This is a genomic window from Olsenella profusa F0195, assembly GCF_000468755.1.
Taxonomy (GTDB): domain Bacteria; phylum Actinomycetota; class Coriobacteriia; order Coriobacteriales; family Atopobiaceae; genus Olsenella_F; species Olsenella_F profusa.
Genome location: NZ_AWEZ01000045.1, coordinates 1 through 115,343, shown reverse-complemented (window position 1 = coordinate 115,343; position 115,343 = coordinate 1). Strand labels below are relative to the sequence as shown.

Below are 115,343 nucleotides of genomic sequence, written 5' to 3'. Positions count from 1 at the left end.
ATCTCGTCGAGGGTGTAGCCCACCGAGAGCAGGGCCGCCATCTTGGCGATGGGAAAGCCGGTGGCCTTGGAGGCCAGGGCCGAGGAGCGGCTCACGCGAGGGTTCATCTCGATGACGAGTACGCGGCCGTCCTGGGGGTTGACGGCGAACTGCACGTTGGAGCCGCCGCAGGCGACACCCACGCGCTCGAGCACGGCCAGCGAGTAATCCCTCAGGCGCTGCAGCTCGAAGTCGTTGAGCGTCTGGCAGGGCGCCACGGTGATGGAGTCGCCGGTGTGGACGCCCATGGGGTCGAGGTTCTCGATGGAGCACACGACGATGCCGTTGCCGGCGGCGTCGTGCATGACCTCCATCTCGATCTCCTTCCAGCCCTCCACGGACTGCTCCACCAGCACCTCGTTGTTAGCGGAGAGCTCCAGACCCTCACGGGCGATGCGCATGAGCTCCGCCTCGTCGTGTGCCATGCCGCCACCGGCACCGCCCAGGGTGAAGGCGGGTCGCACGACCACGGGGTAGCCCAGCTCGTCGGCCACATGGCGGCACTCGTCAAGCGAGCGGGCGATGCCCGAGTGGGCCACCTCGAGACCGATGTCAGCCATGGCCTGGGCAAAGAGCTCGCGGTCCTCGCCCACCTCGATGGAGTCGATGTCGCAACCGATGACCTCCACCCCATAGCGCTCGAGCACACCGGCCTTGGCCAACGCAACGGCGCAGTTGAGGGCCGTCTGGCCGCCCATGTTGGGCAGGAGGGCGTCGGGCCGCTCGCGCTCGATGACCTTGGCCACGGCCCTCACCGTGATGGGCTCTATGTAGGTGCGGTCGGCCGTCTCAGGGTCGGTCATGATGGTGGCGGGGTTGGAGTTGACGAGCACCACCTCGAATCCCTCGTTGCGCAGGGCCTTGCAGGCCTGGGTGCCGGAGTAGTCGAACTCGCAGGCCTGGCCGATGACGATGGGACCCGAGCCGATGATCAGGATCTTGTGGATGTCCGTCCTCTTGGGCATTACTGAGCCCTCCCCTCGCGCACGTCGATGGCAAGATAGTCGTCGCGTCCCTCCATGAGGCGACAGAACGCCTCGAAGGCGTAGCTCGCGTCATTGGGGCCGGGCTTGGCCTCGGGGTGGTACTGCATGGAGAAGGCCGGGACGTCCAGGAACTGCAGGCCCTCGGGCGTGCCGTCGTTGAGGTTGACGTGCGTGAGGCGGATGCGTCCGTAGCGCTCGTTCATGACGACGGGGGCGATGTGACGTCGGCTCCAGAGGCGCAGGTCACCAACGTGCTCGGAGATGCCGCCGGAGAGTTCGGGCACGAGCGGGCCCAGCGTGGGGAACACCGAGCCATAGTTGTGGTTCTGCGCCGTGATCTCCACCAGGCCGGTCAGCAGGTTCATCACGGGCTCGTTGCCACCATGGTGTCCATAGGGCAGCTTCTCGATGGCGCCACCCGCCGCGATGGTGAGGAGCTGGTTGCCCAGGCAGATGCCAAACACGGGGAGCGTACCCAAGACCTGGCGCACCGCCTCGGTCGTCGTGCCCACCGTCTGCGGGTCGCCCGGGCCGTTGGAGAAGAAGATGCCATCCGGCTTGAGGGCGAGCGCCTCGTCTGCCGGCGTGTCCCAGGGGACGACGGTCACCGCACAGCCCGCGACGGCCAGGCGCTTCGTGATACCGCGCTTCTCGCCACAGTCGAAGGCCACGACGTGACTGCGCTCGCGTCCCGTAGCCGGCAGCCGGTAGCGCTTCGTGGTGGAGACGTCTGCCACGTAGTTGTGGTCGGCGATGGAGGGACTCTCGCGCACACGTGCGACAAGGTGCCCGGGATCGAGGTCTCGCGTGGAGATGGCCGCCCGCATGGCACCACCCTCGCGGATGCACAGCGTGAGGGCGCGTGTGTCGACGCCCTCGATGGCAACGACACCGTACGCGCTCAGATAGTCCGGGAAGCTCTGGACGCACTGCCAGTTGCTGGGCGCAAAGCACATGTCGTGCACCACGATGCCCCTGAGCGCCAGGGTGTCGGCCTGCATGTCCACCGCATTGACGCCGTAGTTGCCCACCTGCGGATAGGTGAAGGTCACGATCTGCCCCGCATAGCTGGGGTCAGTCGCTATCTCCTGGTAGCCCACCATGGAGGTGTTGAAGACGATCTCACCAAAGGTCTCGCCCTCGGCACCGCAGGACCTTCCCGCAAAGACCGTGCCGTCATCGAGCGCCAACAGCGCCTTCGGAAGACGATCCGCACCGGCCAACAGGTTCATGCGCGCTCCTATCTTCTAGTTGTTCCCTTCCCGTATCAGCAGCCTTCAAAAAAGAGGCCCTCTCCCCTGGAGTGGACGCCTCTTCTCTCGACAGCAAGCTGCCTATGGATTCCCCTTTGGTATCTCTGTACCGAAAGGTCATCCCGATTCTATCTGACGCGATGGCCCTGCCCCTGAGGCCGCACGTCCTTTTATGAAATGGACACACCTTCGCAGGGGGATGGGCACGTTATGCTGTCGCATGGTCAGGCTACACTGGACGCAAACGACCAACGACCGAGGAGCGGCCATGCCAACCATCGAGTGCCCGCACTGCCACAAGACCTTCGAGCTGGAAAGCTCCGACTACCAGGACATCCTCGCACAGGTGCGCACCAGCGAGTTCGAGCGCGAGATCCATGAGCGCGGCAGGCTCATGGAGCAGGAGAAGCGCTCGGCGCTGGCCGAGGCCCAGGCAACGGCAGAGGCCAGGCTCTCCCAGGCCCTCTCGGAGCGCGACCTCGAGCTTGAGCGGCTCAAGGCGGAGATCGAGCGTCAGAGGCAGCAGCTCGAGAGCGAGCACGCCCAGGCACAGAGTCGCCAGGACGCAGCCGTCGCCCAAGCCCGTGGCGAGCTGGGCGAGCGCATCGCGCAGCTCGCGGGGGCGGTGGAGGCAGGCAAGAGCGAGCGGGAGCTGGCCGTGGCCCAGGCAACCGATGAGCTCAAGGAGCGGATCGCCCAGCTCACCAGCCAGGTGGACCGCGAGAGGAGCGAGCGCAAGGCGCTTGAGGCCCAATGGAGCGAGCGGCTTGCGGACGCCCGGCACGCCAGCGAGGAGCTCGTGCGCCACAAGGACGAGGAGATCGAGAGTCTCAAGGACTATCGCATCCGCCTCACCACCAAGATGACAGGCGAGTCCCTGGAGCAGCACTGTGCCCAGGAGTTCGACCGGTGGCGCTCGCTCAACCCCCAGGAGCTCCGCAACGTGAGCTTCGAGAAGGACAACGAGGCCGTGGGCGGCACCAAGGGCGACTTCATCTACCGCGAGACCGCAGACGATGGCACGGAGCTGGTCTCCATCATGTTCGAGATGAAGAACGAGGAGCTCTCCTCCACCAACCGCAGGACCAACGAGTCACACCTCGCCAAGCTCGACCAGGACCGCACGAAGAAGCGCTGCGAGTACGCCGTCCTCGTCTCCATGCTGGAGCTGGACAGCGAGACGTACAACCAGGGCATCGTGGACGTGTCGTGGCGCTACCCCAAGATGTACGTCATCCGCCCGCAGTTCTTCCTCGTCATCATCACGCTGCTGCGCAACGCTGCCTACAAGTCGCTAGGCTACAGGCGCCAGATCGAGGAGATGCGCCAGGAGCAGATCGACATTACCAACTTCGAGGAGGCGTTGGGGGACTTCAAGGGCAAGTTCGGCCGCAACGTGGAGCTTGCCAACAGAAGGTTCGTGACTGCCATCGACGAGATCGACAAGGCCATCTCGCATCTGCAGAAGGTCAAGGAGAACCTGCTGAGCTCCCAGAACAACCTGCGCCTGGCCGATGACAAGGCCCAGAAGCTCTCCATCAGGCGCCTCACCAGGAAGAGCCCCCTGCTCGCCGAGCGCTTCAAGGAGCTTGGGGACACGAGCGACACGTAGGCACCGCGCCAGACGGGAAGAAAGCCCCGCCCCCGCGCAAGGCGTCATGCGGGGGCGGGGCTCGTAAGGTATGAGGTCTCGCAGGGGCTGGAGCGGGCTTGGGACGTCAGGCCCAGATCCCGTGAGTGCCCCTGCTAGCAGACGCCCTGGGCCATCATGGCGTCGGCGACCTTGAGGAAGCCGGCGATGTTGGCACCGAAGACGAGGTCACCCTCGTGGCCGTACTCCTTGGCCGCACCGGCAGCCGCGGCATAGATGGCGTCCATGATGCCCTTGAGCTTGTCATCCACGTCCTCGAAGGTCCAGGAGAGGTGCTCGTGGTTCTGGCTCATCTCGAGGCCGGAGACCGCGACGCCACCGGCGTTGGCAGCCTTGCCCGGCGCGAAGTAGACGCCATTGTCCTTGAGGTACTGCGTGGCATCGAGCGTGGTGGGCATGTTAGCGCCCTCGACCACGTAGCGGCAGCCGCCTGCGACGAGCGCCTTGGCCTCCTCGAGGGGCAGCTCGTTCTGGGTGGCGCAGGGCAGCGCGATGTCGCACGCCTCGCCCCAGGGACGCGCGCCCTCGTGGTAGACGGCGCCCGGGCGCGCCTCCACGTACTCCTTGATGCGGCCGCGCCTCACCTGCTTGATGTCGATGAGGGTGTCGAAGTCGATGCCGTCGGGATCATAGACGTAGCCGTTGGAGTCGGACACGGTGACGACCTTGGCGCCGAGCTGTTCGGCCTTCTGCACGGCGTACTGAGCGACGTTGCCGGAGCCTGAGACCACAACGGTCTTGCCCTCGATGGACTCGCCCTTGTCCTCGAGCATGTCGAGCAGGAAGTAGACCGCACCGTAGCCCGTGGCCTCGGTACGTGCAAGCGAGCCGCCATAGGCGAGTCCCTTGCCGGTGAGCACGGAGGCCCAGGTGTCGGTGAGACGCTTGTACTGGCCAAACAGGTAGCCGATCTCACGGGCACCGGTACCGATGTCACCGGCGGGGACGTCGGTGTCAGGGCCGATGTGGCGCGCAAGCTCGGTCATGAACGACTGGCAGAAGCGCATGACCTCACCGTCCGACTTGCCCTTAGGATCGAAGTCGGAGCCACCCTTGCCGCCGCCCATGGGGAGGGTGGTGAGGGAATTCTTGAAGATCTGCTCGAAGCCTAGGAACTTGAGGATGCCCAGGTTGACAGAGGGATGCAGGCGCAGGCCGCCCTTGTAGGGTCCGATGGCCGAGTTGAACTGCACGCGATAGCCACGGTTGACCTGCACCTTGCCGGCATCATCCACCCAGGGCACACGGAAGATGACGATGCGCTCGGGCTCCACGAGGCGCTCGAGGAGGCCGGCCCTCTCGAACTCGGGGTGGGCGTCCAAGGCGGGCTGCAGGGTGGTGAGCACCTCCTCGGCCGCCTGGATGAACTCGGGCTGATCGGCGTAGCGGTCCTTGAGCCCCGCGATGACCCTCTCGGAATAGTTCATTGGATCTCCTCTCACAATGCCTTTTCCGCGTGACGGCGCACGTCCATCGTGCTGCCCCGTCTACCCTGTAGAGAATAGTAAACCGCCCCCGTTGCCATCCGACTTCCTCGTGCGGGAAACAAACTGTATACGCGCTCGCAAGCCACGCGGAACATGGCCGTGCGCTAGAGCGCGTATTCGTACACCCTCAGCTTCGTGCCGCCGATGTCGTCGTACGGGACGTGGCACGTGCCGGCACAGCGAAAGCCAAAGCTCTCGTACAGCCAGCTTGCAGCCAGGTTATGCGGCATGACGTCAAGATGGATCGCACGCTTGCCCCACCTTTGGGCGATGCGCACCGCCTCGTCGAGCATGCGCCGGGCGATGCCCTGCCGCTGCAGGGAGGGGTCGACCGCCAGCAGGTGCAGGACGCCCACCTCATCGGCAGGGACGTCCCTCTCCCACGTGACGGGCGCGTAGGCCTCGTCATCATGGCGCTCGAGCAGCATGGACGACACGACGCGCCCGTCCAGCGTCCCCACGAAGAGGGTGCCCTCCGAGAGGGCCGCAGCGAAGTCAGCCTCGCTCGGATAGACGCCCATGTGCCACTCGGCGCTGTAGGTACTGGTCCTTTGCGCGTCACAGACTGCGGCATAGAGCTGCCAGATGGCGGCAAGGTCATGGGTGGTTGCCGGACGGACCTCGTCAATCATGGGTGCCTCCTCGGTAGCGCGACGTGGGCGACACATGGGGGCCATGGCCTCGTCAGGCCATGGCCCCCGCAAGCGTCATGGAGCGGCGAACGGGACTCGAACCCGCAACAACCAGCTTGGAAGGCTGGGGCTCTACCAATTGAACTATCGCCGCACGTGGTCGGGGTGACTGGATTCGAACCAGCGACCCTCTGCTCCCAAAGCAGATGCGCTACCAAGCTGCGCTACACCCCGGAGCCGCTCCCAGAGTATAAGATATCGAGACTCCGAGCACAACAACGCTCGCCGAGACGCATCAGCCGCCGCATCCCACAGAAGGGTGCACGGCAACCATACCCCCGTACCCCCACCACGTCCTTTCAGCGCATCCGTGTGTGGATGTTGAGTAGGAGCGCCGCAAGGAAGCACGCGAACGCGACCACATGGTCGGCCAGAAGCAGCGGATGACTGCCGAGCACCAGCAAAGTCGCCAGCGCCAGTACCATGCTGACGCTGGCAAACACCAGGCACAGCACCGTCAGCAGGTGCAGCCTGCGCTCCCTATCCATCTCACTTTGCGGCAGCCTGCAGCGCGGCCTTCACTCCGGCGGCGGTCTTGAGGGCCATGACCTTCTCGGTGAGGGCGTCCGCCTCCTCCTTGGTCCACTGGCTGATGATGCGGCGCGTGCGCAGGATGGACGGCGCGCTCACGGAGAACTCGCCTAGGCCGAAGGACAGCAGCACGGGGATGAGCAGCGGGTCGGCCGCAGCCTCACCGCACATGCCAACCATGATGCCGGCCTCGTTGCCCTCGGCGATGATGCGCTTGAGCGAGCGCAGGACGGCAGGCTGGTAGACCTCATACAGGTAGGCGACGCGCTCGTTGCCGCGGTCGGCGCACATGGTGTAGCCGATGAGATCGTTGGTGCCGATGGAGAAGAAGTCGCACTCGGCTGCGAGGTCATCGGCGATGAGGGAGGCGGCGGGTGTCTCGACCATGGTGCCCACCTCTACGTCCTTGTTGTAGGCAACACCGCGCGCATCGAGGTCGGCTTTGCACTCCTCGACGAGCGCCCGTGCCTGGCGAACCTCATCGATGGAGGTCACGAGCGGCAGCATGATCTTGATGTCACCGAATGCGGAGGCGCGGAGCAGGGCCGTGAGCTGCACCTTGTACTGCTCGGGATTGTTGAGGCAGTAGCGCACCGCACGGAAGCCCATGAAGGGGTTATCCTCCTTCTGGAGGTTCATGTACGGAATCTCCTTGTCGCCACCCACGTCGAGCGTGCGGATGATGACCGGCTTGCCCTTCATGCGCAGGGCGACCTTCTGGTAGGCAGCAAACTGCTCGTCCTCGCTCGGGAGCTCGGTGGCATCCATGAAGAGGAACTCGGAGCGGAAGAGGCCCACGCCCTCGGCGTCATGCTCGGCGGCGCTGTTGGCATCGTCGGGGTTGCCGATGTTGGCAACCAGGAGCTTGGACTCACCATCGGCCGTCACCGTGGGCTTGCCGCGGTAGGACTCGAGGGCCGCCTTGTCGTCCGCGTAGGCCTTGGCTTTCGCACGATAGGACTCCAGCTCGTCCTTGGTGGGCTTGGCGATGACGTCGCCCGCGCCACCATCCACGATGACCATGTCGCCGGTCTTGATGTTCTTGGTGGCATCCTCCACGGAGAGCACCGCGGGAATCTCGAGCGCGCGGGCGATGATGGCGGAGTGAGACGTACGGCCACCGGTCTCGGTGACGATGCCGGCGACGTTCTCCTTGTCGATGTCAGCCGTCATGGAGGGGGTGAGCTCATGCACGACCACGATGGAGTTCTCTGGGAGCGTGGAGAGGTCCACCACCTGCTTGCCGAGGAGGTCGGCCAGAAGGCCGGTCTTGACGTCTGCCACGTCGGCGGCACGCTCGCGGAAGAGGGGGTCATCCATCTGGGAGAACATGGTACAGTACTGGTCGTAGGCCTCGCTCACGGCCTGCTCGGCGCACATGCCGGCGTCGATGGAGCCACTGACCATGTCCTTGATGCCCTCGTCCTCCGCAAACTCTATGTGAGCGCCCATGATGGCGGCGGCCTCCTCGCCGACGCTCTGCGTCATGCGCTCGATCTGGTTGTTGGTCTGGCTCACGAAGAGCTTGAGGGCGGCCTCGTAGCGGGCCTTCTCCTGCTCGGTATCCTCAGGGACGCTGGGGGTAAAGGAGAGGTCGGGAGCAACCGCCACCTGCGCCACACCGATACCGAAGCCGTCAGAAGCATTGACACCCTTGAACATAGAGCCCTCCTCAGAGACGCGCTGCCATTAACAAACCCAAGACGGCCACTCGGCCGCCACAAACACCCCGTCAGCTAGCCCTCGATGATCTTGCAGAGGTCCGCATAGACCTTGTCGATCATGGGACGCTTTGCGATGCCGTCGCTTGCCGCGGTGGCAGTGCCACAGGCGGAGGCAAAGCGCAGGGACGTCTCGTAGTCCGCACCCGCCTGGGTCTTGGCGACGAAGCCGGCAACCATGGAGTCACCGGCACCTGTGGCGTTGACCAGCTGAATCTTTGCCGTGGGAACGACGTGCACCTCTTCGTTCTCGTCATAGAGGAGCGAGCCGTGGCCGCCACAGGAGACGATGACGTTCTGTGCGCCGCGCTCGTGCAGCTCCTTGGCAAAGGGGATGCACTCCTCTGGAGTCTCAGGATGGACATCAAAGATGCGACCCACCTCGTGGTTGTTGGGCTTGATGAGGAAGGGATGGGCAGGCAGTGACTCCAGCAGGAGATTGCCTGGTGCGTCGACCACGAAGCGGGTGCCCCGACCGGCGAGGCGCTTCATGATGACGTCGTACATGTTCTCGGGCAGCGTCTTGGGGATGGAGCCCGTGAGCACGAGCGTATCGCCCTCACCCACGTAGTCGATGCGCTCCAGGAGCTCGTCGACCTTCTCCTGCGGGATATCGGGTCCCATGCCGTTGACCATGGTCATGACAATGCCGTTGAGCTTGATGTTGATGCGCGTGAAGCCCTCGTCCAGCTGGACGAAGTTGGCGGAGACGCCGTTCTGCTGGAGGGTCTTGACGAGATAGTCCCCCGTGAAGCCCGCAACGATGCCGTAGGCGGTGTTTGCGACCTTGAGCTCGTTGAGCAGCGTGGAGACATTGATGCCGTTGCCGCCACAGAAGAGCTGTTCACCCGAAGAGCGGTTGGTGAAGCCCATGTCCAGCGTCAGGGGACGCATGACGTAGTCGATGGCGGGATTCAGGGTGACGGTATAGATCAACGTAGGCTCCTTTCAAAGCAACACGTAACCTACATTATGCCTTACGCAAGCCACTCAGGGCACCAAAAGCTTCCCGAATGGTGACGATGCTCCGACCACCGCGCCTTGGGACGGGAACAAAAAAGGCCTCCGTGCATGCGGAGGCCCTTTCGGCAGCTGGTGCTCCCTAGGCGACTCGAACGCCTGACCTGCGGTTTAGAAGACCGATGCTCTATCCACTGAGCTAAGGGAGCAGAGTGGACATGATAGCACAGCGTACACCCATGCCCTAGGGGACCTCAGGCACCGTGGAGACGATGAGCTCCATCGAACCCGTGAGCGCAAGGTCACCAAAGCCGTGGGGCACCACCAGGTGGTCGCCCTTGCACACGGCCTCCCCTGCCGCCGCACCCTGCCCCTCGACGACGCTTGCGCAGTAGAAGGTCCGAGGGGAGGGCAGGGTGATGGCCTCGTCGCCCACCAGCACATGCCAGACGCGGTAACGGGCGCACTCCTCGAGCAGGGTGACGCCCGGCCCATCGGCCGCATGGGACACGCCGCCAGATGGGGGCACCTGGGAAAAGTCTATGACGTCGAGGCTCTGGGCGCGGTGCAGCGCGCGCTGCGTGCCATCTGCCTGCACGCGATCGTAGTCATACACCCGATAGGTGACGTCCGATGACTGCTGGGTCTCGAGCACCATCGTGCCCGCCTTGATGGCGTGCACCGTACCCGGCATGATCTGGAAGAAGTCGCCCGTGCGCACGGGCACCTCGTTGAGCAGCCGATCCCAGGCATCCTCCCTCGCCAGGCGGGCGAACTCCTCACGTCCATGCGCGCGCTGTCCCACCACGATAGTCGCATCGGGTTCCGCATGGAGCACATACCAGCATTCCATCTTGCCCAATGACCCGCGCTCGTGTGCCATTGCATAGGCATCGTCGGGATGCACCTGGATGGAGAGATCACCCTCCGCGTCGAGAATCTTGACGAGCAGGGGAAAGCGGTCGAAACCCGTCCTGCCAAAGAGCTCCGGATGCATGTCCCACAGACGCGAGAGCGTCATGCCCCGATACGCGCCACGCGCGATGGGACAGTCACCTGACGGATGGGCCGAGATGGCCCAGCACTCCCCTATGGGGCCCGCGGGGATGTCGTAGCCATACTCGGCCTGCAACCTGCGACCACCCCAGATCTTCTCATGAAAGAGGGGTTGGGTGAAGATGAGCTCATGGGACATGGCAGGCTCCCGGGTCGGTGTCATCGAGGTGCCGGACAGCATAGAGGATAGCAATGATGGTCTTCGAGTCTATGATGAGACCCGCACTGATGGCGCGCTCGGCATCGGTGAGCGGCACCCATGCCACGTCAACACGCTCCCCCGCATCGGGATGGGCGACTCCCTGGGAGAGGCCCAGCGCATGGAAGACGTGCGTCGCCTCGTTGGAGAAGCCGGGCGATCCCACCGCCGTCGCGACGGGGACGAGCCGCTCGGCCACAAGGCCCGTCTCCTCCTCCAGCTCGCGGGCGGCACATGCCTCCGGCTCCTCGCCCGCGTCGAGCTTGCCCGCGGGGATCTCCAGCGTCATCCCCTCGAGCGCCACCCGCCACTGCCGCACCAGGCAGATATGGCCCTCCCGCACGGCACAGACACCGGCGCCGCCGTGGTGGGACACCGTCTCCCGGGTGGCGCGCGAACCGTCGGAAAGGCGCACGTCCAACGTCTGGGCCGAGAAGATCCGCCCCTCCCACTGGATATGGGTGGCCATGACCTCCTCGCGCAGGCGATCGTCGGGCGCAAGGTACGTCCGGATCCTGTCGAGGTCATCCTCGCTGTGGTGAGTGTCCATGGCATCACCCTTTCACGCTTCGGCAAACAGGTCAAGGCGCCTGCGGGCCCCTGGGATGGCAGCCATCCAAGGGGGATACTCGAAACCATCCACCCAAAGTGCACACGCAACGCGTTTTCAGAAACCACATCCTGGGCAGACGCGCACGAAGATGCGTTGCGTGTGCACTTTGGGTGCAGGACGCAAGGTAGCGGCCCCCGAAGGCGCGCAGGGACGTGCTACATCGCGGCAAGCGCCTGGTCGAGGTCGGCCACGATGTCCTCGGCACTCTCCAGGCCGCAGGAGAGGCGCACCATCGCGGGCCCGATGCCTGCCGCGCCAAGCTCCTCGTCCGTCATCTGGCGGTGCGTCGAGCTTGCGGGGTGCAGGCAGCAGGTGTGCGAATCGGCAACATGCGTCTCGATGGTGCAGAGCCTGAGCGCGGCCATGAACCTCTCCGCCGCCGCGCGGCCACCCATCACGTCAAAGCTCACGACGCCGCAGGAGCCGCGGGGCAGGTACTTCTGGGCGAGGGCATGGTAGCTGTCGCCGGGAAGCCCAGGATAGACGACATGCGCCACCTTGGGATGGGTCGCGAGGAACTCGGCCACGGCCATGCCGTTGGCGCAGTGGCGCGGCATGCGTACGTCCAGGCTCTCGAGACCCAGGTTGAGCAGATAGGCGTTCTGGGGGCTCTGGATGGAGCCGAAGTCACGCATGAGCTGCGAGGTGGCCTTGGTGATGAAGGCCCCCTCCCACCCAAACCTCTCGGCATAGACGATGCCATGATAGGACTCGTCCGGCGTGGTGAGCCCCGGGAACCTGTCGGCATGCGCCATCCAGTCGAACTTCCCCGAGTCCACGATGGTACCGCCCACGGCCGCGCCATGGCCATCCATGTACTTGGTGGTGGAATGCGTCACGATATCGGCGCCCCACTCGATGGGGCGGCAGTTGATGGGCGTGGGGAACGTGTTGTCCACGATGAGGGGCACGCCATGGGCATGGGCGGCCTGGGCGAACCGCTCGATGTCGAGCACCGTGAGCGCGGGGTTGGCGATGGTCTCGCCAAAGACGCATGTGGTGGTGGGACGGAAGGCCGCGTCAAGCTCCCCGTCCGTGCAGTCCGGCGAGACGAACGTGGTCTCGATGCCCATCTTGCGCAGCGTGTGGGCCAACAGGTTGAACGTGCCGCCGTAGATGGTCGAGCTTGCCACCACGTGGCCACCGCACTCGGTGATGTTGAAGACCGCAAAGAAGTTGGCCGCCTGGCCCGAACTGGTGAGCATGGCCGCCGTGCCGCCCTCGAGCGCGGCAATCTTTGCCGCGACGGCATCGTTGGTGGGATTCTGCAGGCGCGTATAGAAGTAGCCCGGTGCCTCGAGGTCAAAGAGCCGGCCCATCTGCTCCGAGGTGTCGTACTTGAAGGTGGTCGACTGCACGATGGGCACCTGGCGGGGCTCCCCGTTATCAGGCGTGTAGCCAGCCTGAATGCAGCGTGTTGCAATGCTCGACATGATGCCTCCTCTACGTGGGCAATCACGAGCCCAGGGATACGGCGACGTGGACAGGATCCCATGGTACGCGTTCGGGAACGCGCGGGAACGCCAAGGGAGACATTTTCGTGTTGATTGTCAACGGGATGACGGGTCACCTGGCCCGCCTGGGTATGGCTGTGAGACTTGTCACTCCCACAGTCCCCTACGGACTCCTATCAGACGAGGAACCCATGAACCACCGCTCCCAGACCACCGCTCCCAGCTTTGAGACACTGGGACTCTCTCAGGTCACGCATGTCGCCGTCATCGGCCTGGGCCACGAGACGCCCTCCCCCGTGCAGGCCGCCGCCATCCCCCAGCTGCCCTTTGATGATGCCCTCGCCCACACGAGTCCTCCCGTGCGCGGCCCCGCACGCGTCAGGATCGCAACCCAAGGGTACGATCGCCGAGACCGTGGAGCAGCACGTGCCACCCGTCTCCGCACAGGCAAAGAACAGGCTGATGCCCGCCTCGCTCGAACAGGAGGGCACCAAGCGCGTCATCGTGCTCTGCCGCGGCAGGCACCGCGCCGACAGCCTCTGCCAGCGCCTGCATAAGGAGGGGTTTCCGCGCCCCCATCCATGGCAATCGCAGCGGCGCCGCCTATGGCCCCAACGCCAAGCCACGGGCATCCAAGCGCCGAAGAGCCGCCGTCACCCCGGCGACCGCGGCAGCAGGAGGCGATAGGTCACGGTCGCACGGCGCCTTTCGGCCCGCACTGTGGAGATGTGAAGATAATTGGGAAGGTACTTTGCGATTATTTGCTAGGTACCTTGACATCCATCGTTCCGCGCTCGTATCCTGCCAACGGTTCATCAGGTACGAGTAGGGAGGATGGGCCCCTTGACCAAGGAATCCCTCTCCAGGGAGTGGGGGCTGCTGGAGGGCACGCCCGAGAAGCGCGTGATGCGCAGCTTTGGCTTCTTCGGCCACTATCTGCACGTGCACGCAGGAGGCCGCAGCGGCAAGCAGCACATCCTCACGCAGCTGCTGCACTGTGGCGGGCACCTCACGCAGCGGGAGCTGCAGGACAGCTACTCCATCAGCTCGGCCGCCCTCTCGGAGGTGCTGGCAAAGCTGGAGGCGGAGGGGCTGGTGACGCGCACGCGCTCGGAGCAGGACCGCCGCCAGCTGGAGATCGCCCTCACCCCCACCAGATCCACGGTCGCACGCGAGGAGACCGAGAGGCGCCTCGCCTTCGTGCGGGATTCCCTCGGCGCCCTCACCCCACCAGAACGCGAACAGCTCGCCAGCCTCCTCGAGAGGGTCGAGCAGAGCTGGCAGAAGAAGGAATACGACAGAAGGGAGACACCCTGTGAGCACTAGGAATGCAGACACCACCGCAGCGGCACGGGGCTCACAGACGGAGAGTGACCCCTCCGCCGAGCAGCTCAGCTACGGAAGCATTCTCTCCACGCTCGCCAAGAGCATCCGCGAGTTCCGCAGGGACTCTATCATCACACCCATCCTCGTGATCGGCGAGGTCGCCATCGAGTGCATCATCCCGTTCATCACGGCGCAGCTCATCGATGCGCTGCAGCAGGGAGCGGACATGGCAACCATTGGCCACTACAGCCTCATCCTGGTTGCCCTGGCCGTCATCTCGCTCGCCTGCGGCGCAAGCGCGGGCGTCACCTGCTCCATTGCGGCCACGGGATTCGCGCGCAACCTCCGCCACGACCTCTTCGCGACCATCCAGCGCTTCTCGTTCTCCAACATCGACCGCTTCTCCACGAGCTCGCTCGTGACGCGTCTCACCACCGACACCACGAACGTGCAGCTCGCATACATGATGATCATCCGCACCGCCATCCGCGCCCCGCTCATGATCGTCTTCGCCATCGTGATGGCCTTCATCACGGGCGGCAGCATGGCCGTGGTGTACGTGATCATCTCCGTGCTGCTGAGCGCCGCCATCTTTGGCATCGCCATCAAGGTCATGCCCATGTTCCGCCGCATCTTCCACAAGTACGACGTCCTCAACGACTCCGTCGAGGAGAACGTCAGCGGCATCCGCGTGGTCAAGTCCTTCGTGCGCAGCGGCTATGAGAAGCAGAAGTTCAACGCGGCCTCCGAGGGCCTCTACCATGACTTCGTGCATGTCGAGCGCATCCTCGCCCTCGGCATGCCCCTCATGACGCTCGCCATCGACGTCGTGTACACCTTCGTGCTGTTCTTTGGCTCGCGCGCCACCATCCAGAGCTATGGCACCACCATGAACGTCGGTCAGATGTCCGCCCTCATCACCTATGGCTTCTCGATGCTCATGAGCCTCATGATGTTCTCGATGATCTTCGTCATCGTGACCATGTCCGAGGAGAGCGCACGCCGCCTCTGCGCCGTGCTCATCGAGAAGCCCGACCTCACGAGCCCCGCGAACCCCCGCCACACCGTGGTGGACGGCTCCATCGACTTCGACCACGTGAGCTTCGAGTACTCCCGTCACGCCGAGCGCATGGCACTGCGTGACATCGACCTGCACATCAAGAGCGGCGAGGTCATCGGCATCATTGGCGGCACCGGCTCCTCCAAGTCGACGCTCATCCAGCTCATCAGCCGCCTCTACGACGTCACCACGGGCTCCGTCAAGGTGAGTGGGGTGGACGTGCGCGAATACGACCTCGACACCCTGCGCAACCAGGTGGCCGTCGTCCTGCAGCGCAACGTCCTCTTCTCGGGCACCATCAAGGACAACCTGCGCTGGGGCGACGAGAACGCCACGGACGAGGAGATCGTCGAGGCCTGCAAGCTCGCCCAGGCGGACGAGTTCATCCAGCTCATGCCCCAGAAGTACGACACCTACATCGAGCAGGGCGGCACGAACGTCTCCGGCGGCCAGAAGCAGCGCCTGTGCATCGCACGCGCCCTGCTCAAGAAGCCCAAGGTCCTGATTCTGGATGACTCCACGAGTGCCGTGGACACCAAGACCGACAAGCTCATCCGCCAGGGCTTCAGGAACTTCATTCCCGAGACCACCAAGATAATCATCGCGCAGCGCACGAGTTCCGTCGAGGACGCCGACCGCATCGTGGTCATGGACAATGGCCAGATCAGCGCCATCGGAACGCACGACGAGCTGCTGCGCACGAGCGACATCTACCGCGAGACCTACACCTCCCAGAACAAGCAGTCCCACGATCAGAAGATGGGCTCCATGGAGGACGCCGATGTCGCAGGCGATGCAACCGGCACGAGGAAGGAGGTCGGGGCACATGAGTAGCGAGACCAAAAGGGACCAGCAGGCAACAGGATCCCAGGACGTCCGACACGAGGGTGCGTCCGGTGGCCGTGGCCGCGCCGCACGCAATCCCGGCATCGTGTTCAAGCGCACCATCGGTCTCATCTTCACGTACTACCCCGTGCGCACCACCATCATGATCGTCTGCATCCTTGCGGCAGCCATCCTCACCTCGCTGCCCTCCGTGTTCATGCAGCAGGTGCTGGACGTCGTTGGGGAGCACTTCTCCACTGGCAACTGGGACGCCGCCGCCCAGCAGATCGTCCCCATCATCCTCACGCTCATCGGCACGTACGTCATCGCCATCGCGGCACAGGCCACCCAGACGCAGCTTGCCGCCATCGTGACGCAGGGCACCCTCATGAAGGTTCGCAACCAGATGTTCGACCACATGGAAGACCTGCCCATCCGCTACTTCGATAGCACGAAGCACGGCGACATCATGTCGCACTACACCAATGACGTGGACACACTGCGCCAGCTCATCGGGCAGGCGCTGCCCAACCTGCTCACCATGATGTTGCAGATGGCCTCCACGCTCTTCATCATGCTGTGGTATTCCGTCCCCCTGTCCATCGTGGTGCTGCTGGTCGTCGCCCTCATGACCTGGCTCGTGCGCTTCATGGGCGGCCGCTCGGCACGCTTCTTCCTCAAGCAGCAGGTGGAGCTCGCCAACACCGAGGGCTTTGCGGAGGAGTCCATGAACGGCCAGAAGGTCGTCAAGGTCTTCACGCACGAACGCGAGATGCAGGAGAACTTCGACAGGGTCAACGAGAAGCTCTTCCAGGCGGCCAAGAACGCCAACATCTATGGCAACACCCTCGGTCCCGTCCTCATGAACCTGGGCAACCTCGCCTATGTGCTGGTGGCGCTTTCCGGTGGCCTGTTCCTCACGACGGGCTTCCCCAACCCCTCCATCAGCGGTGGCGCGCTCACGATCGCCATCGTGGTGCCGTTCCTCAACCTCACGAAGCGCTTCGCCGGCTCTATCGGCCAGGTCTCCCAGCAAATCAACTTCGTGGTCATGGGCCTCGCGGGTGCCGAACGCATCTTCGACCTCCTGGACGAGGGGCCTGAGACCGACGATGGCTACGTGACCCTGGTCCGCACCAAGCGCGATGCCACATCGGGCAGGCTCATCGAGACGTCCGGGCACACGGGCACCTGGGCATGGCGGCACCCTCATCAGGAGAGGGGCTTCACCAACTACGTGCCGCTCCAAGGTGAGGTCGTCCTCGACCACGTGGACTTCGGCTACAGCCCCGACCATATCGTGCTGCACAACATCTCGCTGTATGCCCTCCCCGGGCAGAAGGTGGCCTTCGTGGGCGCGACGGGTGCCGGCAAGACGACGATCACCAACCTCATCAACCGCTTCTATGACATCGACGACGGCAAGATCCGCTACGACGGCATCAACATCAACAAGATCAGGAAGGATGACCTGCGTCACTCCCTCGGTATCGTGCTGCAGGACGTGAACCTCTTCACAGGCACCGTCATGGACAACATCCGCTACGGGCGTCTCGAGGCCACGGATGACGAATGCATTGCGGCTGCCAAGCTCGCCGGTGCCGACTCGTTCATCGAGCGCCTTCCCGAGGGTTACGAGACGATGCTCACGGACAATGCGGCGCAGCTCTCGCAGGGCCAGCGCCAGCTGCTCTCCATCGCCCGCGCAGCCGTGGCCGACCCGCCCGTCATGATCATGGACGAGGCGACGTCCTCCATCGACACCCGCACCGAGCAGATTGTCCAGCGCGGTATGGATGCGCTGATGAAGGGGCGCACGACGTTCGTGATCGCGCACCGCCTCTCCACCGTGCGCAACTCAGACGTCATCATCGTGCTGGACCATGGTCGCATCATCGAGCGTGGGGCGCACGATGACCTCATCGCCCAGAGGGGCACGTACTACCAGCTCTACACCGGAGCGTTCGAACTGGAGTAGGAGCTGCTCGCACATCCGCCAGCACAGGGGGGTCATGAGCCGCACGTGACTCACGACCCCCTACTATTCCTTTTTTCTGCATACAAGGGGGAGCTCAGCCAGAACGGCGTCGTCAACGTCATCTCCCATGTGCGTGGCACCATCGGCAGGCCCGCTCGAGCGATGCGGGTTCCGGCAGCTCGCAGTTCTTCATCATGCAGGCGGACAACATGTCGCTCGATGGTCACTATGCAGCGCTTGGCAGGGTCAGCAAAGGGTATGGACGCGGTGGATGCCGTCGCCCGGGACACGACCGTCCAGGATGGCAGTGGCACGGCAGCGCCCGGCGACCAGTCTCGGATCACATCCGTCACGACGGTGGACCGAGCGTCCGAGGTCGGCCCACGCTAGCGCCTCCGATGACGCTGCTCGTTCATGATCTGGCTGATGATCCAGAGTCCCAGCACCAACGCCACGATGTAGCCGATGATGCCGATGACGGGAATGCCGAACACGATGGGCTGCACGCGCGCGTAGTACAGGATCGACGAACCGATGAACAAGCCCGCGATCACGATGCCCATCGTGAGGCGATCGGCAGCATGCGCAATGTCGCTCATGGGATCCTCGGTACCGGGCAGGTCGAGGTTCATGCGCAGCTGGCCCCTCGTAAGCATGTGCATGGCGAGCGAGGCATCGCCGGCGGCACCTATCAGGCTCTTGCTCGCCCGCATCGAGCTGCGTGCGAGCTCCCCCATCTCGTCCCTGAGGGAATCCAGGAGGTCGAAGTGATTCCTGATGTGCCGGCGGATGATGTCGACCATTGACACGTTTGGCAAGAACAGGTCGGCCACACCCTCGAGCGTCACGAGTGAGCGGGCCAACATGGTCACGGTCCCCGGCAGCTCCACACCATCATGGCGCGCCATCTGGATGAGCGCATTGAGGAAGGCACCCAGATCCAGCTCGGAGAGGTCCGCCATGCCATAGGAGCCGATGATCTGGTCGAGATCCTGGAGCAGCTGCGGATGGTCCACGCCGCTCACGTCACTGACGGCGAAGCGCAGGAGGCCATCCTTCAGGGCTGCGGAGTCATGCTCCGCAACGGCGAGCACCATGTCCCTGATGGCCCCCCTGTCGTGGGCGGAGAGCCTGCCCATAAGCCCGAGGTCGAGATAGACGATCTTCCCCTCCTGCACCACGAGGTTGCCTGGATGCGGGTCGGCATGGAAGAAGCCGTCATCAAGCAGCTGCTGCGTGTAGTTGTCAACCAGCTTCGTGCCGATCTCCTCGAGGTCGTAGCCAGCCTCCCTGAGCTCGTCCAGCTGACCGATGGGGATGCCATCCACATAGTCCATGACCACCACGTGCTCGGTGCAGAGCCGCGGATAGGGCTTGGGGCAGTCCACGAAACGGCAGGATGCGTTGTTGCGCTTGAACTCCTCGAGGCTGCGCGCCTCCACCAGGAAGTCAGTCTCCTCGCAGAACGACTGCCAGAGCTCATCCACCACGCTCTTGAGGTCAAGGAACTGGTCGCTGCCCATCATGCCCGAGGCATGCTTGGCCAGCGAGCGCATGATGGATATGTCCTGCGCCATGATCTCCTGCACGTGCGGTCGTTGCACCTTGATGGCCACGAGCTCACCCGTGACAAGGCGCGCCTTATGCACCTGCGCCACCGACGCCGATCCCAATGGCACGTCGTCGATGGCGTCGAAGATGTCCTCGATCGGCGTCTCGTACTCCGCGCGCAGCGTGGCCAAAAGCAGGTCGCGATCCATGGGCTCAACGTTGGTGCGCAGCTTGGCCAGCTCGTTGCAGAAGCTCTCGGGCAGAATCTCGGAGCGCATGGAGAGGATCTGTCCAGCCTTCACGAAGGTGGGGCCAAGCTCCTCGAGCAGCCGACGGAGCATGATGGGGGTGATGCCATGCAGGATGTCGTAATGGCGCGCGATGGAGAGTATCTCCCTCAGGCGGGCCACCTTCGTGGCACGCGTGATGCCATAGCGCTCCTGAGCCGATCGACCCCCCAACAGGCCAATCGTCTCGTAGAGGTCGCCCCCTGTGGCTGGCTCTTCCTCGGCGGGCGTGGCCACGGGATCCTAGTCCTGCGTCTCGGTGCTGGCAGACCCATCCTCGACGGGGACTTTGGTGGGGGCGGCGTCGATGCCGTCCGCGATGCTCTGCGCGTGGGCGAGCCAGGCGGCGCGCTCTTCGGCCGTCATGCTCCTGAGCTTGGCCCTCAGGAGGGCGTCGGACGCATCGGAGCTGGCCTTGCTGGCATGATGCCTGAGCTCCTCGTTGAGCGCCTTGCCCTCCTCAACGGTGAGCTCGCCCTTCTTGACGAGGTCATTCACAAGCTGCTGGGACTTCTCTGCGCTCAGGGCGACGGCGCCGACACCGGCCAGGAAGATCTTGCGCACACCCTCGCCCAGATCGTCAAAGGCACTCATGGAAACTCCTCTCGTAGACGCAGGCACCACATGCCCGCGGTATGGCAACAGTGTACCCTTGGGATGGCCCTCGTTGCGTTGCGGGGCGCATCACGCCAGGAACGCTACGCACCAAGCAGGACGTCCCCCAGCTCACGCACGGATCCCACCACGCGGACGGCTCCGGCATCCGCGAGCTCGCCGGGCTCTGCCGTATGGCCATACTCCACCCCGATGCATGCCACGTCGTTGTCGCGGGCGGCCTCGACGTCAAAGTGGCGGTCGCCCACCATGACGGCGTCCTCGGCAGGCACCTCCAGGCGCCCCAGCACCTCCGCAAGCGTCTCGGCCTTGGTGCCCCTATCGTCATGCTGCTTGCCCCACACCAGGTCAAAGAGGTCGAACACCCCGTCATCCCTGATGCAGCGCTCCAGGAGCGCCTGGCGTTTCGAGCTCGCCGTGGCCAGAAGACGACCCGAGGCACGGATGTCCCTGAGCAGCTCCCCCACACCGTCGAAGAGGGGCCAAGCCCGGGCGCCCGCCCTCCAGTAGAGGGCACGGTACTCGTTGGTGATGACCCGGGCCTCCTCTGCGGAGTAGCCGAAGACCATGGTGAAGGCCTGGGGGAAGGGCGGCCCTACGAGCTTGCCGACGTCCTTGAGACGCTCCTCGGGAAGCCCATGCTCCATGAGCACCTCCCGGGCGATGGCCACGATGGCGGGCCTCGTGTCGGCGAGGGTACCGTCGAAGTCGAAGACCACGAGGCGCTTGCTGCGAAGTCTCTCTGTCAGGGCTGACTGCACGGTGGGCCTCCAGGGGTCTCGATGGTTCGCCTGTGATGGTAACCAAACGGGAAAATGCCACACGAACGACACGTGTGCATAGTAAGGTAACGTCTACGTCCCTACAACCAGGCAGGAGATGTCGATCCCATGACACGAGTGCATAACTTCTCAGCAGGACCCGCTGCACTACCCGTGCCCGTCCTCGAGCAATGCGCACGCGAGATGCTCGACTACCAGGGCAGTGGCATGTCGGTCATGGAGATGAGCCATCGCTCTGCACTCTATCAGTCCATCTTCGACGACGCGGAGGCGACGCTCAGGCGCGTGATGGGCATCCCCGACGGCTACCGGGTGCTCTTCCTGCAGGGGGGTGCCTGGCTGCAGTTTGCCGGCATCCCCCTGAACCTCATGCGCCACCGGAGGGCGGGCTATGTGGTCTCGGGCAACTGGTCGAGGAGCGCCTACGGGGAGGCCTGCCGCTACGGAGAGGCCGAGCTTCTGGCCTCGAGCGAGGACACGGGCTTCGACCGGGTGCCCGCGTTTCCGACCAGCGTGCACCAGGATCTCGACTACGTCTATGTCTGCCAGAACGAGACCGTGTTCGGCACCATGATGCGCACCCTGCCCCAGACGGGCGACGTCCCCCTCGTGGCGGACGTCTCGAGCTGCTTCCTGAGCCAGCCTCTGGACGTGGGCCGCTTTGGGCTCGTCTATGCGGGCGCACAGAAGAACGCGGGCCCCGCCGGCACCACCATCGTCATCGTGCGCGACGACCTCATCCAAAAGGGCCCCGCGATCGATGCCTGCCCCACCTACCTGAACTACCGGGTGCAGGCGGCCAGGGGCTCCATGCTCAACACGCCCAACTGCTGGGGCATCTACGTCAGCGGCAAGGTGTTCCATTGGGTCGAGGACGAGGGCGGGCTCGCCGCCATGGAGCGTCGCAACTGGGAGAAGGTCAACCTCCTGTACGACTATCTGGACCAGAGCGCGCTCTTCCGGGGAACGGTGCGCAGGGAGGACCGCTCGATCTCCAACGTCTGCTTCGGGACCGGCTCCCAGGAACTGGACAATGCCTTCGTGGAGGGCGCCGCAGAGCGTGGCATCGTCAACGTCAAGGGGCATCGCCTGGTGGGAGGCATGCGTGCGAGCTGCTACAATGCCGTCTCACGCGAGTCGGTGGAAGCGCTGCTCGCCTACATGGGGGACTTCGAGGCCGCGCACGCGGCATGAGGGCTGGGCGGCACGGCCACAGGGGGGAACGCGGATGCGTTACGTAATGGTACTGGACAACATCGCCAAGGACATCACGCGCGATGGCGTGGCCGACCTGGGCGAGGGATACGAGAAGACGGACGACATCTCAACGGCCGATGCCGTCCTTGTGCGCGCAAGCGACATCCACGGCCTCGACCTGGGTGCCTCCGTCCGTTGCGTGGCGCGCTCCGGCGCGGGTGTCAACAACATCCCCCTCGAGGAGTGCGCCGAGCGCGGCATCGTGGTCTTCAACTCACCGGGCGGCAACTCGAATGCCGTCAAGGAGTTGGTCGTGGGCATGATGCTTGCCAACTCGAGGAACGTCCTTGGCAGCATCGACTGGGTGCGCGCCAACGCACGGAATCCCGACATCGTACGCGCGGCCGAGCGCACCAAAAAGGCCTTCGTGGGACATGAGGTCGCAGGCCGCAAGGTGGGCGTCGTGGGGCTCGGGGCCGTTGGCTCCAAGGTGGCCAATGCCCTCATCCACCTGGATATGGACGTCTACGGCTATGATCCCTACCTGTCCGTGGAGCACGCCTGGCAGCTCTCGCGCAACGTGAAGCGCGTGGACAGCCTCGAGGAGCTCTGCCACGGCGCGGACTACGTCACGCTGCACGTCCCCTCCAAGGAGGACACCGTCTACATGATGGACGCCCCCCAGCTCAAGCTCATGAACCCGGGTGGCATGCTCATCAACTATGCCCGCGCCGACGTCATCGACGAGGATGATGTCGCCGACGCGCTCGAGAGTGGTCAGCTGGGCACGTTCGTCTGCGACTTTGCCACGCCCAAGACCGTCAGGATGCCACACGCCATCATCACGCCCCACATGGGCGCCTGCACGAACGAGGCGGAGGAGAACTGCGCCCGCATGGCGGTGAGCGAGATGAGGGACTACCTCGAGCTGGGCACCATCAGGAACTCCGTCAACTACCCCGACTGCGACATGGGCCCCATCCGCGGCGGCGGTCGCTTTGCGGCCCTCCACGCCAACGTGCCCAACATGATTGGCCAGATCTCCGCCGTCATCGCCGCATCGAGCGTCAACATCGAGCGCATGAGGAACGAGGCGCAGGGCAAGAACGCCTACACCCTGGTGGAGACCGACGCCCCGCTCGATCGCGAGACCTATGACAGGCTTCGTGCCATCGAGGGCATCTACCGCGTGCGCGTCATCACTCCCGCGATCACGAGCCACAGGGAGTAGGTGCGGCCATGCGCGTGGATCCCATTGACTGCTGGAGGCCCACGCCGACGCGTGCCGCCTCCTTTGCGAGCCTCCCCTACGACGTCTTCGACCGGGCGCAGGCGCGCGCCTACGTGGAGCGCCACCCCGACAGCTTCTTGGCCATAGACCGCCCCGAGACGGCCTTCCCGCCCGACCATGACATGTACGCAGCGGACGTCTACGCAAAGGCCGCGGAGCTCCTGCGCGCTCGCGCCTCCGATGGCACGCTGCTCCACGACACCGCCGCCTGCTACTACCTCTACCGCTTGGAGCAGGACGGACACGCGCAGGTGGGCGTGGTGGGCGCCTGTTCCATCGACGAGTACGAGGACGGCACCATCCTGCGCCACGAGAACACCACCGCGGCAAAGGAGCGGGATCGCATCAGGCACATCGAGGCGACCGGCGCACAGACCGGCCCCATCCTCCTCACGTACCACGACGACGTCGCCGTGGACACCCTCTGCGACCTTGCCGCCACGGGAGAGCCCCTCTATGACTTCACGGATGAGGAGGGCGTCCGCCAGACGGTCTGGCGCATTGCCCGCCCCGCCGCCGTCGAGGCGCTCAGGGCCACCTTTGCGACCATACCCCATGCCTACATCGCCGATGGGCACCACCGTGCCGCCAGCGCCGTGCGCGTGGGGAAGCGCCAGCGCGCGGAGGCGCGCGCCCGTGGCGAGGGGGGGCCGCTTCCGAGCGACCTCTTCCTGGCCGTGCTCGTTCCCGCCAGCCAGCTCAGGGTGCTCCCCTACAACCGCGTGGTCGCAGACGCCTGCGGCCTCTCCACAGACGAGCTGACCGCACGCATCGCGGCGCAGGGCTTCGTGGTGGATGGCCCCACCGAGAGCTTCCGGGAGCCTGCACGCACGGGCCAGATCGCCCTCTATGCGGGCGGACGCTGGCACATGCTGCATGCGCCCAGGGGCACGGACGATCCCTGCGACCCGGTCGCATCCCTCGACACGCAGGTGCTTCAGGAGCGCGTGCTCGGCCCCATTCTGCAGGTCAGGGACCCGCGCACCAGCAGCCGCATCCGCTTCGTGGGCGGCATCGAGGGACCTGGACGCCTCGAGGGGCTGGCGGGCACGGACGGCGTTGCCTTCTGGCTCCACCCCACCTCCGTCGAGCAGCTCATGGCAGTCTCCGACGCGGGGATGCTCATGCCTCCCAAGTCGACCTGGTTCGAGCCCAAGCTCAGGAGCGGTCTCTTCATCAGGGGGATTCGCGAGGGGCGGCAGCCCCCTGCCTCATCGTTGTTGCGTGTGCCCCATTGGACGCGCTGCCGCTGACATGCTAGTATGAGCAGGTCAACATACACTCATGTGCTTCGTCCTCTCACAAGAATGCAAGGGATGGTTCGTTCATGGCAGCCAAAGGGAATCACGACGTGCCCGTGGAAGAGACCCCCTCTCCGGACGACCGGGAGGGGGCATCCGGAGACGAGGAGCTGGGCGCCGTGCCAGCCGTGGACGACATCGATGCGGACGAGGGCGAGCCAGACGACATCGATGACGAGCCGGATGCCATAGACGACGAGTTCGCGGACATCTCGACCGTTGCGCACGATGCCGTGCAGCCGGTCTATGTTCCCAAGCGGCGCGCGCACGCAAGGGACAGGCGCTCGTGGCCCGCCAAGGACACGGATCCCGTGGGCTATATCCCCAGCAGGCGGCACTACGGCTCCCACGCCTCTCCCGAGACCATCGCCAAGGCCGAGCGCGAGAGCTCCCGCAAGTCCAACCGCATGCCCATCATCGTCGTGTTCATCGTCCTCGCGCTCATGGCCGGCGGTGGTGCGTTCCTCTGGCTCACCCGCCCCGTGAGCGTGACCGTCAATGGTGACGTCTACCAGGAGTCCCCTAGCTCGACCATCGCCGATCTCGTGCGGAGGCATCAGATCAAGGTGACGGCCGGCAACTACCTCGACGTCACGGGGGAGGTCATGCGCGAGGGCGCCGGTACCCCCTACACCGCCACCGTCAATGGCACCGAGCTGAGCCAGGACCAGGATTCCTCCTACCAGGTGCATGCAGGTGACAACGTGGAGATCTCTGACGGGGCGGACGTCACCGAGCCATACGCCTCCACCACGCAGACCATCCAGCCCAAGCTCAACATGAAGGGTGGCGCCGGATCGGTCGCCTACGTCTCGCAGTGGGGGCAGGTGGGTACCGTCGAGACGCGCACGGGCTCCGAGTCGGGCAAGACGGCAGACGTCACCACGCAGGACGTGAAGGACTGCATCGTCACGCTGCACAACTGCTCACCCACAGACGGCCAGAAGCTCGTGGCCCTCACCTTCGATGACGGTCCCAGCGAATACACCCAGCGCTACATCGACATCCTCAACCGGTACGGCATCAAGGCAACCTTCTTCAACCTGGGTCAGAACATCCGCGAGCACCCCGAGCTCGCAAAGGTGATCGTGGACAGCGGCAACCAGCTGGCCTGCCACTCCGACACCCATCCCCAGCTCTCCAAGCTCGATGCGGCGTCGCTCCAGCAGGAGCTCACCAAGTCCTTTGGCGCCATCAAGGACGCCACGGGCGTGGAGACCACAATGCTGCGTCCGCCGTATGGCGACTTCCTCGAGAGCACCTGGCTCAAGACGAACGGCCTCATCTCCTACTCCATCACGTGGACCCAGGACTCCAAGGACTGGGAGCATCCGGGCGTCAACGCCATCGTCAGCAATGCGCTGGCGGGTGTGACCTCTGGCTCCATCATCCTCATGCACGACGGTGGCGGCAACCGCGACCAGGACCTGGAGGCGCTCCCCAAGATCATCGAGCAGCTCCAACAACAGGGTTACAAGCTGGTCACCATCGACGAGCTGCTGGCCTCCGACAGCTCCATCCCCACCGAGGTCGCGTCGGGCGACGCCAAGATGCCCGACGATGCCGTATGGCCCACGGAGATCGGCGACAACACGTAGCCTTGGATCGGGGGTCCGGGCAAACGTCCCACCCGACGCATCGAGGCTCCTCGTTCGGGTATAAATGCTGGGTAAGCATCCCTGTCCCAGGAGTCCCATGCCGTACCACACCACAGCTCAGCAGGGCCATCAGCGCGCACCCCTCATCGCACGGGGTGTGCTCATGGCCCTTGCCGCGCTCTTCGTCTTCCTCGCAGGCATGACGGCCGATGTCGCCTGGCTCGTCTCCGCCGTGATCTGCGTCCTTCTCGCCCTGCACGTTCGGCCGTATGATCCGCGGTCGGCCGAGGGCGATCGTACGGACGCCCTCACGTCACATCCCGATGCCACTGAGGTCGCACGGGCATGCGAGGGGGCTCCCCCATCCGACGACACCTCGACGGAGGAGACCGTCGGGACTGACGTCCCCGGAAGCTCCCTCCCCCGTGACGAGTCTCCGACGCCTGAGAGCCCCGAGGGAGCGGCGCCCTCCCCCTCGACACGTCGGACGCCCGCCTGCTCGCAGTTCGACCTCGCCGACCTCGAGAACCGCCTAGAAGGAAGCTCCGATCCCATCGCCGAGCTCAAGCTCCTGGTTGGGGACATACGCACGCGCCAGGCATCGAGGGGTGAGGGGGGCATCCTGCTTCCCTCTGGGCTCGAGGACTTTGCGGCCCGCATGCTCGAGGAGGCTGGGCTCTTCTCCACCGATGTGGACCTGCCGGCGTTCCAGGTGGTCGTTCCCCGCCGCAGCGGCATGTTCTACCTCAGATGGAATGGCAGCATAGCCTACCTCGCACGCCTCAGGCTCATCAGGATCGAGGCGGCGCTCAATGCGGCGCGGTCATGCGCCCTGTACTTTGCCGACGAGGAGCCCCCCGACGAGGATGACTGCTTCCAGCTGTGCCAGAGCTTCCTCTCCTCCATCTGCGCCCAGGTGCCCTCCATCCACATCCTGGACGAGCCGCCGGAGGGAGACCTCCCTGACACCGAGTGGACCGTGCGACACCTCTTCTCACGCGCCGTCGAGTCGCTCAAGCTCCCCTATCGCCTGGAGGTCGACTACCGCGTGAACGTGGCGGACGGCAACATGGCCATCCAGATTGGGCTGCCTGGCGAACAGGTGTTTCCCTCCTCCATGTACGTGCAGGACCTGGGTGTGGTCACCAGCTCGCGCGAGATGCGTCGCAAGGCCGCCTCCTCCTATGCGCTCAGGCTGGCCCTGCTGCTCGCCACCTGTGCCTTCAGGACCTCGCGGAAGATCAGGCACGTGTGGGTTGCCGGCATCATGGACACGCCCAAGCGCCACTGGTGTTGCTACTCCATCGACTTCGACCGGTGGCGCTTCCAGGCGCTCGACCTCAAGCGCATGGGTGGAGGGGAGCTAGAACGGGCGCTCCATCGCTTCGTACCGCAGATGCGCTACGAGAATGGCATGCTCAAGCCCGTCGGGCAGGCGTTCCAGCCCAGCGAGCCGCGCTTCTGCCCGCCGTGGCGCCACGAGCCCGTCTCGCTCTCCGCCCGCAGAATCGCCCCGGAGCAGTCCCGTGCCTTGGGATGCGACCACGTGTATGACCTCGCCATCGAGGAAGCCGACAAGCGCGCCCTGGTGGCCACCACCATCATGCGCCGGCTCGTGAGCTCGGACGTCAGGGACTCAACCGAGCAGAACGTGCGCATGATCCTCGACGTCGCCGGCGATGATCCCGACCCCACCGTGCGCGACGCCGCGGAGCGCACTGTCCGCGGGCTCATCGATGGCAGCCTCAAGGAGGATGTCTTCGCCGTGGGCGAGGAGTTCGTGCGGGGGGACGTCCTCTCCAGGGCGGCGGGTTCCGCGCAGCGGCTCCTGCAGGAGCACAGGGCCGCGCAGGCGCGACTGACGCTCATGCGCGCCCTCGCTACCGTGGACGAGCGGGGCGTCTACCGCGACAGCGCAGGCGTGCAGTGGCGCTACTTTGGCAACTACGTCGATCGCGCGCTCTACAACCGCCTCTACGCCCAGCCAGGCACATCGGTCATGCTCGTGCCCGACAGCTACTTCGAATGCGTCTTCATGCTCTCGGTCGCCTGCCTCTCCGAGGGGGACGCCGCAGGTGCCCTCGTGGCGGCCCGCAGATGCCTCGAGCTTGCCCCGCTTGACCGGCGGGTACGTCTACACCTGGTGCGCTGCCTGGAGTCCTCGGGTGACAACGATGCCGCACGGCAGGAGCTGGGCGAGCTGCTCAAGATGGCCCATGACCCCGAGGGCGTGGGGATAGGATACTACCGCATGGCCTACTTCCAGTGGCGGAGTGGCAACATCCTGGCCGCCGAGGCCTGCTACATGTGCGCCATCTCAGTCCTGAAGGGCACCTTCCCCATGGCGGCCATGGAGCTTTCGATGCTCGCCTCGCACCATCCCGACACCTATCACGAGAACATGTCGCTTGACGAGGTGGCACAGGTGCTCAGGGATGCCAATATTCCCGTCGCGCCCACCGAGCAGATGTCCAGCACCTTCATGGAGTGCACGAAGGCGTCCCTCGATGCGGAGGTCTTTCCCGTCGCACGCAACTTCATCAGCATCCTCAGCGCCCTCTATCCCGATGACGTCATCTTCTCCATCCTACGCTCGCTCGAGGACGAGCCCGATGCCTAGGCGTGAGGCGATGACTCAGACGCCATCGCTCTGGCCGCCCAGCTTCAAGGCTACCATCTTCGACTTCGATGGCACCATCTCGAACACCGCCCATCTCTGGCATGAGGTGGACGTCGCCTTCCTGGGAGCGCATGGCATCGACTTCGACGAAAGCTATGGACGTGCGCTCAACGTCTTGGGCTTTGCCGCAGGGGCACGCTATACCATCGAGCGCTACGGCCTTTCGGAGAGCGTGGAGGAGGTCTGCGAGGCGTGGACCCGCATGGGCCGTGCGCTGTACGAGACAAGGGCGACGCTCCGCCCGGGCGTCGAGGCCTACCTGCATGCGCTCAGAGCCCAGGGCATCCCCATTGGCCTTGCCACCACCAACGCGCCCTCCGTGCTCGATGCCATCCGGCACGTGGACGTGGACGGCCTCTTCGATGCGCGCGTCCACGGCGCAGAGGTCACGTGGGGAAAGGATCATCCCGACATCTATCTGGAGTGCGCCCGCCGCCTGGACGCCGCACCGAAGGACTGCATCGTCTTCGAGGACATCATCCAGGGCGTGCTCTCCGCCCACGCGGTGGGCATGCTCACCTGTGGCGTGCGCAGCAGCGACCCCATCCAACAGGTCGGGGAGCTGCAGTCCGTCTCTGACCTGTGGATCGACAGCTGGGAGGACATCACGCCCCACCCGTTTGCCTCCCCGCCCGCGCACTAGAAAGGTGCCTCTCGCATGAGGGGCACCTACGGTTTCCTGGTGGAGATGAAGGGATTCGAACCCTCGGCCTCAGCGTTGCGAACGCTGCGCTCTCCCAACTGAGCTACATCCCCGCGCGATTTCACACGAAGGACAGTATGCCAAGTTCGGCCCCGTGCGTCAACCTCCGTGGCGAGTCTACATGACCTCAGGGGCCGAGACGCCGATGAGGCGGAGCGCCACGGCGAGGTTGATGCGGACGGCGTCGCAGGCGGCAAGGCGCGCCTTGGAAAGCGCCTCGTCCACGGGACGCCCCGCGCTGGACAGCACCTGGCAGGTGCCATAGAACGCGTGGTAGGTCCCCGCGAGCTCCTCGCAGAAGTGCGTGATGCGGAACGGCGCGCGATCGCGGGCACAGCCAGCGATGAGCTCGGGGAACTCGGACACCTTGCGGGCAAGGGCCGCCTCGGACGCATGGGTCAGCAGCGAGAGGTCGTACGCATCGCCGACGGCACGGCGCGCCACCTCGTCCATGCCCAGGTCGTGTGCCTCCTGTGGAGTGACACCTGCGGCCCTGCGCAGGATCGAGCAGATGCGAGCGTGAGCGTACTGCACGTAGTAGACGGGGTTCGCATTGCTCCTCTGCTTGACGGCCTCTATGTCGAAGTCGATGGTCTGGTTGGATGAGCGGCTGATGAGGGTATAGCGCGTGGCATCGGCACCCACCTCGTCGAGCAGCTCCTCGAAGCCGATCATGGTGCCGCGGCGCTTGGACATGCGCACGGGCTCGCCGTTGCGCAGGAGGTTCACGAGCTGGCCCAGGAGGATCTCGTACCTTCCCTTGTGGCCGAAGGCCTCGGCCACCGACTGCACGCGCTTGACGTAGCCATGGTGGTCGGCACCCCAGATGTTGATCTCATAGTCCACCCGCTGGAACTTATCCCAGGTGTAGGCCACATCCGAGGCGAAGTAGGTGTACTCGCCGTTCGTCTTGACGAGCACGCGATCCTTGTCGTCGCCGAATTCGGTGGATTCGAACCAGACGGCACCGCTCTTGTCCGTGTAGACATAGCCCATGGCATCGAGTCGCCCCAGGGCTTGCTCGATGGGCGAGGTGCCCGACGCGTCTCGCTCGTAGAAGCTGCGCTCGCTCTTCCACTCGTCAAAGTCACAGCGCGCCTTGTGGCAGGTGTCCTTGATATGCTGCAGCATCCTCTGGTAGGAGCGCTCGCGAAACTCCGGCATGCGCCTTGCGTCGGGGACGTCCACCCAGCGGTCGCCGTCGGATGCATAGAGCTCCTGGGCAAGGTCAATGATGTAATCGCCGCCATAGGAGTTGCCACCCAATGCCTCCGTGAAGGCATCCATGTAAGGATGCAGCTCGGGATGGGCGTCATCCTCGTCCTCGACATAGGCCTCGCGGTCGGCAAGCAGGCGTCCCTGCGCCGCAGCGAGCGTGGCACCGTCGCGCACGAGCCCGGCAAGCTGCAGGTAGCGCATCACGACGGAACGGCCGAAGACATCCATCTGGCTGCCGTGATCGTTGATGTAGTACTCGCGCTGCACCCGGTAGTTGGCATGCTCGAGCACGTTGCATAGCGAGTCGCCGATGGCGGCCCACCGGCCATGGCCCAGGTGCAGGGGGCCGGTGGGGTTGGCGGAGATGTACTCCACCTGAGTCGAGAGGCCATGGCCCTCGTCGCAGCGACCCCACTGGTCGCCCGCCTCGCGCACCCGGCGGAAGACCTCGTTGTGTGCGCTGGTGCTGAGATAGAAGTTGATGAAGCCCGGACCAGCCACCTCACACGTGGCGATGGCGGGGCTCAAGGGGAGGTGCGCCACGATGGCGGAGGCGATCTTGGAGGGCGCCATATGGGCGAGGCGAGCGGAGCGCATGGCCACCGTGGAGGACCAGTCTCCGTGCGAGGTGTCCGCGGGACGCTCGAGGCCGCAGTCGTCAACCGCGAACTCCGGCAGCTCACCGGTTGCTTGGGCGGCCGTGATGGCCTGTCTCACAAGGTCCTCAAGTGTCTCGGGCATGCATACTCCTTTTGGGACGACGCGTCGTGCGCGCCGATGCGCGCCACAGCTGCGTAAGTCTAGCAGACGGGACGGGATGCCACGCCGTCCCGCCCCGAATGCGGCAAGCGAACAGAGAGGACGGGAGCTACGCCCGGCCGGACCCGGCATGCTCGCGCGTGGCAAGGCGACGCCTGAGCTCGGCCAGGCCCTCCTCGAGTCCCACCGGATACATCTGGGGGTTGAGGAAGCGGCGCACGCTCGGGTCGAGCATGCGCAGGGACTCGCGCACCCGGGCGCGGGCGTCCTCGATGCCCTCGGGCGCGGCCACACGCCGTCCCTCCTTGACAAGCTGCACGAGCAGCTCGCGGGACTCCATGCCGGAGAGGTCGTAGCTCACGAGGTCATCCACCACATCCACCATGGTGGGCCTGCCCTTGTCATAGCCCTCGTCCACGATCATGTCGCCCACGGGGCAGCCAGCGGCGTCGTAGTAGCGCCTCACGTGCTGGATGCCGGGAATGGTGCGCTTGTAGGCCATCTCGGAGAGCTTGATGACAGGCTCCCACGCCACGTCCGCCGAGTGACGCACGGCCGAGAGCTTGTAGACGCCCCCGAGCGACGGCTGGGGATCGCAGGTCGCGAGCTTGGTACCCACGCCGAAGGAGTCGATGGGCGCGCCCTGGGCAAGGAGCGACTGGATGGTGTACTCGTCGAGGTCATTGGAGGCGGAGATCTTCACGTAGGGCAGGCCGGCCTCGTCAAAGGCTCGACGCGTCTCCTTGGAGAGCTTGGCGAGGTCGCCGGAGTCGATGCGTACCGCCGCGAGCCGCTCGCCGGCGCGCTCCATCTCCTTGGCGACGATGATGGCATTCCTGATGCCCTGATGCACGTCATAGGTGTCGATCAGGAGCACGCAGTTCTTGGGACTCGACTTGGCAAAGGCGCGAAAGGCCTCCAGCTCGTTGGGAAAGGACATCACCCAGGAGTGGGCATGCGTGCCAAACACGGGGATGCCGTAGATCTTGCCCGCGAGCATATTGGAGGTGGACGCGGCACCGCCGATATAGGAGGCGCGGGCGACCGAGAGCCCACCATCGGGGCCCTGGGCGCGCCTGAGGCCAAAGTCGCTCATGGGATGGCCCTCGGCGGCATGCACGACGCGCGCCGTCTTGGTCGCCACGAGCGTCTGGAAGTTGACGAGGTTGAGCAGAGCCGTCTCGAGCAGCTGACAGTCGATGATGGGCCCCTCGACGCGCACCATGGGCTCGCGCGGGAAGGCGAGGTCACCCTCGGCGATCGCCCAAACCGACACCCGCATGCGGAAGTCGCGCAGGAAGTCCAGGAAGGTGGGCTTGAACATGGAACCGCCGCCCGGTGCCTCGAGCGTGGAGAGGTAGTCGATGGAATCCGGCGCGAACGTGAAGCTCTCCACGAGGTCGGCGATCTGCCCCATGCCGCAGGCGACGCTGTAACCGCCCCCAAAGGGGTTCTCGCGGAAGAAGACGGTGAAGCAGGCCTGGGCATCCACCATCCCTGACTCCCAGAGGCCCTGGGCCATCGTGAGCTCGTAGAGGTCCGTGTTGAGCGCGACGTCGCTCGGATGGGTGCCATCGGTGAGTGCCATGTGCGTGTCCCCTCTGCAGGTGGCGTACTGCCTCGGCGCAGGTGCCGCAGGCGTGCTCCCCCAAGGGTAGCACTTGGGTCAAGGCCTCGCCTTGAAGGCGCAGCGGCATGCCCCGCATGCGCCGGCGGGCCCTGGGCGCGTTGGATGAGGCGCGACGTGCCATCCCTGGCAGCCCCTTCCGTCTCCGACAGGGGACGGACGCGGAGAGGTCTGCCCTAGTGGCCCAGCCACAGGGTCGTGAGGACCACGAGAACGATGATGGCCAGCACGATGAGGACGACCTTCTGGCCCACGGGCATCCTCAGATCGTCATCCGGTTCCATGAGCCGGGCATTCTTGGCGCGCAGGCGCGCCGCCCGCTCGTCCGCGGCCTGCTCGCGCTCCATGGCGGCGCGCTCAGACTTGAGGCGCTCGAGCTCCCTGCGCTCGTGGGCCGCCTGGGCAGCCTCGGCTCGCTGGACCCTCTCCCTGCGAAGCTCCTCCAGCTCCGCACGCTCCTCATCGCTCAGTGGCGCGATGTCACGCATGCTGTCCCCCCTCACTTGACGGGCCTGCCATCATGGGTGCGAGCTCCGGCCCCTCGACGCCCGTGGCGTCGAAGGCGGGAACGAAGCTCTCGGAAACGGTGCCTCCCTGCTGCCACCAGAGCCACTCGAAGCCCAGGTCGTCAGCATGGTCGAGCACGCGCTCGTACTCGTCGTCCGTGAGGGCTCGCGCGAGGTCCCCACCCATCCTCAGGCAGCGCCCGGTGGGTGTGTACTGGTTCATGACGGAGAGGTCCGCCTCGTTGCCACAGGCCTCCCATACACGGTCGAGCACGGCGAGCGAGTCATCCACGTGGCCTGGCATCACGAGATGGCGCACGATGATCCCCTGCTCCATGCGCCCATCCGCGCCCTCGCGGCGGCCACCCCGCTCGCGCAGCGAGGCGAGCATGTGCGCAAGGGCCTCAAAGGCCACCGCGGGGTAGTCCCCCGCGCAAGAGAGCTCGCGCGCCAGCGCGGGCGAGGCGTACTTGAAGTCCGTGAGCCACACGTCCACCACGTCGGCCATGGCGTCCACCGTAGTGGGCAGCTCGTAGCCCGAGGTGTTGCACACCACGGGAAGGCCCATCCCAGCCTCGCGTGCCAACAGTACGGCATCGCGCACCTGCGGCGCGGCGTGCAGGGGCGTCACGAGGTTGATGTTGAGCGCCCCCTGCCCCGCCAGCTCGAGCATCATCTGGGCCAGGCGCCCCACGCTCACGTCCAGGCCAAAGCCTCCCTGCGAGATGTCCTGGTTCTGACAGAACACGCAGCGCAGGGGACAGCCCGTAAAGAATATCGCACCGGAACCCGTCTCGCCCGAGATGGGCGGCTCCTCCCAGTGGTGCAGGGCCGCGCGGGCGACCCTCAACGCCGACGAGGCACCACAGAGGCCCCTCCGCCCCGCGTTGCGCAGGGCGTGGCAGCGACGCGGACAGAGCTCGCAGCGGTCGTATGCCGCATAGGTCGACACGATGCGACCCTAGTACTCGATCCGCATGAGGCGGGCGATGGAGACGATGTAGATCTCGAGCGCCCGCCGCAGGCTCTCCTCGCTCACGGCCTCATCGGGGCCGTGCTCCGGCCCAACCCACGCCGGCACGTCCTCCGCAGGCTCATGCGGACCGAAGGCGCAGGCGCGGGGGAACATGCGCGCATAGGTGCCGCCACCGATGACGAAGGCCTCGGACCTCCCGCCCGTGAGCTCGTCGTACGTCGTGAGCAGGCATGTAACCTCCGGCGAGGATGGGTCGGTGTAGAAGGGCTCCTTCACCTGGATGGGCTCGAACGTGGCCCCATGCTCCCGCGCCGCCTGGCAGAGCGCCTGCGCGATGGCCTCGTGCGTGGTGGCGTCGGGATAGCGTGCGTCACAGGACTGCACGAGCCGCGCACCCTCGGTGTGGATGGTGCCGCCCACGAGCGTGAGCGCGCCAAAGCGGTCGTTGGAGCTTGCGATGCCCAGGGCCGCACCGTCGTGGCCCGAGGCGCACAGCAGCCGCTCGAGCTCGAGAAAGGCGCGCTCTGCCGCAGAGCAGACGTCACTTCCCAGCAGGTAGCTGGCAAGCATGCCGATGGCATTGACGGTGCCCTCGGGCAGCGACGCATGGCCGCCCCTGCCATGGGCCGTGAGCGTGGCCAGGCCATCGCCGGCGGGCTCGGCGTCGATGCCCTCGGCGACGGGCAGCGTGCCCGCGTCCGCGCGCACCGTTGCCGTGGCAAGCCCGCAGATGGCGTTGGACACGGTGCCGCCGTCCATCGTCACGATGCGACTGTCGGGTGTGCCCAGGATGTCCCCGGACGTGAAGCGCCCCTCGAAGACGCCCTTCTCGCCACAGATGAGCGGAAAGTCGGCGTCGGGCGTGAAGGCAAAGAGGGGGGCGGGATAGTGGGCGAGGTAGTGGGCGAGATCGCCCATGGAGGTCTCCTCCTCGGCGCCGATGAGGCAGCGCAGGGTATAGGGCAGACGCTCGCCCGTACGGGCAACCTGGCGCACGAAGAAGTGCGCCGCATAGAGCGAGAGCACGAGCGGACCCTTGTCGTCCAGGACGCCGCGACCCATGAGGAAGCCATCCCTGCGCGTCACGTCAAAGGGGCTGACCGTCCATCCCAGCCCCTCGGGCACGACGTCGCTGTGGGCAATGGTGGCAAGGTAGCGCTCGTCCGCACCGGGAAGGTCACCAAAGCCGATATAGCCATCGACATCCGTGGTGGCAAGGCCCAGACGCCCGGCGATCGCGAGTGCGCGCGAGAGTGACGCGCGTGGGCCGGGGCCCCACGGGGCGCCCTCGGAGGCTTGGGAGAGGTCCTCCACGGAGCGCACCTTCACAAGCGTGCGAATGTCCGCGACGACATCCTCCCACACCTCGTCCACGTATGCCTCGACCTCGTGCCAGAGGGCGTCATCAGCCATATGCCCCTCCTTCCGTGAGACGGCATCCGCGCCACGGTAGGCAGTCTACCCCTCCGTAGGGCGAGGGCCGCCGAGGCATCGGGAAACCATATGAGAGGAGGCCGCACGCGTGCGGCCTCCCATCATGCGCTATGGGCCTTTGGACTAGATCCTCCTCACGTTGGAGGCCTGATCCTTGCCCTTCTCCTCGTTGCGGGTGACGTCAAACTCGACCGCCTGGCCCTCCTCGAGGGTCTTGAAGCCGTCCATCTTGATCTCGGAGAAGTGAACGAACAGGTCATCGCCATCCTCACGAGAGATGAAGCCATAGCCCTTGTCTGGGTTGAACCACTTAACAGTACCCTTTGCCATGTCGTGCCTTTCTTCCTACCCCTAGGGGTATAAACGCTGCGCCGAGGCGCTCTAACCGTGACGTGAGCCACGACCGCTATTCTACCGTACGGGACGGGCCAGGGCGTTGAGTATTTTCAAACGACAGAACAAATTGGGGCAGAGGGCCTTCAGGCATGTGGCGCCACAGGTTGCCCACCCCTTCCTACAGCTGCTTGTCCAACCCTCTGAGCTCGGGGGGGACACTGTGCTCCTCGAGCCCGAACGACCCATAGACAGCCTGGGCCTGGGCATGGCGCACCTCCGCCAGCTCACCCCTTCCCGCGGTGGCGTAGGCATCGCCCACCTTGTCGAGCGCATACCCCACATACTCCGCAACCGAGTCGCCCACACCGGAGAGCACCATCATGGTGACGAGCGAGTCGGGCGAGAGCTGCAAGGCGATCACGGGGTCGATGTCCAGCAGGCCGGCGATGGCCTCCTCGACCTCACCGGCCGCCGAGAGATCCCCCGAACCGAGCGCACGTCTGAGCGCAGAGCTGACCACCTCCACAAACTGGGCGATGAGCTCGAGCAGATAGTCGTGCTGCAACATGTGGTCTCCCTTGGATGGTCATGACGCTGCCCTGGGGCACTCAGGCCCCGCCGCCTTCCGCGGGCGGCACGATGCCGAGATGCTCGTAAGCGAGGGCCGTGGCCTGCCTGCCCTGCGGCGTGCGGACGATGAGGCCACGCTGGATTAGGTAGGGCTCATAGACGTCCTCGAGCGTGGAGGAGTCCTCCCCCACCGCCGAGGCGATGGTGGCGAGCCCCACGGGTCGGCCACGGAACGTGCGCGTGAGCGCATCGAGGATCCTGGCGTCCATCCAGTCGAGTCCCATCTCGTCTATCTCGAAGAACGAGAGGGCCTCCGCCGCGACCTCCCACGTGACGCTGCCGTCGGCGCGCACCTGGGCATAGTCACGCACGCGCTTGAGCAGGCGGTTGGCCAGGCGCGGCGTGCCGCGCGCGCGGCTGGCGATCTCCTGGGCACCTTGGTGGTCCACCTCGACGCCAAGGATGGAGGCAGAGCGCTCCACGATGCGGGCGAGCTCGTCCGTGCCGTAGTAGTCGAGCCGATACGAGATGCCAAAGCGGTCCCGCAGGGGGCCCGTGAGGAGGCCCGTGCGCGTGGTGGCCCCCACAAGGGTGAAGCGTGGGATGTCCAGCCTGATGGAGCGGGCAGCCGGGCCCTTGCCGATGACGATGTCGAGGGCGAAGTCCTCCATCGCCGGATAGAGGACCTCCTCGACCTGATGGTTGAGACGGTGGATCTCGTCCACGAAGAGGACGTCCCCCTCTTCGAGATTGGTGAGGATGGCCGCGAGGTCCCCCGTGCGCGCGATGGCTGGGCCCGAGGTGGTCTTGAGGCGCGCGCCCATCTCGGTGGCGACGACGCCGGCGAGCGTGGTCTTGCCCAGGCCCGGAGGACCCGAGAAGAGCACGTGATCCAACGTCTCATTGCGCTCCCTGGCGGCAGCGATGAGCACGCGCAGGTTGGATCGGACGCGCTCCTGGCCGATGTAGCCATCGAGCGTGGTGGGCCTCAGGCTGTGCTCGACGTCGATGTCGTCCGCCGTGAGCTCGCCGGTGACCATGCGCTCGCGCTCGTGGGACGGGGTCCCCACGGCATCCGCAAAGAGGTCGTCATCGGGGGCCTCCCACATCAGGCACCACCTCCCAGACGCCTGAGCGCGTAGGCGATGGTCTGCTCGAGCGTGGTCGCGCCCGCCTCGTCATGCCCCTTGAGGGCAAGGTCGCACTCCTGTGGGGTAAAGCCCATGGAGAGGAGCGCCGAGGTGGCCTCCTCGGCAGTCGATTCGGACGCATCGGGCTGGGATGGCGCACCGGATGGCACGTCCTGGCCGCCAGTCAACCCCCGCAACGTGGCGTCCTTGGCAAACACGTCAGAGAGCTCCATGAGCAGGCGCTGTGCCTTCTTCTTGCCCACACCGGGCACCTGGGCCATGCGACTGACGTCCTGCATCGTGACGATGGTGGCCAGCGCCGCCGGGGCGAAGGAGGAGAGGACGGCAAGGGCAAGCTTGGGTCCCACGCCAGAGATGGTGATGAGCCTGTCGAAGACGGCGCGTTCGTCGTCGGAGGCAAAGCCATAGAGCTCCATGGCATTCTCCTTCACGACCATGCGTGTGAGGAGGGTGATGCCGGCGCTGCCCGCCTGTGGCAGCGCGGCCACAGTGGTGGCCGAGACGCCTAGGACAAAGCCGATGCCGCCGACATCGAGCACGACAGACGTTGGAGACACGTCCACGAGCGATCCAGTGAGCTGGGAAATCATTGCGTGCTCCTCCTGCTCTGCCGCGCCCGGGACACAGCCGGACGCGCCTGGGGGCCTGCCGAGCGCAGCGCCACCGCCGCTGCCGTGGCGGCGGCGGTCTCCTCGCTGGCCCGTTTGCGTGCCTGGTCGCGTTGCGCCTGCTCGGCCTCGAAGACCGCGACGGAGGCAACGTTGCGGGCGACGCGCTGGGTGGTGGTGAGGTTGGCATGGCACACCGCCGCCGCGAGCGCGTCGGCACAGTGGTCGGGGCGTGGGTCGTGGTCGAGGGAGAGGATGGTGCGCACCATGAAGATGACCTGGCGCTTGTCGGCAGAGCCCGTACCCACCACGGCCTGCTTGATCTGCATGGGGGTGTACTCCCCCATCTGCAGCCCCGCCTCGGCGCACGCGACGATGGCGGCACCGCGCGCGTGTGCCGTCGCGATGGCGGAGCGCGTGTTCTTACCAAAGAAGACCTTCTCTATGGCGAGCTCTGAAGGTGCGTAGGCGACGATGACCCGCGAGACCTCGTCGTAGATCCTCCCCAGGCGGCGTGCGAGGTCGAGAGACGTGTCACTTGCGATGCACCCATAGGCGCGCGTCCGGCAGGTCGCACCACGCGTCTCGATGATCCCCCAGCCCGTATGGGCGAGGCCTGGGTCTATGCCGAGGATAACCATGCGTCTCCCTCTGCGGATACGAACGTCCGTTCTATGGTAGCACAGCCGGCACTCAGTTCTCGGAGAAGGGATAGCGCCAGCCGGGATGGTCGTCGGTGCGACCGTCGTGCTCCGTCTCCCCCAGCTCCCGCTGGGTCACGCTGATGTCAAGGCCCTGCGCCTGCGCGAAGTCGCGCAGCAGCGAAAGGGCCTCGGACATCTGGCGCGCGACGTCCTCCCGCGCCCCCTGCCCCAGGGGGGTGGCCCCATCAGGTGGCGTCTGGGCATCGGTCGCATCCTCCTGCTGCCGCGATCGGTCAAGGTGCCGCTCGACCAGGTCCGAGAGTGTTGCCTGCAGCTCCCCCGGATGCGCGTGGGCGCCGTCACGCCAGGTCATGCCCGTGGGAAGCGCCGCCTCCCTGAGGGTGAGCGCGCCCGTGGCGAGCGTATGCGGCATCACGAGACACAGGCCATTGGCGTCATCCAGGGCATCGAGCACATCAAGCACGAACTCGCGCGAGAACCCCGTGACGTCGATGACGTCCGCTATGGGCCGGGCGTTCTCGAGGTACTCGGCCAGCACGCGGTCAATGGCGCTCAGGCGCTCCTCGCGTTCCTGCGCACCGCGAACCGCATGTCCCCACGGATCGGGAAGATCCGCGGGCATGAGCGTCACATGCGGAATGACCGGGGAGATGGTGTTTCTGAAGTGCGCCAACGTCAGGAGGTCGGAGCGATACACGTCATACAGCGGGACCACGAAGGCCGCCGTCGCCTGGCGGGCATCGAGCCCCAGGGCGAGCGCCGTCTTGTCCTGAGATGAGAGCACGACGCCATCCAGCTCCGCTGCCCACGCGGCAAGCTGCGCCTCCACCTGGGAGGACTCGAGGACGTCCTCCGCGGACGCCCCGTGCGTGCGGGCATGCTCGGAGCGGCGGCTATCCACACGCAGGCGGGTCACCAGGTTGTCGGAGGCCCGCTGTCCCGCCGCATCCGCCGCACAGAGCAGCGCGTGCACGTGCGTGGGACCGAGGGCATCCGAGGCAAGTATGGCCAGCACCTGCGAGGACAGGGTCCCATCGAGCGCCAGCACCACCTCGGGGGCGGCGCCCGCGCGAGCGGTGAGCCCCTTGATACCCAAGGTGAGCAGCTGCCAGAGAAAGAGCCGCTCGTCAAGGACGGGGCGCTCCGGACGCGTGTCAGGGACGGCCGCACCCTCCTCGAGGGGCGCAACGAGCAGATGCTCCTCGAAGGCGGGCGCCACGGCCACGAGCCCGTCCGTCGGCGACAGCACAAAACTCCCGCCGCATGAGACCGACTCGCCGCTCACGCCCAGTGACGCCACGCCCACGACCCAGCTTCCGAGGTTGGCCGCGTCGTCCGCATAGCTGTTCTCCTCCAGGGCGGCACCCAGCAGGCTCATGGGATCGTCCATGCTCGCCCCCTCGGAGTCGAGCAGCACCACGACGTCCGCCGATGTACCCGCATAGACGATGGCATCATACTCGTCGAGGGTGCAGGCAAACTGGAACGTTCTCCCCCCATAGGACAGCACGCGCGAGCCTGGCGCGACAGGCCGCTCGGGGGTCTCCCCCATCTGGAAGCCATCGACTTCCATGTTGAGCAGGCGGACCCTGCCGTCCGCCACCAGGGCGACATCGGCAAAGAGCGAATCCTCAAGCCCCAGGTAGACCGGTATGACACAGGGACAGGAAACGCGTTCGGAGAGGCCGCAGAGACAGCGGAAGACATCGACGTCAAAGTCCTGCTGGTCGCTCGGCCGCACGCCCTGGAAACCCGTCAGGGCGCCTGCCGAGAACAGGAGCAGGTCGACACCCTGCATCGCCGCAGCGCTCGCATAGGAGCAGATGCGCTCCCCTGTGGTCGTGAGGTCACCGGGGCGAGTCTCGATCTGTGCGATGCCGATTCTCATGACGAACCCTTCCTGCTCGTATCGCTTCCCTCAGGATACGCCATACGACCCGGATCGTTGGGGCCAAGGGCCGTACGGCCCCGTCGCCGCATCGGTCCCCGCCCATCCGCAGGCCCACCGCACGCCTGCGTGAGATGGGGCCGCCGGTGTCAGGGGCCAAGGGCACCTGCCGGAGCGAGGGGCACGCCTATGAAAAGGCGGGCACCGGTCGAACCGGTGCCCGCGCACAGACGCTCGCCAAACGCCGTGGCCCTAGGCCCCTGCCTTCCACAGCCCGTGAAGGTTGCAGTGCTCAAAGGCCACAACCTTGGCGTCCGCGGGCACACCCGCAAACGTTGCGACGGGCTCCTCGCCAGGCTCGAGATGGTGGAACGACACGGCCTCGCCGTATGCCAGCGCGATCCACTGGATGAAGTGGGCCTCAAGCATGGGATGCGCGATCTCGCCGACCTTGACGGTCACGGTCTCGCCGGAACGTTCGATGACAGGCACGTGCTTCTCGGTTGCGGCATCGGTGGAGTCAGCGACCAGCTCCTCCATCGGCTCGCCACAACATTCGGGCGTGCAGGTTCCCTCGTTGACCACATAGACCAGATTGCCGCACGTATTGCAGCGATAGAAGGTAGGCTCGGACATGTTGGTTCCTCTCACTCGTCTGTGGCGCGATGGTCCCCACCATCGCATGCCCTCATTATTGCCATCATGTCAATAACATATACGGTCGTCCGGAAACTTATCTAGACCAGCTGTACGTGACCATCATGCCCCATCAGGTCCCTGACCTCAGCGATGAGCACCATGTTGCGCGCGTCCACCTTCACGGGCAGGGCCATGCGCATGGTGCCGCCGCTCGCCCCCTCGACAAGCAACTCGACATGGTCAAACCCGTTATAGCGGGAAAGGATGGACTGCAGCGTCTCGATGCGATCCTGCGAGAGCTGACGTGGCGTCATGCACACCTCCAGGACCTTGGGACGGTTGGCTCTCTCGTTGAGCTCCATGCCCTCGACCGTCGAGGCGATGACCTGTATGCCCCTGTCGCCTCGCTCCAGCTTGCCCGTGACCTTGATGAACACATCCCCCACGCGCTCGCCCGTCTCGAGGTCGACCTCACCCTCCAGGGCGGCGGCGCACTCCTTGTAGGTCTTGGGAAAGACGACGACGGGCACCTCGCCCTCCATGTCCTCGAGCGTGACGATGGCCATCTGGTCACCACGCTTGGTGACCTTCTTGGCGACGCCACCCGTGGGAACCATGCCCGCGAGGCGAATGACCTTGCCATCGGGCACCTGGGGATGCGTGCCCGCCTCACCCGACACGGGATCGACAAAGGGGACGGTCGTATCGAGGTCGGCAATGGTGCAGTCACGCGCCTTGGAGAGGGCGTACTCGAACGGGCGCAGCGGATGGTCGGAGACATAGATGCCGAGCACCTCATGCTCCTGCGCGAGCTTGGTGTGGCGATCCCATTCGTCGTCGTTTGGTTCGGGAACATCATCCTCGAAGCCGGAGCCCGCCACGTCGCCGAACATGTCGAAGAGGGAACTCTGGCCAGCGGCACGATCCCTCTGGCGCTTTGCCGCCGCATCGATGATGTTGGAGGGATCGAGCTTGTCCACGAAGGACATGCACTGCCTGCGTGGGTAGCCGGTGGCATCGAAGGCACCGGCCTTGATGAGCGCCTCCACGACGCGACGGTTTGCCTGGCCACCGTCCACGCGATCGACGAAGTCATGCAGGTTCTTGAAGGGCCCACCCTCGGCGCGCTCGGTCATGATGGCCTCCGCCGGGCCCTCGCCCACGCCGCGGATGCCGGCAAAGCCAAAGCGTATGCCATCGGCCGTCGCCGTGAAGTCCCTGCCGGACTCGTTGATGTCGGGGGGGAGCACCTGGATGCCCTCGTGACGGCATGCGCTCACGTAGTGGACGATCTTGTCCGTCTTGCCCATGTAGGACGTGAGGACCGAGGCCATGTACTCGCGCGGGAAGTAGGCCTTGAGCCAGGCCGTCTGCATGACGAGGATGGCGTAGCCCGCCGAGTGGCTCTTGTTGAAGGCGTAGGAGGCGAACTCAAGGACGTTGTCCCAAAGCTCCTGGGCGACTTCGCGCCGGTAGCCATTGGTGACGGCACCGTTCATCCAGTGGTCGTAGATGGTCTCGTCCGCACCGTTGCCCTCCCAGTGGAAGACCTCACCTGTCAGCATCTTGATCTTCTTCTTGGCCACGGGCTTGCGCATGCGGGAGTCTGACTCGCCCGGCGTGAAGCCACTCATCTTGACCGAGATCTGCATGACCTGCTCCTGGTAGACCATGGTGCCGTAGGTCTCCTCCAGGATGGGGCGCAGTCGCTCGTCGTAGTACGAGATCCTCTCTTGGCCATGCATGCGCTTGATGTAGCTGTCCACCATGCCGGCGCCCAAGGGGCCTGGGCGATAGAGGGCGATGAGGGCCACGATCTGCTTGTATTCCGTGGGCTGCATGTTCTTGATGGTGGCCGTCATGCCGTCGGACTCCACTTGGAACACGCCCGCCGTGTGGCCGCAGCCCAGCAGCTCGTAGATCTTGGGGTCTGCGAAGTCGATCTTGTCCACGTCGATGTCCACGCAGGTGACATCGGGTTTGAGACAGGCCCTGACGGCCCTTGGCATGGCCTCGATGTCGGCTGCGGCGGGATGGCTGTGGCGGATGTTGGCCAGCGCCTTGTCGATGACGGTGAGGGTGCGCAGACCCAGGAAGTCCATCTTGAGCAGGCCCATGTCGGCCACCGAGTGGCCCTCGTACTGCGTGATGGTGACGTTGCCCTTGGTGTCGAGCTTGGTGGGCACGTGGTCGGTGACGGGCGTGGGGGCGATGAGCGTGGCGCAGGCGTGCACGCCCTCGCCGCGCGTCAGTCCCTCGATGGAGAGGGCCGCATCGATGATGTGGTGCGCATCGGGGTCCTTGTCGTAGGCGTCCTCAAAGTCGGGCGAATACTGGTCGGGCCTCTTCTCGTTCTTGTGCAGGGCATTCCCAAGCGCCAGCTTGGGGTCGTTCGAGAGCATCTTGGAGAGGCGCTGCCCCACGTAGACGGGCTGGCCCAGCACGCGGGCGGCATCGTTGATGGCCTGCTTGGCCTTGATGGTGGAGTAGGTGATGACCTTGCAGACGTGGTCCTCGCCGTAGACGTCGCGCACGTGCTGCAGGACGTCCTGCAGGTGCTCGTCATCGAAGTCCATGTCGATGTCGGGCATCTCGGAGCGCTGCGGCGAGAGGAAGCGTTCGAACATGAGGTTGTTCTCGAGCGGGTCGAAGCTCGTGATGTTCATGGCATAGGCCACGATGGCCCCTGCCGCCGAGCCGCGGCCTGGCCCCACGCCGATGCCGTTGTCCTTGGCCCACTGGACGTAGTCCTGCACGATGAGGAAGTAGTTGGCAAAGCCCTTGTCGCAGATGACCTTGTACTCGTACTCGAAGCGCTCCTGCACGTTGATGCCGTTGATGACCACATTGCGCCAGTCGTTGCCATAGCGCCTTGCCAGGCCTCTCTCGCACTCCGTCCGGAAGCGTTCCTCTGCCGTCTCACCGGACTTGAGCCCTGGGAAGTTCGGCAGGTACATGCTGGACCAGTCAAGCTCAAAGTCGCACTTGTCTGCGATCTCGAGCGTGGTGTCACACGCCTCGGGAATCCAGGAGAAGAGCTCGCGCATCTCCTGTTCGCTCTTCATGTAGAATTCGCTGCCCTCCATGCGCATGCGGTTGGGGTCATCGAGCGTGGTGGCCTTGCCGATACAGGAGAGGATGTCCTGCGTGGGGGCGTCCTCGCGCGTGAGGTAGTGAAAGTCATTGGTGACGACGACCTTGATGTCCAGCTCGCGGGCGATCCTGACGAGGTACTCGTCGAGCTTGCGATCGTCCCAGCCGTTGCGGAAGCTGAGACCGTGGTCCTGTATCTCGATGTAGAAGTCATCGCCGTAGATGCCCCTGAAGGCACGCGCCCACTCGCGAGCCTCGTCCACGTTGCCCTCGAGGATGCGCTGGGGGATGATGCCCTGCACGCAGGCGCTCTGGCAGATGACGCCCTCGCTGTAACGCCTGAGCATGTCGAGCGTGACGCGCGGCTTGTAGTAGTACATCTCGTGGCCCGCGGCGATGGACATGCACCTGAGCAGGTTGGCATAGCCCGTCTCGTTCTTGGCGAGCAGGATGAGGTGGTAGCGACGCTGCTTGGTGCCGCGCTCGATGCAGTCGTCCGTGATGAAGTAGGCCTCGCAGCCGAAGATGGGCTTGATGCGCAGCGGGGCACGATGGGCCTGAACGGCGGAGAGGTCGTGGTCGGACCCCTCCCACGCCCGGACGTCCCCCTCCCATTGGGCATGCGCGCACTGCCAGGGCTCCGCATCGGGACGGTCGGGCTCGGGTTCGTCCAGGTCCCAGCCCTTCTTGAAGCACTCCACATCGTGGCGCCACTGCACCATGGCGGGGGCGTCGTCGTTGTAGTGGCGGCACTCGAGGTCGAGGTTGGGGATGCCAAACATGTAGCCGTGATCCGTGAGGGCGACGGCGGGCATCTTGAGGTCCACCGCACGCTTGACCATGTCGGGAATGCGCGTGGCGCCATCGAGGATCGAGAAGTCCGAGTGATTGTGGAGATGGACGAATGCCATGCGCGCTGCCTCCGGGAAAGCCGAACACCGTCAGGACAGATGATAGCCGAACGCCCCGACCGAATCTGCCGGCATCGCCCCACGCATAGCTGCGGATTCACAGATATCCCCAGCTAAACCGCATTTCGAGGAACGCACGTTCCCATACGACGTCCATCTCGTGCCGGGCCGACCGCCGCGGATGCGAGCGCACGGGCAGGAGGCCCCACTCCGTGGCTAGCCGCCGGTCTGCCCGATCCTCGGCTGGTGCTTTCCATCGAACGCATAGCGCACGACCACCGGCTCGCCGGGAGTGCCCCCCAGCTCGCCCGCATCGAGCTCGACGCAGCAGAAGGCGCACGTCACGCGCTCCATGCCGCACTGCATGAGCACGTAGGCATAGAAGTTGGCCTGCATGCGATGGCGCGCCTCGATCTCTGCGAGCGTGAGAGCGCGATCGCCCGTCTTGTAGTCCACCACGAGCGCATCGGGGGCGTCGGGGTCGGTGGCCAGAAGGTCGATGGCCCCCTCCACATAATCGCCGAACGAGGAGTCAACGGCCAGGAAGAACGGCACCTCGGCACGCACGAGGCCGTGGCGGCGCACCTCGCGTCGCAGCGAGGAGGCACACCAACGGGCAAGGGCCGCATCCAGGCGCGCCCCCGCACGCTCGGAGAGGTGCCAGAGGCGCTTGTTCGCGGCGACACGCTCCGCGCAGGGGACGTCCGCCCCACACTCCACAAGCGACTGCGCGAGTTCGTGGAAGGCGGAGCCCAGGTTGGTGGCCTTGTCCGCATCGTCCGGCGCGGGCGCGCCCTCGTCCTGGGCCGCGCGCCCCACCCACACGGAGGGGGCGGGCGCACCGTCGTCCATGAGCGCATGGGCCGAGGAGTAGCTGAACACCCCCTCACGCGGCGTCCACAGGGTCGTTGCGGGCAGGGCGGCATCGGGCTCGACCCCAAAGAACGTGAAGGCGCGCGCCTCGGGCACATCGTTCGCGGAGCATTCCGTGCCCGACATCCCCCCCTCCGGCAGGGACAGCGTACCGGCGGAATCGACCACGGGACCACCGGTCGCCTTCGTGACCTCGACGCGGCGCACGGACGCCGCGGCCTTTCCCCCAAAGTCGAGGGAGGACCGTCCCACCCCAGGCAGCGCGCCTCCATAGAGGGCGTCCAGGAGGCCCCCCGCCAGCGTGGGTGCCAGTCCCCTCTTGGTGACGTTGCAGTAGACGCCCACGATCAGAGCCTCACGAGCCCTCGTGAGCGCGACGTACAGCAGGCGTGTCCTCTCCGCCTCCTCCTCGTCCCTCGAGCGCCCCCGCAGGCAGGAGAACCACTCCCCCAACGTGCGGGGGTCATCGCAGGCAGACGCCGCGGACTGCCGAGGCATGCCCTTGGGCATGAGCACCATGGGACACGTGCCCACATCGCCTGGGCCGTCCATCATGACGCGCGAGCGCATCCTAGGATTGTCCCAGCACTCCGCCACGGCCACGATGGGGAACTCGAGGCCCTTGGAGGCATGGATGGTCATGACGCGCACGGCCGTGGTCTCCCCGCCCGAAAGCGACGCCGGGGGGACCTTTGCCAGCGCGAGCCAGCGGTCAAACTCCAGAGCCGCCCGTGCCGGCCCCAGGCCAAGGTCTTCCGTGAGCTCGCGCACGTAGCGGACGGCCGCGAGCACGTTCGCCTCGCGCGACCTCCCCGCCGCACCCGCCCGCTCCAGGCGGGAGAGCCATCCCGACCCGCGGATGACCCGCAGGCACACGTCCGCGACCGGCAGCGCGGAGAGGAGTCGGCACGCCTCGCAGAGCACCTCGTGGGCGCGGGAGAGGCGCCTGGAGGGCCTGTCCCCATGGAAGAAGACCATGTCACGCAGGCCGACGTCGATGGGTCGCTTGGTCGGTGCGTCAAGAACGGCCTGCGGGCGCGTGCCCAGCTGCACGAAGTCGTTGGCGTCGAGCTCGAACATCTCCGAGGACAGCAGCGGGAACAGACCCGTCTGGGTATCCCGCGGGTTCGCCAGGGCATGCAGGAGCGCCGCGACCACCCTGACCTCAGGGGCATCCGTGAACGTCGAGCCCCCCGTGACGATGCACTCGAGGCCACGCGCCCGAATGGCGTCTATGTAGAGCTCGGCATGCGATGTGGTACCCAGGAGGAGCGCCATGTCCCCCGGCCGCTCGCCTACCTGCCGGTAGCGCGCGAGACGATCGGCGATGCCCAGGGCAAGCACACGACGCCGGTCGGCCAGCGCGGCGGTACCACTCGCAATCTCGATGCTCACGCGCGGAATGTCCGGGCAGCGATACCCATCCGGACGCCCGGGATCGGCATCGAGGTGCATGAAGCCCCCCAGCAGGCCTCGGGCTCCCCCACAGACCCTGTCGACAAACGAGAGCACATCCGCATGGCTGCGATAGTTGGTCGAAAGGCGTATGTGCTCGCGGGAAGGCAGCGCCTCCCCACGACCCCTGAACACACTCACGTCCGCCCCACGGAAGCGGTAGATGGACTGCTGGGCATCGCCCACGGTGGCGAGGTGCCGGGCGCCCTTCCCCGCAAGCATGGTTATGAGCTCAAGCTGCTGGGCGTCGGTGTCCTGGAACTCGTCCACCATCACGAGGTGGAAGCGGCCCTCATAGTCTCGCGCCACCTCGGGAGACGACGTCACCGCGCGCAGGGCCAGGGTGACGAGGTCATCGTCATCAAGCAGCGAGGCCTCGCGCTTGGCCTGCGCATAGCGCTCGTCCGCCGCACGGGCAAGCCCGATGAGCTCCTTGGCGACAGGACGCATGTCCATCAGCGCGAGCTCGAGCCTGGCGCGGGCGAGGTCGGCCCTGGCGGCGGACAGGGCCTCCTTGATGCAGGTGGGCCGACCCTTGGGCATGCTCACCCGCTCGAGAACGCGGCGTGCCTCCTCTGCCGTGCGCCTGCCGGGCGGCAGCCGGGCGAAGGCGTCCAAGGCCTCAAGGGAGGGCCCTATGACCGCGCGGGCCTTGTCCGTGAGCCCGTCGGCCACCAGGGTCCCATAGCTCGCACGGAGGGAGCCCATGAGCTCGTCGACATCGGCGGCGGGCGGCACCGTCAGCGCATCGTAGCCACACCTCCGAGCCGCCTGCATGATGTCGTCCACCATGCCGAGGACGCCGGAGTCGCCGCGTGGCCCCTGTACGCCGAAGTCGAACTGGTCGAAGGCGGCTGCCAGCGCCGCGCTCTCGTTGGCGCCGCGATGGGCCTCGCCCACCACGTCCCAGAGCGCCCGACGGCGCAGCTCGTCCGCCGCGGTCGTGGACGCCATGGAGAAGCCGGGGTCGAGCCCCAGGTCGAGCGCATGGCGCTTGAGGATGCGCGAGCACATGCCATGAATGGTGCTGATCCAGGCGGAGTCCACCGAGAGGGCCGCCTCCCGCAGGCCCAACGCACGCAGGCTGGAGCGTACGCGCTCCCTGATCTCACGCGCAGCGGCACGCGTGAACGTGATGACGAGCACCTGCGAGAGATCGTCCAGGAAGGGCCTGCCGTCTGGCCCGGACCCCTCCGAGAGCGCCCACGCTATGCGCTGCGTGAGCGTGAACGTCTTGCCCGAACCGGCACCCGCCTCGACGAAGAGAGGCTCGTCCAGCGTGGTGACGATGGACCGTTGGCCATCGTTGAGGCCCGAGAGGTCAAGGCCACTCATGAGCTCAGCCTCCTCTCGCAGTTCATCACCGGACAGTACTCGCAGGCATACCGGTCCCTGGGCCGCGCCTCGATCCTTCCCTCGAGCAGCTCCTGCACCTTTGCCCCGATGAGCTCCTCGGTGGCGTCAAGCAGGCCATCCATGCCCCGGGCCTCCCCCGCCCGGAAGGTCGCCCCCTCCGGCACCGCCATACGCGCAAGCGCCTTGGCTCCGGGCAGGTGGGGGCCAAAGACCCTCTCGCACGCATCCTCGCGCACGGCCCCCGCGATCGCATGGTCCCCCCTGGTGGCCAGATAGACGGTACCCACCACCTTGAGGTCGGAATGACGGCGACGCACGACCTGGCCATAGATGAGCGACTGCACCCTGCGGGGAAGCTCGAGCGTGCCATCCTTTGCGGGGCCCTCCTTGGGAAAGGCGGCGTACTCGTCCCCGAACGTGGCAGGGCTCTTGTGCTTGTAGTCGATCACCACCGCCTGGCCATGGGCATCCACGTCCACGCGGTCGATGGTGCCGCTGAGGTAGGCTCCCGCATATTCCACAAGGTCGTTCCCTCGGCCGAAGTCCCACTCGAAGTGGCGCGGCTCGTACCCCACGAAGATCGTGGACTCGTAGTCGAGCAGCGAGAGGAGGTCCTTGTGCAGCGTGGCGAGCATGCCCTCCTCAGGCGCCGTATGCGGCACAAACGACTGCGGGCGCTTGCGCTTTCCCTCACGGATGCCCTGATGGCGCAGGTGCGCCGCGAACTCCTCGTCCAGCACCTCGCGGGCACGTCCGAGCATAAGGGCATCGTGGTCGCTCACCCGCGATCCCGGCACCCTGAGCTCCGGATGGGCGGCGACATCGGGCAGGGGCTCGCCCGCCGCGGCAAGGGCCTCGAGGGCGTCGTCGAGCAGCGCACGATGCGTGACCTCCAGCACGCGATGTGCAAAGACGCCCATCTCCAGGGCGCCAAGGCCCGCATCGACCGTCCCCAGCCTCAGGCGACGGAGGCTGAACCACTTGTAGGGGCACTCGAGGTACGACTCGAGCTGCGAGGCGGAGAGCTGCGGCTTGCCATCGACCAGCCCCACGAGACTCCCCTCCTGGGGCACGACGATGAACGGCCGCTTGGAGGGATCGATCCGCCCGGCGGGGGCGACCTGCTCCACCCCCTGCGGCGCAGGCGCACCGCAGGGTGAGACGTTCTCCGCGGCGCCCAGCTCGTCACGGGTCTCCACAGGCAGTGCCCCTCGGGCGTCCTGCCCATAGCAGGCGAGCAGCTCGGTGAGCATCACGGAGGGGTATGCCTGCCTGGCGTCCGCGTCATTTGTGACGAACTCGAGCGCGAACTGCCGCGTGGGTGCGGCGAGCGTGGCGGTAAAGCGGGCGCGCGACAGGTCCATGGGGCTCAGGGGCGGTTCGACGCCCAGCGTCTCGAGGAGCGCCGTCAGGACGTCGTCCCCGGTGCCGACGGGAGCCTCCTCGGATGTCTGGCCACAGCAGACGAGCGCGTCGACGGAGCCGGGGTCAAGGCGCGCCGCCGCGGGGGCATCCATCACATCCACGACGCACGATGCGCCGGGCACGACGACCTGCGGCCTGACCCGAAGGGGCCGGGCCTCGAGCGCACGGCAGCAGACGTCCACGAGCGTCTCGAGGCCGACGTCCCCCTCGGCCGCCGGACCGGCCATGATGCCCAGCTCCCTGAGGGTACCGGCCACATCCAGCACGGCCGTCAGGACGCCCGTCGCCTCGGCCTCCGCAAGGGCACCCGGGCCGTCGGGCACCGTCGCCGCCGCATCGGACGTGGCCCTGTCGCCAGCGCCACAGGGTGCGAGCAGCTTGGAGGCCATGGAACCCACACGGCCCCGTAGCAGCTCGCGTGTGGCATGGGCGACGGTGGCGGAGGTCAGCTTCCCGTTCTGCAGCTGGCCAAGGACATCGGCGGGCGTGAGCAGGCGATCCCTGCGCCACGAGGCGTCGAGCCGGTACGCCCTGCCCACGGGGACGCGGGAGACGCCCGAGAGCAGAAAGTCGATGAGGTTCGAGGGGGGCCACCACTCCATGCTGCCCAAGCGGACGAGCGTGCCCTCCTCCACGCGCTCGGGCGCCGGCCATGTGGCGTCAAGCGCGGCGAGACGGGCGACGCCTCGCATGAATCCGGTCAGCGCGCGTCCCGCCTCCGTCTGGCCACAGGGCCGCACAAGCCGAGCGCGCGCCGAGATGCCCCGCGCCTGGAGCTTGGGAGCCAGCTCCCGCCAGGCGCGCGCCGTGTCGGGCGCGCTCACGGCGATCCGCGCGGCACCCGCGCGGGCGAGCGCGGCACAGTGACGCGCGACGAGCTCGGCCTCCGCCGTTGGGCCCGCCGCCTCGAGCAGCGTGACCGCACCGGTGGGCCCCACACCGCCCTCCCCGCCAGAGAACAGCGACCGCAGCACGCCTGTCAGCTCGTCCGCACGACGAGGATGCCACCCGGCGGCACACCTGCGCTCAGACACCTCCACGCCCCGCGAGCGCGCCGACGCCACGAGGTCGGCCAGGACCGTGTCGCCAGCGGCATCCACCTGGGAACCGTAGGCTCTCACCTGCAGGTGCACGGCCGTCAGCCGAGCAAGGCCGGCCAAGAGCTCGCGCTCTGCGCGCGGCAGCATGGCCATGCCCACCGCCACGATGGGGGGGACCGCAACGCCCTGCCGTACAAGCGTGTCGGGAAGGCTGGCCATGACCTCACCTTCCTCGACGAGGCCCTGCTCGCGCGCGCGGGTGGCATAGGTGCCCACCAGACGAATGACGCTCCGCTCCGCCTCGGTGCAGCGCTCGAGGGCGTCCGTGTGGGTGGCGGCGCGCGCGCCCATGGGAAGCCAGGGGAGCGCCCGCCGCGCAAGGTCCTGCATCAGATGCCCGGTGCCGGGGTTTGCCTCCACGCCACCCCGCTCCTCAGGGGTTGCCTGCGCAAGCACCTGGCCCACAAGAATGGCACGGGCGGTACCCTCGATGACCCTGGAACCGTCCCCCCACACCTCCCAGCGCTCACGGGCCCACGCGGAGGGCGTGGCTATGGTGACTCCCAGCGACAGCCCCGCATGCCGGGAGAGCTCGCGCGCGGCGACGAGCTGCGTCGTGAGGTCCGGCACCAGCAGGGTGGCGCGCCCCTGTGTCGCAAGCGCCTCCTTGAGCGTCGCCACCACGGCATCGCTCACCAGACGCTCGTCGGTCGTCCTCACTATGCACAGCGACATGACTCCCCCACCACGGCCTCCCTCGTGAATCCTATGGGCATGGTAGCGCGACCGGGCGACACCGATCAGCCGGCGCGTTCGCCGGATCGCTCCCCCAGGCGTTCCAGCACCAGGCGATAGCCGCCCGAACCGCCGTGGAGGCACTTGTTCACCCGGCTTACCGTCGTGGACGAGGCGCCCGTCTCGCCCGAGACGCTCGCGTAGGAGGCGCCCCGCGCCAGCAGCGTCGCGACCTCGAGGCGCTGCGCGAGGTCATCGACCTCACGCGTGGTGCACAGGTCGCTCAGCAGGCTGCGCGCCGCGCCCTCGCTGTCCAGCGAGCACAGTGCGCGGCACAGGCGGACGAGGTTCCTCTCCCTGTTGCTTTGATGATGCTTTGGCAAGCCCGCTCCTTGCGCCCGGAATGGTCAGCCACACTCTAGCGTAATGGAGCGCGCGATCGATGGGGCGCATCGGGCGACCATCCGACAGCCGGTAGGTATATCGTTGTGACAACACACACGAAGGGAGCTTCCATGTCCTCGATGAGCTTTTTTGGCCGCTGGATCGTGACGACCATCGCCGTCGCCGTGGCTGCCGTACTCGTCCCTGGCTTTGAGACCGTGGGGGGCGGCTTCATCGGCCCCCTCGCCTTCGCCCTGGTGCTCGCCCTCGTCAACGTGACGATCAAGCCGCTGGCGCAGGCACTTTCGATTCCCCTTACGATCGTCACGCTGGGCATCTTCTATGTGGTGGTCAATGCCCTCCTGCTCGAGCTGGCGAGCTTCCTCTCGCGCGGCCTCTTCCATGCGGGCATCTACATCGCATCGTTCGGCTCGGCGTTCGCGGCGGCCGTCGTGATTTCGCTCGTCTCCCTCCTGCTTGGCGGCTTGGGGGACTGAGCCGTCTCCGGAGTGGCGTCGGCCGTGCGCGCCAGGCGCTCGCCTGCCACCTCGCGCACGGCGCCCATCGCCTTGCCCAGCACGCGGGCCGGCATGTCGTGTGCCACCGTCATGGCGATCGACGCGGCAGTGCCCGCGGCCTCGCGGACGGTGTCGGTCGTGGCAGAGAGCGCCTGTCTCGCAAGGTCGTTGATGACGCGCCTGGTGAGGGGGTCGATCTCCCCCATGGCGGCAAGCACCTTCTGCGCACCGCGCGGCGAGGACATGATCTCGTCGAAGGTGGTGGCCCCGCCCGCTCCCAGGGCGTCGAAGAGCTGGTCGGTGAGGGCGATGCGCCGCTCCATGGGCATGTCGCCAATCCAGTTCGCGAAGACCCTATCGACCAGCACGCACTCGGGCAGCAATCCCTCGGCGACGCACAGCCCATCGGGCGTCACCTGCCAGCTCATGGGATCGTGCTGCAGGGCGCCCCGGGCGTCACTGCGCACATAGAGCCGGGGCTCCTCCGGCCGGTCAAAGAGCTGCCCCACGACGCTGTAGGCTGGCTGTATGCGGCGAAGGCGGTTGCCCAGCAGGGCGAAGGGGCCATGGGGCATGATGGCCGGATCCATGCCCGGGCCATCGTTGCTCCACACGACAAGGAGCCGGTCGGAGAGCTCAGGCGGCACCGATGCCGCCGCGAACGAGGCGAGGTTGCCTCCCTTGGAGTGCCCGCCCACGTACAGGTGGGAGTCGCGTGCCACGGCGGCCTGCGCGGCAGCCGCAAGGTAGCGGGTGGCCTGACGCTGCGCCTCCGTCACCCGAAAGGACAGCATGAAGTCCTCGCGCCACCCCACGAGCGTGCCATCGGTGCCGCGGAACGAGACGAACGACAGCCCTGGCGCCACGTCCATGGTGAGCGCACCAAACTGGAGCGAACGGTCGGGATCGATGACGTCCACGTAGTCGTGGAGACCTGCGCCACCAAAGCGTGCCGATGAGCCCAGCGCCCTGAGGTAGGCGCTGCCCACCTTGGCAAACGAGTGCACGTAGGGCGCAAGGTCATCCCCTGCCCTGTCGAGCAGGATGCGACATGCCTCGGCCACCGTGATGGTGCCCGCGCCAGGCCGAGGAACGATGCCCATGAAGTCAACATAGGACAGGACGGAGCAGACGAGGTTGTCCACGTCGTTGAAGGGACGCTCCGCGAGGGTGAGGTCCCCACGCCATGTGAGGTAGTCATTGATGTTTGCCATGCCGACCTCCCGTCCGTGCGCACCCCGACCCGCATGCGCCCGACCTCCAAGGGACGCGTCCGTCCGAGGAGGGAGCGACAGGGGGTGCCTGCGGCGCCGGTACTGCGTATGGTAGCCTTGAAGGGTACGTGATCGGCTGGCATGCAGTCGGCATTTCGCCGTATGGTCGTCCACTGGGAGCACCCCATGACTGATGATGGAAGCCCATCGACAAAGCGCCTCTTCGCGGCCCTGCGCTTCTCGGACGAGGCGAGCGGTGAGCTCATGGCCTGCCAGGAGCGGATCCTCGCACAGCTGACCAAGGGCAGGCCCACCAGTCGCGATAATCTTCACCTCACCCTCTGCTACATCGGTCCCTGCGACGCCTGCCAGGAGCGGACGGCGCGCGAGGCCCTCGACCAGGCCGTGGCGACCTGGAACCGCCAGGTGGAGGATGCCCGGCAGGGCATCGAGCTCACGCTTGGCCGCATCGACACCTTCGAGAGGCGCCGCGACTCCATCGTCTGGTGTGGCCCTGTGGGCGACGCTCCCCAGGAGCTTGCCCTCCTTCGTGCCGACATCGCTCGCGAACTCGACGCACGCGGGCTGCCTTTTGGCAGCGAGACCTTCACGCCCCACGTGACGCTCGTACGTGGGGCGCGTGCCACCACAGACCAGCAGAGGCTCTCGGCCCAACGTGCGACCTTCACGACGCACCATGACGAGGTGATCCTCATGTGGAGCCACCATCCCGAAGGCGGCTCGCTTACCTACACGCCCATCCACACGGTTGCCCTGGGAGCACGACCCTAGGACAGCAGCGCCTCTGACCACGGGGCCTCTCGGAAACCCACGAGCACGAACGGGGTCCCGTCAGCCCTCGTGCCCACCACCAGCGGGCGCCTGACCATCATGCCATCCGTTGCGAGCAGCGCCAAGGCATCCTCATCGCTCATGCCGGCGTCCAGCTGGGCCTTTACGTTCTGCTCGCGGTAGAGCCTCCCGCTCGTGTTGAAGAGGCGGCGCACCGGCAGGCCGGACGCCGCCTGCCAGGTGGCAAGCTCGTCTGCCGTGGGGTTGTCCCGGGAGATGTCGCGACAGGCGTAGGCGATGCCGTGGGCGTCCAGCCAGACGAGGGCCCTCTTGCAAGTGGAGCACCGGGGATGGCACAGCACGAGGAGCTTGTCGTGGGGCATGGGGAGTCCTTCCTTCGGGGATGCCTGCACGTGACTCGAGGGGGTCGAGGCGCCCCTCTAGCCCTCCAGCCTGGCGGTCAGCAGCTCGTTGAAGAGCTTGGGGTTGCCCTTGACGCCGGCGGCCGTGGAGGCCTTCATGCACTGGCCCACGAGGTAGCCCACGACCTTCCTGTTGCCGTCGCGATACTGCCTCACCTGCTCGGTGCAGCGGGCGAGCACCGCATCCACCACGGGCTCGAGCGTCCCGGTGTCCGTGGACTGCCGCAGGCCCCGCTCGTCCACGACCCGCTCGGGATCCTCGTCCGTGCCGTCCACGGCATCGAGCACATCGCGCGCCTGGGCAAAGGTGATGGCATCGGCCGCCAGCAGTCGAGCGATGCCTGCCGTCTGCGCGGCCGTGATGGCACCACATGCCGGCAGGAGGTTAACGACCACGTTGGCCACCGTCGGCGCCACCCCTTCGCCGGCCATCTCGGCCGCCTCCTCGAAGAGCGTCGCGACCGCAGGATCGCCCGCAATCTGGGCCGCATCGGCGCGCTTGAGGCCAAAGCTGGCCACATAGCGATTGCGCTTGGCGTCGGGCAGCTCGGGGATGCGGGCGGCAGCGTCATTGATGAACTCGTCCGTGAGGTTGAACGGTGCCAGGTCGGGGTCGGGGAACAGCCGGTAGTCATCCGCCGTCTCCTTCACGCGCATGACCACGGTGCGCCTGTTGCTGGGCTCCCAGTGGCGCGTCTCCTGATAGATGGTGCCACCCTCCTCGAGCACCTCGGCCTGGCGGCAGATCTCGTACGCGAGGGCGTCGTGCAGGCCCTTGAAGGAGTTGATGTTCTTCATCTCGGTCTTGGTGCCCAACGCGCTCGTGCCCCGGCGACGCAGGGAGATGTTGCCGTCGCAGCGCATGGACCCCGACTCCAGGGAGCAGTCGGAGATGCCCAGCGTACGGAAGGTCTGTTGCAGCCTCTCCATGAAGAGGCGGGCCTCCTCGGGCGTGCGCAGGTCGGGCTCGGTGACGAGCTCGATGAGGGGCGTGCCGCAGCGGTTGTAGTCGATGAACGACTCGGAGGCGCCGGTGATGCGCCCCTCCTCGCCACCGGAGTGGACCATCTTGGCGGCGTCCTCCTCCATGTGGATGCGCAGGATGCGGATGGGCACGGTGTAGGAGCCGTCCGGCGCCTTGTCCACGGTCAGGGGGGCGGCGGCGTCGTGGGCGGCCACGACGTCGGTGCCCGTCATCACGTGGTCGGGACGCTCCCGGGCGCCCTCGCCCGTCACGTCCAGGTCCAGGTGCCCATACATGCAGAATGCGACCGGCCCCTGCGTGGTCTGGAAGTTCTTGGCCATGTCGGGGTAGAAGTAGTGCTTGCGGTAGAACAGGGAGTGGCGCTGGATCTGGCAGTTGGTGGCCAGCCCCGCCATCACGATGGCCTGGACGGCCCTGCGGTTGGGCACGGGGAGCGCCCCCGGCATGCCCAGGCAGACGGGGCACACGTTGGTGTTGGGCTCGTCATCGTGGGAGAGGCGGCAGTTGCAGAACATCTTGGTGTCGAGCGTGGTGAGTTCGGTGTGCACCTCGAGGCCGATGACGGCCTCCCAGTCCTCAAGGACGTCCTGGAGCTTCCTCATCGGAGCTCACCCCCCTTCCCGGCGCATCCCGGTGCGACGGGGGCGCCCTGACCCAGCCCAAGGCCCGCGTCCACGCCCCGCTCGATGGCGCGCGCAAACGTGAGGAGCGAGCGGTCCTTGAAGGCCGGCCCCTGCAGCTGCGCGGAGACGGGCAGGCCCGAGGCGGACCCCAGGCCCAGGGGAACCGAGATGCCGCCGTTGCCCGCGATGTTGCTGGAGATCGTGAACATGTCCGACGCGTACATCTGCGTGGGGTCGCTGATCTCGCCGAAGCGGAAGGCCGTTCGCGGGGACGTGGGCATGAGGATGACGTCACACTGTTCGTAGGCGCGCACGTAGTCCTGCGTGATGAGCGTGCGCACCTGCTGGGCCGGGTAGTAGTACTGGTCATAGACGCCGCTGGAGAGCAGGTAGGCGCCCAGCATCTGACGGCGCTTGGCCTCCTCGCCAAAGCCATGGGCGCGCGAGAGCGCCGTCTGCTCGGCCAGCGTGGGACAGCCCGGCTCCTGGTAGCCATAGCGCACGCCATCGAAGCGCGCGAGGTTGCTGAACGCCTCGCAGGGGGCGATCACGTAGTAGGCGGCAATGGAGGAGGCGATGTTGGGGAGCTCCACCTCGACGATGCGGGCGCCCTGATCCTCCAGGATGGCGCGGGCCCGCACGACCGCCTCCCTGGCCTCGTCCGTGAGGCCGGCAACATCCAGGAGCTCGGGCACCACGCCTATCCTACGGCCCTCGATGGGGTCATCGAGGTGTTCCAGGAAGTCCACGGGGCAGTCCTGGCTCGTGGAGTCGAACGGATCCCGACCGGGTCCGGTGAGCGCATTCATGGTCAGGGCCACATCCTCCACACGACGGCCGAGGGGTCCCACCTGGTCGAGCGAGGAGCCAAAGGCCACCACGCCGTAGCGGCTCACGGCACCGTAGGTGGGCTTCATGCCCACCACGCCGCACAGGCTCGCCGGCTGGCGGATGGAGCCGCCCGTGTCGGAGCCGAGGGAGACCGTGACCTCGCCGGCGGCCACGGCAGCGGCGGAGCCACCCGAGGAACCACCAGGGACGCGCGCGGTGTCCCAGGGGTTGCGCGTGGGATGGAAGGCGCTCGACTCGGTGGAGGAGCCAAAGGCGAACTCGTCCATGTTGACCTTGCCCATGGGCGTCGCGCCCGCATCGAGCATGCGCTGGACGCAGGTGGCCGTGAAGGTGGACTCGTAGTGCTCGAGCATCCTGGAGGCGCAGGTCGTGCGCGTGCCCACAAGGTGCATGTTGTCCTTGAAGGCGACGGGGACGCCGGCAAGCGGACCGAGCGGCCTGCCCCCCGCGCGAGCGGCGTCGGTCGTGGCGGCAACGGAAAGGGCCAGGTCGGCAGACACCTGCAGGAATGCCTGCACCTCCCCATCGCGCGCCTCGATGGCATCGAGGGAGGCCTGGGCGACCTCGGTCGCCGAGAAGGCGCCCCCTGCGACGCCGGCCGCGATCTGCGCGGCGGAAAGGGCATCGAGGTTGGCCATCAGCGATCGCCTCCCCCATCACCCAGGATGGAGGGCACGCGGAAGTAGCGGCCGCTCGTGGAGCCGGCGTTGTCGAGTGCCACGTCGAGCGGCAGCGCGCGAACGGCATCGTCCACCACGTCCTCCCCCATCACGTTGGAGAGGTCGCCGATGGGATGGTAGGTGGGTTCCACGCCGTCCAGGTCGTACGTGCGGATGGGCCCGAGCATCCCGACCGCCTCGTTCAGGTAGGCGGTCATCTCCTCGAGCTCCTGGTCATCGAGGGCAATGCGGGCGTAGTCGGCGATGCCGGCCACCGTCTCCTTGGAAAGTGCCATGTCTCCTCCGATACGGGCGGGACGACGCAGGCCCCTGGCCCGATCGCCGTCCCCTCCCCTGAAAGGCGTCTTTCGGGACCCCGGGAATGGGAGCCCCTGATCATTCTAGACAAGGACGCCCAGAAGCGCGACGTCTCGTTCCAGCCGAGACGGCACCGCAACATAAGGCGAAGCGCATCGCCTCGTTCCGTGGGCAGTAGTGTCCCACGACCGCGCCTCCCGGCCGTCCCACCACCCGCTCGGCACGGACCACGTGTCGCCCATGAGGGACGGGGACGCCCCATCCCACGCCCGAAACCTTCGAGCAGGAGCGTTTGGGGCCCAAGTGCGTGCTGGGTGGCGCCACATCGCGTCCTTCCAGCACGTATGGCGGCAAGGTTCGGGCCTCCATGGAGGGAAATCGCCCCGCATACGTCCAAAATCCGGACGGTTCTCGCGCCCCGCAGGCCACAGGGCCACGCACTTGGGCCCCAAACGCGCACTGCCGTGCGCCACGCCCATCGGGAGGCCCACCCCGCGCAGCAAGGCGACCCCGCGCGACGGCGCCTAGCCCTCCCTGCGCGTGTGCGTCAGCAGGAGGCCCCCCAGCATGCCCAGCAACGAGACGAACATGCCCAGCAGCAGGTACCAGTACAGCGGCAGGGTGGCCACCTCGATGTCAACGCCGTGGTAGAGCGCCAGCGTGAACAGGACCAGCACCATCTCGAGCAGGCCGGCCAAGGGGACCACGAGCCAGCGCCGCGGGCCCCACACATGCTGGGACCCCATGGCGGCCGATGCGGAAAAGCCAGCGACGGTCATCAGCCCATACAGGTACGTGAGCGCCCAGCGCAGGACCCCGCCCGCAGGCGTGAGCTGCCAGAACCGTACGAGTGCGAGCACCCACACCACGGCATAGAGCACGATGGTCAGCAGGAGCACGGGATGCTCCCCAAGACGGAGGGAGTCACGCCCCCGAGGATCCGCATAGGCGTCGTACGCATCAGAGTCGTAGCCACCGTCGCCATACGCATCGTAGCCTTCGTAGCCCTGGTGGGTGGCGTGGTCATGGGAGCGCTCGTCGCGCTCCCGATCCGTCGACCCGTGTCCTGCGGAGCGCCGGGGATGCGCCGTCTCCTGTCGAGGCCGCCGCGCACGGGCGGCGATGGTGCGCCTCTTGGCCGGGCCAGCCTGCCGGCGGGCGGTGCCAGCCTTCGATGGCGTCGGCCTTGGCTTTTGACGGGACGTCCCCTGTACAGAGCCAGATGGCCGCCGCGCCGTTGGCCGGGGGGCCGGCTTGCGCGATGCGGTGCGTGGGTGCGTGCTCCGCCTCCGAGGGGTTCCCTGTGCCATGACGCTATCGCTCGTCCCTGCTGGTGGTGAGGGGCGACGTGCTATGCATCCGAACCGCAAACAGAGAAGAGGCCATGGGAATTCGCTCCAGTCATCCGCACGCGAGGGCGCCCTCGCCCAAACGCGGCTATCATACCAAACGCACGTCGAAGGTGGCACGGTGCGATGCGCCTCAGGCACGAGGGCCAGGAGGGCGACGGTGGCGAAGCTGTACTTCATCTATAGGGCCATGAACTGCGGAAAGTCCACGAGTCTCCTGCAGGTTGCGCACAACTACGAGGAGCGCGGAATGCACGTGACCATCATGAAGCTCGTCACGGACACCAGGGGCAGCACCAACGTGGTGAGCCGCCTGGGCGTCGTGCGCAAGGCGGACGTGCTCATGGGGCCGCACGGCGACACGTATGGGCTGATGCGCCGCGCCCTGCCCGAGTCGAGCTGCGTCCTTATGGACGAGGCACAGTTCATGTCGCCTCGTCAGGCGGAGCGCTTGCACCAGGCCGTCCACGAGCTGCACATCCCCTGCATGTGCTACGGCCTCAAGATCGACTTCGCCGGACGGGGCTTCCCGGGCGCCTCGCGCCTGCTGGAGCTTGCCGACGAGATCCGCGAGATGCGCACCATCTGCCGTTGCGGGCGCAAGGCCACGATGAACCTGCGCCTCGTGAGGGGGCGTGCCACCTTCGACGACAGGCAGGTGGAGGTCGACGACCAGAGCGACATCAGGTACGTCTCCGTCTGCGCGGACTGCTTCTATCAGATCCGCGCGGGAAGGATGGCCTACGGCGCATAGGCCGGTCGGCAACGCTTTCCCAACATTCGGGAACATCACAGGGCCCTTCTGCATATTGTTGGCAGGGAGGTGATGAGATGCCGTGTGCCAGAGACGAACGTACCCACGGCACCCCTCAGCACTCTGCCGCCTTCATGCGACGTGCAATGGAATGTTGGGGAGACACTATCTATCGGGTCGCGCTGTCCCAGACGAGGTCACACCAGGACGCGCAGGACATCGCGCAGGACGTGTTCCTCCGGTTGCTCACGAGTCAAACGCACTTTGAGAGCTCGGAGCACGTGAAGGCTTGGCTTCTGCGTGTCACCATGAACAGATGTCACGAGCTCAAGCGCACATGGCACAGCAGGAACATGAGCTACTGCAGCGATGAGGGGACCTTGGAAACGGCACTCCAAAAGGGTGAGGGCCCTGCCGTCCTCTCCCCCACCGAGGACAAGGCCCTTCAGGCCTTGGAACGCCATCCTCTCTGGAAGGCGCTTGCGAAGCTCCCCGATGAGCAGCGCATGACCACCGTCCTGTACTACATCGAAGGATACGACGCGACGGAGATCGCTCGGGCGTTGGGCTGCAGCCCCGTCACGGTACGCACACGTCTGGCCCGTGCGAGGAAGAGCCTGCGCGTGCTGCTCGACGAGAACGAACACTAGAGGGAGGACAACCATGACACGAGACAGCCATGAGGATCTGCAGGCCATACGGAGCCTGGCGCAGGAGGTTCACCTGCCCAAGGTGGTATATGAAAACGTGATGAGCAAGGTCTCTGGTGACGGGATGCATGACCGTGCTTCGACGACGCACTCGTTCCACCTCGTCACCAGGCGGGGAGTCATCCGCTGGGGCGCCGTGGCAGCAGGGGTAGCGGCCGCCGTTCTAGGAGCCTCCAAAGTCAGAGGAGTGCTTTTGCCTACGGAGACGCAGGAAGATGGTAGTGCGTCCGCACCGCATGATCCCTTTACCCTCACCGCCTATGCCAAAGGTACCGAGGAGGCGCCTGGCACCGTGCTCGCAGTTGGGGACTTTGGTCGTAGGGGATCCCTGAGCGGGGGCGACGACGGTTCCTGGAGCTATTCCGCATCCTTTGACTTGAGCTGCACCTCCCAGGGCATCGCCTCGCTCACCTACACGCTCGTCGGAGACCATGTTGGCATAAGCGAGGACGCCTGCACGCCTCGCATCTTCTTTGAGGAGTTCTCCAGCAGTGAGACGGAGCATTCCTCCACCAGAGGGACATCCATTACCGTCGGCAATGACGCCGCTGCGAGCCCCGGTCTCTCGGAGGCGGACGGCGTACACCTGACACGCACCATCGTGGCATGCATCCCACAAAGCGCGGAGCTCGAACGGATCGACCAGGCGCTGGCGAGCCAGGAGGCCCCGGACACAGAGGATCATCGACGTAGCTGGCTTGAGGCGTGGGCACAGGTGGAACTTTTCCTGGCTCGCTCCTTTGCCGACCTGCTCAGCCAAGAGACGCTCGAGGTCGAGGCGACCTTCACGGATGGCGCCTCTCAGGTGCAGCGCTATGCCGTGCGCCCGACAGAGGACTTCGAGAGCTCCCTTGGCTCCTACCTGGAGGCGTGCAACGAGTTCGACCTCGCCCACTGGGACGACAGTGGTGACGATCTCTCCGAGAAGCGTGAGCAGGAGACGGGTGGCTACCCCAGCCTCTACACCATCACACGGCTGGACTCATAGCGCCCCAACGACGGCAGCTATGGTGCAGGAAGGGCGAGGCTCACATCATCATGCGAACCTCGCCCTCCTGGCACAGTGCGGTATGGAGCCTGTGTCCTACCCCCGCCCCTTCGCCCGCTCGGCCGTGAGCATCTGCGCGAAGGTCGTCTGGTCGAAGTCGGACGGCAGCACGATGGTCGAGGCGCCGTTGTGGCTGACGTCCGTCATCATCTCGGTCCACTGCGAGAACATGAAGAGGCTGTTGGCCTCCTGGCTCGAGACGCCACTGTCGCGGATGGTGTCGAGCGACTGCTTGATGCCCTCGGCGATGGCCGTGCGCTGGTTGGCGATGCCCTCGCCACGGGCGCGCATGGCCTCCGCCTCGGCTTGGGCGGCGATGACCGTCTTCTGGCGGGCGGCGTTGGCGTCGTTGGTGGCGCTCTCGAGGTTGTTCTTGGAGGCGACGATGCGATTCATCGACTCCTGGACCTCCTGGGGCAGGCGGATGGCCGTGATGAGCGTGGCCACCACGGTGTAGCCGTAGGCCAGCATCTTGTCGGCCACGGAGTGGTCGATGGAGCTCGCGATGGCCTCCTTCTCGATGAAGACCTCCTCGAGCGTGCGTGCGGGGATCTCGGAGCGCAGCGCGTCGGCGAAGTAGTCCTTCATCTGTCCCACCGGGTCGGTGAGGGTGTAGATGCTGCGGTACACGCCGGACTGCATGATGTCCTGCACGGGCGTGCCATCCACGCGGAACTGGATGGAGACGTCCAGCTCGATGGTGACGTTGTCCTTGGTCTTGGCGTCGAAGGTCATGCGCTCGTCCTGCGTCATCATGCTGATGAGGCGCGCATGATCGACGAAGGGGATCTTGAAGTTGAGGCCGGCGCTGCGGATGGAGCTGAACCTGCCCAGGCGCTCGATGGCGGCGCAGTGCTGCTGGGGCACCACGAAGAGCCCGTTGGCGAGCACGAACAGGACGATGATGACGAGAACGATGGTGGCGATCATCTCATCTACCTCCAAGGGTACGGGAACAGGGTCACTACAGCAGGTACTCGGCGATCTGCACGGCATTGGTAGCCGCGCCCTTGCGAATCTGGTCACCCGCACAGAAGAGCGCGAGCGCGCTCGCCCCGTCCGGTGCGGAGAGGTCGCGACGGATGCGGCCCACGTACACGAGGTCCTGGTCGGACGTGTCGATTGGCATGGGATAGCTCAGGCTGGCGGGGTCATCCACGACCTTCACGCCCGGTGTCCCGACGAGGATCTCGCGCGCCTCGTCGGGAGAGAGCGGCCGCTCGAACTCCACGGTGATGGACTCCGAGTGGCTGCGCGAGACGGGCACGCGCACGCAGGTGCAGTTGACGCGCAGCTCGGGCAGGTGCATGATCTTGCGCCCCTCGTTCTGCAGCTTCCACTCCTCGGAGGTGTAGGCCTCGTCCTTGAAGGAGCCGATCTGCGGGAAGAGGTTGTGCTCGAGCTGTGCCGGGAAGGGACCAAAGCCACCGGTCACGGGCTCGCCCGCGGCCACGAGCCTGGTCTCGCGCTCGAGCTCGTCGAGGCCCGACTTGCCGGAGCCCGACGCCGCCTGATACGTGGACACGATGAGACGAGTGACGTGCGCCGCCTGGTGCAGGGGCCACACAGGCACGAGACCGATGATGGTGGCACAGTTGGGGTTGGCAATGATGCCGGCGGGGTGGTCGGCAATGTCCGCGGCGTTGATCTCGGGCACGACCAGGGGCACGTCGTCGCGCAGGCGGAAGGCATGCGAGTTGTCCACGCATACCGCCCCACGCCTGACGGCCTCGGGGAGCAGCTCCCTGGCCTGGGCGTCACCGACGGCGCCCAGCACGATGTCAACGCCCTCGAACGCCTCGGGTGTGGCCTCGCGCACCTCGACCTCACCGCCCCTGAAGGGCAGCCTCCTGCCTGCGGAGCGTGCGCTCGCCAGCGGCACGAGCTCCCCCACGGGGAAGTCACGCTCCTCGAGGCACTCCCGCATCTGGGTGCCCACGACGCCCGTGGCACCCAGTATGGCGACTACCCTGTCTGACATGTGGCCTCCTTGTCCTGGCGCGCGGGCGCGCCGTCGCTACCTGTTGAGCTCCTCGGGCTTGAGCAGCACCTCGTTCTTGACGAACTGGTCATAGATCACGTTGATGGCGCGGTCGAAGTCCGAGTTGTTGACGCCCAGGATGATGGAGATCTCCTGCGAGCTCTGCGTGATCATGCGGATGTTGATGCCCGCCTCGCCGAGCGCGCCAAAGATGCGCCCAGAGGTGCCGGCACGGCGGCTCATGTTGCGGCCGACGACCGAGATGAGCGCCAGCTGGTCGACGACGTTGACGCTATCGGGCTTGAGCTCGTGCTGCAGGTCGTTGACGATGGAGTAGATGGAGTCCTGCACGTCATCGCCGTTGATGACGATGCCGAAGGAGTCAACGCCCGTGGGGATGTGCTCGACGGAGACGTCGTACTTCTCGAAGATGGAGAGCGCGCGACGCACGAAGCCCACCTTGTTGGACATGTGGGCACGCATCACGTGCACGGCCATGAAGTCCCTCTTGCCGGCGATGCCGGTGATGAGGTGCTCGCTTCGCCCCTCCTCGGCGGTCTCGCGGATGATGGTGCCCCGCTTGTCGGGCCGGTTGGTGTTCTTGATCTGGATGGGAATGCCCACCTCGCGCACGGGGAAGATGGAGTCCTCCTGCAGGACCGAGGCGCCCATGTAGGAGAGCTCGCGCATCTCGTCAAAGGTGATGCGGTGGATGGTGCGCGGGTTCTCCACGATGCGTGGGTCGGCGGACAAGAAGCCCGAAACGTCCGTCCAGTTCTCGTAGAGGTTGGCGTCGATGCAGCGGGCGAGGATGGCGCCCGTGATGTCGCCGCCGCCGCGCTCGAAGAGCTTGATGGTGCCATCCACCGTGGAACCGTAGAAGCCCGGCAGCACGAAGCTTCCCAGACGCTGGACGGCCTCGCGCAGGCGCGCCTGCGTGCGGTCCATGTCCACCTTGCCGTCGTGGTGGAACACGATGACGTCGGCGGCGTCCACGAAGGGGCGACCCAGGTACTCGGCCATGAGCTGGGCCGTGAAGAACTCCCCACGGCTCACGATGTACTCGGCGGAGTGCCTGTGGATGCCTGCGATGAGCTCCTCGAACCTCTCGCGCACGGGATAGGAGAGCCCCAGCTCGCTGGCGATGTCCACAAAGCGCTGCTCGATGTCGCGCAGAAGGTCGGTGCCATCCACGTGGTACTGGATGTGGGCGTTCACAAGCAGCAGCAGGTCCGTGACCTTGTTGTCGCCTGAGAACCGCTTGCCCGACGCAGACACGACCACGAACGCGCGGTCTGGGTCGGACAGGACCACATCGCGCACCTTCTTGAACTGGCCGGCATCGGCAACGCTTGACCCACCAAACTTGGCTACCTTGATCATCTAGAGCCCCTCCTTGGCAAGCGCGGCCATGAACGTGCTGGGGTCGCTCTCGCATGCCCTCTCGAACAGCGAGCGCGCCTCGACCGCAGTGACGCCGCGCACGATCTTGGATCCCTCGTCACCCTCCCAGGCGCCCGCATGGGGCACGGATGCCATGGTGCGGAAGACGTAGTCCCCCGTCAGGAGGCTGGGATCCCAGGCGAGGCCTCGGCTGAGGTCATAGGTGGGCCGCACGCCCGCGGTGGCGTCCAGCACGTCCTGCACCATGGCGTTGCCCGTGGGCAGCATGCCCGCACCCTGGCCGTAGAACTTGAGCGGGCCCACCGTGGTGGCGTCGAGCGACATCAGGTTGAAGTTGGCGGGGACGTTCGCCTCGAGCGTATGACGCGAGAGCGCGACTGGTTCGACGGCGGCGGCATAGCGGCCACCCCCCTGCACGCCGCGGCCCAGCAGCTTGACGGTGCGGCCATGCGCACGGAAGCGCTCGAGGTCGACGCGGGTGAGGTTGCGAATGCCCGTGACGGGCAGCTCCGCGGTGCAGGCCGCGTCGAAGGCGACGCCCACGGCGATGATGGTCTTGTTCTTGACGTCGATGCCGTCGATGTCGGCGGATGGGTCGCGTTCGGCATAGCCCAGCTCCTGGGCGCGCAGGAGCGTCTCGTCGAAGTCGGCCCCGTTCTTGGACATGGCATCCACGATGTAGTTGGTGGTGCCGTTCATGATGCCCGAGAACGAGCGCACGTCATCGATGCGGCGCACCTTCCTGATGCTTGCGATCCAGGGGATGCCGCCCCCACAGGTGGCCTCGATGAAGAGGCCGGCGCCACCGGCAGCGGCCGCAGCGGCGAACTCCCGGAAGTATGCGGCCACCACCGCCTTGTTGGAGGTCACCACGCTCTTGCCTGCCGCAAGGGCACGCAGGATGAAGCCGTGCGCCGGCTCGAGGCCGCCCATGCACTCCACGACGAGCGCAATCTCGGGGTCGTTCGCAATGTCCTCGAAGCTCGAGGTCATGCGTGGGTCCGTCAGGCGGTCGGGAAGCTCGAGGATGCGGACCACCTCAACGCCACCGACCCGCTCCGAGATGATCCGGTCCACGCCCTGTCCAACGGTTCCGTGGCCGAGCAAGGCAATCTTCATGCGCTGATCCAATCTTTCCACTCTGTGACGCACCGTCCACCCGCCTGTGCGGCGAGGTTATCATGGGCATGCACGCCCTTCAAGACAACAAGGAGCGCACACGTGAACCCTTTCTACCACAGCACGCGCGACAACAGCCGATTGGTAACAAGCAAGCAAGCTATCCTCACCGGCATCGCACCCGATGGGGGCCTCTTCGTCAGCGATGCCGTGGGTGAGACCAAGCTCGACGTGGCCGCGCTCCCCAGCCAGACCTATCATCAGACGGCACGCCAGATCCTTGGGATGCTGCTGGGCGACTATGCGGATGAGGAGCTCGCCTCCTGCGTGGGGGGCGCCTACGCCGCCAACTTCGACACGCCTGCCGTCACGCCGCTCTCCCCCCTGGGAGACGATTGGCTCCTTGAGCTCTACCATGGCCCCACCTGCGCCTTCAAGGACGTGGCACTCCAGATGCTGCCCCGTCTGATGTCCGTGGCGCGCGCGGAGGGCGGCAGGGACATCATGATCGTCACCGCCACCTCCGGCGACACCGGCAAGGCGGCGCTCGCAGGCTTTGCGGGCGTGGAGGGCACGGGCGTCACGGTGTTCTATCCCGAGGGCAAGGTGTCCGAGATCCAGCATCTCCAGATGGCCACGCAGACCGGCGCCAACGTCGCCGTGTGCGGCGTCAATGGCACCTTTGACGACTGCCAGACCGAGGTCAAGCGCATCTTTGCCAATCGTGAGGTCGCCGGGCGCCTGGCAGGGCGCGGCGTGACGCTCTCCAGTGCCAACTCCATCAACGTGGGTCGCCTGGTGCCCCAGGTGGTCTACTATGCGGACGCCTATGCCCAGCTCGCGCGCCGTAGCGTCATCGCCGTGGGAGACGTGGTGGACTTCTGCGTCCCCACCGGCAACTTTGGCGACGTGCTCGCCGGCTACTATGCCAAGCGCATGGGCCTGCCCGTGGGCACGCTCACCGTGGCCTCGAACTCCAACAGGGTGCTCACGGACTTTTTCGAGACGGGCGTGTACGACCGCCGGCGCGACTTCATCCAGACCATCTCGCCCTCCATGGACATCCTGGTCTCCTCCAACCTGGAGCGCATGCTCTACTACCTCACCGAGGGTGACTGCGAGCGCGTGGCCGCATGGATGAGGGAGCTCGCCGACACGGGCGCCTACAGCATCGGCGACGACCTGCTCGCCAAGCTGCGGGAGACGTTCCGCTGTGGCTGTGCGACGGATGACGAGACGCGTGCGACCATACGGGCGACCTGGGAGGGGAACCATGTGCTCGTCGACACGCATACCGCCGTCGCCACGTGCGTGATGGGACGAGAGGCCCACAGGGGGCACCAGCGGGTGTGCCTCTCCACGGCCAACCCCTACAAGTTCTCCCCGGACGTGCTGGCGGCCCTGGGCGAGGACACCGCCGCCCTGGACGACTTCGCCTGCATGGACCGCCTGCAGGAGCTGACGGGCACCTGTGCGCCGCCCCAGCTCTCGGGCCTGCGCGACGCCCCCATCACGCATGACTCCCTCTGCGAGCGGGACGAGATGACGTCGTTCGTGGAGCGTGCCTGCGCGAGGGTCTTCTCATGACGCAGCAGGCCCCCTTTGCGGTAGAGGTGCCTGCCACCACGGCGAACGTGGGCGTGGGCTTTGACTGTCTGGGCCTGGCGCTCGATCTGTGGGCCCGCTTCACGTTCGAGACGGCGAGCGAGACTGCGATCGATGGGTGCCCCGAGCGATTCCGGGGGCGGGACAACCTCGTGTGGACGAGCTACGTGGACACCTGCCACCGCCTCCATGAGGAGCCCCTCGCGCTGCACGTCACCATCGAGTCGCCCATCCCCCTCTCGGGAGGCCTGGGATCGAGCTCCGCCTGCGTGGTCGCGGGCATCATCGCGGCACAGGTGCTCCACAGCGGTGCGATGGACGCCGCGCGCGCGCTCGACATCGCCTGCGAGCTGGAGGGACATCCCGACAACGTCGCCCCGGCCCTGCTGGGCGGCCTCGTGAGCTCGTTCGTCGATGGCAAGCGCACCCAGACGCTGCGCCTGGACGTCGCGGACGGCGTACGCATGGTCGCCATCGCACCCCCCTACGAGGTGCGCACGGCGGACGCGCGCAAGGTGATGCCGCACGAGGTGCCGCTTGAGACCGTCGTATGGCAGACGGGACGCGCCATCGCAGCCGTCCACGCCCTCGAGGTGGGAAACCTGGACCTCTTCTCGCGTGCCGCTCGGGACAGGCTGCACGAGCCGTACCGTGCTCCGCTCATCGAGGACTATGCGCCGCTGCGCCGCTGCGCGCTGGCGGCAGGGGCGGCGGCCTATCTCATCAGTGGGTCTGGCTCCACCATGCTCGCCGTCTGCGCCGGCGAGGAGGTGGCGGCGCGCGTCGAGCGCACCGTGCGGTGCATGGCGGAGGGGCACCTCGATGGCCTCTGGACGCGCGTGCTCCCCGTGAGTCCCACAGGGGCCTTGGTCGGCGAGGCGTAGGGACCGGACATCGCGTTCCCCTCTTCGAGTCGTTCGCACTTCCGGCCCGAGTCGTCCGCGAATTATCAGGCTTGATTTCTCCTAAGTGACACAGTAACAAGTTGTTTGCCTGCATCGACACAACTGGGAAGACACCCTCAATTGCGCATGACTCCCTGTGCCCACGCAGAGAGGTGCGAACGACTCACCCGTTGGGAGATCAGCCGCCGAGGTAGGCCTTGCGCACGTCGTCATCGTGCAACAGCTCGTCGCCCGTACCGGTCTTGGTGATGGTGCCCGTCTCCAGCACGTAGCCACGGTTGGCGATGGAGAGCGCCATGGAGGCGTTCTGCTCCACGAGCAGGATCGTGGTTCCCTGCTGGTTGAGCTCCTGGATGATGCTGAAGATCTCCTCCACAAGGATGGGCGCGAGGCCCATGGAGGGCTCGTCGAGCATGAGCAGCTTGGGCTTGCTCATGAGCGCGCGTCCCATGGCCAGCATCTGCTGCTCGCCACCGGACATGGTGCCCGCCGACTGCCCCTGCCGCTCCCTGAGACGTGGGAAGTGCCTGAAGACCTTCTGGATCGTCTCCGCGTTCTCCGCATCGGAGCGCACATATCCGCCCATGTCGAGGTTCTCGGCAACGGTCAGCTGCGTGAACACGCGCCTGCCCTCGGGACACAGCGCCAGGCCGCTCTGCACTATCCTGTGGGGCCTCATGCCCACGAGGCTCTGGCCATCGAACTCGATGCCACCCTCCGTTGGCCTGAGAAGTCCCGCGATCGTGTTCAGCGTGGTGGACTTGCCGGCGCCGTTGGCGCCGATGAGGGTGACGATCTCGCCCTCGTCGATGGCAAACGAGATGCCACGGACGGCCTTGATGGCACCGTATGACACGTGAAGGTTGTCGATCGAGAGGATGGCCATCTACTTCGCCCCCTGCTTGCCCAGATAGGCCTCGATGACCCTGGGGTCGTTCTGGATCTCCTCCGGCGTGCCCTTGGCGATGACCCTGCCGTAGTCCAGCACGCCCACCCCCTCGCAGACGCCCATGACCAGGCTCATGTCGTGCTCGATGAGCAGGATGGCGATCTGGAACTCGTCGCGGATCTTGAGGATGTTCTCCATGAGCTCCGCGGTCTCGTTGGGGTTCATGCCAGCGGCGGGCTCGTCCAGCAGCAGCACCTTGGGATGGGTCGCCAGCGCACGGAGAATCTCCAGCCTTCGCTGGGCGCCATACGGAAGGTTGCCCGCCCGCTCGTCGGCGAGTGCGCGCATGTCGAAGATGTCCAGGAGACCCAGCGCCTGCGCGCGGAACTCAGCCTCCTGCCGCCAGTGGCTCGGAAGCCTGAGGACGTCGCCCACCAGGTGCGTGGACATGGAGTTGGTGAGGCCCACCAGCACGTTCTCGGCCACCGTCATCTGGGTGAAGAGACGGATGTTCTGGAAGGTGCGGGCGATGCCCATCTTGTTGACCTGCACTATGGACTTCCCGGCCGTGTCGTAGCCATCAAGCAGGATGGTGCCACGCGTGGGCCTGTACACGTTGGTGAGCAGGTTGAAGATCGTGGTCTTGCCGGCACCGTTTGGCCCGATGATGCCCGAGATCTCCGTGCGGCCCATGGCGATGTTGAAGTCGTCTACGGCCGTGAGGCCCCCGAAGTCGATGCCCAGGTGCTCCGCCTGCAGCACGGGAATCTCGCCCAGATCCCTCTCGGGAATGAGGTTGGGCGTCTCCACCTGCACGAGGACGGAGCGGTTCCTCTTGGCTGCCACCTTCTCGCTAGGCATGCTCGCTCATCTCCTGATCCCCTGTCGCGCCATTCGCACGCCTCCAGGGAAGCCGACCGTTCATGGCCCTCTCGATGATGCGCGAGAGCGAGAAGTCATACGAACCCAGCAAGCCCTGCGGACGGAAGATCATGACCACGACGAGCACGACGGCGTAGGTGATCATGCGGTAGTCGGCGAAGGCGCGCAGCACCTCGGGCAGGATGGTGAGCACCGTCGCGGAGATGACGGAGCCCAACATGGAGCCCATGCCACCGAGCACGACCATGACCAGGATCTCGATTGACTTCATGAAGCCGAACTTCGCCGGTGCCATGACGCCCACGACGCCCGCGTAGAGGCCCCCGCCCACACCCGCGAAGAACGCGGAGACGACGAAGGCCAGCGTCTTGTAGTAGGTGATGTTGACGCCCGAGGCCTCGGCGGCGATCTCGTTGTCGCGCACCGCAAGGATGGCGCGCCCATGGCGCGACTTCATCATGGTGTGGATGAGGAAGAGCGAGATGGCCACCACCACGAAGGTGTTGAGGAAGGTGGTGTAGGCCGGTATGCCCGTGAGGCCCTTGGCTCCTCCCGTGAGGTCGAACCCCAGGGCGCCATCGATGTTGAGTATGACCACTCGGATGATCTCCGCGAAGCCCAGCGTGATGATGGCCAGGTAGTCGCCCTTGAGGCGCAGCGCCGGCACACCGATGACGAGACCCGCGAGCGCGGCCATGAGCCCCCCGAACAGGATCCCCAGCACAAAGAGGAGCGTTGGCGCAGGACCTCCCAGGGTGAAGTCGCGCGCCGCGAGGCCAAGGACGGGAGCCATGCGCATGATGAAGATGGCGCAGGCGTAGCCGCCGATGGACATGAAGCCCGCATGGCCCAGGGGAAGCTGCCCCAGATAGCCCGTGGCGATGTTGAGCGAGACCGCCATGATGATGTAGACGCCCACCTGCTCGACCACGCCCGTCTGATAGCGCGAGAAGACGCCACCCGTGACGAGGGCTTGGCCGATGGCGAGCAGGGCCACCACAAGGGCGGTGTTGATCGCATAGCGCACGGGCATGGAGAGCCTGCGCACACCCGCGGGCGAGGCCGTCCCACCCGCAGCGGGAGCCGTTGCGTTTCGCGTGTCTGCCATGCTGACCCCCTACACCTTCTCGTTCATCGTGCGGCCGAGGATGCCCGTGGGCCGGAAGATCAGCACGACGATGAGGAGCAGGAACACGACGGCGTCCTTCCACACGGACAGGCCGATGGCGGAGACGAACACCTCGGCCATGCCCACGAGCAGGCCGCCGATGACGGCGCCGGGAAGCGAGCCGATGCCTCCGAGCACGGCGGCCACGAAGGCCTTGGTGCCCAGCATGATGCCCATGGTGGGCGTTGCCTGCGTGTAGGCCATGGAGTACAGCACCGAGCCGATGCCTGCGAGCGCCGAGCCCATGGCAAAGGTGAAGGAGATGGTGTTGTTGACATTGATGCCCATGAGACGCGCGGCGCCCATGTCCTCGGAGACGGCACGCATGGCCTTGCCGAGCTTGGTCTTCTGCACCAGCAGCGTGACCGCGATGGTCGAGAGGGCCGTCACGACGATGGTGAGGATGGCGGTGAACGAGAGCGACATGCCACCGAGGGTGATGGTGGACGCATCGATGAAGGCCGGCACGACCTTGGCGTCGGCGCCGAAGATGAGCTGGGAGCCATTCTCGAGGAAGTACGACACGCCGATGGCGGTGATGAGGATGGACAGGCGCGGCGCGTTGCGCAGGGGCGCATAGGCCACCTTGTCGATGAGCACGCCGAGCAGGGTGCAGCCCGCGACCGCGAGCACCGCGGCGAGGACGGGGTGAAGACCCAGCTGCGCGAGCGCGATCCACGAGATGTACGCACCAACCATGATGATGTCGCCATGGGCGAAGTTGAGCAGCAGGATGATGCCATACACCATCGTGTAGCCCAAGGCGACGAGAGCATAGACGCTACCCAGCTGCAGCCCATTGAGCAGCTGCGTCAGAACCGTCATGGCAAACGCTCCTCTCTAGAGAGCCAATCGAACAAGGCGGCGGCACCAGGGGTCGCATGCGTCGGCCTGCGCGCGCCTGCCGGCATGACGCACCCAAAAGGTGCCCGGACGTACCCGGGCACCTCGCGACGGCCAGTTACCGCGATGCGGGCCCACCGGCCTCGGGATGCGTTGGCTAGTCGGCCGAAATCGTGGAGTACACGTTCGTGGAGCCGTCGGTGGCGAACGAGACGATCAGCGTGGACTTGTCTGGATCGCCCGTGCCCTTGTAGGAGATCGTGCCCGTCACACCCTCGACCTCGTTCGAGGCGATGGTGCTCACGACCTTGTCGGGGAAGTCCTTGTCAGAGGGCTTGGCCCCCGCATCGAGCGCGGACGCGATGCCACAGGCGAGCACCATGGCGGCGTCGTACCCCAAGGCACAGAAGTTGGTGGGCCCGTCGCCGAACTTTGCCTTGTAGTCCGAGACGAACTGCTGGACCTTGGCATCGCTGTTGGTGGCGACGAAGGAGCAGCAGTAGTAGCAGCCCTGCAGGTCATCTGCGGAGGCGTAGTTACCGGACGCGATGCCGTCCCAGCCGTCCACGCCAAAGATGGGGCCGGCGTAGCCCTGCTGACGGGCCTGGGTGATGATCTTGCCATCGTCACTGTAGTAGTTAGGGCAGAAGATGGCATCCACCTTGGCCGAGATGATGGTCGTGAGCTGGCCGTTGAAGTCGACGTCACCCGCAGAATAGCCCTGCTGGGTGGCGACGGTGATGCCCCGGGCGGAGGCCTCGTCACAGAACGCCTGGTTGACACCCGTGGAGTAATCGTCACCCGAATTGAAGATGGTGCCCACCGTCCCCCATCCCTGCTGGGAGGCGAAGTCCGCCATGACCTTGCCCTGGAACGGATCGGTGACGCAGGCGCGGAACGTGTTGCTGCCGTACGCGATGACGTCCGCCGCGGTCGCGGAGGGCGTTACGCAGGGCAGGTTGTCATTCGCGGAGGCCTGGGCGACGGCGATGGTGGGCGTGGACGTAACGTCGCCGATGATGCCCGCAACGCCGTCCTCGGCCATCTTGTTGTAGACGTTGACCGCCTCGGTGGCGTCGCCCTTCTCGTCCTGCTCGTCGAGGTCGACGGTGTAGTCACCAATCTTGGGGTTCTGCTCGAAGTAGAGCTCGACGCCGTTGCGGCACGCCGTGCCATACTGGGCGACATCGCCCGTGAACGGACCGAGCATACCCAGCTTGATGGTGGTGGACCCTGCGTTAGGGGAGTTGCCGCATCCAGCGAGGAGCGACACCGCGCCCATGCCAGCCGCAGCCACACCACCGAGCCTCACGAAGTTGCGTCTGCTCATTGCGTCAGCCATTTCACCCTCCCTGGGTACGCGCGTGGGTACATGGTGCCAGCCCATCCAGAGGACCAGCGGATACCTCGCTACCTTATGCATGGGTGGCCCCCATCGCATCGACGGCGATGATACTTATTCCTTTCGTAACACTGAAGATGCCACCGACAACATGTCAGGGGAGGACGCTACGCCATGCGCGCATCATTCAGCGGGGCGAGGTGCCTGGGACGATACTCCACCCTGCGCATACGTTGACGACGGGGGAGCGCGTCCGTGGACCTGAGCGCCTGTGAGCCACCCTCGATCAGGCGGAGGTAGTTGCGCGAGCTCGCGCGCGCGGCATCCGACTGGTTGCGCGAGAACTCGTCACTGATGAGGTAGTCGATATACGTCTCGGTGTCCACGACCTCAGGATGCCCCGCCGGCGCCTTGAAGGGCAGCGGCTCGGTGGCCTCCTCCTCGAACTCGTCGATGGCGGCGGACGTGGATCTCGGGGGTGCGACGGGCACGACGTAGCTGCCGATGCTCTCGTCCATGCCGGCAAGCGCCATGTCCCAGACGTCATCGTGGTCAAGCTCGGCGACGTTGCGCTTGACGGGGAACACCCCCTCGTCCACCTCGGCGATGCGGCGGGCGACGAGCGCCGCACGGGCGCGGGCGCGACCGGTGGCACCGGATGCCGACGTACCCCGCACATCCCGTGCGCCACTGCCGGCGCCATTCACCCACGAGGGAACGGAGAGCTCGTCGCTCGGCGGGACGGCCTCGGCGTCCACGGACGGGACGCTCGCGCTCGACGTGGGGCCCACGGACACGACGGAGTCGCCCAGCCTTGCGTTCCACCAGGCGGTGCCCACGTCGCCCACCGTGCCATCCGCGCGCTCGATGATCGGCAGCCCCTCGAACTCGTCCGTGCCTAGGCGCTCTGTGAGCACGTCGCGCACGCCGCGCGCACGTGACCTCATGCGCTCGGAGATGGACTGGCCGCGCACGTAGCTCGCGGCGACGTCCTCGAGCTGGGTGGCCATGTGCCGTGGCACATAGGTCTCAAGCCCCGTTGGCTCCTCGTCGCCCTCCTTCGCCAGCCCCCCCACGCGATGGCGGATGTGCAGGGACCGGCGGGCAGAGGCGCTCAGCGTCGAGGTGCTGCCAAGCTCACGCTCCCTGCGCGCCCGCGCATGGCGCATCATGAGCGCCACGATGAGGGATGCCGTCGCCCCAATGAGGACACCGAGGGCAAAGGTCTCGGCAAGATTGGGCGAGGGCGGGCCTGCGATGACGTCCGTGGCACCAGAGGCACCGGTTATTGAGAACGCACATGGAGTCACCACGAGACCCGCTCGTATTGCAGCTGTGCCGTTTGCCCCAATCATGACCACACTCCCCGCTCGCCTTGGCCCATGCAGGGAATCGATGTGCCGCAGATGGCAAGGACCCTTGGGTCCTCGCAGCATGAAGCACGGCTGGGTTCGATGTAGCTGCGTGTGCCGTTTGCCTTCCTTGCTGCATCATACGGCATGTCACGCCTGAAGCGAAGCGGAAAACGGGGATTTTCCGAACCAGTGGCAGTTTCTTGGCGCAGGCACCGGCCGCCAGGCCCACGACCGCCTATGCGAGCGTCCCTCCCGACATGCGCAGGATGCGGGCGCACTTCGCCGCCATGCCCATGTCATGGGTCACCACCACGAGCGTCTTGCCCGTGTCGCGGGTGGCCGAGACGAGCGCCTCCATGACGGTGGTTGCCATCCGCGCGTCCAGGGAGCCCGTCGGCTCGTCGGCCAGGATGAGGCCTCCCGGCTTCAGCATGGCCCGGGCGATCGCCACACGCTGCTTCTCCCCGCCAGAGAGCTCGCTCACCATGGAGTCCAGCTTGTCGCCGACGGAGAACCTCTCCAACATCTTCTGGATGAGGGACAGCTTCCTGCCCTTGTCCAGCTTGGTGTAGTACAGGGAGAGCATGAGGTTGTCGCGCACCGCCCTCGAGTCGATGAGCGCGAAGGACTGAAAGAGGTAGTTGATCTCGTTGCGACGCAGGAGCATCGCCTGCCTGGTGTTGATTCCAGGATACCTCGTGCCCGCGAGGCGGATCTCGCCCGAGTCGGGGGTGTCGAGCAGCCCCAGCATGTTGAGCAGGGTGGTCTTGCCGCAGCCCGAGGGCCCGGTGATGGCGACCGTGTCCCCCTTTTGTACGGCCAGGTCGAGGCCCGAGAGGATCCTGTGCTGTCCGAAGGACTTGGAGAGGGACTCTACCTGGATGTACGGATGCATCACTGCTCCTTTGAGACGGTTTCCAGCACGACGGCCGTGGTCCTCTGGCGTGACGTGAGGACGATGACGAGGTTCGAGACGAGCAGCAGGGCGCCACCCACGAGCAGGCCTGCCTTGCACCGGAGTAGTGCGCAGATGGTAACACCCACCATAGTCGATATGGTCACGAACAGGATCTCCCGGCGGTACAGCTCCCAGGTGCCAAACCCCAGGACGTACTTCACGGAGATCTCCCGGGCGCTCACCCGGTTGACGACGTCGATGATGCACGCGACCATGACGGCGACGGTGGCAACCAGAAGGACAAGGACGATGGAGAAGAGGGCGAAGAGGTCCCTGAGGCTCTTCTGTATGCCGTCGATGTAGTTCTCCACGGTGACAAAGCGGGCGTTGAGGGACCCTTCGAGGGACGCCTCGCCGTCATCGCCAAGCAGCATGGATGCAGCCTGCTCGTCCAGCTTCACGTACCCGTTCTCCAGGCCCGAGGCGACGAGGCTCTCCGACTCGAAGGGCACCATGTTCTCCGCCGTCACGACCGCTATGACAAAGTTTCCTGCCGTGACCGGCCGTCCCGAGTCCGTGCTCCACGTGAAGAGCTCCTTGCTTCCGTCATAGGGGACAAACTCGTACGTGGGGCTCTTCATGAAGGTCGTGACGATGTTGGAGTCGACCGGCTCACTGGAGGCAACGAGGAGCCTCTGCATTGCCTCGGCCTCGGAGGCGTCCAGGGACTCTGGCAGAAGGTAGACGCGCACGCCCTGCTCGGCCCTCTCGATGACGTCGCCCGGGAGGCCTATGCCGACCTTCCTCAGGTAGGAGGGGGATGCCGCAAGGTACCAGAACGGCTCTGGCTTGGAGTCGGAGCTCCCCCCCGTGTATGCGTCGATGGTCGCCTCCTCATAGCGGCTGACGTTCGCCAGATAGACGCCCTCGTCATGCTCGTGCTTGGCGTACCATGCATACAGGTCCTCGGAGTAGTCCATCGGGTTGCCCGTTAAGGGAGACCCGTTCAGCTCGAAGTCCCTCACCACGTACCAGTCCTCGTATTCGCTCCATGTGGTGCGCGTGCGCGCCAGGTTGGCGTACATGGCGAGGGGCTGGTCGATGTACAGGCAACCCCCAAAGATCGCGACCATGCACAGAAGGTAGACCGCCATGGCCAGCGCGTAGAACCCACGGCGCGAGTAGCGACCGCAGATGGCCTCGACCGGACGTGCGGTAAAGAGGGGGACGATGGAGATGACGGCGGTGACAAGCACCGCGACCACCGCCGGCAGCACGGATGCGAGGGCAAACCCCACAACGGCGGGGCGCAGGGCAAAGCCCTCGAGGATGGCGAGCGTCCCCAGCGCCCCTATGGGTAAGACGACGGGGAGCTGCCGTGCCTGGGCACCGAGCAGCTCACAGGCGAAGTCCCCCCTGCTCCAGCCCAGCATGAGGTGTACCCCCAGCGTCTTGAGCTCCAGCAGCGAGTGGGTCACCATGAGCAGGCAGAGCACGATGGCAAGCAGGATGAAGGCCCCAGCGCAGAACCAGTAGAGGAGTCCTAGCTCCGTGGTCGAACCCGACATCCTCGTGGTGAGGGTCTCCGCACTCACCCCTATGGTCGACGACAGGTCGTCAACCAACGCCTGGGACTCGCTGTCGCTCAGGCCGACAAACGTGCAGGTGCTCCCGAGGTTTGCCCCCGAGTCCAGCCTGTCTATGCGAAAGTACAGCCCGGATCTGATGCTGGGAAGGCTCGCCACCCGCGAGAGGGCATCGTTCCCATAGCCCGCATAGCCATCAGGCCCTGCGTCGATCACGGCTCTCAACAGGGAATCGTCTATCACCGTGGTGTCGAGGAGGGTCAGGGGGTCGAGGGAGGCGTTGCCTGTGCCCGGCGTGGCCAGCACGCTGAAGGTGTAGAGGGTGGCACCCGATTGCAGGGACTCCTTGTCCCGGCTCACTGCGATGAAGCCCCTCTCGCCGGAGAGCTCTTGGAGCGTTGAGACGAGCGCATCCTTCTGGTCGTCGGTCAGCTGTGTAGTGTATATGCTTGGTTGGTCTGACAGCCACGACTCGGCCGATCGTGCGGCCAAACCCTCCAGGATGCCCTTTGCGCAGATGAGGGATGTGATGCCAAGGAAGGCTATGACGACGAGGCTGATCGCAGAACGGATCTTCTTCATGGGGCACCGCCATTGAGGAGTTGCCTTACGTGACATGAGGGAGTGTTGCCTGGTACTTCGCGAGGCTCCTATCCCCTGCAGTTCCAGTATGGTTGGAGGGTACTCGCACCTATAAAGCCCCACGCCTGCGACAGGACTCCCGGTTTCTTCCAACCGGACACATACCCGTTGCAGGAGGAGCAGTGCTCGTAGGTCTGGGAGTTGCAATCAGAGAATCCATACACTCCCGCGTTACGCCTATAGTTCCAAAACACTGCACGACCCTTGTAGTACACGGTCCTCGCTAGGGCAGCGGTCGGTCCGCCGAAACACAGGGCGCAGCAGAGCAGAGCTCATATGACAGACTTCTTGCCTTTCATGGCTGTCTCCGTTCTCGAGCAATGGCGGTGCCTGGGAAAAAGGTATGCATTTGAGAAGGCCAGCAGAGACCTTATCAGAGGATAGTAGATAAATGGAACTTAATTATCCGTAAGCGGTACCTTATCTGTAAGCGATAGAACATATAAATAACCATAATGAAAAGTAATAACTGAACATCCCCCAGTCAGTTGCCAGGTAGCACCCACAGCATCACAGGTGGCCCCCGCCCAAGGGCGGAGGCCACGAGAGGTGCACGTCTGCCGGGATGCCCCTAGGCCAAATACTCCGACTGCTGGGCCTTCTTGGCCGAACGGATGAGGAACTCCTGGTTGTCGTTGGTCTTCTTGAGGCCGCTGATCAGGGCCGTCGCCGCACGCTCGGTGTTGCTCATGTTGGCCAGGATGCGGCGGATGCCCCAGACGAACGGCTGCAGCTCGGGATCGATGAGCAGCTCCTCGTTGCGCGTGCCCGAGGCGACCGGGTCTATGGCCGGGAAGATGCGACGGTCGGCGAGGTCGCGGTCAAGCTTGAGCTCCATGTTGCCGGTGCCCTTGAACTCCTCGAAGATGACCTCGTCCATCTTGGAGCCCGTGTCCACGAGGGCGGAGGCAAGGATGGTGAGCGAGCCGCCGCCCTCGATGTTGCGTGCGGCACCCAGGAACTTCTTGGGCGGGTAGAGTGCCGCGGAGTCAACGCCACCCGACAGGATGCGGCCCGAGGGAGGCTGGGCCAGGTTGTAGGCACGAGCGAGCCGCGTGATGGAGTCCAGCACCACCACGACGTCCTCCCCCATCTCCACCAGGCGCTTGGCGTGCTCGATGACGAGCTCCGAGACGGCCGTGTGGTTGGACGCCGGCATGTCGAACGTGGATGCGACGACCTCGCCCTTGATGGAGCGCTCCATGTCGGTGACCTCCTCGGGGCGCTCGTCCACGAGCAGGCAGAAGAGGTGCACCTCGGGGTTGTTCACGGCAATGGACTGGCAGATGTGCTTGAGCACCGTGGTCTTGCCCGCCTTGGGCGGCGAGACGATGAGGCCGCGCTGGCCCTTGCCGATGGGGGCCACCAGGTCGATGGCACGACCGGTGATGGAGTCCCTGCCATGCTCCATGACGAGACGCTCGTTGGGGAAGATCGGCGTGAGGTCGCGGAAGCGGGGACGGCCCTTGCCCTCCTCGGGATCACGGCCGTTGACGGCCCCCACCTTGTGCAGAGGAGGGTACTTGCTGTTGTTGCGCGCGGGCGCGATGCTGCCCGAGACGCAGTCCCCCGCACGCAGCCCATACTGGCGGATGAGCTGCTGGTGCACGAAGGCGTCGCTCTCGCCCTTCATGTAGTTGCCCGTGCGGAGGAAGCCGTACCCCTCGCTCTGGAGCTCCAGGACGCCCTCCACCCGGCGGAAGCCCTCCGCACGCGCGGCGGCCACATAGATGGCCTCCACGAGGGCGGCCTTCTTGAGGCCGAGGTACTCGACCTCAAGCTCCGCCGCCTTGGAGCGCAGCTCGGCCACCCTCATGGCCTGCAGCTCCTCGCGCGAGAGGCTGGGCTCCACATTCTGCGCCGGGCCACCTCGACGGTTTCGCCGGTTGCGGCCACGCTGGCCGGGGCGGTCATCCCGGCGGAAGCCCTCATGATCGCGCCGGCTGCGCCGACCACGCGGCTGCGGCTCGGCGTGCTGCTCCTGGACGGGGGCGTTCCCCTCCCCCTCCTGTTGGGAGGACGCGTCCGCTGCGACATCCTGCGAGCCCTCCGTGTCCTCGGGGGCAGCCACGAGCTCGGGGAGGGGGTGTTTGCGTGGGCGACCCCGCCGCCTGGGAACGGGTGCCGCTGTGGCGTCGGAACCATCCAAGGTCATCGTCGGGGGCTCGCCGGGAACCGAGGAGGCCTGAGTGGACTCCTGTGTCGTCTTGGTCATGGCCTCGATGTCAGGCGTTGCCTGCTGCGATTGCTCCTCGCCAGGCCGCTTCTTGCGGGGCCTGCCCCGACGCCGCTTGACGGGCGCCTCCTCGCCTGCCGCAGGCGCCTGATCGCCCTCCGTCACCTCGGGTGTGGGGGTCTCCTCCACCGGCTTCTTGCGCGGGCGGCCGCGCCGACGCTTGACGGGCGCCTCCTCTGTGGCGACTGCTTCCTGCGGTTGGGTCTCTGTCTCTTCTGCCATGTACTTCTTCCCTACGTTGTGTTGGACGTGGGCATGCGCTCAAGGGGACATGCATGCCTGCCTGCACCGTCTGCGCGCACGGGGCCCTTGTGCGGCAGTATGACGCCAAGCCCGCCTATCTGCTTAGACCTGAGTTTGGAAGTGAAGCTGCAACGGACGAATCGCCGTTCATACGTTCATATGCAGTATAGCAAGCCTTGCCGCAAGCGCAAGCATCGTTGAGAAGTCGCCCCCTGCAAGCCGCGAAATGAACCCACCTTCCACAGGTGGGTGCCCTTGTCGCCGGTTCCAGCTTCCTCAACATCGGAGGATGCCTGTACTAGAGAACGACATGCGGGCTCCCTCAAAACGCTTGTCGGTTCACCCAGTTGTAGCCGCAGGGGGACGACACCTTCACTATATGAGCTTACCGTTGGCTATACCAGTCTTGACCTCGAAAGAGATTTGGAAAAGAATTGAAGGGATAGCTGCATGCGCATGGTTTTCCGCGCTGGGCGACAATAACGCGAAGGCAGGGTGTAATTCATCGAATGAGCAGCGCATGGGCCATTCATCTCTACCTGTTCCTCGCCGCACTTCTCACCGCCGTTGCCACCACGCCCCTCGCACGGCGCATCGCCTGGCATATGGGGGCCGTCGATCGACCCAGCGCCCGACGCATCAACAAGACGACCGTCCCGCGCATGGGCGGCATCGCGGTCTTCCTGGGGCTGCTCGTCGCACTCATCGTCCAGTACCTAGGGACGGTCTACCTGGAGTGGCCCACGGTGTTCACGCCGGCACCCCACTTCAACGGCATGAACTACATGGCCATCGCGCTGAGCTTCCTCGTGATCTTCCTCACCGGTGCCATCGATGACGTGCTGACCCTCAGACCCTGGCAGAAGCTCCTGGGGCAGGTGGCGGCGGCGGCCGTGGCCGTGGCTGGGGGACTCGTCATCGGCGTGGTCATCAACCCGCTCACCGGAGGGGATATCGTACTCGGGTGGCTCGCCTACCCCATCACCATCGTCTACCTGGTTGCCTACACCAACATCATCAACCTCATCGACGGTCTGGACGGCCTGGCCTCAGGCATATCCGCCATCGCCGCCCTCACGATGTTCCTGCTGTCCGTGATGGGGGGGCACCTGGACGCCGCCGCGCTCTCCATCGCCCTCGCTGGTGCCACGTTGGGCTTCCTCTTCTACAACTTCAACCCGGCGTCCATCTTCCTGGGGGATTCGGGGTCGCTGCTCCTGGGCTTTGCCTTGGCCACGGTCTCCCTGCTCTCCGTGACGCGCGTGGCAGGCCTCACCACCATCATCGTGCCGCTCGTGATAGCCGCCGTCCCCATCCTCGACACGTTCTCCGCCATCGTGCGCCGCAGCCGTGCCCATGTGAGCATCGGCCAGGCGGATCGCGGCCACATCCATCACCGCCTCATAGACGAGGGCTTCAACCAGCGGGAGGCCGTGCTCATGGTCTATGCCTGGACGGGCCTGCTCTGCCTGGGCACCTTTGTGATGACCCAGGTGACAGTCAAGCCCCGCATCGCCATCTTCGTCGCCCTGTTCGTCATCTCCGCCATCGTCGCCATGAAGCTCCACCTCTTCAGCCCCGTGCTGCTGCACCATCGCGACCCCAAGACCGGGGACGACGAGCTCATAGGCCCCGGAGATCCCGCGTTCAGGGAGCAGAAGGAGAGGTTTGACGAGGGGCATCACCTTGGGGAGTGACGCAGGCGGCGTGCCGCGCACCCATCCCCCTCGTCCGCAGCCTCGACAGAGGCGTCTCACGACCCCTTGGGAGCGATTCGGCCCCAAGTGCGTGCTGGTCCCTGCCAATCCGCGGGGAATTGGGGGCGCAATCGGCCCGCCACGCGCCGTGCGCCCGTCCTTGAGCACGTCGAGTGAGGAAGCCGGCGGCGAATAGGCCCCCCGCGGCCACGGAGACGAGAGGGGCAGCGCGCACTTGGGGCCGAATCGCTCCCGTGACCGCGGAATGGGTGCATCAGCCCCGCCGTGCAGGAGCGCGACACAGGGCTGAGGACCCCGAAAAAGCACCGCCCCACGGGGCGGTGCAGACGGGGCACGCTGTGCGTGAGCCTACTCGGCGTCGAGGGCCTTCCTGGCAATCTCGGCGAGATCGGCAAACGCGGGGTCGCCCTCGAAGGCGAGCTGGGCAAGCACCTTGCGATCGAGCTCGACGCCGGCAAGCCTCAGACCGTGCATGAACGTGCTATAGGACAGGCCGTTGATGCGGGCGGCGGCGTTGATGCGCTGAATCCACAGGCCGCGGATGTCGCGCTTCTTGTTGCGACGGTCGCGGTAGGCATACTGACCGGAGTGCTGGGACTGCTCCTTCATGCCCCGGAAGGTGCGGGAGGAGGTGCCGTAGTATCCCTTGGTGCGCTGGACCAGGGTCTGACGCTTCTTACGACCGGCAACTGCGCGCTTGACACGTGCCATAGCTAATCAACTCCTTGATACTCAGGTGGAATGACGCGTGAGCGTCTAGTTCTTGCTGCCCATGCGCTGGGAGACCACGGCGGCGTCACCAGGGGTGAGCTCGGTCTCCTTGCGGAAGCCGCGGATGCGCTTCTGGGACTTCTTGGTGAGGATGTGGCTCTTGAACGCCTTGGCACGCAAGATCTTGCCAGTGCCGGTACGGCGGAAGCGCTTTGCCGAACCCTTGTGCGTCTTCATCTTGGGCATGCTAGTTCTCCTTCTCGTTCTCTGCGTCGTCCTCGGTGGCCTTCTGGTCGAAGGCACCCTTGATGGGGGCGACGAGCATGTGCATGTTGCGGCCTTCCATCTTGGGCTGCGACTCGACGGTGGCATAGGGTGCCAGGTCGTCCGCCAGCCTGTCGAGCACCATCCTGCCCTGCTCGGGATGGACCATCTCGCGGCCACGGAACATGATGGTGATCTTGACACGTGCACCCCTTTTGAGGAAGCGCATGACATGGTTCCTCTTGGTGGTGTAGTCGCCCACATCGATCTTGGGACGAAACTTCATCTCCTTGACCTCGACGCGCACCTGCCTCTTGCGCGCGGCCTTGGCCTTGCGATCCTGCTCGTACTTGTACTTGCGGTAGTCCATGACCTTGCACACGGGTGGATCTGCGTTAGGGGCAATCTCGACGAGGTCGAGGTTCTGGTCGTCCGCCACGCGCTGGGCGTCATTGATGCCAAAGAGCCCCAGCTGGGAGCCATCGACACCGATGAGACGGCAGGTCCTGGCGGTGATCTCGCCATTGATGCGAGGTCCATCGTTCTTGGCTATCGTCTACACCTTCCCTTCCATGTGGCCGCAGACGACTGCCCTTGGCCATAGAAAACTCCTGGTGCACCAGCAGGCATCCAGGAGACGGCATCCGCATGGAGCGGAGAGCACACGTTGTCTGACCAGACAGCTGCCGAGGCGCCGTATAGGTGGGGACATACGCTCTGCCCCGCTTTGTGGAACAGGGCGTATGGTACGCTTTTGCGCTCGGGGGTGCAACCGGAGTCGGACATACCTCACGGCGCCGTTGCCATGTCGGCAAAAGCCCCACAACTCACGAGCGAGAAAGACGGCCGGGGGATGCCCGGCCGCCATCGCCTTCCCTGGTGCCCGGAGTGGGGGTCGAACCCACACGCTGGTTTTCCAACTGCGGATTTTGAGTCCGCCGCGTCTGCCAATTCCGCCATCCGGGCGCGGAACGTATGCACTATAGCAAAAGTCACCTACTGGAAGTAGGGGTTATGTTCCAGCTCGTCCCCCATGGTCGTCATCTCACCATGACCACAGAAGAGGCTGGTGCGCGGGTCGATCTCACGCTTGATGCGCGCAAGCGACGCGCGCAGGGCCGCTGGGTCTCCCCCGGTCAGGTCCGTGCGCCCACAGGAACCACGGAAGACCGTGTCGCCCATAAAGGCGATGCCCGCGGCCGTGCCCTGACCGATCAGGCACACGCAGCCCGGCGTGTGGCCCGGCGTCTCCATCACGCGAAAGGACGCCGTCCCCACCGTGATGACGTCACCCTCGGCATAGGTCTGGTCGGGACTGGGTGCGTTGTCGTCGTAGGCGCGACCCGTCTCACCCGGCTCGCCCGCATGGCGGGCGCGTTCGGCATCGGCAGGATGGATCACGTAGGTGCCGCCGACCGCCTCCCTGAGCTTCCTGACCCCACCCACATGGTCGCCATGACCATGGGTGGCCGCGATGTACCTGACCCTCACGCCCTCAGGCAGGTGCTCCGCGATGGAGGCGCCTGAGTTGCCGGGGTCCACCACCAGGCACTCGCCCTGGGAGGTGTAGGCGTAGCAGTTGGTCTCGAGCGGCCCCACGACGTACAGCGCGATCTGGTCCCGGTCGTCATCCGTGTCGTGGTCGCGGCGCCCCCCGTCGTGGGAGTCCGCAGGGGTCATGCCCCTTGAGGTGGTGGTTTGGCGTTTGGTCGTATCGTCGGCCATGTTAGTCCCTCCTTCTCTTCATCTGGTTGGCACCCTCCCCTGGCATGATGCGGCGGGCATCGAATACGGAGGGCACGCGGCTCACGACCGTAAGCAGGCCATTGAGCAGCGACGCGTCCGAGATGGCCACGAGAAAGCGCAGGCGTGCGACCCCCTGCGAGGTGGTCTGGGTCGCCGCGGAGAGGATGTTGCCGCCCGCATCGCCCACGGCGATGATGACATCCTTGAGCAGCCCCATCCTGTCCGTGGCCTCGACGACGATCTCCACCTGGAACTCCGTGGCACCCGACGCGTCCCACTCCACGTCCACCATGCGCTCGGGATGCGTCCGCCTGAGCCCGATGGCATTGGGACAGCTCGCACGATGCACCGAGACGCCGCGGCCGCGCGTGATGAACCCAACGATATCATCACCTGCGACGGGATTGCAGCAGTGAGCCAGATGCACCAACACATCGGGATCGCCCATGGCGACGACGCCACAGCTGCTGCGACGGCGTCGGTCGGACGCACGGCGCGCCTGGACGTGCGCGAGCGGCATGTCCTCGCTGATGGCACGCTCCTTGGCCTGTGCCTCGGCCACCTGGCGCTCGCGCTGTGCCTGTTGCTCGGGAGAGCCCTCCTCGAGCACGGCGACCACCTTGTTGCAGGCTGACCTGACGGACGTCTTGCCCGAGCCGATGCTGGCAAGCAGATCATCCACTTGATGGAAGTCCATCTCGCCCGCCACGCGCGCGAGCGCCTTGGTCGTGCGCACGGTGGAGATGCCATAGCCATGCTTGCGCAGCTCGTGCGCCAGGTCGCTGCGGCCCTGCTCGGCGTCGTCGGTCTTGGAGAGCATGGCGAAGTACTTGCGTATCTTGGCCTTGGCCGAGGGGGTTGCCACCAGGCTGAGCCAGTCATGGCTGGGCTTGGAGTTCTTGTTGGTGAGGATCTCCACGCGATCGCCACTCTCGAGATGATACGAGAGCGGCACCACCGACCCGTTGACCTTGGCGCCCACACAGTGGTTGCCCACCTCGGTGTGCACGGCATAGGCAAAGTCGAGCGGCGTGGAGTCGCGACGCAGGCTCATGACCTCGCCCTTGGGGGTGAACACGAAGATCTCGCCCTCGAAGAGGTCCACGCGCAGGTTGTGGAGGAACTCATGGGCGTCCTCCATGCTGTCGTCGTCCACGGTCCAGTCGAGGCTGCGACGAATCCAGTTGATCTGGGAGTCCACGCTCCTGTCGTCCGCGCTCATGCGGCCCTCGGAGTTGCCCGAGCGCTTGTAGAGCCAGTGGGCGGCAATGCCGTACTCCGCCTGGCCGTGCATCTCATAGGTGCGAATCTGTATCTCGATGGGACGTGTGTCGAGCCCAATGACCGTGGTGTGCAACGACTGGTAGCCATTGGGCTTGGGCATGGCGATGTAGTCCTTGAAGCGCCCGGGCAAGGGGTGCCAGAGCGTGTGGACGGCCCCAAGGGCGGAGTAGCAGTCACCCACGGTACGGGTGATCACGCGCAGGGCGATGAGGTCGTGGATGTCCGAGAACTCCTTGCCCTTGCGGTGCATCTTCTGATGGATGGACCACAGGTGCTTGGGGCGGCCCGTGATCTGATAGCTCGAAAGCCCCACGGAGCGCAGCTCGCCATCGAGCGTCTTGATGGCGAGCGCGGTGGCCTCCTCGCGCTGGGCGCGAGAGTCCTGTACCATGCGGGCGACGCGCTCGTACTCGTCCGGCTCGAGGTAGAAGAAGGCCAGGTCCTCGAGCTCCCACTTGATGGAGCTGATGCCCAGACGGTCAGCGAGCGGGGCATAGACGTCCATGGTCTCGCGTGCCTTGAACGTGCGCCGGTCGGCGGGAAGCGCCGCGAGCGTGCGCATGTTGTGCAGGCGGTCGGCCAGCTTGATGATGACCACACGGATGTCCTTGGACATGGCCAGAAACATCTTGCGCAGGTTGAGGGCCTGCTTCTCGTCCATGGAGGAGACCTGGATGGACGTGAGCTTTGTCACGCCGTCCACAAGCTCCATGACGGTGGGACCAAAGAGTCCCTCGAGGTCTCCCAAGGTGGCCGGGGTGTCCTCGACGGTATCGTGAAGCAGCGCCGCACAGATGGGCTCCTCATCCATGTGCAGATCCTGTGCGAGAATGAGCGCCACCTCGACGGGATGGTTTATGTAGGGCTCACCCGAACGCCTGCGTTGGGTGGCATGAAAGCGCACGGCGAAGTCATAGGCAAGGCACACCTGCCTCAGGGCATCGTCATCAAGGTAGGAGCGACACGTCTCCTTGAGGACGCGCCAGTTGTCCGCCTGGGGTGGCGCAAGGCGGGCGCTGTCCGTCCCCCCTGTCATCGTAGTGCCCATCGTGTCATCTACCTCGCACATTTCACTGCGCCCGGGGCCCACCGTGGCCCGCGGGCTAGAGCCGCTGCCCAAAGCTCGGCATGATCGGGCGTGTGATGCGGCGCTCAAGTTCCTCCTGATTACAGGAGAGTACCCAATTTTTGAATGACTCGAACTCGTCATAGGCGGCAAGCCCCGAGAGATAGCGACTCGAATGCTCCAGGCAGGAGCGCCTGGGATGGGGCTCGAGCGTCACCAGGCGACCGTCACCCTCGGGCCGCATCCTCACAAAGCCCAGCTCCTCGAAGATGGCAAGCGCAGATGCGGCCTCGTCAGCCTGCACCCGTAGGCCGGGACGCACCCGCGCCGCGGCCTCTCCCACCTGCTCGGGCGTCAGCACGGCGCCATCTCCCGCGCACAGCCCACGCAGCGCCACGAAGATGTCGCGCAGCAGGTCACGCTGGGGTGCCGCGGCCATGAGGATGGACTCATTGAGGGTCACGTCACGCTGGCAGAAGCACAGGTGGACGAGGGCATCCTCGCCATCCCTGCCGGCGCGGCCACTCATCTGGTTGAACTCGACCGCCCCAAAGGGCAGGTGATAGAGGACCACGTCGCGCACGTCGGGAAGGTTGACGCCTTCGCCAAACGCGCTTGTGGAGACGATGCAGGAGATCTCGCCCGAGCGGAAGGCGCGCTCGATGCGCCCACGCTGAGCCCGTTGCATGCCCGCATGGTAGAAGGCGATGTGGGGGGCAAGGTCGGGCACGCTCTTCCTGAGCGTACGGGCGAGCGTCGAGGCACCAGAGCGACTGTTGACGTAGACGATGGTCTTGTCCCCCGCGGCAACGACGCTGGCAACGGCGAGGTCGCGGTCGCGCACGTGACGCATGTCCCGCACGTGCAGGTTCTCGCGACTCGTGGCATCCACGATGACGCCATCCTCGGGAATGGAGAGGAGGCCCATGAGCTCACGGGCTGCCTCGTCATCCGCCGTGGCGCTGACGGCGAGCACGGTGGGGTCACCCAGCTGCGCAAGCACGGGTGAGAGCTGGGCGTAGGCATCGCGACCGTGCCGCTGTGCCGTGCCCCCGTGGTGCGCCTCGTCCACCACCACAAAGCCAACGCGGCCCGTACGGGCAAAGCGCCCGGCATGGATGGCCAGGAACTCGGGCGTCGTGAGCACGATGGAGCAGGTGCCACAGGACAGTTCGGCAAAGGCCCGGGAGCGCTCGCCGCCGGGCGTCTCGCCCGTGAGCACCCGCACGCCCACGCCAAACGGCGCGAGGCGACCCGCGAGGTGGAAGATCTGATCGGCCACGAGGGCGCGCAGGGGATAGACGAAGATGCTCGCGCGGCCATGGGCAAGCGCCTCGCGCGCGGCATGCAGCTGGAAGATGAGCGACTTGCCGCGCCCGGTCGCCATGACGCATAGGGTGTTCCCTCCCCGCTCGAGACGATCGAGGGCGGCGCGCTGCGCGGGCAGGAGCGGATGCCCGCCGATGAGGGCATGGCGCAGGCAATCCGTGAGCTCGCCTGTGCCCATGGAGGAAAGGCCCTCGGGAACGGCGAGGCGTGACGGCTCGGGCGCGGCGGGCTCGGCCGACGACGCATCAACCGTCGAGACGCCCTGCGGCACCGCACCGTCACGATAGAGGATGTCGTGCACCATGAGCTTGGGCTTGGTGTGGCCCTGCCAGGTCTCGCTGACCGGCTCGAACACGAGGTCGACCACCTCGTCGCATGCGACCGCACGGTTGATGTCGGGCGTGCGGAACATGATGCCCGGTACGCTCGACATGCCATCCGAGGCCAAAAAGCGCAGGTGATTGCCATTGGCACCCACCTTGGAGCGGTTGCGCATGAACACGCTGGGAGCACAGAAGAGCGGCTTCTTGTTGCCCTGGCCAAAGGGCTGCAGGACCTCTAGGGAGTCGATTCCCTCCACCGTCATCTCGTCCAGCGAGACGAGGCCGCACACCTCTCCCCGATCCTCGAAGTCCTCTGCGGGAACCTGGGCAAGCACTTGCCGAAGACGCTCGCGAAACGCATCGAGCCGGGTCACCTCACAGGTGACGCCCACGGCACCGGCGTGGCCGCCAAAGCGCACGAGCACGTCCGAGCACAGGTCAACGGCCTTGAAGAGGTCGACGGAGCCCACCGAGCGCCCCGATCCGCGCGCCACGCCACCCGTGACGGAGAAGACCAGCGACGGCACGTGGTAGCGACTGGCGAGCCTGCTGGCCACGATGCCCTTGACACCCTCGTGCCACCCCTCGCCGGCGACGACGATGGCGCGTTCTCCCTGGTAGGAGGTGTCAACCTTCCTGAAGGCCTCCTCTGCGAGGGACGCCTCGATGGCGCGGCGCTCGGTGTTGATGGCCTCGAGCCGACCCGCGAGCGTGGTGGCCTCGGCGGGATCGTTGGTGTAGAGCAGCTCGAAGGCCACGTTGGTCTCGCCCATGCGCCCCGCGGCATTGAGGCGCGGGATGAGCGAGAAGGGCAGGCTGTCAGCCGTGACCTGCGAGAGGTCAACACGCGCCGTGGCACAGAGCGCCATGATGCCCGGCCTGCCCGTGTTGCGGAGACGTTCGACGCCATCCATGACGAGGGCGCGATTCTCGCCCGTGAGCGACATCATGTCGGATATGGTCCCCAGGCAGGCGAGCTCGGTATAGGGGCGCCACACGGCGGGCCGTCCCCTCCTGCGCCCCAGCTCCTGGAGCAGCTTGAGCGCAACGCCGGCGCCGGCCAGCTCTCGCGAGGGACAGTCCCGCTCGATCTTGGGATCGGCCACGGGCACGCCCTCGGGCACGAGGTCCGCCGGCTCATGGTGGTCGGTGATGACGACATCGATGCCCTGGTCGCGCAGCCAGGCAACCTCCACCTTGGCGGCGATGCCATTGTCCACCGTGATGATGAGCTGGGGGGAGCAGTCACCCACCATGCGCGCGAGGGCAGGGCGCGAGAGCCCGTAGCCCTCGGTGAAGCGATCGGGAATGTAGGGATGCACGTCGGCCCCAAGCTCGGTGAGTCCCAGCGTGAGCAGGCTCGTGGCGCTCATGCCATCCACGTCGAAGTCGCCAAAGACCGCGATGGTCTCACCCGCGTCCACGGCCGCGTCCACGCGATCGGCCGCGGCGGACATCCCCGGGATGACGAGCGGGTCGAGCCAATCGCGCTCGAGGGAGGCGGAGAGGAACGCCGTCACCTCGGCCGGATCGCCCATGCCACGCGCGACGAGGGTGCGCGCCACGATGGGCGAAACGCCGCACGCGGACACGATGCGGCGCTCCGCCTCGGCGTCTGCGGAGAGGATCTCCCAACGCACGCTGTCCCTGATGCCAGGCACGCTAGACGCGCCCCTCGTCGCCGGCGGCGGGGGCGACCGCCGCCCGACCGTACTTGGCCTCGCGCTTGGCCCACTTGGGCTCATGCGTCTTCCAGATGGCAAGCAGGGGACTTGCGACGGCAAAGCTGGAGTACGTGCCCAGAAGCTCGCCCACGAGCATGGCGAAGGCGAAGTCCTTGAGCGTGGCCCCGCCCAGGGCCAGCATGGCAACGACCGGCACGATGGAGGTGAGCGTGGTGTTGATGGTACGGATGAACACCTCGTTGATGGAGTAGTTGGCGATCTGGTAGTACGTGCGGTGCGCGCCGTCATGCAGCTGCTTGGCGTTCTCGTTCATGCGATTGAACTCCACGACCGTGTCATAGAGCGAGTAGCCCATGATCGTGAGCAGCGCCGCCACCACGTTGGGCGTGATGGCAGTCTGCGTCCATGCGTACACCCCGAGGGTGATCAGCAGGTCGTGCAGGAGGGCGACGATGGCCGTCAGCGACATCTTCCACTCGTAGCGCAGCGAGACGTACGCGATGATGAGCACGATGGCCACACCAAACGCCATGGCCGAGGAGCGTGTGACATCGCTGCCCCAGTCGGGGCCGATGGTGGTCACGGTGTAGCTCTCGTTGGCAAGACCAAGGGCGGACGCGGCGGCGGAGGCATGGGCGTTGGCCGTGGCGGGATCCGTCACGTCGGAACGGACCAGGAAGCCGGCGGCAGCATCCGTGACGGTCGTCTGCACGGAGGGGTCGACCTCACCGGCGGCGAGGAGCGCATCCCTCATCTGGGAGATGGTGACGTCGCCAGTGTCATGGAAGTCTATCTCGGAGCCGCCCTTGAACTCGATGCCAAACACGAGACCCCGAAACGCAAGGCCGACGATGGCGAGAACGACGAGCACGGCGGAGAGGCACAGGAAGGTCCTGCGATGGGGCATGAAGCCAAGCTCCTTGGAAAAGTGGCTACGCATGGGCCACGCCCCCCTTCCGAGCCGCGCCCATGCGGGTGCGCTCAGCCTCCTGCAGATCCTGTGCGACGCCCCAGAAGCGAGGGTGGTGCTCGATCTGGCGACGGGCGAGCAGGCGCAGCACCGGCGCCTTGAAGCAGAACATGGTGATGACGTCGCACACGATGCCCAGGGCGAGCGTGAGGCCAAAGCCCTTGACGGAGCCAACGGCCACGAAGAAGAGGGCCAGGGCAGTGACCATGGTGACGGCATCGGCATCAAGCGAGGTCTGGATGCCATGCCTGGCACCCGAGACGGACGCCTGCCGCACCGAGCGGCCCATGCGGATCTCCTCGCGGAAGCGCTCGAGCACCAGGATCGAGGAGTCTGCCGCGGAGCCTGTGGTGAGCACGACGCCAGCCAAGCCCGGCAGGGTGAGCGCAAAGGCCCCAAAGTGCGAGAGCAGGGCCAGCAGACCCAGATAGAGCACGGCGAACACGCCAAGTGAGCCCATGGTGAGCAGGCCCAGGCCATGATAGAAGAGGAACAGGTACACGATGACGATCGCCACGCCGACGGCGATGGCAAAGATGCCCTGGTGCAGGGAGTCCTGGCCGAGCGTGGGCCCCACGACACGACTCTCGGAGTAGGTGAGCGTGACGGGCAGCGACCCCGAGTCAAGCACCGTCTTGAGCTGCTGGGCGTCATCGAGCGAGAAGTGGCCCGTAATGGACACTTGTCCATTGGTGATGGCCGACTGCACCACCGGCGCAGAGTCGATCACGCCATCGAGCACGATGGCGATGCGACCCCTTGTCGCCGCAAGCTCACTCGTGACGTCGGAGAACCTCTTGGTGCCCTCGTCATTCAGCGTGAGGTTGACGGAGTAGCCGCCGCCAGCCTTGGTGTTGTCCTGTGAGATGGTGACGTGCGATATGCATGACCCGTCCATGAAGGGGGTGTAGGTCCCCTCCTTGAGCTCGATGTCCTTCGAGTTGGGGCTGTCGAGGCGCGCAAGGGCGTCGGCATCGCCGATCTGATCCACGCGTACGAACTCGAGGTGACCGGTCTGGCCAAGGGTGTCGATGACCTCGTCGGCATTGGTCGCACCGGGAATCTGGATGAGGATGGAACTCGAGCCCTGCTGCTGCACCGAGGTCTCCGCCGCGCCCAGCGCGTTCACGCGGTTCTGGACGATGGAGGTGGCGGTGACCATGTCGCCCGACGAGGGCGTGCTGCCATCCGCGTTCTGCGCGCGCATGATGACGGACACGCCGCCCTGGATGTCGAGGCCCATGGTGATGCGCTCGCCCAGGGGCGTGAAGCCAAGGACGCATACGCCCAGCACCACGACGAGCACGACGAGCGTGGAGACGTACCTGCGGACCTGTGGGCTCATGCGCCTTGGACCCGAGCCATGATGGGCACCTCCGCCTGCGGCCTTGGCGCCGTCGTCCCCCATCTCCTTCCAGCGGTCGACACCGCTCTTGGCCTTCCTGCGACCCGATTCCCCTGCCATTGGACTCTCCCCGTAGGGGGCTTGCGCCCCACGTCATATGAACCTCGCTATGATACCTCAGTGGAACTTCAGGAGGCCATCAGACAACGGGTCACCACGCTGCGTGCACCAAGGGCCACGCGGCCCCTACCAGTCCTGCGCCGCAGGAAGGCCCTCCCATGTGCTCACGAATGCACCGTAGCGGCCCGAGATGATGGCCTCGCGGGCGCGGCGCATGAGGTCGAGCAGGTAGTACAGGTTGTGCAGCGAGAGCAGGATGGGGCCGAGCATCTCCCTCTGCCTCACGAGGTGGTGCAGGTAGGCCCTTGTGTAGCCGCCCATGCACACCGGGCAGGTGCAGGCGTCGTCAAGCGGGCCACGGTCGTGCGCGAAGCGCGCGTTCTTGAGGTTGAGCCTTCCCTCGCTCGAGAACGCCGTGCCCATGCGTGCCGTGCGCGTGGGCAGCACGCAGTCGAACATGTCGACGCCACACGCCACGCCATGGACGAGCGTCGTGGGGTTGCCCACACCCATGAGATAGCGTGGCTTGCCTTGGGGCATATGCTCGCTGACGAGCGGGGCGAGCGTCTCGAACATGGTCTGGTGGTCCTCCCCCACCGAGTAGCCACCGATGCCATAGCCCGGAAAGTTCCCGCACTCCTCGAGGTGCCTGAGCGAGCGCAGGCGCAGGTCCAGATGCATGCCGCCCTGCACGATGCCAAAGAGTGCCTGGTCGGTGCGGTCGTGCGATCTAAAGCAGCGCTCGGCCCACATGCCGGAGAGCTCCACGGCACGCTCCACGAGGGGACGCGGCGCAGGATAGCCAGGGCACTGGTCAAGCTGCATCACGATGTCCGCACCAAGCCTCTGGGCGATCTCCATGTTGTCCTCGGGAGTCCAGTGCACGTAGGAGCCATCGTAGTCCACGGTGCGAAACGTGACGCCGTCATCGGTGAGCTTGGTGAAGTCGCCGTGGCTGAACACCTGGAAGCCCCCGGAGTCCGTGAGGATGGGTCCATGCCACCGCATGAAGTCGTGCAGGCCGCCCATCTCGGCCACGAGGTCCGCGCCGGGACGCTGCGAGAGGTGATAGGCGTTGGCCAGGATGATCTTGGCACCAAGCTCGCCGAGCTGGCCGGGCAGGATGCCCTTGACCGTCGCCTTCGTGCCCACAGGCATGAAGATGGGCGTGGGAATGTCACCGTGCGGAGTGTGCAGCACCCCTGCACGCGCATGGGTGGCGGAATCCGTTGCCACCACGTCGAAGGTAAACCATCTATGCTCGCCCACGGCGCGCCCCCTCAGCCACATAAGAGAAGCCCGGCACCACGAGGGTGCCGGGCTCAGATGGTACTACCACGCGAGAGCTACTCGGAGAACAGCGCCTCGTCATTGTCCTTGAGGGCAAGGATCGCGTTGAGGGCATCCTGCTCGTCGGGGCCGTCGCACGCAATCTCGACCTTGGAGCCCGTGCCCAGACCGGCAGCCAGAATCATCATGATGGACTTGGCATTGACGGGAGCGGTGCCCTTGTTGAGATCCTTGATGGTGATGGCGCTCTTGTGCTCCTTGGCAACCTGCACGAACTGGGATGCGGGACGAGCGTGAAGACCAGTGGCGCTCACGATAGTGACCTGCTTGGAAACCATAGGAATCTCCTTCTTGTTGGGGGGACGCCACCGAATGTGGGCCCGTGCCGTTTGCCGTTGGATAAAGGGTACACCAAATGCCAATCGAATTCATGCATAAGAGACAGACAATCGAACAATGATTGCACAAGCAACGTTTTTTGGATGGTGAGAAGGTGCCATGCCTGGATTATCCGGGGGCGCACGCCCCGTCAGGTGGCACGTGCGGTAGACTCTTGCGTGCGGGCGTACGATGCCTTTGGTATGACGACACAGGGAGCACTGGGTACGAGGGGAACGCATGGCTGAGGAGCCCAATCGCATGGATGGCATCACCGACGAGCCCGGTGGGGGCGCAGACCCCCAGGGTGGCGCACTCGAGTCGCTCCGAAGGGGCATCTCGGCCATCCAGAGCGTGCACGAGGCCACTCGTCAGCACGCGGATGCCCGCAATGCCTCCAAGCAGCTGAGCGACCAGATCGCCGCCGACACCAAGACGCTCGAGCATCGTGAGCAGATCGATCGCGACTTTGCATCCATCGTGAGCGAGCAGGAGGCAGAGCGCGCCAAGGCATCTGCCGCACTGGCAGGCGCCCGGAGCACCGCACAGCAGCTCGAGGAGACCATCGCCTCCCTCAACGACCAGCTCGCGAGGATGAAGCAGGACCATGAGGAGTCGCTGCGCCCCTACCGCGAGCTCATGGAGTCCGCGAAGGGGCGCTCCGATGACGCCGCGCGCTCCCTCTCCGAGGCACGCCGTGCGGTCAAGGCCGCCGAGTCCCAGGTGGCCGACAGCGCCAAGCATCGGGAGCAGCGCATCGCCACGGCCAACCGCGCGGCGGACAACGCCCAGGATCGCCTACGCCGCGTCGAGGCGGAACTCACCAGCCTGCAACGCGATCCCTCCTCCTCCCCGTCCGCCGTCTCCAAGATGCAGAGCGAGCTGGTAAGCGAGCAGGCGCACCTTGGTTCCGCGCGTGACGAGGTCGCCCGCGTGACCGAGGAGTGCCGGCGCCTCGTGGATAACGCCCAGACGCACCTGTGGACGCAGCGCCAGTCTCTCGAGACCATCGAGAACAAGGCCAACCAGGCCAAGGAGGAGGCGACGACGCATCGGGAGGAATACGAGCGACTCTACAACGCCGCCATGGACGAGGAGAAGGCCCTCTCCGACCGCATTGCGCAGGAGCGCGCCAATCAGGCGGGTGCCCAGCGTGATGCCGACGATGCCCAGCGGCGTGTCGATGCCGCAGACGAACGGCTCTCCGAGGCACGCGAGATTCACACCACGCCCCAGGTGACGGCGGCGCTCCGCGACGCCATCGCGGCCAACAGGCGACAGCTTGACGTGCTTGCAGCCGAGATCGATCGGTTGGCCGGGAGGGAGCAGGCGCTGCGGGACCAGACGCGCCGCCAGCGCTACGTGGTGTTTGGCATCGCCGCTGCCGCCATCATCCTCATCCTGCTGGTGGTCTGGCTCCTCACCCTCATCCTCTAGCGCCGCACGCTAGAGGATGAGCATGGCATCGCCAAAGCTCAGGAACCTATAGCGCTCGTCCATGGCCGCCTGATAGGCACCCATGATCTGCTCGCGCGTGGCAAAGGCCGAGACCAGCATCATGAGCGTGGAGCGTGGGGCGTGGAAGTTGGTGATCATGGCATCCACCACGTGGAACGTGGAGCCCGGCATGAGATAGAGGTTGGTGGTGGCGTCCCTGCGCTCCACGATGTCGCCCCGCCCCCGCATGCGCGCGGAGTCCGCCGCATCCTCAAAGCGCTGCGCGACGCAGGCGGGCTCAGAGGTGGTGACGTCTGCGGCGAAGGCGCTTTCCAACGAGCGCACCGAGGTGGTTCCCACGGCAATCACGCGATGGCCCGCCGCCTTGGTGGCATGCGCGGCATCCACGACCTCCTGTGAGACGTGATAGCGCTCGGTGTGCATCACGTGCTGGGTGGGGTCGTCCTCATCGACGAGACGGAAGGTGTCGATGCCCACCTCCAGCTCGACGGTCGTCCAGTCGACACCCCTGTCCCCGATGCGCTCGATGAGCTCGGGCGTGAAGTGCAGCCCCGCCGTCGGTGCCGCCGCGGAATGCTCCTCGTGCATGGCGTAGACGGTCTGATACCTCTCGGGGTCCCCCTCGTACTCGGTGATGTAGGGCGGCAGAGGCACATGCCCGGCCTTGTGGATGGCCGCATCGAGCGTGAGGCCACCCGCTGGCTCGAAGCGCACGAGGCGCCCACCCCGGTTGTCGTCCAGATAGTCGATGACCTCGCCGATGAGCACAACGGGCCGGCTCAGCGGAGCGTGAACGCCCCCCTCGTGGTACTCGATGCGCGCGTTCCGCTTGAGGCGCTTGCCCGGCTTCACGAGACACTCCCACACATGGCCGAGGGCATCCAGGTCCTCGCGCCGCTTGAGCAGGAGCGTCTCGGCGACGCCGCCCGTACCCTGCTTGTGGCCCATGAGACGGGCCGGCAGCACGCGGGTCCTGTTGGCCACCAGTAGGTCGCCGGGGTCAAGATAGTCGATGACGTCCCTGAAGCGCCCATGCTTGATGGAACCGTCCTTTCGATCGAGCACGAGCAGGCGGCAGGAGTCACGCGGCTCCACCGGCTCCTGGGCAATGAGCTCATCGGGCAGTGGATAGTCAAAGTCGTCGGTACGCACGGGTTCCTCCATGGTTGTCGATCGTTGGCGCACCAGGGACGTGCGTCGGCATGAGCCTCACGAGGCGAAGGCCGGGCCGACAGAGCGGCGCGTAGCCTTCTGGGCCTTGCGCGCGTCGCGCGCCACGTGCCGCTCGAGGGCCGCCTCGGCAGCCGAGAAGCGACAGCCGCAATAGCTCTGGCGATACATCCCCAGCGCCCGGGACTCGCGCGTCGCCTCGGAGTAGTACGGACGGAAGTCGCGCCACACGGCCGTGAGGCCATATGCGGAAGCCAGCGACCGCAGCACGTCCCCACAGACGTCGAAGAGCTGATAGGGCGAGACGGCCAGCGTCGTGGAGATGTGTGTGAGCCCCCGGTTCTGGGCCACGCGACAGCTCTCGGCCAGGCGCAGCGCATAGCACGTCCGACAGCGACGGGCGCGGTCGAAGCCGGCGGGTGCCACGACACGCTCCCAGGCACCGCGGTCATCCCCCGCCACGATCACCTCCACCCGCGCCACATCGTGCGCCCAGCTCCTGAGCGTCTTCAGGCGGCGGTCGTGCTCGGCCAGGGGCTGAATGTTGGGGTTCGTCCAACAGATGGTAGGCTCGAACCCCTCCGCCCGCAGGAGCCGTATGGGCTCCAGGGAGCACGGGCCGCAGCAGGCGTGCAGCAACAGTGGGATGCGTTCGCTCTGTGTCATGGTACCTCACCCCCCCCCCGTGTCATCCGTCCGTTCAACGGATTGTAGGCCATACGCGTCCGCCGTGTCGCGCTACCATGGGGTCATCGTGGAAAGGGGTCATCATGCAACTTGAGGTCAGGTTGGACGAGCAAGGCTTTCTGCCGGATGCCTTTGCGAAGCACGCTCCCTCTTCCAACAGGGTGGATGGTACGCCCACGCGTTCGTTTCCCTTTGACGTAACCGACATCCCTACGGCTGCGAGGGCTCTGGCGATCGCGTTCATCGACTACGATTCCATCCCGGTCTGCGGCTTTGCCTGGATTCACTGGACCGCCGCGCTTAGGCTGCCCCCGGAGGGGGGCGGGCGACTTCTCGTGCCCGAGAACGCCTCCAACCTCCAGGCCTTTGGTATGGTGCAGGGGCGCAACTCGTCTGCCGCGGCGCGGGGCGAGGCGGGCAACCCACAGGTGGCCCATCGCTACAACGGTCCCCAACCTCCGGACGGGGCACATGTCTACACGCTCTATGTCCACGCCCTGGACGACATGCCCACCCTTAGGGAGGGATTCTGGGCAAACAAGCTGGTCTGGGCCATCAAGGGACATGTGCTCGCCACGGCGCGGGCAGACCTGCCGGCACGCGCATAGGGACACAGGGGGCAACATCCCCGCCACCGGACCTAGCCCGTGCGTCCTGTGCGCATCGCTCCGCGCGTGTCTCCCTGGAGGCACCCTTCTCCATCCGTGTGGGTGCCGATCGATTCGTGTGGGTGCCTTTCTCCCGAGGGGAGCCGACGCATCCGCAGGTCGCAAAACCTGCCTTGGGAGAAGGGCACCCACACGAGGCACATGCGACCGGCCGCCGCACACCGTGCTACGATGTCGTTGGAAAAGCGACGCACACGGCTCACATGCGCACCCCCCCCCGCACCACTAAGGAGTGGATATGGCACCACAGAGCACCCCTCCCAGCGACAGGGGACTCTCCCCCCAGACGGCAGCGGCACGCCACAGGCGTCGCCAGCTGCTCGCACGTACATCCGGCTACGAAGAGGCCGCCGAGCATGCCGTTGCCCACATGCCCGCCTGGGCACGCGAGCACCTCCCGGCACTGCGCACCTCAAGGCTTCTCTCCGGTCTCACCGATGCCCAGATCGCCACCGCCCTCCCCTGCCTGGGCGCACAGCCACGTCACGTGACGCAGGGCGAATACCTGCTGATTGCCGGAGACGTCGTCACCCGCATCTATGTGATCCTGGAGGGTGGCGTCAACATCGTGCAGGAGGATTGGTGGGGCAATCGCAACATCATCGCCGACGAGGGCCCGGGCGATTCGTTTGCCGAGGCCTATGCCTTCACGCCCCAGCAAGTGGGCATTTCGGTCATCGCCACGCAGCCCACGCTCATCGTCTCGCTTGAGGCCAACGCCGTCATCTCGACCTGCAGGGCCACCTGCCCCTTCCATGCGCACCTTATGGAGAACCTCGTGCGAGCCCTGTGCGAGCGCAACCTTCGCCTCAATGACAAGCTCTCATATCTCTCCCAGCGCACGACGCGCGAGAAGCTCCTCACCTACCTGGTCGCCCAGTCACGTCGTGCCGGCAGCACGAGCTTCAGCATTCCCTTCGACCGCCAGCAGCTTGCGGACTTCCTCTCCGTCAACCGCAGCGCCCTCTCCACCGAGCTGGGAAAGATGCGCGACGAGGGCCTCCTGGAGTTCAGGCGCAACACGTTCACGTTGCATCTCCCCACATCGGGCGCGCACTAGCAGGAGTGCCAACAAAAGCGGGGAGCAGCCCGAGGGCCGCTCCCCACCCATGACCCTGACAAGGGCGAACGAGGCTAGCTCCAACCCTTGCCCTCGGAGCCAAACTCACGGATGAGTTCCTTGGTGCGCTCGACGATGGCAGTGCGGCCAGGCTTGAGGAGCTTGCGGGGATCGTAGCCCTTGCCCTCCTTGTCCGCGCCACTCTCGATGTACGTGCGGGTGGCCGCGGCGAAGACCAGCTGGAGGTCGGTGTTGACATTGACCTTGGAGACGCCCTCGGAGATGGCCCTCTGGACCTGGTCCACGGGGATTCCGCTTCCCCCATGAAGGACGAGCGGCAGGTCGCCCGTGAGGGCCTTGATCTCGGCGAGGCGCTCGAAGGAGAGGCCGGCCCAGTTGGCGGGATAGATGCCATGGATGTTGCCGATGCCGCAGGCAAGGAAGTCGACGCCCACATCCGCGATCTGCCTGCACTGCTCGGGGTCGGCGAGCTCGCCCTGCGAGGTCACGCCATCCTCGGTGCCACCGATGCCGCCGACCTCGGCCTCGACGGAGAGGCCCTTGTTGTGGGCCGCCTTGACGACCTCAGTGGTGCGCTGGAGGTTGGTCTGGAAGTCGGGCTCGTGCGAGCCATCGTACATGACGGAGGTGAAGCCCGCGTCGATGCACTTGAAGACATCCTCGTAGGTACCGTGGTCGAGGTGCAACGCCACAGGCACCGTGATGTCCTTGGCCTCGACGAGGTCCCTCACGATATCGGCGACGATCTTGAAGCTGGTCTGCCACTTGGCGGCGCCGCTCGTGCACTGGATGATGACGGGAGACTGGAGCTCCTCGGCAGCATCGAGGATCGACGTCGCCCACTCGAGGTTGTTGGTGTTGAACGCGCCCAGGCCATAGTGGCCCCTCTCCGCGCTCTGGAGCATAGCGGTAGCGTTGACAAGCATATGTACCTCCATCTATTGGGATGATACGGCCAGCCACATCATACCTCAGCTCATTTGGGCCGAGTCGCTGATATCGTGAAATTATGGGGCGTCTGGCCCCGAACCGCATGCGAGGGGTAAAGATATCAGCCAGAGCGGTGATTGGAAAGGGTGACACGTCTTGACAAGCCTCAGGTCAGACAGTGATACGCAGGATGATGGACGGGAGGAGGAGAAGCAGACGGTTCTCAGCGAGGTCTCCTTCTCCGCGATTGCGGCAAGTGGACTCGCAGCCATCGTATCGTTTCTCCTCTCGTCCCAGATAGGTCTCACGGGATCGCTCATTGGCGTGGGCGTTGCCGCTGCGGCATCCGCCCTCGCATCCCAGGTGTTCAAGTCGGTCTTTTCCAAGTCGGCAGAGAGGATACGTGGTAACCTCGCCAGCGACGGTGGCCCAGCAGGCAATGGGGACTCCTCATCTCCCGGCGGCCGCACCCGACACACCGACGCGGCGGCGGACGTCACCACCGTACGCACCGCCCCCCTCGCGGGCACATCCACGCAGGGCGCCTCGGCCAATGCCCCGCAGGCACAGAAGGCAGGGATGGGCACGACCCCCGTTGCGCCCCAGCGCCTGCGTGTCGCCTCCGAGAAGCGCCGGCAGCTGCTGCTGCGCCGTCGCATAGCCATCGCCACGGCCATCGTGGCGGTCGTGGCCGTGGCGATCTACGCCATCCTCGTCAACGCGGCGACGGCCGGCAGGGGCATCGGCACCACCCCCGGTCGCACCACCGTGGAGGAGCAGCAGAAGAGCACGCCATCCACTTCCTCCCAGACGGAGGAGAAGATGGCTCCCAACAGGCAGGAGGCCCCCACGGGAGACGGCTCGACCACGGAGGGCACTGGTTCCTCCACCGAGGGCGACTCCTCCTCGACGGGTGGCACGACCGGCGGCTCCTCTACGGACGCGAACGGCTCCAATGGCAACTCCACCGGTTCTGGCGACTCCACCGGTGGTTCTGGCGGATCCGGCACTACGACGGGCGACAAGGGAGGGAGTGGCAGCTCCAACGGATCTGGTGGCTCGAGCGGCGATACTACGAAGAAGCAGGACGGCGGCTCCAATACGGGTGGCTCGGGTAGCGGGGGATCCACGGGAACCACCAGTGGCCAACAGACGAGCACGAACGGCCAAGGCGGCACCAGCAGCGGTTCCCCGAGCTCCTTCAGCAGCAGTGCGAACAGCTCGCACTAGCCTTCGTCCCAGGACGCGTCCATAACGCATGTCCCGTGGGTGCCGCACAGTCGCCGCACCCACGGGACATGATCCGCCACCAGCGCTCACAAGGAGGGAGGATGGCATGGGAGCGCCGGACGCCCTACAGCTGACGCAGGGCGTCCACGAGGGCGACCTTGCCCTCGGTCCTCTCGTCCTTCATCTTGATGACGCGAGCCGGACAGCCAGCAACCACGGCAGCTGCGGGGACGTTCTCCACGACGACGGCACCAGCCGCCACGACGGCGCCCTCGCCCACATGGACGCCTTCGATGACAACGGCGTTGGCCCCCATCATGACGTTGTCCTCCACGATGACGGGCGTGGCGCTCGCCGGCTCCACGACGCCGGCGAGCACGGTACCCGCGCCGATGTGACAGTGGTCCCCCACTATGGCGCGGCCGCCCAGGACGGCACCCATGTCGATCATGGTGCCGGCACCGATGTGCGCACCGATGTTGATGACGGCCCCCATCATGATGACCGCGCCATCGCCGATCTCCACCTTCTCGCGAATGAGCGCGCCCGGCTCGATGCGGGCGTTGATGCCCTTGAGATCGAGCAGGGGCACGCCGGAGTTGCGCCGGTCGTTCTCGAGCATCACGTCCACGATGCGACCGTCCGCCCGGGCCTCCTCGAGCACCGGGCCAAGCTCCCCCCAGTCGCCAAAGACGACCTTGCTCGTATTGTCACCAAAGACGTGCGAGCCCTGCGGGTAGTTGACCAGCGCGCCGGGCGTCTCCCTCACATAGGCCTTGACCGGCGTCTTCTTGGGTGCTGTGGCAATGTAGGCGATAATCTCCCGTGCGTCCATGGGCACATGTCCTTTCCGTCAGCCAAACATGAGGTCATCGAAGGTGTAGGAGCCCGCGGGGCGGCTCACCAGGCGCTTGGCCGCCGCGAGGGCACCCATGACGAAGATCTGGCGGCTCGTGGCACGATGCGTGAGCACGACCTCCTCGTCCGGGCCAAAGAAGTGGACCTCATGGGTCCCAGCAACCGTACCGCCGCGCAGGCTGTGCACGCCGATCTCACGCGGGGGACGAGCGCCCACGAGGCCCTCCCGGCCGTGCGTCACCGTGCAGGCACCCTCGGGATCGACGGCCGCAAGCAGCAGATTGGCGGTGCCTGAGGGGGCATCCACCTTCTGGTTGTGGTGGGTCTCCACTATCTCGATGTCAAAGTCCCCGAGCGCACGGGCCGCCTCCGCGGCGAGGCGCCGCACGACGGCGACGCCAAGCGAGTAGTTGGCCGACCAGATGACGGGAGCCACCTCGCCCAGGCTGCGGATGGAGGCAAGCTCGCCCTCGTCAAAGCCCGTGGTGCCGCTTACGAGGGCGGCATGCGTGCGCCTCACGTAGGCCAGCGTGTGGGACAGCGATGCCCTGTTGGAGAAGTCGATGGCCACGTCCGCGGCGGGTGCGGCCTCGTCCAGCTCGGCACAGTTGTCCACGTCGTAGGTGCCCAGCAGCTCGAACGTGCCGTCAGCCGCCAGCGCGTCCGCCATCAGCCGACCCATGCGACCACCGCCGATGAGCACCGCCGTCCTCGTGTCGTCTGCCATGAGATGCCCTCCCTATTCCGCCGCAATGAGGCCACGGTCGGCGAGCGCAGCGTAGAGACGCTCGCGGCTCGCGTCGGCCAGGGGCCACAGCGGCTGTCGATAGCTTTCCGTGATGAGGCCCATCCTGGCCAGTGCGGCCTTCGCGGGGATGGGGTTGACCTCGCAGAAGAGCGCATGGATGAGCTCCAAGTTGTCCAGCTGGATCCTGAGCGCACCTGCGGCATCGCCCGCCTGCCACCGTGCGACCAGCTCATGCACCGTGGCAGGGGCAACGTCGGCCCACACGGAGATGACGCCCGAGCCGCCCAGGGACAGGATGGGCACGACCATGTCATCGTTGCCGCTGAACATGCGGAAGTCGTCGCTCACGTACCGCGCCGCCATCGTGGCATAGGCGATGCTGCCCGACGCCTCCTTGAGACCCCAGGCGTTGGGGTGCGCGGACAGGCGCGCCAAGTTGCGCTCGCTGATGGAGCAGCCCGTGCGCCCAGGGATGTTGTACAGGATGCAAGGCACGTTGACGGCATCGAGCACGGTCTTGAAGTGGTGATAGATGCCGTCCTCGTTGCTCTTGTTGTAGTACGGCGTGATGAGCAGCAGGCCGTCCACACCCAGCTTCTGCAGGCCCAGGCTCTTGCGCAGCGACTCGTCGGTGGAATTGGAGCCCGAGCCACCGATCACGGGGATGCGTCCCGCCACGCGCTCGACCACGAGGCGAGCGACGTCGAGGTCCTCCCTGTCGGTCATGGTGCTGGACTCGCCCGTGGTGCCCAGCACGAGGATGCCATCCGTGCCGTTCTCCAGGTGGAAGTCCACCAGACGCCCCAGGGCATCGAAGTCGACGGAGCGATCCTCCTTGAAGGGCGTGACGAGGGCCACGATCGATCCCGTGAGCTTGGTCATTTCCATGTGAGCCTCCTTCGAGAGGGTTCCTGCGAATGCGCGTGCGTACCGCACGGGAAGGCGCCCCTAGGGGCGCATGGGTGTTCGCGTGGGCAGACGCTCGTATACGGGCAGCACGTCAAGCGTGGAGAAATAGTCCGCAGGCGTCTCGGCACGGCGGATGAGCTCCACCCTGTCATCCTCCTTGAGCAGGAGCTCCGCCGAGCGCAGGCGGCCATTGTAGTTGTAGCCCATGGAGTGGCCATGGGCGCCCACGTCGTGGATGTAGAGGAGGTCGCCCACCTCGACCTCGGGAAGCGGCCGGTCGTTGGCGAGGCGGTCCGCGTTCTCGCACAGCATGCCCACCACGTCGTAGCGGCGGCACGCGGGCTCGTCCTCCTTGCCCATCACGGTGATGTGGTGGTAGGCATCGTAGAGCATGGGACGCATGAGGTTGGCCGCACAGGCATCGACGCCCAGGTAGTGGTGGTAGGTGTCCTTCGTGTGAATCACCCGTGTGACGAGGGCACCATAGGGGCCGGTCATGAAGCGCCCAAGCTCGCAGGCCAGGCGCACATCGCCCATGCCCGCCGGCACAAGCAGCTCATCGAATGCCTGGTGCACGGCCGCGCCGATGGCCAGGATGTCGTTGTCCTCGTCCTGTGGCCTGTAGGAGATGCCCACACCGCCCGAGAGGTTGACGAACCCCACCGTGATGCCGCACTCACGCCGCACGCGCACGGCCAACCCAAAGAGGGTGCGCGCAAGCGCCGGATAGTAGCCCATCCCCAGGGTGTTGGACGCGAGCAGCGCATGGATGCCCAGCTCCGTGACGCCGCGCTCGGCGAGCATGCGGGCCGCGGCGAGCAGCTGCACCTCGGTGAGGCCAAACTTGGCGTCCTCGGGCGCGCCGAAGATGCCGTTGGCGAAGGCGAAGCTGCCACCCGGGTTCACCCGCAGGCTCACCGTGGCGGGGTACGCGCAGCCCACCGCCTCCACGGCGGCGTCGAGGGCCTCGACATGCGTGATGTCATCGAGGTTGATGGTGGCCCCCAGGCGCAGGGCATGCTCGAACTCGCCGGTCGGTGTGTCATTCGACGAGAACATGATGTGACCGCCGGTGATGCCCATGGCCTCCACCAGCAGCAGCTCCGTCTCGCTGGAGACGTCCACACCCCAGCCATCCGCGGTGACGAGGTCGATGATGGCGGGATTGGGGGTGGCCTTGACGGCAAAGTACTCGCAAAAGCCGGGACTCCAGGAGAAGGCCTCCCGCACGCGCGCTGCGTTGGCGCGTATGCCCGCCTCGTCGTACAGGTAGAACGGCGTGGGATAGCGCGCAGCGATGGCCTCGAGCTGCCCGACCGATGCGAATGGGACCTTGTGTGACACGCTTGCTCCCCATCGTCCTCGCTGCGCTCAAGCACCCGCCGGACGCGGGGATAGCTCAACCGCAGAGTTCCCTGCAGACAGTCCCGTGGGTGTTCCCCGCGGACCCACCGCCCCACCGTACCCGGCAGGGCGATTCGGCGGCTTGGCCTTTGCGTGGGGTCCCTGCCCGCCGGCTCGCCCATGCGTCATCCGTTCCGCACCTCTATCGCTTGAGCTGATTGTACGGCGCACGGCCGCGCGCCGCCACCCCGTAACCAGATGGAATTGTGGGCGCATGCCAAGCGCGCACCCGTTCTCGCTAGAATGGCACAAGAGACGGAGGCGCCCCATGACCATCCACGAGCCCACGATCGAGCTGCTCACTCGCTACCGGCGTGACCTGCATCAGATTCCCGAGGTCGACTTCGACCTACCCGAGACCCTCACCTACGTGCGTGACGTGCTCGAAGGCATCGCACGCGAGACGAACGGACACCTGGAACGCGAGGTCGTGCGCCTCGTCGAGCCATGCCGCTCGACCATCTGCTGCATCTTCGACCGCGAAAGCGAGCATGCGACGGCCATCCGCTCCGACATGGATGCCCTGCCCGTGACGGAGCGCACGGACAGCCCCTTCGCCTCGCGCCATGCGGGCAGGATGCACGCCTGCGGCCACGATGGCCACATGTCCATGGTGCTAGGCCTGGCGGGATGGCTGGCCCTTCACCTTGGGGAGCTGCCGCACACCGTGGTGCTCGTGTTCCAGCCTGCCGAGGAGACCACCGGCGGGGCCAAGGTGGTCTGCGAGTCCGGCATCCTCGACGAGCTGTGCGCCGATCGCATCTTTGGCTTCCACCTGTGGCCTGACCTGCCCCACGGCCAGGTGGCCAGCCGCCCCGGGCCACTGCTTGCCGCCGCCAACGAGACCACCGTCACCGTGAGGGGCCGCGCCTCCCACATCGCCAGGGCCGAGCAGGGAGCAGACGCCCTGCTCGCCGCCTGCCATGTCGTGGATGCCTGCTACGGCTACATGGACGAACGCCAGGCCGAAGAGCCCTGCCTCCTCAGATTCGGGCACATGACGTCGGGATCCGTACGCAACCAGATCAGTGACGCAAGCCGCATCGAGGGGAGCCTGCGCACATTCTCGATTGCCATGGGCGAACGCTGCCGCCGCGAGCTGCCCGAGTGCGCCGAGCGCGCGGCGGAGCTCCTGGGCTGCACGGCTGAGGTCGGCTTCTCCGAGGGCTACCCACCCGTCGTGAACGACGAGGGACTGTTCGGGAAGGCTGCCGTCGTGCTCCCCGACCTCGGGGACGTCCCCAAGCCGTTGCTCATCGCCGAGGACTTCGCCTGGTACCAGCGGTGCTTGCCCGGTGTGTTCCTGCTGCTTGGCACGGGAACGGGCATACCGCTGCACTCCGACACCTTCGCCTTTGACGAGGCCGTCCTCATGCGTGGCGTAGAGGCATACGAGCGGCTCGTCATGCTGGCGTAGCCGTGGATGGCCTCGCAGCGCGCCTGCGGGTGAGAGGAGCGACCATCAGCGCCCCGCCGCCAGGGACGAGCTGGGGACATGGTCCGGGAATGCGTCGGGCTTGCTGAAGTACTGGAACCAGGTGATGTTGGTGTCCCAGCCCTCCCCCGTCTCCCGGTCCACCAGGCCGAAGCCGTTGTTGGCCTCATCATCGGGATCAGTGGGCTTATTGGTCCACTTAAAGAACTGGGAATAGGTATCCAGCTCCTCCTCGGTGGCATCGGTGGGATAGTCCTTCGTTGGCGGCTTGGGGGTTATGTCCTCGTTGGTCGTACAGCGCCTCCGAGATGCGCTGGAAGCTGGCGCCCTCCCGCGCGCCGGCCTGCAGGGCGACGTCCTGCATGCGGCCGAAGCCCCATCGCTCTTCCTCGAGCGCACCTTCCAGCGCGCGCTCCCGTGCCGCCAGCTCGTCGATCTCGGCGTCATGGCGCGCATCAAGGCGCCTGCGCCTCATGGCGTGCGAGCGCTCGAAGGCCCCGTCCACTGCCATCGCCATCACATCACCTGGGGCTTGCCAGGCACGCCACGATCATGTCGCTCTCCCAACGCAGCCGAAAGGCTGCCTCCCAGGATCGAGTCCGCAAGCGCCCTGTCCACATCACCCAAGGTGCTGCCAATCTGCAGCAATGCCTGTGCGTCCCTCGAGAGGACGTCATCCCAGGCTCCCAGGGCAGAGGTGATGCCGTCTGCCACCCCATCGTGGGCGGCGCCCGAGCCAGGAGCATCCTCGGTGATGGCTTGCAGGGTCATACTGGAATACTCGGACTCGCCCTGCGAAAGCGCGTTCCGTGCGGACTCGCTCACCGTGGGGCTCGATGAGATCTCTTCCGCCATATCCACCATCCACCCTACACATCACATGGATAGTCTGCATGACGTAAAGGCATATGCCAACTTCTGCTGAGTTGATCATACCCTATGCGTGCGATACCCTGTCAACGTCAAAATCGGTGCAGTGCAGGCAGGGCTCTCCCGAAGGGTGCCGTCTCGGAAAGTCCTACGGCAGTTCTGCCACAAACCTGCCCAGCCGCCCCAGCCCCTCCACCAGGGTCTGCTCGTCACAGGCATAGCTGATGCGCACACGGCCCTCGCCACCAAAGAAGGCACCCGGCACGAGCGCCACGCCCGCCTCGCGGATGGCGCGCTCGCAGAACTCCTCGCTCGAGAGGCCCGACCCGCTCACGTCCGGAAAGGCGTAGAACGCCCCCTCCGGCCGCACGACGGGAAGGCCCATCCGCCCAAGGTGACCCAGCGTCAGCTCGCGCCGACGCTCGTAGCTCTCGCGCAGTGCCGTCACGTCCGTCGCGAGCGCGCGCACGGCCGCGTCCTGCGTGAACGCCACCACACTCGAGACGGCGTACTGATGCACCGTGGCGATATGCCGTACCAGCTCCTTCGACGCACACAGCCACCCCAGGCGCCAGCCCGTCATGGCGTAGGGCTTCGAGAAGCTGTTGACCACCACGGTGCGGTCGGCCAGCTCGGGATGGCGTTGGGCAAAGCCCTGGTAGGCATCGGTATAGACCAGCCGGTCGTACACGTCATCGCAGATCACGTAGACGCCCCGCCGCGCCGCGACGGCAGCCACCGCATCGAGGCTCTCGGCCGAGAGCACGCAGCCGGTGGGGTTGTTGGGCGAGGTGAGCACGATGGCCTTCGTGCGCTCGCACACGCAGGCGGCCAGGGCCCCGCCATCGATCTGGTACCCGCATGCCGTGGTGTCCAGCGGGCGCGGCGTAGCGCGGCACAGCGCCACGATGGACTCGTACAGCACGAAGGCCGGCGTGGGGATGACGACCTCGTCGCCGGGGTTGAGCATCGTCACCAGCGTGGCGAAGAGGGCCTCGGTGGCGCCGCTCGTGACGACGACCTGGTCGGGGGCATACACGAGCCCCCGCTCCCCCATGGCATGCGCGATGGCCTCGCGCAGCTCGGGGTAGCCGTTGTTGGGTGGGTAGTGGGTCTTGCCCGCCGCGAGGCTCTCGCCCACCCGCGCACGGATGGGGGCGGGCGTGTCCTCCCCCGGCTCGCCCAGCGTGAGGGAGATGCACCCCGGCGTGGCGGCGGCAAGCGACGAGAAGCGGCGGATGCCCGAGGGCTGGAGCGCGAGGGCGGCGGTGTTGAGCGTGAGGGACATGGTGCCTCCAAGACGGGCAGGTGGGAACCGAGGATACGTTGACGACATCTTTAAACTGTACGTTTCCGTCATGGTACTCATGTGCCAACTGGGCTTTTCCAAAGAACATCAACGAAAACGTATACTTTAAGCGACATCCCCATGTAGGGGCCTGGCAAATGCTCACCCGAGCAACTCCAGCACCGCCCGCTTGGCGGCGAGGAAGTCCCCCGTGAGGGCAAACTCCGCCGCGCTCATGCCCGCGGCCGGCCGCGGCACCACGACCTCGCCAGCCATCTGCGAGGGGATGCCCTCCGTGGGAGAGCCCGCCAGCACGTAGACCCTGCTCGCCATCGTGACGGCCTCATCCACGTCGTGCGTGATCGCCAGTGTGGCAAGGCCCAGCTCATGGGCCATGTCACCGTACCAGCTCCGCATGTCCGCACGCGTGAGGGCATCCAGCGCCGAGAACGGCTCGTCCAGCAGCAGGACGGAGTTGCCCATGAGGTACGTGCGCAGGAAGGCCGCGCGCTGGCGCATGCCGCCCGAAAGCTCGCTTGGCCAGCAGCGCTCCGCCCCCGCAAGGCCGAAGCGCGCGAAGAGCGGCTTGGCCCTCCCGTGGGCCTCGTCGCGCGGCATGCCTGCCAGCACGAGCGGCAGGCACACGTTGTCGATGATGCGCTTGCTGGGCAGCAGCAGGTCCTTCTGCAGCATGTAGCTCACACGGCCGGGCATGCCCGTGACATCCTCGCCCGCGAGCAGCACGCGTCCCTCCATCGGCCGCGAGAGTCCCGAGAGCGCATGCATGATGGTGGTCTTCCCACAGCCGGAGCGCCCCACGAGGCACACGACCTCGCCAGCTCCCACACGCAACGAGATGTCCCGCACCACCACATGGGCGCCCCCGTCCCACGAGAGCGTGAGACGCTCGGCCGCAAGGGCGGGGGCGACCACCTGTGACGCAGCCGTATCGTGGGCTCCGTCCACCCTAGTCGTCCAGGTAGTCGTTGGTCCAGCCGGCATTCACGTCCAGTTGGTTCTCGACCAGGTCGTTGTCATTGAGCCACTGGAAGTAGCGGGCCCAGCGATCCCTGTCGAAGACGCCCCAGCTGGGCGCATCGTCAACGTATCTGCCCGCCAGGTACGTGGCGCTCGCATGCGTCAGGTCGCTGTCCAGCTCGGGCACCTCGGCACACAGGATGTCCGCCGCGCCGCTCGGATCATCGACGGCCATCTGGTAGCCCCTCGTGGTGGCGCGCATGAAGGCCCTCACCACGTCGGCGTTGCCGCGCGCAAAGTCGGGGTTGACCACGATGACGGGCGTGTAGAAGTCGAAGATGTCATCCACGGAGATGTACGAGAAGTAGTTGACGTCATACCCCTGCATCTGCGCCTGCTGCAGCTCCCAGCCCTCATAGACCGAGACGCTGTCGTACATGCCCGCCTTGAGTGCGCTCGTGGGGTCCTCGTCGGAGACGGGCACCATCTGCACGAGCGAGTAGTCGCCGCCATCGTCCTCCACGAGGGTCCTGATGGTCGCCTGCTCGACGGGCATCTGTGACGTGCCGAAGCTGTGGTGCTCCATGCCCTTGGGGCTCGTGATGCCCAGCTCCTTGGGGCTCATGATGCCCGCCGTGTCGTGCTGCAGGATGGCCGCAACGGCCAGAAGCGGCGTGTCGGGCGAGCTGGAGAGCACGTTGGCGATGTAGTCCTGGAAGCTCACGCCCAGCTGCGCCTGGCCGGAACCCACGACCGTCTCGGCGGTGTCCTCGGAGGGCTGGACGATCTCGAGCTCGATGCCCTCGCTGGCGTAGTAGCCCTCGTGCTGCGCCACGTAGATGCCCGTATGATTGGTGTTGGGCGTCCAGTCCAGGCAGAACGTGAGCTTGGTGGTGCCGCCAGGCGAGGTGGCCGGCTGCGCGGGACCCTGTGCGGCGCAGCCCGCGAGGGCGGCGGCCGCGGCCGATATGCCCGCACCCACAAAGGTGCGGCGGGACATGGCACGTGAGGTCATGGTTGATCGTTCCTCTCTGCCCTCTTCCAGGGCATGCACAGGCGCTGGAGCGCATTCACGAGGCCCATGAGGGCCAGCGACAGCGCGGAGATGATGATGATGACGGCAAACATCCGGTCGTACGAGAACGACTTGCGCACGCGCGTCATGTAGACGCCCAGACCCGAGAAGCCTCCCAGCCACTCGGCGATGACGGCACCCACGATGGCGTAGGTGGCGCTGATGCGCAGGCCGCTGAAGAACTGCTCGGCCGCACAGGGTATCTTGACCTGCCAGAAGATCTGCGCGGGAGAGGCGTTCATGGTGCGCATGAGGTCCACCATGTCAGGATCCACCGACCGGAACCCCGCCACGAGCGACACGGCGATGGGAAAGAACGTGGAGATGACGACGAGCACCACCTTGGGTGCCAGCCCGTAGCCGAACCACAGCACCAGAAGCGGGGCGACGGCCACGGTGGGAATGGTCTGCGAGATGGTCATGAGCGGCTCGAAGGCCAGGTAGAACCCCTCGAAGCGATCCATGAGCACCGCGATGGCAAACCCCAGGCCGACCCCGATGGCAAGGCCGAGTGCCGCCTCGACGAGCGTGGTCGCCACATGGCTGGCCAGCAGCGACACGTCACCCACGAGCGCCAGCACCACCTGCACGGGACTCGGCAGCATGAAGTTGGGCACCAGCCCCGTGTCCACGACGGCCTCCCACACCGCCAGAAGCGCCACGAGCGTGGCCAGCGGTATGCCCACACGCCGCGCGCGGCTGACGCCCGTGCGGCCGACCCCTGTGCGTGTCCTAGGCAAGCTACGCCTCATGGCCGGCAAACTCGCTGTCGGTCCGGTGGTACTTGCCGATCTTGTGCTCGGTGGTCATGACGTCGCCCTCGGGACGGTAGGACACCTTGATGTAGCTGGCGCTCTCGGCGCACCCCGCCCGGGCACCGCGCTCGATGCAGCGCTTGACGAGCGCCATGCAGGCATCGAAGTCGCCCTCGACCGTGGTCTCGAAGGGGCCGACGTAGTGGTCGAGTCCGCTCGCGTCGATCTCGGCGATGACCTCGTCCACGATGCGACAGAGCTCATCGTCCGAGCCCGCATTCATGGGCAGGTACTGGATGGCAACGGAACAGTTCATGGGCGCTCCCCTCTCGGGGCGGCCGGCCCCGTAAGCGGGACCAGCGCGGCGCGCGTGCCAAGGTCCCTACGCTGGCATTACCCAGATCAGGTTGTGGGTGGCCACGCCACCCACGGGTCATGGCCGCGCTGGGCCATATCTCAGCCGGCGTGCGCCAGCCCCCCGTTTGCAGGCAGCAGTATACCATGTGAGGTGCAGGGCACGGTCTTATGTCTCCCCTACGGCGGCGCCTCGGGCGCATGGTATCATGGAAGTATATGGGCACGGGCAGGGAGGCGCAGTTCCGCATGGAAGGCGAGCTCATCGATAAGGCGCTGGGGCTTGGTCGCTATGCCTGGGCGCGCCGCATCGTCACGGGTTGCGCCGTGACCGTCTCCGCCTTCCTGCAGGCCTTCACGCTGATCGTCTTTGTCCAACCCGCCGGCCT

At 66.0% G+C, this 115,343-nt stretch carries 97 protein-coding genes, 5 tRNA genes and 1 riboswitch (1 of these 103 running past the window's edge); of the genes, 24 read left to right on the top strand and 78 right to left on the bottom strand.

The genetic code is table 11. The annotated features are described in order from the left end of the window. Both carB and carA read right to left on the bottom strand, forming a co-directional pair. On the bottom strand, positions 1-1,004 hold the start of the coding sequence (carB, locus tag HMPREF1316_RS06235; protein ID WP_021726060.1) for a carbamoyl-phosphate synthase large subunit. Its footprint begins 2,233 nt before the window's first position; 1,004 of the gene's 3,237 nt are visible here — the first part of the coding sequence; it begins with the start codon at positions 1,002-1,004; its stop codon lies off the left edge, out of view. Next, positions 1,004-2,257: a glutamine-hydrolyzing carbamoyl-phosphate synthase small subunit gene (gene carA / locus HMPREF1316_RS06230; protein WP_021726241.1), complete on the bottom strand. Its 1,254-nt coding sequence runs from the start codon at positions 2,255-2,257 to the stop codon at positions 1,004-1,006. Before carA ends, carB begins: the two co-directional genes overlap by 1 nt. 289 nt (positions 2,258-2,546) lie before the next feature. Between carA and HMPREF1316_RS06225 the strand changes: the two genes are divergently transcribed. Beyond that, positions 2,547-3,890 (top strand): DUF2130 domain-containing protein, encoded by a 1,344-nt coding sequence (locus HMPREF1316_RS06225; RefSeq protein WP_021726048.1) that lies wholly within the window; start codon positions 2,547-2,549, stop codon positions 3,888-3,890. A 134-nt stretch (positions 3,891-4,024) separates the two neighbouring features. Here HMPREF1316_RS06225 and gdhA read toward each other — a convergent pair whose 3' ends face one another. The 12 genes from gdhA to HMPREF1316_RS06165 all read right to left on the bottom strand — a co-directional run bounded on the left by gdhA (position 4,025) and on the right by HMPREF1316_RS06165 (position 13,145). Continuing rightward, positions 4,025-5,356 carry an NADP-specific glutamate dehydrogenase gene (gene gdhA / locus HMPREF1316_RS06220; RefSeq protein ID WP_021726254.1) on the bottom strand — a complete coding sequence of 444 codons (1,332 nt, stop codon included), beginning with the start codon at positions 5,354-5,356 and terminating at the stop codon, positions 4,025-4,027. Between the two features lie 164 nt (positions 5,357-5,520). After that, positions 5,521-6,048 carry a GNAT family N-acetyltransferase gene (locus HMPREF1316_RS06215; RefSeq protein WP_021726186.1) on the bottom strand — a complete coding sequence of 176 codons (528 nt, stop codon included), beginning with the start codon at positions 6,046-6,048 and terminating at the stop codon, positions 5,521-5,523. A 78-nt stretch (positions 6,049-6,126) separates the two neighbouring features. Further along, a tRNA-Gly gene (locus tag HMPREF1316_RS06210) sits at positions 6,127-6,202 on the bottom strand. A gap of 3 nt (positions 6,203-6,205) precedes the next feature. Continuing rightward, positions 6,206-6,282 (bottom strand) — tRNA-Pro (locus HMPREF1316_RS06205). Positions 6,283-6,407: 125 nt separating this feature from the next. Beyond that, on the bottom strand, positions 6,408-6,596 hold the full coding sequence (locus HMPREF1316_RS06200; protein ID WP_021726155.1) for a hypothetical protein: 189 nt from the start codon (positions 6,594-6,596) through the stop codon (positions 6,408-6,410). Position 6,597: 1 nt separating this feature from the next. After that, complete coding sequence (gene ptsP, locus HMPREF1316_RS06195; RefSeq protein WP_021726266.1) at positions 6,598-8,301, bottom strand: phosphoenolpyruvate--protein phosphotransferase; 1,704 nt, start codon at positions 8,299-8,301, stop codon at positions 6,598-6,600. Positions 8,302-8,375: 74 nt separating this feature from the next. After that, positions 8,376-9,296 (bottom strand): 1-phosphofructokinase family hexose kinase, encoded by a 921-nt coding sequence (locus HMPREF1316_RS06190; RefSeq protein WP_021726210.1) that lies wholly within the window; start codon positions 9,294-9,296, stop codon positions 8,376-8,378. Between the two features lie 157 nt (positions 9,297-9,453). After that, a tRNA-Arg gene (locus tag HMPREF1316_RS06185) sits at positions 9,454-9,529 on the bottom strand. Between the two features lie 35 nt (positions 9,530-9,564). Then, positions 9,565-10,515, bottom strand: a complete 951-nt coding sequence (gene manA / locus HMPREF1316_RS06180; protein WP_021726249.1) for a mannose-6-phosphate isomerase, class I — start codon at positions 10,513-10,515, stop codon at positions 9,565-9,567. Then, positions 10,505-11,125, bottom strand: coding sequence for an NUDIX hydrolase (locus HMPREF1316_RS13715; RefSeq protein ID WP_021726231.1), 621 nt, complete (start codon positions 11,123-11,125; stop codon positions 10,505-10,507). The genes manA and HMPREF1316_RS13715 overlap by 11 nt, the downstream gene beginning before the upstream one ends. 218 nt (positions 11,126-11,343) lie before the next feature. Beyond that, positions 11,344-12,621: an O-acetylhomoserine aminocarboxypropyltransferase/cysteine synthase family protein gene (locus tag HMPREF1316_RS06170; RefSeq protein ID WP_021726146.1), complete on the bottom strand. Its 1,278-nt coding sequence runs from the start codon at positions 12,619-12,621 to the stop codon at positions 11,344-11,346. A gap of 197 nt (positions 12,622-12,818) precedes the next feature. After that, positions 12,819-13,145, bottom strand: a complete 327-nt coding sequence (locus HMPREF1316_RS06165) for a hypothetical protein (protein ID WP_040651640.1) — start codon at positions 13,143-13,145, stop codon at positions 12,819-12,821. A 340-nt stretch (positions 13,146-13,485) separates the two neighbouring features. On the opposite strand from HMPREF1316_RS06165, the gene HMPREF1316_RS06160 reads away from it, so the two are divergent. From HMPREF1316_RS06160 to HMPREF1316_RS14735, 4 genes are all read left to right on the top strand, one after another. After that, positions 13,486-13,968 carry a MarR family winged helix-turn-helix transcriptional regulator gene (locus HMPREF1316_RS06160; RefSeq protein WP_021726151.1) on the top strand — a complete coding sequence of 161 codons (483 nt, stop codon included), beginning with the start codon at positions 13,486-13,488 and terminating at the stop codon, positions 13,966-13,968. Positions 13,969-14,047: 79 nt separating this feature from the next. Then, positions 14,048-15,862 carry an ABC transporter ATP-binding protein gene (locus tag HMPREF1316_RS06155; RefSeq protein WP_051332953.1) on the top strand — a complete coding sequence of 605 codons (1,815 nt, stop codon included), beginning with the start codon at positions 14,048-14,050 and terminating at the stop codon, positions 15,860-15,862. Further along, a complete protein-coding gene (locus HMPREF1316_RS06150) occupies positions 15,855-17,831 on the top strand; it encodes an ABC transporter ATP-binding protein (RefSeq protein ID WP_021726190.1) in 1,977 nt (658 codons plus the stop codon). Before HMPREF1316_RS06155 ends, HMPREF1316_RS06150 begins: the two co-directional genes overlap by 8 nt. 237 nt (positions 17,832-18,068) lie before the next feature. Next, the gene (locus tag HMPREF1316_RS14735) at positions 18,069-18,221 is read left to right on the top strand and encodes a hypothetical protein (RefSeq protein ID WP_232204458.1); all 153 of its coding nucleotides are present in this window, start codon (positions 18,069-18,071) and stop codon (positions 18,219-18,221) included. On the opposite strand, the gene HMPREF1316_RS06145 is transcribed toward HMPREF1316_RS14735, so the two are convergent. The 3 genes from HMPREF1316_RS06145 to HMPREF1316_RS06135 all read right to left on the bottom strand — a co-directional run bounded on the left by HMPREF1316_RS06145 (position 18,218) and on the right by HMPREF1316_RS06135 (position 21,045). Next, on the bottom strand, positions 18,218-19,906 hold the full coding sequence (locus HMPREF1316_RS06145; protein ID WP_021726218.1) for an ABC1 kinase family protein: 1,689 nt from the start codon (positions 19,904-19,906) through the stop codon (positions 18,218-18,220). The two genes, HMPREF1316_RS14735 and HMPREF1316_RS06145, sit on opposite strands and share 4 nt — an antisense overlap. Positions 19,907-19,912: 6 nt before the next feature. Continuing rightward, complete coding sequence (locus HMPREF1316_RS06140; RefSeq protein WP_021726261.1) at positions 19,913-20,263, bottom strand: phasin family protein; 351 nt, start codon at positions 20,261-20,263, stop codon at positions 19,913-19,915. Between the two features lie 104 nt (positions 20,264-20,367). Continuing rightward, positions 20,368-21,045 (bottom strand): HAD family hydrolase, encoded by a 678-nt coding sequence (locus tag HMPREF1316_RS06135; protein WP_021726075.1) that lies wholly within the window; start codon positions 21,043-21,045, stop codon positions 20,368-20,370. A gap of 129 nt (positions 21,046-21,174) precedes the next feature. Between HMPREF1316_RS06135 and serC the strand changes: the two genes are divergently transcribed. From serC to HMPREF1316_RS06105, 6 genes are all read left to right on the top strand, one after another. Continuing rightward, entirely contained in the window at positions 21,175-22,260 is a 1,086-nt protein-coding gene (serC, locus tag HMPREF1316_RS06130) for a 3-phosphoserine/phosphohydroxythreonine transaminase (RefSeq protein ID WP_021726124.1), read from the top strand. Positions 22,261-22,294: 34 nt separating this feature from the next. Beyond that, positions 22,295-23,494: a 3-phosphoglycerate dehydrogenase family protein gene (locus HMPREF1316_RS06125; protein WP_021726131.1), complete on the top strand. Its 1,200-nt coding sequence runs from the start codon at positions 22,295-22,297 to the stop codon at positions 23,492-23,494. Positions 23,495-23,502: 8 nt separating this feature from the next. Beyond that, positions 23,503-24,807: a DUF1015 domain-containing protein gene (locus HMPREF1316_RS06120; protein ID WP_021726056.1), complete on the top strand. Its 1,305-nt coding sequence runs from the start codon at positions 23,503-23,505 to the stop codon at positions 24,805-24,807. A 74-nt stretch (positions 24,808-24,881) separates the two neighbouring features. Next, positions 24,882-26,453 carry a polysaccharide deacetylase family protein gene (locus HMPREF1316_RS06115; protein WP_021726244.1) on the top strand — a complete coding sequence of 524 codons (1,572 nt, stop codon included), beginning with the start codon at positions 24,882-24,884 and terminating at the stop codon, positions 26,451-26,453. A 97-nt stretch (positions 26,454-26,550) separates the two neighbouring features. Then, complete coding sequence (locus tag HMPREF1316_RS06110; RefSeq protein ID WP_021726176.1) at positions 26,551-29,073, top strand: tetratricopeptide repeat protein; 2,523 nt, start codon at positions 26,551-26,553, stop codon at positions 29,071-29,073. Continuing rightward, complete coding sequence (locus HMPREF1316_RS06105) at positions 29,066-29,776, top strand: HAD family hydrolase (RefSeq protein WP_021726077.1); 711 nt, start codon at positions 29,066-29,068, stop codon at positions 29,774-29,776. The genes HMPREF1316_RS06110 and HMPREF1316_RS06105 overlap by 8 nt, the downstream gene beginning before the upstream one ends. A gap of 37 nt (positions 29,777-29,813) precedes the next feature. On the opposite strand, the gene HMPREF1316_RS06100 is transcribed toward HMPREF1316_RS06105, so the two are convergent. The 17 genes from HMPREF1316_RS06100 to HMPREF1316_RS06020 form a co-directional block, all read right to left on the bottom strand. Beyond that, positions 29,814-29,889: transfer RNA gene (locus tag HMPREF1316_RS06100), tRNA-Ala, on the bottom strand. A 64-nt stretch (positions 29,890-29,953) separates the two neighbouring features. Further along, positions 29,954-31,795, bottom strand: coding sequence for an arginine--tRNA ligase (gene argS, locus HMPREF1316_RS06095; protein ID WP_021726247.1), 1,842 nt, complete (start codon positions 31,793-31,795; stop codon positions 29,954-29,956). A 127-nt stretch (positions 31,796-31,922) separates the two neighbouring features. Further along, entirely contained in the window at positions 31,923-33,401 is a 1,479-nt protein-coding gene (locus tag HMPREF1316_RS06090) for a nicotinate phosphoribosyltransferase (RefSeq protein ID WP_021726086.1), read from the bottom strand. Between the two features lie 215 nt (positions 33,402-33,616). Beyond that, positions 33,617-33,928, bottom strand: a complete 312-nt coding sequence (locus HMPREF1316_RS06085) for a hypothetical protein (RefSeq protein ID WP_021726173.1) — start codon at positions 33,926-33,928, stop codon at positions 33,617-33,619. After that, entirely contained in the window at positions 33,921-34,898 is a 978-nt protein-coding gene (locus HMPREF1316_RS06080) for a radical SAM protein (protein ID WP_021726224.1), read from the bottom strand. The genes HMPREF1316_RS06085 and HMPREF1316_RS06080 overlap by 8 nt, the downstream gene beginning before the upstream one ends. A 9-nt stretch (positions 34,899-34,907) precedes the next feature. Continuing rightward, the gene (locus HMPREF1316_RS06075; RefSeq protein WP_021726046.1) at positions 34,908-36,335 is read right to left on the bottom strand and encodes a Sapep family Mn(2+)-dependent dipeptidase; all 1,428 of its coding nucleotides are present in this window, start codon (positions 36,333-36,335) and stop codon (positions 34,908-34,910) included. Positions 36,336-36,479: 144 nt separating this feature from the next. Then, on the bottom strand, positions 36,480-36,686 hold the full coding sequence (locus HMPREF1316_RS06070; RefSeq protein ID WP_021726039.1) for a cold-shock protein: 207 nt from the start codon (positions 36,684-36,686) through the stop codon (positions 36,480-36,482). 184 nt (positions 36,687-36,870) lie between these two features. Beyond that, complete coding sequence (locus tag HMPREF1316_RS06065; protein ID WP_021726250.1) at positions 36,871-37,260, bottom strand: hypothetical protein; 390 nt, start codon at positions 37,258-37,260, stop codon at positions 36,871-36,873. A 40-nt stretch (positions 37,261-37,300) separates the two neighbouring features. Next, positions 37,301-38,371, bottom strand: coding sequence for a Holliday junction branch migration DNA helicase RuvB (ruvB, locus tag HMPREF1316_RS06060; RefSeq protein WP_021726167.1), 1,071 nt, complete (start codon positions 38,369-38,371; stop codon positions 37,301-37,303). Next, complete coding sequence (gene ruvA, locus HMPREF1316_RS06055; protein ID WP_021726089.1) at positions 38,371-39,003, bottom strand: Holliday junction branch migration protein RuvA; 633 nt, start codon at positions 39,001-39,003, stop codon at positions 38,371-38,373. The genes ruvB and ruvA overlap by 1 nt, the downstream gene beginning before the upstream one ends. Then, positions 39,000-39,662, bottom strand: a complete 663-nt coding sequence (gene ruvC / locus HMPREF1316_RS06050; protein WP_021726035.1) for a crossover junction endodeoxyribonuclease RuvC — start codon at positions 39,660-39,662, stop codon at positions 39,000-39,002. The genes ruvA and ruvC overlap by 4 nt, the downstream gene beginning before the upstream one ends. Positions 39,663-39,714: 52 nt before the next feature. Beyond that, a complete protein-coding gene (locus HMPREF1316_RS06045; RefSeq protein ID WP_021726203.1) occupies positions 39,715-41,574 on the bottom strand; it encodes a hypothetical protein in 1,860 nt (619 codons plus the stop codon). Positions 41,575-41,826: 252 nt separating this feature from the next. After that, positions 41,827-42,210 (bottom strand): desulfoferrodoxin family protein, encoded by a 384-nt coding sequence (locus HMPREF1316_RS06040; RefSeq protein WP_021726238.1) that lies wholly within the window; start codon positions 42,208-42,210, stop codon positions 41,827-41,829. Positions 42,211-42,311: 101 nt separating this feature from the next. Beyond that, a complete protein-coding gene (gene dnaE / locus HMPREF1316_RS06035; protein ID WP_021726129.1) occupies positions 42,312-46,217 on the bottom strand; it encodes a DNA polymerase III subunit alpha in 3,906 nt (1,301 codons plus the stop codon). Positions 46,218-46,433: 216 nt separating this feature from the next. After that, positions 46,434-49,880: a UvrD-helicase domain-containing protein gene (locus HMPREF1316_RS06030; protein ID WP_021726026.1), complete on the bottom strand. Its 3,447-nt coding sequence runs from the start codon at positions 49,878-49,880 to the stop codon at positions 46,434-46,436. Continuing rightward, complete coding sequence (locus HMPREF1316_RS06025; protein WP_021726169.1) at positions 49,877-53,101, bottom strand: PD-(D/E)XK nuclease family protein; 3,225 nt, start codon at positions 53,099-53,101, stop codon at positions 49,877-49,879. The genes HMPREF1316_RS06030 and HMPREF1316_RS06025 overlap by 4 nt, the downstream gene beginning before the upstream one ends. Before the next feature lie 65 nt (positions 53,102-53,166). Further along, positions 53,167-53,484 (bottom strand): YerC/YecD family TrpR-related protein, encoded by a 318-nt coding sequence (locus HMPREF1316_RS06020; RefSeq protein WP_021726196.1) that lies wholly within the window; start codon positions 53,482-53,484, stop codon positions 53,167-53,169. Between the two features lie 141 nt (positions 53,485-53,625). Here HMPREF1316_RS06020 and HMPREF1316_RS06015 point away from each other — a divergent pair, with 141 nt between their 5' ends. After that, positions 53,626-53,982 carry a phage holin family protein gene (locus HMPREF1316_RS06015; protein ID WP_040651695.1) on the top strand — a complete coding sequence of 119 codons (357 nt, stop codon included), beginning with the start codon at positions 53,626-53,628 and terminating at the stop codon, positions 53,980-53,982. Here HMPREF1316_RS06015 and HMPREF1316_RS06010 read toward each other — a convergent pair. After that, positions 53,898-55,217 carry an Mbeg1-like protein gene (locus tag HMPREF1316_RS06010; protein ID WP_021726102.1) on the bottom strand — a complete coding sequence of 440 codons (1,320 nt, stop codon included), beginning with the start codon at positions 55,215-55,217 and terminating at the stop codon, positions 53,898-53,900. The two genes, HMPREF1316_RS06015 and HMPREF1316_RS06010, sit on opposite strands and share 85 nt — an antisense overlap. Before the next feature lie 186 nt (positions 55,218-55,403). Between HMPREF1316_RS06010 and thpR the strand changes: the two genes are divergently transcribed. Beyond that, positions 55,404-56,009 (top strand): RNA 2',3'-cyclic phosphodiesterase, encoded by a 606-nt coding sequence (gene thpR / locus HMPREF1316_RS06005; RefSeq protein ID WP_198009601.1) that lies wholly within the window; start codon positions 55,404-55,406, stop codon positions 56,007-56,009. On the opposite strand, the gene HMPREF1316_RS06000 is transcribed toward thpR, so the two are convergent. From HMPREF1316_RS06000 to HMPREF1316_RS05980, 5 genes are all read right to left on the bottom strand, one after another. Further along, the gene (locus HMPREF1316_RS06000; protein WP_021726172.1) at positions 56,006-56,392 is read right to left on the bottom strand and encodes an arsenate reductase family protein; all 387 of its coding nucleotides are present in this window, start codon (positions 56,390-56,392) and stop codon (positions 56,006-56,008) included. The two genes, thpR and HMPREF1316_RS06000, sit on opposite strands and share 4 nt — an antisense overlap. A gap of 57 nt (positions 56,393-56,449) precedes the next feature. After that, positions 56,450-58,018 carry an Asp-tRNA(Asn)/Glu-tRNA(Gln) amidotransferase subunit GatB gene (gene gatB / locus HMPREF1316_RS05995; RefSeq protein ID WP_021726127.1) on the bottom strand — a complete coding sequence of 523 codons (1,569 nt, stop codon included), beginning with the start codon at positions 58,016-58,018 and terminating at the stop codon, positions 56,450-56,452. Continuing rightward, entirely contained in the window at positions 58,015-59,529 is a 1,515-nt protein-coding gene (gatA, locus tag HMPREF1316_RS05990) for an Asp-tRNA(Asn)/Glu-tRNA(Gln) amidotransferase subunit GatA (protein ID WP_021726071.1), read from the bottom strand. Before gatA ends, gatB begins: the two co-directional genes overlap by 4 nt. Next, the gene (gatC, locus tag HMPREF1316_RS05985; protein ID WP_021726262.1) at positions 59,529-59,846 is read right to left on the bottom strand and encodes an Asp-tRNA(Asn)/Glu-tRNA(Gln) amidotransferase subunit GatC; all 318 of its coding nucleotides are present in this window, start codon (positions 59,844-59,846) and stop codon (positions 59,529-59,531) included. Before gatC ends, gatA begins: the two co-directional genes overlap by 1 nt. Positions 59,847-60,392: 546 nt before the next feature. Further along, positions 60,393-61,178 carry a hypothetical protein gene (locus HMPREF1316_RS05980; RefSeq protein ID WP_040651632.1) on the bottom strand — a complete coding sequence of 262 codons (786 nt, stop codon included), beginning with the start codon at positions 61,176-61,178 and terminating at the stop codon, positions 60,393-60,395. 199 nt (positions 61,179-61,377) lie between these two features. On the opposite strand from HMPREF1316_RS05980, the gene HMPREF1316_RS05975 reads away from it, so the two are divergent. The 3 genes from HMPREF1316_RS05975 (at position 61,378) to HMPREF1316_RS05965 (ending at position 63,669) form a co-directional block, all read left to right on the top strand. Further along, positions 61,378-61,971, top strand: coding sequence for a thymidine kinase (locus HMPREF1316_RS05975; protein WP_021726083.1), 594 nt, complete (start codon positions 61,378-61,380; stop codon positions 61,969-61,971). Positions 61,972-62,048: 77 nt separating this feature from the next. After that, positions 62,049-62,621 (top strand): RNA polymerase sigma factor, encoded by a 573-nt coding sequence (locus HMPREF1316_RS05970; protein WP_021726016.1) that lies wholly within the window; start codon positions 62,049-62,051, stop codon positions 62,619-62,621. 253 nt (positions 62,622-62,874) lie between these two features. Then, on the top strand, positions 62,875-63,669 hold the full coding sequence (locus tag HMPREF1316_RS05965; RefSeq protein WP_040651630.1) for a hypothetical protein: 795 nt from the start codon (positions 62,875-62,877) through the stop codon (positions 63,667-63,669). A gap of 96 nt (positions 63,670-63,765) precedes the next feature. On the opposite strand, the gene HMPREF1316_RS05960 is transcribed toward HMPREF1316_RS05965, so the two are convergent. Genes HMPREF1316_RS05960 through HMPREF1316_RS05945 form a run of 4 tightly spaced genes read right to left on the bottom strand, consistent with a single transcriptional unit; the run spans position 63,766 to position 68,233 of the window. Then, positions 63,766-64,659, bottom strand: coding sequence for an SPFH domain-containing protein (locus HMPREF1316_RS05960; RefSeq protein WP_021726096.1), 894 nt, complete (start codon positions 64,657-64,659; stop codon positions 63,766-63,768). Positions 64,660-64,693: 34 nt separating this feature from the next. Next, entirely contained in the window at positions 64,694-65,710 is a 1,017-nt protein-coding gene (locus HMPREF1316_RS05955; RefSeq protein ID WP_021726141.1) for an aspartate-semialdehyde dehydrogenase, read from the bottom strand. Between the two features lie 36 nt (positions 65,711-65,746). Further along, positions 65,747-67,093 (bottom strand): aspartate kinase, encoded by a 1,347-nt coding sequence (locus HMPREF1316_RS05950; RefSeq protein ID WP_021726221.1) that lies wholly within the window; start codon positions 67,091-67,093, stop codon positions 65,747-65,749. After that, positions 67,094-68,233, bottom strand: coding sequence for a homoserine dehydrogenase (locus HMPREF1316_RS05945; RefSeq protein ID WP_021726222.1), 1,140 nt, complete (start codon positions 68,231-68,233; stop codon positions 67,094-67,096). Positions 68,234-68,335: 102 nt separating this feature from the next. Between HMPREF1316_RS05945 and thrC the strand changes: the two genes are divergently transcribed. Both thrC and thrB read left to right on the top strand, forming a co-directional pair. Further along, positions 68,336-69,820: a threonine synthase gene (gene thrC, locus HMPREF1316_RS05940; RefSeq protein ID WP_021726144.1), complete on the top strand. Its 1,485-nt coding sequence runs from the start codon at positions 68,336-68,338 to the stop codon at positions 69,818-69,820. After that, positions 69,817-70,722 carry a homoserine kinase gene (gene thrB, locus HMPREF1316_RS05935; protein ID WP_021726091.1) on the top strand — a complete coding sequence of 302 codons (906 nt, stop codon included), beginning with the start codon at positions 69,817-69,819 and terminating at the stop codon, positions 70,720-70,722. Before thrC ends, thrB begins: the two co-directional genes overlap by 4 nt. A gap of 199 nt (positions 70,723-70,921) precedes the next feature. Here the strand turns inward: thrB and HMPREF1316_RS05930 are convergent, their stop codons facing one another. The 9 genes from HMPREF1316_RS05930 to rho form a co-directional block, all read right to left on the bottom strand. Further along, on the bottom strand, positions 70,922-71,629 hold the full coding sequence (locus HMPREF1316_RS05930; RefSeq protein ID WP_021726145.1) for an ABC transporter ATP-binding protein: 708 nt from the start codon (positions 71,627-71,629) through the stop codon (positions 70,922-70,924). Beyond that, a complete protein-coding gene (locus HMPREF1316_RS05925; RefSeq protein WP_021726018.1) occupies positions 71,630-72,493 on the bottom strand; it encodes an ABC transporter ATP-binding protein in 864 nt (287 codons plus the stop codon). After that, complete coding sequence (locus tag HMPREF1316_RS05920; protein ID WP_021726087.1) at positions 72,486-73,622, bottom strand: branched-chain amino acid ABC transporter permease; 1,137 nt, start codon at positions 73,620-73,622, stop codon at positions 72,486-72,488. Before HMPREF1316_RS05920 ends, HMPREF1316_RS05925 begins: the two co-directional genes overlap by 8 nt. 9 nt (positions 73,623-73,631) lie before the next feature. Further along, positions 73,632-74,507 (bottom strand): branched-chain amino acid ABC transporter permease, encoded by an 876-nt coding sequence (locus HMPREF1316_RS05915; RefSeq protein WP_021726161.1) that lies wholly within the window; start codon positions 74,505-74,507, stop codon positions 73,632-73,634. Positions 74,508-74,682: 175 nt separating this feature from the next. Beyond that, the gene (locus HMPREF1316_RS05910) at positions 74,683-75,867 is read right to left on the bottom strand and encodes an ABC transporter substrate-binding protein (RefSeq protein ID WP_021726168.1); all 1,185 of its coding nucleotides are present in this window, start codon (positions 75,865-75,867) and stop codon (positions 74,683-74,685) included. Positions 75,868-76,034: 167 nt separating this feature from the next. Beyond that, positions 76,035-77,222, bottom strand: coding sequence for a hypothetical protein (locus HMPREF1316_RS05905; protein ID WP_156901018.1), 1,188 nt, complete (start codon positions 77,220-77,222; stop codon positions 76,035-76,037). Between the two features lie 235 nt (positions 77,223-77,457). After that, entirely contained in the window at positions 77,458-78,117 is a 660-nt protein-coding gene (locus tag HMPREF1316_RS05900; protein ID WP_021726189.1) for an ABC transporter ATP-binding protein, read from the bottom strand. Further along, positions 78,117-80,288, bottom strand: a complete 2,172-nt coding sequence (locus tag HMPREF1316_RS05895) for a hypothetical protein (RefSeq protein WP_021726134.1) — start codon at positions 80,286-80,288, stop codon at positions 78,117-78,119. Before HMPREF1316_RS05895 ends, HMPREF1316_RS05900 begins: the two co-directional genes overlap by 1 nt. A 631-nt stretch (positions 80,289-80,919) precedes the next feature. After that, positions 80,920-82,806 carry a transcription termination factor Rho gene (gene rho / locus HMPREF1316_RS13705; RefSeq protein ID WP_021726017.1) on the bottom strand — a complete coding sequence of 629 codons (1,887 nt, stop codon included), beginning with the start codon at positions 82,804-82,806 and terminating at the stop codon, positions 80,920-80,922. Positions 82,807-83,336: 530 nt separating this feature from the next. Here rho and HMPREF1316_RS05885 point away from each other — a divergent pair. Further along, positions 83,337-84,524: an MraY family glycosyltransferase gene (locus HMPREF1316_RS05885; protein ID WP_021726148.1), complete on the top strand. Its 1,188-nt coding sequence runs from the start codon at positions 83,337-83,339 to the stop codon at positions 84,522-84,524. A gap of 369 nt (positions 84,525-84,893) precedes the next feature. Here the strand turns inward: HMPREF1316_RS05885 and rplT are convergent, their stop codons facing one another. From rplT to HMPREF1316_RS05830, 11 genes are all read right to left on the bottom strand, one after another. Further along, positions 84,894-85,256, bottom strand: coding sequence for a 50S ribosomal protein L20 (rplT, locus tag HMPREF1316_RS05880; protein WP_021726219.1), 363 nt, complete (start codon positions 85,254-85,256; stop codon positions 84,894-84,896). A gap of 45 nt (positions 85,257-85,301) precedes the next feature. After that, complete coding sequence (gene rpmI / locus HMPREF1316_RS05875) at positions 85,302-85,502, bottom strand: 50S ribosomal protein L35 (RefSeq protein WP_021726044.1); 201 nt, start codon at positions 85,500-85,502, stop codon at positions 85,302-85,304. A 1-nt stretch (position 85,503) separates the two neighbouring features. Then, positions 85,504-86,073: a translation initiation factor IF-3 gene (infC, locus tag HMPREF1316_RS05870; RefSeq protein WP_084620874.1), complete on the bottom strand. Its 570-nt coding sequence runs from the start codon at positions 86,071-86,073 to the stop codon at positions 85,504-85,506. Between the two features lie 324 nt (positions 86,074-86,397). Further along, a tRNA-Leu gene (locus tag HMPREF1316_RS05865) sits at positions 86,398-86,486 on the bottom strand. Between the two features lie 30 nt (positions 86,487-86,516). Then, positions 86,517-87,245, bottom strand: coding sequence for an MBL fold metallo-hydrolase (locus tag HMPREF1316_RS05860; RefSeq protein WP_021726188.1), 729 nt, complete (start codon positions 87,243-87,245; stop codon positions 86,517-86,519). 1 nt (position 87,246) lies between these two features. Next, a complete protein-coding gene (locus HMPREF1316_RS05855) occupies positions 87,247-89,598 on the bottom strand; it encodes a RelA/SpoT family protein (RefSeq protein ID WP_021726265.1) in 2,352 nt (783 codons plus the stop codon). 55 nt (positions 89,599-89,653) lie between these two features. Beyond that, positions 89,654-92,929, bottom strand: coding sequence for a single-stranded-DNA-specific exonuclease RecJ (recJ, locus tag HMPREF1316_RS05850; protein ID WP_021726014.1), 3,276 nt, complete (start codon positions 92,927-92,929; stop codon positions 89,654-89,656). 1 nt (position 92,930) lies between these two features. Continuing rightward, the gene (secF, locus tag HMPREF1316_RS05845; RefSeq protein ID WP_021726105.1) at positions 92,931-93,893 is read right to left on the bottom strand and encodes a protein translocase subunit SecF; all 963 of its coding nucleotides are present in this window, start codon (positions 93,891-93,893) and stop codon (positions 92,931-92,933) included. After that, positions 93,886-95,388 (bottom strand): protein translocase subunit SecD, encoded by a 1,503-nt coding sequence (gene secD, locus HMPREF1316_RS05840; RefSeq protein ID WP_021726248.1) that lies wholly within the window; start codon positions 95,386-95,388, stop codon positions 93,886-93,888. The genes secF and secD overlap by 8 nt, the downstream gene beginning before the upstream one ends. Positions 95,389-95,514: 126 nt before the next feature. Then, a complete protein-coding gene (tgt, locus tag HMPREF1316_RS05835) occupies positions 95,515-96,657 on the bottom strand; it encodes a tRNA guanosine(34) transglycosylase Tgt (protein WP_021726066.1) in 1,143 nt (380 codons plus the stop codon). A gap of 77 nt (positions 96,658-96,734) precedes the next feature. Then, positions 96,735-97,016 (bottom strand): HPr family phosphocarrier protein, encoded by a 282-nt coding sequence (locus HMPREF1316_RS05830; protein ID WP_021726094.1) that lies wholly within the window; start codon positions 97,014-97,016, stop codon positions 96,735-96,737. 280 nt (positions 97,017-97,296) lie between these two features. Here HMPREF1316_RS05830 and HMPREF1316_RS05825 point away from each other — a divergent pair, with 280 nt between their 5' ends. Then, positions 97,297-98,493 (top strand): coiled-coil domain-containing protein, encoded by a 1,197-nt coding sequence (locus HMPREF1316_RS05825; RefSeq protein WP_021726194.1) that lies wholly within the window; start codon positions 97,297-97,299, stop codon positions 98,491-98,493. 9 nt (positions 98,494-98,502) lie between these two features. Here HMPREF1316_RS05825 and queA read toward each other — a convergent pair whose 3' ends face one another. Together queA and HMPREF1316_RS05815 are read right to left on the bottom strand one after the other, a co-directional pair. Then, on the bottom strand, positions 98,503-99,666 hold the full coding sequence (queA, locus tag HMPREF1316_RS05820) for a tRNA preQ1(34) S-adenosylmethionine ribosyltransferase-isomerase QueA (protein ID WP_040651624.1): 1,164 nt from the start codon (positions 99,664-99,666) through the stop codon (positions 98,503-98,505). A 57-nt stretch (positions 99,667-99,723) separates the two neighbouring features. Further along, positions 99,724-100,350, bottom strand: a complete 627-nt coding sequence (locus HMPREF1316_RS05815; protein ID WP_021726108.1) for an epoxyqueuosine reductase QueH — start codon at positions 100,348-100,350, stop codon at positions 99,724-99,726. Between the two features lie 104 nt (positions 100,351-100,454). Between HMPREF1316_RS05815 and HMPREF1316_RS05810 the strand changes: the two genes are divergently transcribed. After that, positions 100,455-100,979 (top strand): YbhB/YbcL family Raf kinase inhibitor-like protein, encoded by a 525-nt coding sequence (locus HMPREF1316_RS05810; RefSeq protein ID WP_021726041.1) that lies wholly within the window; start codon positions 100,455-100,457, stop codon positions 100,977-100,979. Positions 100,980-101,277: 298 nt separating this feature from the next. After that, positions 101,278-102,099 carry a Crp/Fnr family transcriptional regulator gene (locus tag HMPREF1316_RS05805; RefSeq protein ID WP_021726104.1) on the top strand — a complete coding sequence of 274 codons (822 nt, stop codon included), beginning with the start codon at positions 101,278-101,280 and terminating at the stop codon, positions 102,097-102,099. A 74-nt stretch (positions 102,100-102,173) separates the two neighbouring features. Here the strand turns inward: HMPREF1316_RS05805 and fba are convergent, their stop codons facing one another. Further along, a complete protein-coding gene (gene fba, locus HMPREF1316_RS05800) occupies positions 102,174-103,046 on the bottom strand; it encodes a class II fructose-1,6-bisphosphate aldolase (protein ID WP_021726185.1) in 873 nt (290 codons plus the stop codon). A 160-nt stretch (positions 103,047-103,206) separates the two neighbouring features. On the opposite strand from fba, the gene HMPREF1316_RS13185 reads away from it, so the two are divergent. Continuing rightward, complete coding sequence (locus HMPREF1316_RS13185) at positions 103,207-104,280, top strand: hypothetical protein (RefSeq protein WP_021726202.1); 1,074 nt, start codon at positions 103,207-103,209, stop codon at positions 104,278-104,280. A gap of 124 nt (positions 104,281-104,404) precedes the next feature. Here HMPREF1316_RS13185 and dapD read toward each other — a convergent pair whose 3' ends face one another. Genes dapD through HMPREF1316_RS05775 form a run of 4 tightly spaced genes read right to left on the bottom strand, consistent with a single transcriptional unit; the run spans position 104,405 to position 108,139 of the window. Continuing rightward, on the bottom strand, positions 104,405-105,115 hold the full coding sequence (gene dapD / locus HMPREF1316_RS05790; RefSeq protein ID WP_021726033.1) for a 2,3,4,5-tetrahydropyridine-2,6-dicarboxylate N-acetyltransferase: 711 nt from the start codon (positions 105,113-105,115) through the stop codon (positions 104,405-104,407). An 18-nt stretch (positions 105,116-105,133) separates the two neighbouring features. Then, a complete protein-coding gene (gene dapB / locus HMPREF1316_RS05785) occupies positions 105,134-105,865 on the bottom strand; it encodes a 4-hydroxy-tetrahydrodipicolinate reductase (RefSeq protein ID WP_021726160.1) in 732 nt (243 codons plus the stop codon). Between the two features lie 12 nt (positions 105,866-105,877). Further along, a complete protein-coding gene (dapA, locus tag HMPREF1316_RS05780; protein ID WP_040651620.1) occupies positions 105,878-106,774 on the bottom strand; it encodes a 4-hydroxy-tetrahydrodipicolinate synthase in 897 nt (298 codons plus the stop codon). Positions 106,775-106,834: 60 nt separating this feature from the next. Beyond that, a complete protein-coding gene (locus HMPREF1316_RS05775; protein WP_021726028.1) occupies positions 106,835-108,139 on the bottom strand; it encodes a diaminopimelate decarboxylase family protein in 1,305 nt (434 codons plus the stop codon). Between the two features lie 43 nt (positions 108,140-108,182). Continuing rightward, positions 108,183-108,352: riboswitch (Lysine riboswitch) on the bottom strand. A 115-nt stretch (positions 108,353-108,467) separates the two neighbouring features. On the opposite strand from HMPREF1316_RS05775, the gene HMPREF1316_RS05770 reads away from it, so the two are divergent. After that, complete coding sequence (locus HMPREF1316_RS05770; RefSeq protein WP_021726106.1) at positions 108,468-109,616, top strand: M20 metallopeptidase family protein; 1,149 nt, start codon at positions 108,468-108,470, stop codon at positions 109,614-109,616. Positions 109,617-109,661: 45 nt separating this feature from the next. Here the strand turns inward: HMPREF1316_RS05770 and HMPREF1316_RS14065 are convergent, their stop codons facing one another. The 7 genes from HMPREF1316_RS14065 to HMPREF1316_RS05735 all read right to left on the bottom strand — a co-directional run bounded on the left by HMPREF1316_RS14065 (position 109,662) and on the right by HMPREF1316_RS05735 (position 114,916). Continuing rightward, the gene (locus HMPREF1316_RS14065) at positions 109,662-110,081 is read right to left on the bottom strand and encodes a hypothetical protein (RefSeq protein WP_156901017.1); all 420 of its coding nucleotides are present in this window, start codon (positions 110,079-110,081) and stop codon (positions 109,662-109,664) included. A 69-nt stretch (positions 110,082-110,150) separates the two neighbouring features. After that, the gene (locus HMPREF1316_RS05760) at positions 110,151-110,489 is read right to left on the bottom strand and encodes a hypothetical protein (RefSeq protein ID WP_156901016.1); all 339 of its coding nucleotides are present in this window, start codon (positions 110,487-110,489) and stop codon (positions 110,151-110,153) included. 163 nt (positions 110,490-110,652) lie between these two features. Beyond that, positions 110,653-111,792 carry a pyridoxal phosphate-dependent aminotransferase gene (locus tag HMPREF1316_RS05755; RefSeq protein WP_021726239.1) on the bottom strand — a complete coding sequence of 380 codons (1,140 nt, stop codon included), beginning with the start codon at positions 111,790-111,792 and terminating at the stop codon, positions 110,653-110,655. A gap of 162 nt (positions 111,793-111,954) precedes the next feature. Further along, positions 111,955-112,758 (bottom strand): ABC transporter ATP-binding protein, encoded by an 804-nt coding sequence (locus HMPREF1316_RS05750; protein WP_021726042.1) that lies wholly within the window; start codon positions 112,756-112,758, stop codon positions 111,955-111,957. 1 nt (position 112,759) lies between these two features. Then, positions 112,760-113,785 carry an ABC transporter substrate-binding protein gene (locus HMPREF1316_RS05745; RefSeq protein ID WP_021726049.1) on the bottom strand — a complete coding sequence of 342 codons (1,026 nt, stop codon included), beginning with the start codon at positions 113,783-113,785 and terminating at the stop codon, positions 112,760-112,762. Next, positions 113,782-114,585: an ABC transporter permease gene (locus HMPREF1316_RS05740; protein WP_232204457.1), complete on the bottom strand. Its 804-nt coding sequence runs from the start codon at positions 114,583-114,585 to the stop codon at positions 113,782-113,784. The genes HMPREF1316_RS05745 and HMPREF1316_RS05740 overlap by 4 nt, the downstream gene beginning before the upstream one ends. A 1-nt stretch (position 114,586) precedes the next feature. Beyond that, the gene (locus tag HMPREF1316_RS05735) at positions 114,587-114,916 is read right to left on the bottom strand and encodes a thiamine-binding protein (RefSeq protein WP_021726154.1); all 330 of its coding nucleotides are present in this window, start codon (positions 114,914-114,916) and stop codon (positions 114,587-114,589) included. Positions 114,917-115,343 lie beyond the last annotated feature (427 nt).

Bases quoted from the DNA above. Each gene is read 5' to 3' on its own strand.
- HMPREF1316_RS05745 (WP_021726049.1), bottom strand. From the start codon at position 113,785: ATGACCTCACGTGCCATGTCCCGCCGCACCTTTGTGGGTGCGGGCATA.
- manA (WP_021726249.1), bottom strand. From the start codon at position 10,515: ATGTCCCATGAGCTCATCTTCACCCAACCCCTCTTTCATGAGAAGATC.
- HMPREF1316_RS05830 (WP_021726094.1), bottom strand. From the start codon at position 97,016: ATGGTTTCCAAGCAGGTCACTATCGTGAGCGCCACTGGTCTTCACGCT.
- HMPREF1316_RS06225 (WP_021726048.1), top strand. From the start codon at position 2,547: ATGCCAACCATCGAGTGCCCGCACTGCCACAAGACCTTCGAGCTGGAA.
- HMPREF1316_RS05930 (WP_021726145.1), bottom strand. From the start codon at position 71,629: ATGGCCATCCTCTCGATCGACAACCTTCACGTGTCATACGGTGCCATC.
- HMPREF1316_RS05735 (WP_021726154.1), bottom strand. From the start codon at position 114,916: ATGAACTGTTCCGTTGCCATCCAGTACCTGCCCATGAATGCGGGCTCG.
- ptsP (WP_021726266.1), bottom strand. From the start codon at position 8,301: ATGTTCAAGGGTGTCAATGCTTCTGACGGCTTCGGTATCGGTGTGGCG.
- HMPREF1316_RS05945 (WP_021726222.1), bottom strand. From the start codon at position 68,233: ATGAAGATTGCCTTGCTCGGCCACGGAACCGTTGGACAGGGCGTGGAC.
- serC (WP_021726124.1), top strand. From the start codon at position 21,175: ATGACACGAGTGCATAACTTCTCAGCAGGACCCGCTGCACTACCCGTG.
- HMPREF1316_RS06125 (WP_021726131.1), top strand. From the start codon at position 22,295: ATGCGTTACGTAATGGTACTGGACAACATCGCCAAGGACATCACGCGC.
- HMPREF1316_RS05815 (WP_021726108.1), bottom strand. From the start codon at position 100,350: ATGACACAGAGCGAACGCATCCCACTGTTGCTGCACGCCTGCTGCGGC.
- rho (WP_021726017.1), bottom strand. From the start codon at position 82,806: ATGGCAGAAGAGACAGAGACCCAACCGCAGGAAGCAGTCGCCACAGAG.
- HMPREF1316_RS06070 (WP_021726039.1), bottom strand. From the start codon at position 36,686: ATGGCAAAGGGTACTGTTAAGTGGTTCAACCCAGACAAGGGCTATGGC.
- HMPREF1316_RS05980 (WP_040651632.1), bottom strand. From the start codon at position 61,178: ATGGCACAGGGAACCCCTCGGAGGCGGAGCACGCACCCACGCACCGCA.
- HMPREF1316_RS06115 (WP_021726244.1), top strand. From the start codon at position 24,882: ATGGCAGCCAAAGGGAATCACGACGTGCCCGTGGAAGAGACCCCCTCT.
- HMPREF1316_RS06150 (WP_021726190.1), top strand. From the start codon at position 15,855: ATGAGTAGCGAGACCAAAAGGGACCAGCAGGCAACAGGATCCCAGGAC.
- HMPREF1316_RS06025 (WP_021726169.1), bottom strand. From the start codon at position 53,101: ATGTCGCTGTGCATAGTGAGGACGACCGACGAGCGTCTGGTGAGCGAT.
- HMPREF1316_RS05825 (WP_021726194.1), top strand. From the start codon at position 97,297: ATGGCTGAGGAGCCCAATCGCATGGATGGCATCACCGACGAGCCCGGT.
- HMPREF1316_RS06110 (WP_021726176.1), top strand. From the start codon at position 26,551: ATGCCGTACCACACCACAGCTCAGCAGGGCCATCAGCGCGCACCCCTC.
- thpR (WP_198009601.1), top strand. From the start codon at position 55,404: ATGACTGATGATGGAAGCCCATCGACAAAGCGCCTCTTCGCGGCCCTG.
- HMPREF1316_RS06105 (WP_021726077.1), top strand. From the start codon at position 29,066: ATGCCTAGGCGTGAGGCGATGACTCAGACGCCATCGCTCTGGCCGCCC.
- HMPREF1316_RS13715 (WP_021726231.1), bottom strand. From the start codon at position 11,125: ATGGACACTCACCACAGCGAGGATGACCTCGACAGGATCCGGACGTAC.
- dapB (WP_021726160.1), bottom strand. From the start codon at position 105,865: ATGGCAGACGACACGAGGACGGCGGTGCTCATCGGCGGTGGTCGCATG.
- HMPREF1316_RS05755 (WP_021726239.1), bottom strand. From the start codon at position 111,792: ATGTCCCTCACGCTCAACACCGCCGCCCTCGCGCTCCAGCCCTCGGGC.
- HMPREF1316_RS05900 (WP_021726189.1), bottom strand. From the start codon at position 78,117: ATGCATCCGTACATCCAGGTAGAGTCCCTCTCCAAGTCCTTCGGACAG.
- rplT (WP_021726219.1), bottom strand. From the start codon at position 85,256: ATGGCACGTGTCAAGCGCGCAGTTGCCGGTCGTAAGAAGCGTCAGACC.
- secD (WP_021726248.1), bottom strand. From the start codon at position 95,388: ATGGCAGGGGAATCGGGTCGCAGGAAGGCCAAGAGCGGTGTCGACCGC.
- HMPREF1316_RS05905 (WP_156901018.1), bottom strand. From the start codon at position 77,222: ATGATTGGGGCAAACGGCACAGCTGCAATACGAGCGGGTCTCGTGGTG.
- HMPREF1316_RS05970 (WP_021726016.1), top strand. From the start codon at position 62,049: ATGCCGTGTGCCAGAGACGAACGTACCCACGGCACCCCTCAGCACTCT.
- HMPREF1316_RS06045 (WP_021726203.1), bottom strand. From the start codon at position 41,574: ATGAGAATCGGCATCGCACAGATCGAGACTCGCCCCGGTGACCTCACG.
- HMPREF1316_RS06200 (WP_021726155.1), bottom strand. From the start codon at position 6,596: ATGGATAGGGAGCGCAGGCTGCACCTGCTGACGGTGCTGTGCCTGGTG.
- HMPREF1316_RS06140 (WP_021726261.1), bottom strand. From the start codon at position 20,263: ATGAGTGCCTTTGACGATCTGGGCGAGGGTGTGCGCAAGATCTTCCTG.
- HMPREF1316_RS05915 (WP_021726161.1), bottom strand. From the start codon at position 74,507: ATGACGGTTCTGACGCAGCTGCTCAATGGGCTGCAGCTGGGTAGCGTC.
- HMPREF1316_RS05895 (WP_021726134.1), bottom strand. From the start codon at position 80,288: ATGAAGAAGATCCGTTCTGCGATCAGCCTCGTCGTCATAGCCTTCCTT.
- thrB (WP_021726091.1), top strand. From the start codon at position 69,817: ATGACGCAGCAGGCCCCCTTTGCGGTAGAGGTGCCTGCCACCACGGCG.
- dnaE (WP_021726129.1), bottom strand. From the start codon at position 46,217: ATGGCATTCGTCCATCTCCACAATCACTCGGACTTCTCGATCCTCGAT.
- HMPREF1316_RS05805 (WP_021726104.1), top strand. From the start codon at position 101,278: ATGGCACCACAGAGCACCCCTCCCAGCGACAGGGGACTCTCCCCCCAG.
- HMPREF1316_RS06085 (WP_021726173.1), bottom strand. From the start codon at position 33,928: ATGCGTGACATCGCGCCACTGAGCGATGAGGAGCGTGCGGAGCTGGAG.
- HMPREF1316_RS05950 (WP_021726221.1), bottom strand. From the start codon at position 67,093: ATGATCAAGGTAGCCAAGTTTGGTGGGTCAAGCGTTGCCGATGCCGGC.
- HMPREF1316_RS06040 (WP_021726238.1), bottom strand. From the start codon at position 42,210: ATGTCCGAGCCTACCTTCTATCGCTGCAATACGTGCGGCAATCTGGTC.
- dapD (WP_021726033.1), bottom strand. From the start codon at position 105,115: ATGGACGCACGGGAGATTATCGCCTACATTGCCACAGCACCCAAGAAG.
- HMPREF1316_RS05810 (WP_021726041.1), top strand. From the start codon at position 100,455: ATGCAACTTGAGGTCAGGTTGGACGAGCAAGGCTTTCTGCCGGATGCC.
- rpmI (WP_021726044.1), bottom strand. From the start codon at position 85,502: ATGCCCAAGATGAAGACGCACAAGGGTTCGGCAAAGCGCTTCCGCCGT.
- HMPREF1316_RS05770 (WP_021726106.1), top strand. From the start codon at position 108,468: ATGACCATCCACGAGCCCACGATCGAGCTGCTCACTCGCTACCGGCGT.
- HMPREF1316_RS05910 (WP_021726168.1), bottom strand. From the start codon at position 75,867: ATGGCTGACGCAATGAGCAGACGCAACTTCGTGAGGCTCGGTGGTGTG.
- ruvA (WP_021726089.1), bottom strand. From the start codon at position 39,003: ATGATTTCCCAGCTCACTGGATCGCTCGTGGACGTGTCTCCAACGTCT.
- HMPREF1316_RS06000 (WP_021726172.1), bottom strand. From the start codon at position 56,392: ATGCCCCACGACAAGCTCCTCGTGCTGTGCCATCCCCGGTGCTCCACT.
- secF (WP_021726105.1), bottom strand. From the start codon at position 93,893: ATGCGTAGCCACTTTTCCAAGGAGCTTGGCTTCATGCCCCATCGCAGG.
- HMPREF1316_RS05955 (WP_021726141.1), bottom strand. From the start codon at position 65,710: ATGTCAGACAGGGTAGTCGCCATACTGGGTGCCACGGGCGTCGTGGGC.
- HMPREF1316_RS05960 (WP_021726096.1), bottom strand. From the start codon at position 64,659: ATGATCGCCACCATCGTTCTCGTCATCATCGTCCTGTTCGTGCTCGCC.
- ruvC (WP_021726035.1), bottom strand. From the start codon at position 39,662: ATGGTTATCCTCGGCATAGACCCAGGCCTCGCCCATACGGGCTGGGGG.
- HMPREF1316_RS06030 (WP_021726026.1), bottom strand. From the start codon at position 49,880: ATGAGTGGCCTTGACCTCTCGGGCCTCAACGATGGCCAACGGTCCATC.
- carA (WP_021726241.1), bottom strand. From the start codon at position 2,257: ATGAACCTGTTGGCCGGTGCGGATCGTCTTCCGAAGGCGCTGTTGGCG.
- HMPREF1316_RS05860 (WP_021726188.1), bottom strand. From the start codon at position 87,245: ATGGCCGACGATACGACCAAACGCCAAACCACCACCTCAAGGGGCATG.
- argS (WP_021726247.1), bottom strand. From the start codon at position 31,795: ATGCCCGAGACACTTGAGGACCTTGTGAGACAGGCCATCACGGCCGCC.
- gatC (WP_021726262.1), bottom strand. From the start codon at position 59,846: ATGGCACTTTCCAAGGAGACGGTGGCCGGCATCGCCGACTACGCCCGC.
- HMPREF1316_RS06075 (WP_021726046.1), bottom strand. From the start codon at position 36,335: ATGGCTGATGACGCCCTCTGGCACGAGGTCGAGGCATACGTGGACGAG.
- dapA (WP_040651620.1), bottom strand. From the start codon at position 106,774: ATGGAAATGACCAAGCTCACGGGATCGATCGTGGCCCTCGTCACGCCC.
- HMPREF1316_RS06065 (WP_021726250.1), bottom strand. From the start codon at position 37,260: ATGTTGCAGCACGACTATCTGCTCGAGCTCATCGCCCAGTTTGTGGAG.
- HMPREF1316_RS06215 (WP_021726186.1), bottom strand. From the start codon at position 6,048: ATGATTGACGAGGTCCGTCCGGCAACCACCCATGACCTTGCCGCCATC.
- fba (WP_021726185.1), bottom strand. From the start codon at position 103,046: ATGCTTGTCAACGCTACCGCTATGCTCCAGAGCGCGGAGAGGGGCCAC.
- HMPREF1316_RS05885 (WP_021726148.1), top strand. From the start codon at position 83,337: ATGAGCAGCGCATGGGCCATTCATCTCTACCTGTTCCTCGCCGCACTT.
- HMPREF1316_RS05920 (WP_021726087.1), bottom strand. From the start codon at position 73,622: ATGGCAGACACGCGAAACGCAACGGCTCCCGCTGCGGGTGGGACGGCC.
- HMPREF1316_RS06120 (WP_021726056.1), top strand. From the start codon at position 23,503: ATGCGCGTGGATCCCATTGACTGCTGGAGGCCCACGCCGACGCGTGCC.
- ruvB (WP_021726167.1), bottom strand. From the start codon at position 38,371: ATGTGGGAGGCCCCCGATGACGACCTCTTTGCGGATGCCGTGGGGACC.
- HMPREF1316_RS06170 (WP_021726146.1), bottom strand. From the start codon at position 12,621: ATGTCGAGCATTGCAACACGCTGCATTCAGGCTGGCTACACGCCTGAT.
- HMPREF1316_RS06010 (WP_021726102.1), bottom strand. From the start codon at position 55,217: ATGGCAAACATCAATGACTACCTCACATGGCGTGGGGACCTCACCCTC.
- HMPREF1316_RS14065 (WP_156901017.1), bottom strand. From the start codon at position 110,081: ATGACGCCGAGATCGACGAGCTGGCGGCACGGGAGCGCGCGCTGGAAG.
- HMPREF1316_RS05760 (WP_156901016.1), bottom strand. From the start codon at position 110,489: ATGGCGGAAGAGATCTCATCGAGCCCCACGGTGAGCGAGTCCGCACGG.
- gatA (WP_021726071.1), bottom strand. From the start codon at position 59,529: ATGGCCAACCTCGATGCCCTTTCCGCCGCGCAGATCGCGGCCGGCGTC.
- HMPREF1316_RS05925 (WP_021726018.1), bottom strand. From the start codon at position 72,493: ATGCCTAGCGAGAAGGTGGCAGCCAAGAGGAACCGCTCCGTCCTCGTG.
- gatB (WP_021726127.1), bottom strand. From the start codon at position 58,018: ATGAGGAAGCTCCAGGACGTCCTTGAGGACTGGGAGGCCGTCATCGGC.
- gdhA (WP_021726254.1), bottom strand. From the start codon at position 5,356: ATGAACTATTCCGAGAGGGTCATCGCGGGGCTCAAGGACCGCTACGCC.
- HMPREF1316_RS06165 (WP_040651640.1), bottom strand. From the start codon at position 13,145: ATGACGCGCTTGGTGCCCTCCTGTTCGAGCGAGGCGGGCATCAGCCTG.
- HMPREF1316_RS06015 (WP_040651695.1), top strand. From the start codon at position 53,626: ATGAGCTTTTTTGGCCGCTGGATCGTGACGACCATCGCCGTCGCCGTG.
- HMPREF1316_RS05855 (WP_021726265.1), bottom strand. From the start codon at position 89,598: ATGGGCACTACGATGACAGGGGGGACGGACAGCGCCCGCCTTGCGCCA.
- HMPREF1316_RS06090 (WP_021726086.1), bottom strand. From the start codon at position 33,401: ATGGCACTCACCGATGGCACCCATCCGAGCGACGTCGCGCTCAACACG.